We start from the raw sequence: 114,921 nt of genomic DNA on the forward strand, positions 1-114,921 counted from the left end.
TGGGCATCCACAGCAACCACGGCACCGCCGTACCGGAGGAACAGGACGGTCAGCAGCACGGCCGCGATGCCGGCGACGATCAGCCCTGTCACGTTGCCTGCGGGCACTGCAGTGATCAGCCAGAGGGTGAAGACGGCAAGCGCGGCGATGAACCACCAGCGCACTGGCACGCTCAGTCGCTCGTGGTAGGTCGACACATGACCAGCCTGGCACGTGCCCGGTCGGAGCGCGTCGGTAGGGTCGCCTCTCGTGATCGAGCCACCAAGCCGGACGGCGACCCCGCAGCGCGAACTGGAACCGCCGGTGCGCCATCCGGACGCGCCGGCCCCCGGCACGGTGCTCCCGTCGCACTACGAGAACTGTGTTGCCTGCGGTCCGTCCCACCCGACCGGCCTGAGGCTGGTGTCGACGGCCGGACCCGACGTGACCATCACCGGTGAGTTCACCGTGACCAGGGACCATCAGGGCGCACCGGGGCTCGCCCACGGCGGCGTACTGGCATTGGCGCTGGACGAGACGCTCGGTGGGCTGGCCTGGTTGCTGCGGAAGCCGATGGTGACGGGCCGGCTGGAGACGGACTACATCCGGCACGTGCCGGTCGGGACCACCCTGTCCCTGGAGGCGCGCTGTCTCGGGTTCGCCGGCCGACGGATGTACGCGAAGGCGGTCGGCCGGTTGAGCGGCAGGGTGGCGTTGCGGGCGAGCGCTGTGTTCGTTGTAGTCCCGCCGGAGCATTTCGTCGAGCACGGCACCGACATGACGGCCGAGAACGTCCACGACTACGAGGTGAACCCATGACCGAGGTACTGATCCAGCGGCTCGACCCGGAGCTTCCCGTCCCGGCGTACGCGCATCCCGGGGACGCCGGCGCGGATCTGGTGACGACCAGCGACGTGACCCTCAAGCCGGGGGAGCGGGCCCTGGTCGGCACCGGTATCGCGATCGCCCTGCAGGACGGGTACGCCGCGTTCGTGCACCCGCGATCGGGGCTGGCGGCCAAGCACGGCGTGACGCTCGTGAACGCACCGGGCACTGTGGACGCGGGCTACCGTGGCGAGATCAAGGTGTGCCTGGTCAACCTCGACCCGGCGGCCGAGGTGACCCTGCACCGCGGCGACCGGATCGCGCAGCTGGTGATCCAGCAGGTCGAGAGGGCCCGGTTCGTCGAGGTGACCACGTTGCCCGGGTCGGCGCGCGGCGACGGCGGACACGGTTCGACCGGCGGTTTTGCCGGTGTGAAACGCTGACCGGGTTCCATCCGTTGAACTTCTGGATGAGCGAGACTACGGCGGGGTCGCACCGCCGCACGATATGACTGACGATGCAGGAAGTAGGCAAGAGCAGTGATCTTCCGCCGCAAGGGCAAGAACGACGACACGGTCTCGACCGACGTGGATGAGGCCGTCGACGAGGGTGGCGCCGCTACCGCGGAGGGCCCGTTCGACGTCAGCGAAGTGGACCCCGCCACGCTCGAGGCCGAGGACCGGATCGACCTCGGCGCCCTGGTGATCACCGGGCTGCCCGGGATGGAGCTGCGGCTGCAGGTCGACGAGCAGAGCGGCGACGTCCAGGCGATCCTGCTGGTGCTGGAGGACTCCGCGCTGGAGCTGCGGGCCTTCGCGGCGCCTCGGACGAGCGGGATCTGGTCCGAGGTGCGCCGTGAGATCGCGGCCGAGGCGACCCGGATGGGCGGCACCGCGACCGAGTCCGAGGGTCCGTTCGGTACCGAGCTGGTGCTGGTCGTCCCGGTTCAGGACCCCGAGGGCCAGATCTTCAGCCAGACCTCCCGGGTGATCGGCGTCGACGGACCCCGCTGGCTGCTCCGGGCCACCGTGCTCGGCCGCGCCGCGGTCGAACCGGACGCGGCGCCGCCGATGGAGGAGGCGCTGCGCAGCGTGGTCGTCGTCCGCGGTTCGGAGCCGATGGCGCCGCGCGAGTCGCTGGCGCTGCGGCTGCCTGCCGGAGCCCAGCCGGCCGCCGAGGAAGAGGCCTGAGAACCATGTCCGGATACCGGCCGAACACGTCAGCGAGCGGATTAGACTGATGCGTATGGGGAGCGACAAAGGGGCGGGACTACTGCGCCGCGCGTTCCGTGGGCTGGCCGGTGATCGCGACCAGCAGGACGCCGAGGTGTTGCAGGACTTCGCCCAGGACTGTGGTGCGAAGTCGATCACCGGTTGTAAGGACCGGGAGCTCGTCACGCTGTACGGCACCCTGCGGACGATCACGTTCAGCCCGCGCGGCGGCGTACCGGCGCTGGAAGGCGAGCTGTACGACGGTACCGGCGCGGTGAAGCTGATCTGGCTGGGCCGGCGCAAGATCGCCGGGATCCACCCGGGATCGGAGCTGATCGCCTCCGGGCGGATCGGTGTCGTGGACGGTGATCGGGTGATGTTCAACCCGCGCTACGAGCTCCGTCCGACGGCAGCTCATGGCTGAGCCGGGATCCCGCGGGGACCAGCTCGACGGTCGGCATCAGGTCGAGGAAAACCTGGAAGAGAAGCTCGTCGAGATCCTGCGGCCCGAGCTGGATGCGGCCGAGCACGAGCTGACCGATTCGGCGCCGGCCGATGACAAGACCGAAGCCAAGCCGCAGACCACCGACAAGGACTTCTTCCACGCCTTCGGCGGCTGGGGTGCCCTGCTCGACATCGGTCTGCCGTGGATCGCGTTCCTGATCGTCTATGGCGCCTCCGACCACGACCTCAGGCTCGCGCTGATCGTCGCCGTCGCCTGTGGTGCGGCTGTCGCCCTGCTCCGGTTGATCCGCAAGCAGCCCATGCGCAACGTGTTCGGCGGCTTCGTCGGCGTCCTCATCTCCGCCTGGGTCGCCAACCGCAGCGGCCGCGCCGAGGACGTGTACCTACCGGGCCTGCTGATGAACCTCGGCTACGGCGCGCTCTACCTGCTCACGGTTCTCTTCCGCTGGCCCCTGTTCGGTGTGCTCTACGGTCTCATCACCCAGACCGGTACGGCGTGGCGCAAGGACCCGGCCATGCTCCGCGGCTTCAGCCGAGCCACCCTGGTCTTCGTCGGCCTGTTCGCCATCCGCCTGGTCGTCCAGGTGCCGCTGTATCTCACCAGCAGCCTGAACGCCCTAGGCATCGCGAAGGTCGGCATGGGCCTCCCGCTCTACGCACTCGCGCTCTGGCTTGCGTACGCCGTCCTGCGGGGGTCCCTCCCGCCGGACAAGTGGGACGAAGCCCGGGACCACGTCACCAACCTCCTCCGCGGCAACAAGAAGTAACGTCCGAAGAATCGAGGGTCAGAGCCCTCGGTTCTTCGGACGCAACGGCCTCGTCAGCCCTCGGCGCGGCGGTGGTGGGGGGAGAGCATGTCTTCCAGTTGCTCTTCGGTTTCGTCGGCGGCGACGAAGAGGAGCTCGTCGTTGAGCTCGAGGGTACCTTCGGGGTCGGGACGGAGGACGCGGCCCTCGCGGATGATGGTGACCAGGGCGGTGTCGGTCGGCCAGTCGATGTCGCCGACCCGGCTACCGATCATCGGGGAGTCCTCGGGCAGGGTCAGCTCGACCAGGTTCGCGTCGCCCTGGCGGAAGGTGAACAGCCGGACCAGGTCGCCGACCGAGACGGCCTCCTCGACCAGCGCCGACATGATCCGCGGCGTCGACACGGACACGTCGACTCCCCAGGCCTCGTTGAACATCCACTCGTTTCGCGGATGGTTGACCCGGGCAACGGTCCGCGGTACGCCGAACTCGGTCTTCGCCAGCAGCGACACGACCAGGTTCACCTTGTCGTCACCGGTGCTCGCGATCGCCACCTGGCACCGCTGCAGTGCGGCCTCCTCCAGCGACGACAGCTCGCAGGCATCGGCGAGCAACCACTCGGCCCGGGGTACGGTCTCGGCCTTGATCGCCCGCGGGTCCCGGTCGATCAGCAGGACCTCGTGGCCGTTCTCCAGCAGTTCGGCGGCGATCGACCGCCCAACGTTTCCGGCACCCGCGATGGCTACTCGCATCACTCCTCCTCAGGCTTGGTGCCGAGCTGGGACTCGATCGCCGCGGCGTCGCGTTCCAGCATGATCACGTGCACCAGGTCACCCTCCTGGATGACCGTGTCGGCCTTCGGCAGCAGCCCTTCGCCGAGCCGGGTCAGGAACGCGACCCGGGCGCCGGTGGCCTTCTCGATGTCGAAGGCAGCCCGGCCGACCCAGCCGGAGTCCACGTGCACCTCGGCCAGCCGGACCGTGCCGGAGGGGTCGCGCCACTCCGGTTCCGCTCCGTGCGGCAGCAGCCGGCGGATCATCTGGTCGACGGTCCAGCGCACCGTGCCGACGGTGGGGATGCCGAGCCGCTGGTACACCTCGGCGCGACCGGGGTCGTAGATCCGGGCAACGACGTTCTCGACGCCGAAGGTCTCCCGGGCCACCCGGGCGGCCAGGATGTTGGAGTTGTCCCCGTTCGAGACGGCCGCGAACGCCTCGGCCTCCTCGATCCCGGCCTCGATCAGGATCTCCCGGTCGAACCCCATCCCGCTGATGGTCCGGCCGGAGAAGTTCGGGCTGAGCCGGCGGAAGGCATCAGCGGACTGATCGATGATCGCGACCGTGTGGCCGCGCTTCTCGAGCGTCCTGGCCAGCGTCGACCCGACGCGTCCGCAGCCCATGATGACGACGTGCACTTCGTGATCACTCCTTGCCCCCGGTGGGGCCGCTGGCATCGAATCGGCGGTGTAGACGCTACACCGGACCGGGGCTGCCTCTAACATCACCGGTGTGACTCCCGCTCTCGGCGATATCGGCAAACGGCTGCTACTCGGCCGCAAACTGCGCAGTACCCAGCTCGGAGAGACGCTGCTACCGAAGCGGATCGCTCTGCCGGTGTTCGCCAGCGACGCGTTGTCATCGGTCGCCTACGCCCCGGACGAGATTTTCCTGACCCTGTCGATCGCGGGGCTGGCGGCGATGACCTTCTCCTGGAAGGTCGCCATCGTCGTCGCGGTGGTCCTGCTGGTCGTCGTGCTGTCCTATCGCCAGAACGTGCACGCGTACCCGTCCGGTGGCGGCGACTACGAGGTCGCGAACGTGAACCTCGGTCCGACAGCCGGCCTGACGGTCGCCAGCGCGCTGCTGGTCGACTACACGCTGACCGTCGCCGTTTCGATCTCCTCGGCCGCCCAGTACGCCGCCTCGGCGATTCCGGCGCTGGAAGGGCATCAGGCGACGGCCGCTGTCATCGCGGTGCTGTTCCTCACCACGATGAACCTGCGCGGCGTCCGCGAGTCCGGTACGGCGTTCGCCATCCCCACGTATGTCTTCATGGTGACGATCCTCGGGATGGCCGCCTGGGGATTCGGCCGGTACCTGCTCGGCGACCTGCCGGAGGCGTCCAGCGCGGGGTTCGACATCGCCCCCGAGGAACAGTTCACCCACGGTGTGGGTGGTCTCGCGATGGCGTTCCTGGTGCTGCGTGCCTTCTCCTCCGGCTGCGCGGCACTGACCGGCGTCGAGGCGATCAGCAACGGCGTACCGGCGTTCCGGAAACCGAAGAGCAAGAACGCGGCGACCACGCTGATGCTGCTGGGCTGCATCTCGATCACGATGGTGCTCAGCGTGGTCACCCTGGCCAACGTGATGAAGGTCCGATTCGCCGAGGATCCGGCCACTCAGCTCCTCCGGGACGGGGTTCCGGTCGGTGAGGGGTATCACCAGGATCCGATCATCGGCCAGCTGGCGAAGGGGATCTTCGACCACTTCTCACCCGGCTTCTACCTGGTCGCCGCAGCCACCGGCGTCATACTTGTCCTGGCCGCGAACACCGCCTTCAACGGGTTCCCGGTGCTCGGCTCGATCCTGGCCCGGGACGGCTACCTGCCCCGCCAGCTGCACACCCGCGGTGACCGGCTCGCTTTCAGCAACGGCATCGTCATCCTGGCCGGGTTCGCGATCCTGCTGATCGTCGCGTTCAATGCCGAGGTGACCCGGCTGATCCAGCTGTACATCGTCGGCGTCTTCGTCTCGTTCACCATCAGCCAGACTGGCATGGTCCGGCACTGGACCCGCCTGCTGCGCACCGAGCAGGATCCGGGCCGTCGGCGCAAGATGCAGCGGTCGCGCGTCATCAACGCGGTCGGGCTGTCCTTCACCGGCGTCGTGCTGATCGTCGTGCTGGCGACCAAGTTCCTGCTCGGTGCCTACATCGCGATCATCGCGATGGCCGTCCTCTTCCTGATGATGAGGGGCATCCGGCGGCACTACGAGACGGTGCGCCGGCAGATGGCCGTGGAGGAGGATGATCAGCTGACGCTGCCGTCCCGGGTGCACTCGATCGTCCTGGTGTCGAAACTGCACAAACCGACGCTGCGGGCGCTCGCGTTCGCGAAGGCAGCCCGGCCGTACACGCTGGAGGCGGTTACGGTCGACGTCGACCGGGAGGAGTCGGACGCACTGCAGGCCGAGTGGGATCGGCACGAGGTCCCGATCCCGTTGAAGCGGTTGGCCTCGCCGTACCGGGAGATCACCCGGCCGATCCTGCAGTACGTGCGCGACATCCGGCGGCAGTCGCCGCGGGACGTGGTGATGGTCTACATCCCGGAGTATGTGGTCGGGCACTGGTGGGAGCAGGTCCTGCACAACCAGAGCGCTCTGCGGCTCAAGGTCCAGCTCTTGTTCACACCTGGTGTCATGGTTACGTCCGTTCCTTACCAGTTGCTCTCGTCGCAGGCAGCCGAGGAGCGGAAGGACCGGGAGGAGCGGGTGGCCGGGCAAGTCCGCCGGGGCGCCCGCAAGACGTCAGGAGATCGGTGACGGACGAGAACATCGTCGGAGCGGTACTGGAGCTCGAGGTCGGGCCGGTGGCGCACGGGGGGCACTGTGTTGCGCGGTATGACGGTCAGGTGGTGTTCGTCCGGCACGCGTTGCCCGGGGAGACCGTCCGTGCTCGTGTGACCGAGGAGAACGCCAAGTACCTGCGGGCCGACGCGATCGAAGTACTGGTGGCGTCGCCGCACCGGATCGAACCGCCCTGCCCGTACGCCGGGCCGGGGCGCTGTGGTGGTTGCGACTTCCAGCACGCGAACATCGTCGAACAGCGCCGGCTGAAGGCGACCGTGGTGTCGGACACGCTGCGCCGCATCGGTGGCATCGAGCGGACCGTGGTGATGGAGTCGCCCGGTGACGACGGGCTCGGCTGGCGGACCCGGATGCGGTACGCCGTGGTCGACGGCCGGCCGGGTATGTACGCGCACCGCTCGCACGACCTGATCCCGATCGACCGCTGCCTGATCGCGCACCCGGACACGCCGCCCGTGCTCGACCAGCGATGGCCCAATACGTCGTCGGTGCAGGCGGTGGTGTCGTCGGAGGGCAAGACCGCAGTACTGACAGACGAGGAGTCGGGCGGCCGAGTGGTCGAGGTGGTCCGGAACAGGCGGTTCCGGGTAGAGGCAGGCGGGTTCTGGCAGGTGCATCCGGCCGCCGCGTCGACCCTGCTGGACGCCGTGATGGCCGGCCTCGAACCGGCCGCGGGCGAGACCGCGCTCGACCTGTACTCCGGCGTGGGGCTGTTCGCCGCCTTCCTGGCCGAAGCGGGGTGCGCAGTACTGGCTGTCGAGGGCGACCGGGACGCTGTGAAGAACGCACGGCGCAACCTGCACGACCTGCCGGATGTGACGCTCCAGCAGGGTGATGTGGACCGGGTCCTGAACGATGCGGCCGGGCAGGGCCTGGAGTCGGTCGACCTGGTTGTCCTGGACCCGCCGCGGACGGGTGCGGGAAAGGACGTCGTACGGCGGATCGCCGCGTTGTCGCCGCGTCGGGTCGCGTATGTGGCGTGTGATCCGGCGGCGCTGGCGCGGGATCTGAAGACGTTCGGGACCCTCGGGTACGGGGTCAGCTCACTGCGGGCATTCGATCTGTTCGGGATGACACATCACATAGAGTGCGTGGCTGTGCTCGAACCGGTCATTGGTTAGTGTCGGGCGGCTCGGGTACCGTTCTGGCCTGTTATGGCCCGTGCTCTTGCTCTTGCTCGGACGCTGCTGGAGACCTGATACCCGATGCCGCTGGTGGATCTGGACGACCCCGACGATCTGCGCGCCCGCTGGAGCGCGCTGGCCGCGGTCGCCCATGCCACTGGGTTCGACCGGCGCTGGTACGCCGACGAGCTGGGCTGGTACCACCAGGACGAGACCGGATCCGACCTGCGGATGGTCCGGCTGGAGGGCGGCCGGGCGGTGCTATTCGGGTTCCACACCCAGCACAGCCGGACCGCAGGTGCCGATCTGCTCGCCGGTGCGCCGGACTGGATCGGGCAACCGGAGGTGCGCGAGCGGATCGCGGCCAGGCGGCTCGGATTCGTGTACGGCAGCTTCAACGGGACCTGGGCGCGCGCGTCGTACGAGGGTGATCCGTGGCAGCCGATCGACGACGGGTTCGCGCCGATCGGCTCCTGGCTGACCTCGGACGAGGAGGCCGCGCATGAGTTGGTCGAGTGGTGCGCGGAGTGGGCCGGGTACCGCGGCGAGCGCGACTCGTTGCTGGTGGGCGCGCGCGGGCTGATCGGGTCGCTGACGTTCGACGGGTTGCTGGACTTCTTCGAGCGGCTGGGGATCGGGCCGAGGTCGCCGCTGCAGCCGGACGTCCGGGCTGGGTTGATCGCGGCGGAGCAGTTCAACGGTGGTTCGTTGGTCGCGGCGGCCGCGGTGGTCGACGCCCAACCCGCTCCGGCCGCCCGCGCTCCTGAGGTCCCCGACGTCCCAGTGTTCCCGGCCGTCGCTGAGGTCCCGGCCGTTGCTGAGGCTTCAGGTGTTTCGGACGTTGCTGAGGATGAGGACGAGGAGGAAGAGCTCTTCATCGTCCCAGCCGGGTTCAGCCCCTTCACCGGCCAGCCGATCGACGACGGCCCCAGCGCCCCGATCCCCAGCGACCCGTACGTCGGGGGACCGGGGCTCTCGGCGACTGAGCCGCCATTCACCCCGGAGCCACCGTTCACGCCCGAACCACCATTGCAGCCGGAGCCCCCGCTGCGACCGGACGACCCGTTCAGCCCGCAACCGCCGTACCAGCCCGAGCCGGAACCCGAACCCGACCCGGCCCGCGAGGACGGATACGGCGTCGTCGGCAAGAAACGCCGCTTCGGCCGCAAGAAGAAGCGCGACGAGGACGACGCCTCTCTCGTCGGCCTGGGCTTGGTCGCCCCCGACCCCACCCCGTCGCCCGAAGCTCCCACCCCATACGCCGCCCCTGGCACCACCCCACCTGACGCCGGCTTCATCCCAGCCGCCGGCGGAGTTGCCGCGGGAACCGATCCCTACATCGGCCCCGGCATGTACGCCGGCTCGTACAACACACCTCTACCGTCGTCAGAACCACCCCGTGTCGGCACTCCCGTGGATGACGGCGAGGACTACTACGCTTCCCTGTTCGTCGACGCACCCGCCGCCGCGACGTACGTCCCCGACGTAGAAACCGACCAGGTCAGTACCCAGCAACCACAGCAACAGCCCACCCCGGCCTGGACCGACGACGCCACCAGCGAGTACAACCCCTTCCCCGACCAACCCACCCCGGTCTCCGCCTCCGACGACACCGGCGTAATCCCGCCAATCCCAGACGTAGACCCGACCGAAGACACCGGCATCATCCCCCCGGTAGACGCCCCCACCGACCTGGCGGACGAGAGCGCACCCGCGCAGCCCCCTCCCCAGCAACACCCGCGCGAGGACAGCCCTACCGAGCAGCAGCCCTGGCAGGACACTCCCGCCCAGCAACACCCGCAGGAGGACAGCCCTACCCAGCAGGCCTGGCAGGACAACTCGGCCCAGCCGCCCTGGCAGGACGGCCCCGCCCACCAGGCCCACGCACCCGGGCACCTTCCGGAGCCGCAGTCCGGTCTCGCCCCCGGTCAGTGGAGCGGCGGCGTCTGGATCAACGGCCAGTGGGTACCAGACGCCACCGCCTACCAGACCGGCACCGCCACCCCCGCATCCCCCACCGACCCACCCCAGCCCTCACCGATCACCCCGCCCGCCCAACCAACCCCCGGCACAACCCACCCCTCCGCACCCCCTGCTGCCCGCACCAACCCACCCCCGACCAACCACGAGCCGACGCCGCCCCACGCCAACCCCGCCTCGACCGGTTACGAGTCGCCATCTGCCCGAGCCGATGCGGCCTCGGCCGACTACGAGCGGACGCAGGCTCAGGCCGATCCCGCCTCGGCCAGCTACGAGCCGACGTCTTTCCAGGCCGATCCCACCCGGGCCCGCTCCGAGCGGATGCAGGCCCACACCGATCCCACCTCGGTCACTTACGAGCCGACACCTGCCCAGGCCGATCCCGCATCGGCCCAGCACGACTCCACGCGGGCCCGCACCGACGCGGCTCCGGCCGGCTACGAGTCGACACCGGGTTGGGTCGATCCCGCCTCGATCGGTTACGAGTCAACACCTGTCGGCACCGAGGCAACGTCGACCGTGGCGGATGCCCAGGAACTCGCCGGCCCGGCGTCCTCTATCACCGCCGAGCCGGGCCTCTCCAGCGAGGACGACGCGCCGACCGCCGAGATCGCCGCGATCGTCGACGACGAGACCGAGCCCACCGCATCCGCACAGCCCACATCCGTGGAGCCCCCGTCCGTCGCCCCCTCCGCTTCCGGACACACCGCCGGACCCGCCGCAGACGGACACGCTGGCGGACCGGCCGTCGCCGGATCCGCCGGAGCCGCGGGAGCTGCCGCCGGAGCCGCGGGAGCTGCCGCCGGATTGGCCGGACCCGCCTCCGCAGCCACTGACGGACCTGGCTCTGCCGGTGCTGTCCCGCTCGGGGCCCCGTCCGCCGGAGGGGTATCCGGCTCGGACGTTTCCTCGTCTGACGTCTCCGCGGGGGCTGAGAGTGCTTCCGCGTTCGAGGTGGACGATGAGTACGAGGAGGAGTACTACCCGACCACCCGCTCCCCGTTCGCGCCGGTCGAGGACGATGCGGACTTCGAGCCGGGCCTGAACGGGTTCGCCGACGACGACCAGTTCCACGACGAGATCATCGGCGGCGCGGACTGGACCGCCGACCAGCTAGGCGACACATCCTGGCCCTCGAACGAGACCCACGAACATGCTCAACCGTCCGCTCGACCCGCCCCGCAACACCAGGACGAGCCATCCCAGGCGACCGCAGACCCTGAACACACGCCGGAGCCGACCGCCAAGTCACCCCAGCCGGCCGATCAGCAGCAGCACCAGCACGCCGTCCACCACTCGTCGCAGTCCGACCACGCCGCCAACCAACGTCCCGACCCGTACGCCGATCGGGAGAGCGACGGGCTCGCGGAGCCGCAGGGGGACCGGTACACCAACCAAGGTGACGGCTCACTCGGCGACCTTGACCGCGGCGGTTCCGCAGAGCACCCGCGGGACCGGTTCGTCGACCAAGGTGCGGACTCGTTCGGCGACCTCGGGCGCGACGGTTTCGCGGAGCAGCAGGGGGACCGGTTTGCCGGGCAAGGTCCTGACTCGTTTGCTGACGAGGAGCGGTTCGACGAGCTGCCGGAGGAGCGGTTCGCCGGCCAGGTGAATGGGCTGTCGTCGGACCACGGGCGCGAGCAGCATGCCGAGCCGGAGCAGGTCGGCCTGGGCGATCAAGGGCCCGCGAAGGACCCGCACGACGCCCTGTCGGATGGTCGGCGGGACACCGCATCGGGTGATCCGCACGGCGATTACCCCAACGGATCGGGCAAAGCGACGGGCAACGGGCTGGCGTCCGTCGTTGCGGCGGGGATGGCCATTCCCGGGCTCGGGCTGGTCGGGTCGGACGGGCCGCGGATCGAGCCGGAGCCTGGGTCGATCGAGGAGGCCATGCGGGCGGAGTACGAGCGCCCCCGGCCGCGACCGCAGGAATCGCCCGCGATGACGGCGTTGCACGAATGGTGCCGGGCGCGGACGAAGATCGTGCCGTCCGGGTTCACCATCCAGGTACAGGTTCTCGACCCCGCCGCGCCGTCGTACCGGTTCGATCTCGAACCGCCGCAGGTCGACGACCCGCAGTACGGCGATGACTGGCTGAGCGAGTTGCTCGGCGATCTGTGGATGACCGAGTCGCAGGGTGAGCTGGGCGGCTGGCTGTTCGCCCGGATCGATGCGGCCGGGCGGACACTGCGGATCGACCGGTGGTACGACCAGGTGCCGGACTGGTGGGACAACCCGATCCCGTCGCGGTTCGACGTCGAGGGACTGGTCAGGCGGCTCTACCGACGCGGGCCGAACTGGCAACCGTCGTACCTGGAGAAGCTCTACACGGCCTCACGCTGACCCCGTCCGGACCCCCGCTGACCTCGCTGCGCATTCTCAGTGCACTCTCGATGAACTCTGGCCTCGACGGCCGCAAACGCGAGATAGCGTTGTCCGCATGTTGCTCAGGATCTTCACCGAACCCCAGCAGGGTGCGTCCTATGACGACCTGCTCGCCGTCGCGCGCAAGACGGAGGAGTGTGGCTTCGACGCGTTCTTCCGTTCCGACCACTACCTCGTGATGGGTGACGGTGACGGCCTGCCCGGCCCGACCGACTCCTGGGTCACGCTGGCCGGGCTGGCCCGGGAGACCGAGCGGATCAAGCTCGGCACGCTGGTCAGCTCGGCGACGTTCCGTAGCCCCGGTGTGCTGGCGATCAGCGTCGCCCAGGTCGACCAGATGAGCGGTGGCCGCGTCGAGTTAGGCCTGGGCGCCGGCTGGTTCGAGGGCGAGCACGCGGCGTACGGGCTGGACTTCCCCGACACGGTTGGGCGGTTCGACCTGCTGACCGAGCAGCTCGAGCTGATCACCGGGCTGTGGGACACACCGGTGGGGGAGAAGTACAGCTTCGACGGCAAGCACTACCAGCTGAAGGACTCACCGGCCCTGCCGAAGCCGGTGCAGCAGCCGCACCCACCGATCATCGTCGGCGGCGCGGGCAAGAAGCGGACGCCCGCCCTCGCGGCGAAGTACGCGGCCGAGTTCAACGCGGGTTTCCGCTCGGTCGAGGAGACCACAGCGATGTTCGAGCGGGTCCGCGCGGCCTGCCGGGCCGGCGGTCGCGACCCACAGACCCTCGCCCTGTCGACCGCCCACACGGTTGTCGTCGGCAAGGATGACGCCCAGGTGAAACAACGCGCCGCCGCGATCGGCCGCGACGTCGAGGACCTCAAGCAGAACTCCGTCGCCGGTACGCCGTCCGAGGTGGTCGACCGCCTAGGCCAGTTCGCCGAGGTCGGCTCCCAACGCCAGTACGTCCAGATCATGGACCTCGCCGACCTGGACCACCTGGACCTGATCGCGTCAGAAGTCCTCCCCCAGGTCTCCTGAGACCGGTCGAGAGGCAGCTATTCCGACTTAGCTGCCCTAAGTCGGAATAACTCCACCGCTATTCCGACTTAGGCGCCGGCTCTGGTGGAAGAAGTGGCTCGATGTCGTGTATCTTGATGTCGAGAGATTCTGGAGTGGGAGGTTAGGGCAGCCTGATCTCCCGGCCGGGCCGGGTGCTCGGCAGGATGGGCTCTAGCAGCGGACCGGACTGGATAGAGGAGCGGGTTGATGGCCAGCGTCGACAGCTTCGGTGCCAAGGGTGCACTCGAAGTCAACGGACAGTCGTACGAGATCTTCAGGTTGGCGGGGATCGAGGGCGCGGAGACGCTGCCCTACTCGCTCAAGGTGCTGCTGGAGAACCTGCTGCGCACCGAGGACGGTGCGAACATCACCGCCGAGCACATCAGCAAGCTCGGCAACTGGGATGCGAACGCGGCGCCCGACACCGAGATCCAGTTCACCCCGGCGCGGGTGATCATGCAGGACTTCACCGGTGTGCCGTGTGTGGTCGACCTGGCCACCATGCGCGAGGCGGTCGCCGAGCTCGGTGGCGACCCGACCAAGATCAACCCGCTGGCGCCGGCCGAGCTGGTCATCGACCACTCGGTGATCATCGACGTCTTCGGCCGGCAGGACGCGTTCGAGCGCAACGTCGAGCTGGAGTACGAGCGGAACCGCGAGCGGTACCAGTTCCTCCGCTGGGGACAGACGGCGTTCGACGAGTTCAAGGTTGTCCCGCCGGGCACCGGCATCGTGCACCAGGTGAACATCGAGCACCTGGCCCGCACGGTGATGGTCCGCAACGGTCAGGCGTACCCGGACACCTGTGTCGGCACCGACTCGCACACCACGATGGTCAACGGCCTCGGCGTTCTCGGCTGGGGCGTCGGCGGGATCGAGGCCGAGGCGGCGATGCTCGGCCAGCCCGTCTCGATGCTGATCCCGAAGGTCGTCGGCTTCAAGCTCACCGGTTCGGTGCCGGCCGGCGCAACCGCCACCGATGTCGTGCTGACGATCACCCAGATGCTGCGGCATCACGGTGTGGTCGGCAAGTTCGTGGAGTTCTACGGCGATGGTGTGGCCGCGGTTCCGCTGGCGAACCGCGCGACGATCGGCAACATGAGCCCGGAGTTCGGTTCCACCTGCGCGATCTTCCCGATCGATGACGTGACGCTGGAATACCTCCGGCTCACCGGTCGGAGCGATGACGAGGTCGCCCTGGTCGAGGCCTACGCCAAGGAGCAGGGCCTATGGCACAACGCCGAGGTCGAGCCTCGCTTCTCGGAGTACCTGGAGCTTGATCTGTCCACGGTCGTACCGTCGATCGCCGGCCCGAAGCGGCCGCAGGACCGGGTCGCTCTGAGCGAGGCAAAGGAAGCCTTCCGCGGAGCGCTGGACGACTATGCCGACGGTGACGACCCGGATGTCGACCCCGCGGTGGTCGGCAGCTTCCCGGCCAGCGACCCGGCCGGGCCGAACGGTCACGGTCACGGTCATGACGAGCCGCACGTGCCGCACGGCGGCAAGGGCCGCCCGTCGAAGAAGACCAAGATCACCCTGGACGGCGCGGAGACCGAGCTGGACCACGGTCACGTGGTGATCGCCAGCATCACCTCGTGCACCAACACCTCGAACCCGTCGGTGATGCTCGCGGCCGCGTTGCTCGCGAAGAACGCCGTCGACAAGGGACTGGCCTCGAAGCCGTGGGTGAAGACGTCGCTGGCGCCGGGCTCGAAGGTCGTCACCGACTACTACGAGAAGGCAGGCGTCACGCCGTACCTGGAGAAGCTCGGCTTCCACCTGGTCGGCTACGGCTGCACCACCTGCATCGGCAACTCGGGCCCGCTGCCCGAGGCGGTGTCGGCCGGGGTCCAGGAGGCCGACCTGGCGGTCGTGTCGGTGCTGTCCGGCAACCGCAACTTCGAGGGCCGGATCAACCCGGACGTGAAGATGAACTACCTCGCCTCGCCGCCGCTGGTGATCGCGTACGCGCTGGCCGGCACGATGGACTTCGACTTCGAGACCGATGCCCTGGGCAAGGACACCGACGGCAACGACGTGTTCCTGTCCGACATCTGGCCGAGCGCCGACGAGGTGGAGAAGGTGATCGCCAGCTCGATCAACAAGGAGATGTTCACCAAGGACTACGCCGACGTGTTCGCCGGTGACGAGCGCTGGCAGTCGCTGCCGACGCCGGAGGGCAAGACGTTCGCGTGGGACGCCGACTCGACGTACGTGCGCAAGCCTCCGTACTTCGAGGGGATGGCGCACGAGCCGTCGCCGGTCACCGACATCAGCGGGGCCCGGGTGCTGGCCAAGCTGGGCGACTCGGTAACCACCGACCACATCTCCCCGGCTGGTTCGATCAAGGCGGACAGCCCGGCCGGCAAGTACCTGGCCGAGCACGGCGTGGACCGGAAGGACTTCAACTCGTACGGGTCGCGGCGCGGCAACCACGAGGTGATGATCCGCGGCACGTTCGCGAACATCCGGCTGCGCAACCAGATCGCGCTCGGCACCGAGGGCGGTTTCACCCGCGACTTCACCAAGGACGACGCGCCGGTCACCACGATCTACGACGCAGCCCAGGCCTACGCCGAGGGCGGTACGCCGCTGGTGATCCTGGCCGGCAAGGAGTACGGCTCTGGTTCGTCGCGTGACTGGGCGGCGAAGGGTACGGCGCTGCTCGGGGCTAAGGCGGTCATCACCGAGTCGTTCGAGCGGATCCACCGGTCGAACCTGATCGGTATGGGCGTGCTGCCGCTGCAGTTCCCGGAGGGCGAGAACGCGGAGTCCCTCGGGCTGAGCGGCGAGGAGACGTTCGACATCACCGGTGTCACCGCACTGAACGACGGCGAGATCCCGCGCACGGTGCATGTCAAGGTGACCGCGCCGGACGGGTCGGAGAAGGAGTTCGACGCCGTCGTCCGGATCGACACCCCGGGCGAGGCCGACTACTACCGCAACGGCGGCATCCTCCAGTACGTCCTCCGCTCCCTGATCGCGAACTGACAGATCGCGACTCGCGAGCCATCCGCATGACAGGTCGCGGGTTGGCCGGATGACAAAACCGGATGGGCCGGTGGTCGGCCGGGTCCGGGACTGGTACGACGAGGAGGGCTGGGGCGTGATCGAGAGCCCCAGTACTCCCGGCGGCTGCTGGACCCACTTCAGCGCGGTCGAGGCCGATGGGTTCCGGTCGCTGCGCCCGGGCGCCTCTGTCGAGCTCCGCTGGGAGGCGGTCGAGCAGGACGGCTACGAATACCGCGCCACCTGGATCCGCGAAGCCTGACTCCAGGACGACGATCAGCCGGAGGGCCTCGAGCGATGCACCGGCTCAGCACCGCGATCGCGCGCAGCTCAGAGGTTGGCCTCTGAGCTGCATGGTTAGCCCACCAGATTCCGAGGGGGCAACCATGCAGCTGGAAGGTTAGCCTCTGAGATTTCGGGCGGCGGGGCGCTCGGGGTGGGTCGGGCGGTGGTCGGAGGGCGCTGTGGTCGGGGCGTTCGGTGGTTCGGGCGTGCTGTGGTTGGGGCGGGTGGTGGTGCTGTGGTCGGCTCGGGTGTGGGCGGCTCGGGTGTGGGCGGGTGCGGATCCGTTGGCTGGCAGCGGTTCGGGGACTAGGGGAAGGTTGGGTGGCGGGTGGAGGCGGAGATCCTGCTGGTGGGCGGGCTTTCCGTGGTGCTGGCCGCGTTGGTGCAGGGGACGTTGGGGCTTGGGTTGTCGTTGGTTGCGGCGCCGGTGGTCGCGCTGCTCGATCCGTCGCTGATGCCGGGCGGGATGCTGGTGCCGGGCGGGATGCTGGTGCTCGGGATGGTGATGCCGGCCCTGACGCTTGCCCATGAGTGGCGGCATGTTGCGTGGCGGCAGGCCGGCTGGCTTACGAGTGCGCGGGTGGTGACGACACCGGTTGGGGTGATGGTGCTCGGGTGGTTGTCGGCGCGGGCGATCGGGGCGGTGGTTGGCGTGGTGGTGCTGGCTGCCGTTGGGCTGACTGCGTGGCGGTTGGAGGTCCGGGCGACGACGCGCAATCTCGTGATCGCCGGTGCGGTGGCTGGGGTCTCAGGGACGGCTGCCTCGATCGGTGGGCCGCCGGCTGCGGTGGTTCTTCAGCATGAGCAGGGTTCGCGGCTTCGGGCGACGCTGGCGGCGTTCTTCCTGATCGGTTCCCTGGTGTCGTTGGTTGCCTTGGCGGTTGGTGGTCAGCTGACTGTTCATCAGGTTGCGTACGGTGCCACGTGGATCCCGGCGTTGGCGGTTGGCTTCGGGCTCGCGGTACCGCTGCAGAAGCGGATCCGTGGGCCTTGGCTTCGGCGGGCCGTGCTGTTGGTCGCCGCGGTGTCGTCGATCGTCGTCGTACTGCGCGCCGTGCTGTGAAATGGCCGTGCTGCCGGCGCGGGGCGCCGGCAGCACGGGGTTGTCAGGTCAGCTCGGGACGATCACGTGCCCGGGCGGGGGTAGAGCAGGTTGAGGACCTGGAAGTCCTGGGAGGACGGGCGGACTGACCAGCCCGCGCCTACCGTGCCGCTCTTGAGGCAGCTGTTGGTGGACGAGTTGTGGTCGAGGCCCAGCGCGTGACCGAGTTCGTGGCAGGTGGTCTTGCGGCGCTGGGTCGTGTTGCTGAGCAGGCGGGTGTTGAGTTCGACCTTGGCGGGACCATTCGGCGCGTTGGCCGCCCAGCTGGTCTGGCCGTACCAGCTGAGACTGCTGTTGACGGCGTACACGTGCACGCAGTGCCGGCCGCCGCCGGGGCAGCCCTGGGTGTGCCAGCGGTAGTAGGCGTCGATCCCGGGCGACTGGTACCAGTCCGCGACCGCGTTGGTGACCGGGTAGCCGGCCGGCGTGTGGTCGAGGAAGTAGACCTGCGGGTCGTTGAAGCCGTTGTACGCCCAGGCGTGGTTGCACCAGGCCGCCGCGGTGCCGTAGGTCGGGCAGGCGAGGACCGCGTTCTGCTTGGTCTCCACCTTCTCGCCGGCGTTCAGCACACCGGTGATCCCGCGGGCACGCAGTTGGGCCCGAAGGCGTTCAGCGGAGCCCGCCGGTTCGTAGCGGGTGATCGCCGTGATGACGCCGAGCCCGTTGCGGGTGACAACCACCACCTCGTCGTCGTCCGCCTGCTTCGAAGCGGCTGCCGCGGCGGTGGCTGGCGGGGCCACCGATGCGGCGTCCGCTGTAGTCGGTTGGGTGACGGTTGCAGCACTGGCAGCCGGTCCCCACGCGGCTCCCGCGGTCGCCAGTGCGAGCAGCGCAGTGGCTCCCGCGGCGACGGTTCGTCGGTTGATGAATCTCACTTTTGTTTCCTCCCCAGTTGGTGGGCGGTGACCGGCCAGTGGCTGGCCGGTAACTCCATGACACCGGCGGGGGATCGGTTACGGACAGGCAGATGACCCGGCAGCTTGGTTGCTGCCGGTGATCAAAAATTGCCAGACCGGGGTGGTGGGGTGGGGAAGGAAGTTTGTCGGAGTGGCGCGGTTTACTGCTGTCATGGCCGAGGACGGACGGGAACATCCGCGCGAGCTGATCCGGGCCGCGTGCGCCGAGTACGGCGAGGACGCGGTGATCGACTGGTGCGTCGAATTGCTCAGTGGTGCCGTGTCGCCGGAGGACGCGTTCGCGCCACCTCTGGTCGAGAAGCTCAAGTGGGTCGCGGGCCCGCTGGTGGGTGGTTGGGCGAAGCTCGATCCGGTCAACTTCTACTGGGTCCGGGTCTGGGCGGCCCGGGCGTTCCTGTACGTGTGGCGTGACGACGTGCTCGACGTACTGCGGGTCGCGGCTGACGACCCGGCCTGGCGAGTTCGCGAGCACGTTGCCCGGATCACCGCACAACGTGAGCTCGGCCAGTTGGTCGATGCGTTGATCCCGATGCTCGACCACGAACTGCCCCGGGTCCGCGCGTCCGCGGTACGGGCTGTGGGGGTGGCGGGGGAGTTCGAGCATGCCGAGGCGATCGAGGGGTTGCGTGACGATCCCGACCAGGCCGTCCGCGCGGCTGTTGAGCGGGCGCTGGAGAAACTCGAGGTCAGATTGGACCGCAGCCTGGACGACTAGCAGCCAACACCCGCGGTTGGTCAGCGCCCGTGCTGTTCATGTGAGTGGCGATTGGGCGTAACACAGGGCTGGCAGGGTGGGTGCGTCAAGGGGGCTGTCCGTTTCCGGGGGGAAATGATGAACAAGGGCCGATGGGCCATTTCGGTGCTGCTTGCGGTCGTACTGGCCGGGTGTGCGACCGAGCAACCGCAGTACGGGCCGACGGTGGCGGGTCCGACGACGACGCCGGGGTCGAGGACTCCGCGGCCGGTCGTTCAGGAGACGCTGGTGGAATCCGAGCCGAAGGTGCCGGTCACCGGTGCGGCGTTGTGCAAGTTGTTCACGACGGCCGAGATCACCAAGCTGCTCGGGCTTCAGGTCGGCAAGGTGGTCGCGAGCCGGCAAGGGCCGTACTCGAGCTGCACCTGGAAGACGACCAAGTCGGCCGGCGGGATCGTGACGATCACCCGGGCCGACGGACGGTACTACGCGGCGTACGAGAAGAAGATCGTCACCGTGTCGGAGGCGCGGAAGGCGCGCGGGCGCAAGGAACTCGAAGGGCTCGGAGCGGGTGCGTTCGCGATGGGCGCCTCGGTCAATGGGGTGCCTACCTGGCAGGCGGTCGCGTTGCAGGGTGGGCTGCTGACTGGCGTCGAGATTTCCGGTGCGGGCAGCAAGTCGAGTATCGCGACGGTCAAGGAATTCCTGATCGAGATCCTCGCCCGCGGCTGAGTACGAGCTGACCCTCAGCTGAGACTTTGGTGAGCGAGTGTCATCAACCTGTCATCTGGAAGTCAATCGTTGGCCTCCAACGGCGGGAACGGTCGGCGCATGGAGACCTCCCGTAGATCCGTCCTGAAAGCCGGTCTGGCTTCCACCGCGGCCCTCACGCCCGCCCTCGCCGCGCTCAGTACGCCGGCCACGGCCGCCGCGACTCCACTGGCGCAGAACCCGTTCACCCTCGGGATCGCATCCGGCGACCCGTGGCCGGACGGGTTCGTGCTGTGGACCCGGCTGGCACTGAACCCGATCGCCGAGGACGGCCTCGGCGGCATGCCGAGCCGCTCGTACGCCGTGCAGTGGCAGGTGGCGAGTGATCCGCGGTTCCACCAGGTCGTGCGATCCGGTGTCGCGGTCGCCCGGCCCGAACACGCGCATGCTGTCCACGTCACGATCGAAGGGCTCCAGCCTGCCCGCGAGTACTGGTATCGCTTCCGCGCCGAGGGTCACGTGTCGACCGCCGGACGAGCCCTGACCGCTCCGGCCCGGGGGACCACACCATGCGAACTGGCGATGTCGTTCGTCTCGTGTTCGCAGTACGAGCACGGCTGGTTCACGGCGTACCGGCGGCTGGCCGAGGACCACCCGGACCTGGTGCTGCACCTCGGCGACTACCAGTACGAGTACACGAAGGGCGCATACGTCGCGCCTGGTGGGAACGTCCGCGACCATGACGGGCCCGAGACCACCACGATGGCGTCGTACCGGCAGCGGCACGCGCAGTACAAGACCGACCTGGACCTGCAGGCCGCGCACGCGGTCGCGCCGTGGCTCGTCGTCTGGGACGACCACGAGCTGGACAACAACTGGGCCGACGAGATCTACGAGAAGCCGGAGATCCCGCAACCGGACTTCCTCGCGCGGCGGGCGGCGGCGTTCCAGGCGTACTACGAGAACATGCCGCTGCGCGCGTCGTCGAAGCCGCGTGGGATCGACATGCAGCTCTACCGGCGGGTGAAGTGGGGCGAGCTGGCCACCTTCCACATGCTCGACACCCGGCAGTACCGCGACGACCAGGGCTGCGGCGACGGCTACAAGGACTGCCCGGCCGCGTCGGACCCGAACCGCTCGATCACCGGGACCCGGCAGGAGAAGTGGCTGGTCGACGGCTTCCGCCGGTCGGAGGCGCGCTGGGACATCCTCGGGCAGCAGGTGTTCTTCGCCCAGCGGGACAACACCGAAGGACCGGTCAAGCTGACGTCGATGGACGCGTGGGACGGGTACGTCGCCTCCCGCGACCGGATCACCCGTGGCTGGGTGGACGCCCGGGTCCGGAACCCGGTCGTGCTGACCGGTGACGTGCACGCGCACTGGGCGTCGGATCTGAAGCTGGACTACGACGACCCGACCTCGCGGACGGTCGGCTCGGAGCTCGTCTGCTCGTCGATCACGAGTGGTGGGTCCGGGGCCGACTCGGCGTCCGGATCGCACCCGTGGCTGCGGTGGAACCCGCACCTGCGCTTCCAGAACAACCTGCGCGGTTACGTCAACACCACGATCACCCGCGAATCGCTGGCGGCCGACTTCCGGTGCGTGCCGCAGGTGAAGACGCCGGGCGCTGAGGTCTTCACCCGGGCGAGCTTCACGATCGAGGACCGCAGCCCGGGTTTGCAGCAGACCTACGACAACCCGCCGGCCCCCGCGGCCGTAACCACGCGCGCCGCCGCGGCCGACGAATCCGCCGACACCATCGCCTGGGAGACCGCCCGCCCGTGAGTACGTCGTGCTGAGTGGCCGAGGAGATGAACTCCTCGGCCACTCAGCCGGCGAGGGCGGTGCGGAGGCGTTCGGCGTAGGCCCCCGCCTCGTCCTCGTCGGCGTACTTCGTCCGGGGCCAGAAGAATCCGCGCAACCCGTCGCCCTTGGTCCGGGGGACCACATGGACGTGCAGGTGCGGCACGGACTGCGACACCACGTTGTTGACGGCAACGAAGGACCCCTGAGCGTCGAACGCCGTACGGACCGCAGCGGCCACCGAGCGGGCGGCGCCGAACAGCGGCACGGTGAGTGAGTCCGACAGCTCCACCAGCGTCGCGACGTGCATGCGCGGGACGATCAGGGTGTGGCCCTTGAAGACGGGGCGGACGTCGAGGAAGCCAACCACGTCGGGCGTTTCCAGGACGAACTGGGCCGGGGTCTTGCCCGCGATGATCGAGCAGAACAGGCAGTCGGCCATCAGCCGAGCTTCTCGTCCACGTAGCACCAGCGCCAGTTCTCGCCTGGTTCGAAGCTGCGCATCACCGGGTGCTTGGTCTCCTGGAAGTGCGCGCTGGAGTGCCGCATCGGCGACGAGTCGCAGCAGCCGACATGACCGCAGTCCAGGCACAACCGCAGGTGGACCCAGGTGGTGCCGTCGGCCAGGCACTCCTCGCAGCCCTCGGGGGTGTTCGGGGACAACACCATCGGTGCCGCCACCAGATGCTCGCACTCGCCGCCGGGCGGAGGCGGCACCCGGAGGTCCTCCGATTGTCCGCCGACGTCATCGGCTTCCGCGCGATCCAGGATTGACTCCTCGATGTCGAGCGCGATCTGCGCCCGCTGCAACACCTCGTCCGCGACCAGGCCCTCGTCCCGGACCTTGAGGATGTACTCCCGCTCCTTCTGCAGCATGGCCGTCCGCAGCCGGCGATAGGCCTCACTGGGTGTCTCGTACTCCGACTCGGGCCGGCCGAGTCGTTCCCACGCGGCCAGCGCCCGGGCCTCACCGCGTTGCCGGAGCAGCGTGACGACTTCTTCGGGCTCGTCCGACGTGACCAGCCGATCGAGCTCCTCCTCGGCGGCCTTGTGAGCGCCCTGCAGTACGGCGGCCTCCTGCAACGCGTCTTCGGCCGGATCAGGTCCGGGCAACCCCACCCGGCGTACGAGCCAGGGCAAAGTGGAGCCCTGGAGCAGCAGGGTGCCGGCCGTCACCGCGAGGGCGATGAAGACGAGCAGTTCGCGGTGAGGGGTGTTCTCGGGCAGCACGAACACGGCGGCCAGCGTGACCACGCCGCGCATCCCGGCCCAGGAGAGGACGACGAGCGCCGGAACCGAGACCGGCCCGGACGAAGATCGGCCGAGCATCCGCCGCGACAGGTAGACGACTGGGAACATCCAGATCGGCCGGAGCAGCACGACTGTGAGGAAGACGCCGATGGTGGTGACCGCGATCGTCATCGCCGACAGCGGGCTCTCGGCCAGGTCGTCGAGGATCCACCGGGTCTGCAGGCCGATCAGCAAGAACACCGCGTTCTCGAGCAGGAACTGGATCGTCCGCCAGTTGGTCCGCTCCGAGATCCGGGAGGCGGCCGACTGGATCACCGGCGACTTGTGCCCGAGAAGCAGACCGGTGACGACCACGGCCAGTACGCCGGACGCGTGCACGTAGTGGTTCTCGGCCGCGACGTACGCGATGAACGGCGCGGTCAGACTGAGCGTGGTATCGAGCACAGGGTCGGTGAACCGCTTGCGGACCTTGGCGAGCAGGACGGCGACGATCAGCCCGACCAGTACGCCGCCGCCCGCCGCCCGGAGGAAGTCCGTGCTGACGTGCAACACGGTCGGCGCCGTGACAGCCGCCGCGATCGCGGTCCGCAGACAGACCAGGGCGGTCGCGTCGTTCAGCAGGCTCTCGCCCTCGAGGATCGTCACCAGTCGGCGGGGAAGACCGATACGCTTCGCGATCGCGGTCGCGGCAACCGCGTCCGGCGGTGCCACGACCGCGCCGAGGGCGAACGCGGCCCAGAGCGGGAGCCGCTCCTGACCATCGGCATCGGCGAGACTGCCGAGCAACCAGTAGGCAACGAGGCCGACGCCGATCGCGGTGAACGCGACCAGCCCCACCGACAACGTGCCGATGGACCGGCGGTGCTGGGAGAAGTCGACCAGGCTCGTCTTGATCGCCGCCGAGTACAGCAACGGCGGCAGGAAGCCGACCAGGACGACCTCGGGCGTCAACTCGACCCGGGGGACGAACGGCAGGTAGGACGCCGCGATGCCGACCACTACGAGCAACAGGGGAGCCGGAACCCCGGTCCGCCGGCCCAGTGCCGCTCCGGCGGCGACCACGGCGACCAGGGCAACGATCTCGATCGCGATTTCCACGCGGACAGTTTGGCAGGCCGTCGCGGGTTCGGCAGCGCGGTTCGCCATCGGCTGAGCCGAGGCTGTTGCTGTGGCGTTGTCGGGCGTTGTCGGCCGTTCTCAGCTGTTCTCACCGGGGCCCGGGTCGTCTAGCGTGAGCGAACCGGAACAGGATCATCACAGGGGGTCACTGTGCGCCGCTTGAAGATTCTCGCCCTCAGCTCCGCGTTCGCGTTGCTCTCGCCCACGCTCGCCCTGCCGGTCGCCCAGGCCGCCGAAGTACGGTCCGCCGAAGTACAGGCCGCCGAAGTACAGACGACCATCGGATGTGTGGACAGCGTCCCAGAGCCCGGTACTACGGTCCCGGTGCGGATCTGCTACTCGCTCTTCAAACCCGCGACCGCGTCGGCCGGCAACACGGTGCCGCTGATCTTCCACAGCCACGGCTGGGGTGGCAGCCGGACGAAGGACGCGGCCACCTTCGCGTCGTACCTCGATGCCGGGTTCGGCGTACTGAGCTTCGACCAGCGCAGCTTCGGGGAGAGCACCGGCGTCGCGCACGTGATGAACCCGGACTACGAGGGCCGCGACGTGATCCGGCTGGTCGATCTGGTCACCGGCCTGGACTGGGTGACGAAGCAACGACCCGGTGATCCGCTGATCGGCGCGATCGGCGGCTCGTACGGCGGTGGCTACCAGTTCGCCGGCGCGTTCACCGAGGTTCGGGACCGCGGCCGGACCAGGTTCGACGCGCTCGTGCCCGAGGTCACCTGGTGGGACCTCAAGCAGAGCCTGGCGCCGGACGAGTCCGCCCGGACGTTGTGGCTGATCGGCCTGTACGCCGGTGGTGGGAGCCACCTTCCACCGGCGATCCAGGCCGCGTTCGTCGCCCTGATCACCACCGGGATCTGGCCAGCGGGGAACGCGGGCCGGGAGCTCGACGCGTTCTTCGCCAAGAACGGCCCGGCCTGGCACGTGCAGCAGGGCCGGAAACTGGACATCCCGGTGCTGATCGGCCAGGGTGCGACCGACAATCTGTTCAACCTCAACCAGGGCCTGCAGAACTTTGACAAGGCCCTGACCTCGCAGGCCCGGAAGCGTTCACTGTTCGTCGGCTACAACGGCGGTCACACCCTCCCGGCCGTCCTCCCGCCGGGCTTCGCGACCCCGGGGGATCCGTGCTCGATCGCTCTCGGCAGCCCGAACTTCGCGAGCCTCGCCCAGCGGTTCCTGGCCCTCAATCTCAAGCACCAGAACACCGCGCTGACCGGCTTCGGCAAGTACCACCTGGCCACCGCCGACGCCCGCTGCCTCACCCAGCGCAGCCTCGCGCCAGACCGGCACTTCAAGGTCCGCAAGGTGATCACCACCGCGAACGTCGGCCTGCCGATCAACATCGAGCTCGCGAAGGGCCCGATCACGGTCGCGGGCGTTCCCCGGCTCAACACGAAGGTGTCCACGCTGCTGCCCGACGCCGCCGCATACTTCGCCTTGAGCGTCGGTACCAGTCCGCTCACCGCCCGCGTCGTCCAGAACAACACGCTCCCGCTCCGCGAACCGAAACCAGTCGGCGGCGCACGCCGTACGGTCGAGCTCCCCGGCATCGCGGTCGACGTCCCGGCCGGCAAGTCCCTCTACCTGACCATCGCTCCGACAGCAGACATGTACGCCGGCCAGAACGGCCGCATCCCCAGTCCTCCGCTGCTGACCAACTCCATTGTGGAGGTCAACACGGTTCGCTAATCAGCGGACCTGGTCCAGGTAGGTCTTGTAGACGGTGAGGAACGGCTCGTCCTCGACGACGGCGCGGACGAGCCGGTCACACGACGCCTGGGCGGCGGCGATCACGTCGGCCGGGTAGCCGTACTCGACCTGGTGCTCGGCGAACTCGTCCTCGTCGTCCACCAGCACCGTGCCGTCGCGGCGCTTGATCACGTCCAGGTCGAGATCGACCATGGTGACCTCGTCCTCGCCGAACGTCACCGGCGTGGTGATGTCCGCGTAGATCAGCGTCCGCGTCGGCACGTCGTTGAAGCTCGCGGTGAACCACTGGTCCCGGGGGAACAGCTGGACATGCGCCTGCTTGTGGGTGATCTCCGGCTCGTCGCCGCGCTGCGAAACGGACCCCTTCCGCGCGCCCAGCCAGACGCCGTACTGGTCTTCCCCCAGGAACCGCATCCACTGGTGCCAGTGCAGCTTGCCGTCGAATTTGCGGTAGACCACCCGGACGTTGCGCATGGGCGTCACCGTACCGAAGCGCCCGGTCACCTTCGGCCTCGCTATCCTGTGCCGCATGCGACGGATGCTCATCACCGGCGGCGCCGGTTTCATCGGCTCGAACTTCGTGCACGACACCGTCCGGCGGTACCCGGACGTCGAGGTGACGGTGCTCGACGCGCTCACCTACGCCGGCAGTCAGAGCAACCTGGACCCGGTGGCCGGGCAGGTCACCTTCGTGCACGGCGACATCTGCGACGCCGAGCTGGTGGACAAGCTGGTCGCCGAGACCGACGTCCTGGTGCACTTCGCCGCCGAGTCGCACGTGGACAACTCGCTGAACGACCCGTCGCCGTTCATCAAGAGCAACATCATCGGCACCTTCACCCTGCTCGAGGCGGTCCGCAAGCACGACAAGCGGATGCACCACATCTCCACCGACGAGGTGTTCGGCGACCTGCCGCTGGACTCGGTCGAGCAGTTCACGGAGCAGACGGCGTACGACCCGTCCAGCCCGTACTCGGCGTCCAAGGCCGGCTCGGACATGCTGGTCCGCGCCTGGGCCCGCTCGTACGGCGTGGCCGCCACCCTGTCGAACTGCGCGAACAACTACGGCCCGTACCAGCACGTCGAGAAGCTGATCCCGCGGCAGATCACCAACGTGCTGATCGGCGAGAAGCCGAAGCTGTACGGCGCCGGCGAGAACGTCCGCGAGTGGACCCACGTCGACGACCACAACGACGCGGTGCACCGGATCATCACCGACGGCCGGCTCGGCGAGACGTACCTGATCGGCTCCGGCGACGAGCGCAACAACAAGCAGATCATCGAGAAGATCCTCACCCTGATGGGCGAGCCCGCCGACGCCTACGTCCACGTCAACGACCGGCCCGGCCACGACCTGCGCTACTCCAACGACTCCACCAAGATCCGCACCGAGCTCGGCTGGCAGCCCCGGTACGCCGACTTCGACGCCGGCCTCGCCGCCACCATCGACTGGTACAAGGCGAACACAGCCTGGTGGGAGCCCCAGAAGGGCGCCGCCGAAGCGAAGTACAAGGTCCTGGGCCGCTGATCAGACCGGAGTCTGCAGGGCGCGGAGCTGGTCCAGGTAGGTGTGGTAGACGGTCTGGAAGGGCTCCGCGGTGGTGATGTTGGCGACCACCCAGTCGCAGGTGGCTCGGGCGGTGGCGACCACCTGGGGCGGGTAGGCGTACATGAGCCGGTGCGCCTCGAACTCGTCTTCGTCCATGACGCGGACCGTGCCGTCGCGGAGGAGGCGGACGTCGAGGTCCAGGTCGACGACGGTGACGGAATCGACGCCGAACTCGGCCGGCATGGTGATGTCGCAGTAGATGCGGGTGGTGTGCGGCTCGTCGTTGAACAGGGCACTCCACCACTGGCCGCGGGGGAACAGGCGGACCCGGTGGTGGTCGACGCTGACCCACCTGCCATCGGCGCGCTGGGCCCGGTTGCCCGGCTGGGAGCCGACCCACAGGCCGAACTCGTCCTCGCCGAGGTGGATGTGTTCGAGTAGCCGGTGTGGGCGCCCGTCGTACTTGCAGAAGAGAGTGCGCACCATCTCCATGCCGATCACTGTAGGTGAGGATGCCTCACCGGCGAACAAATGACACCCGGGCGGCGTCCCGAAGTGTGAGATTGGTCCGGTCGGGGTTGCCGGGTGCGGAAAGAGTCCGCCCGGTACGTAGACTCGGACCTTCCAGGACAACCCGCGGAGGAGCTCGATGCGCCTGCTGGAGACGGTCGGTGGCCCGGCCGACCTCAAGGGCATGACCGACCAACAGCTCGGCGAGCTGGCCGCGGAGATCCGCGACATGCTGGTCGAGACGGTCTCGCGGACCGGCGGCCACCTGGGCCCGAACCTGGGCATGGTGGAGATCACGCTGGCGATGCACCGGGTGTTCGACTCGCCCCGGGACCGGCTGGTCTACGACACCGGGCACCAGACCTACGTGCACAAACTGCTCACCGGCCGGGCGCCGAAGTTCGACACGCTCCGTCAGCAGGGCGGCCTGTCCGGCTACCCGAGCCAGGCCGAGTCCGAGCACGACATCGTCGAGAACAGCCACGCCTCCACCTCCCTGTCGTACGCCGACGGCCTGGCCAAGGCGTACCGGCTGCGCGGTGAGGACCGGCACGTGGTGGCGCTGATCGGCGACGGCGGCCTGACCGGCGGGATGGCCTGGGAGGCGCTGAACAACATCGCCGCCGAGAAGGACCTCAAACTCGTCATCATCGTCAACGACAACGGCCGCTCCTACAGCGCGACCGTCGGCGGCCTGGCGACGCACCTGACCAGCCTGCGCACCAACCCGCGGTACGAGAAGATCCTCGACCTGGTGAAGAAGAACCTCAGCCGCACGCCGTACGTCGGAACGCCGATGTACGAGGTACTGCACGGGGTGAAGAAGGGGCTGAAGGACATGCTCGCCCCGCAGGGCATGTTCGAGGATCTCGGCCTCAAGTACGTCGGGCCGGTGGACGGCCACGATCGCCTGGCGATGGAGGACGCGCTGCGGAAGGCGAAGGCATTCGGCGGCCCGGTGATCGTGCACGCGGTGACCCAGAAGGGCTTCGGGTACGCCGCCGCCGAGCAGGACGAGGAGGACAACTTCCACCAGATCCGGCCGCTGAACAAGCCGCGTGGGTGGACCGACGTCTTCGCCGAGGAACTGGTGCAGATCGGGCACCGCCGGCCCGACGTGGTCGCGATCACCGCGGCGATGCTGCACCCGACCGGGCTGGCGCCGTTCGCGGAGGCGTTCCCGGACCGGATCTTCGACGTCGGCATCGCCGAGCAGCACGCGGTGACGAGCGCGGCCGGCCTAGCGATGGGCGGCCTGCACCCGGTCGTCGGGTTGTACGCGACCTTCCTGAACCGCGCCTTCGACCAGTTGCTGCTGGACGTCGCGCTGCACAAGTGCGGCGTCACCTTCGTGCTGGACCGGGCGGGTGTCACTGGTGATGACGGCCCGAGCCACAACGGCATGTGGGACATGTCCCTGCTTCAGGTGGTGCCCGGCCTGCGACTGGCCGCCCCGCGCGACGGCGCCCGGGTGGTCGAGCTGCTGAACGAGGCGATCGACGTCGACGACGCTCCGACCGTACTGCGGTACGCGAAGGGTGAGGTGTTCCCCGACCTCGAGGCGATCGACCGGATCGGCGGCACCGACATCCTGGTCCGCACCGGCAAGGACGTCCTGCTGGTCGGCATCGGCGCGATGGCCGCGACCGCGGTGGATGTGGCCGAGCGGCTCGGCGCCCAGGGATTCGGGGTGACCGTGGTCGACCCGCGCTGGGTGAAGCCGGTCGCGCCCGAGCTGATCGAGCTGGCCAAGGAGCACAAGTTCGTCGTCACGATCGAGGACAACGGCCGGGTCGGCGGTTGCGGTTCGGCGATCGCGCAGGCGTTCCGGGACGCGGGCGTGACCACGCCGGTGCGCGACTTCGGCATCCCGCAGGTGTTCCTCGAGCACGCCAAGCGGCCCGCGGTGCTGCAGGAGATCGGGCTGACCGGTCAGGGACTCGCCCGGGACGTGATAGAGATGATCGCCAAGCATCAAGGGGACGCGATCACCAGTGAGCCAGACACCGCGAGCGGCAGGCCGGGCAACGCCTGACCCCGGCTCGGCGCGGGGCCGCCACTCGGCGGCGCCGCGGCGAGGACGGGTCTGGCCGTTCCTGACCGCCCTGGCCCTGGTGGCCGCGGCGGTCGGTGGTGGCCTGGCCCTGCACCGTTCCAGCGCCGACGACCTTGGTGGCCCGTCCGCCTCGGTTGAAGCGTCCGGTGCGACGGATCTGGCCGCGCGTGCCGCCGGGGTGGACGAGGTGCTCGCCGGCCGGGCCGACGCGGTCCGGCTGGACAAGGTCGACCGGTTCCTCGCGGATGTTGACCCGGGCAACAAGAAGCTGGTGGCGCGACAGCGGACGCTGTTCGAGAACCTCCGGCAGTTCGGTTTCGCCAGCCTTCGGTACGAGCGGCTCCAGGAGCAGTACGACCAGTCCCTGACCGACAGGTACGGGCCGTCCACCTATGTCGTCGCGGTGGCGATGACGTACCAGATCCGCGGGATCGACCCGACTCCGGTCCGGACCATGCTCGGCTACACCTTCACCCAGCGGTCGGACGGGCGGTGGATGCTCGTCTCCGACAGCGACCTGGACCGCCGGCTCCCACGTGGCTCACACCAGGAGGCCTGGGACACCGGCGAGGTGCTGGTCAAGCGCGCGCCGCGGGTGCTGGTCGTGGTGGAGCGAGACCAGGCGCAGCTCGCCGGCACCCTGATGGTCAAGGCGAGCAGCGCCGTCCGCGCGGTGAGCAAGAGCTGGCCGGGTGGCTGGACCGGCTCCGGTGTGGTGATCGCGCTCGACGACAAGATGGTCCGCGGCGCCGACTACACCCTGCCGAAGAACGCCGAGGACGCGCTCGCGATGGCGACCTGGGTCTATCGGACGTTGCCCGGTGAGGTGAGCGGGCTGGGGGAGCGGGCCGACTCGTACGTCGTGGTCAACCCGCGCAACCGGACCAAGGTGGACGCCCGGATCCTGGCGCACGAGTTCACCCACGTCGCGACCGCCCCGTACGGCACGTTCGCCCCGAGGTGGCTGGTCGAGGGCGCGGCGACGTACGTCGAGTTCCTCCCGATGGCGGGCGCGTCCGATCTGGCGCTGGACAAGTACCGCGAGAAGGTCCGGACGACGTACCTCTCGAAGGCCAAGGGATTGCCGGCGGACGCGACGTTCTTCCGGGACTCGAGCAGCTCGTATCCGCTGGCCTGGCTCGCGGTGGACTACCTGTTCCAGCGGTGGGGCGGGACCGAGGTGGCCACGCTCTACCAGGAGCTGGCCGCACTCGGATCGACCCAGGCCGAGCGGAACCGGATCATGATCGAACACCTCAACATGACCGAGGCCGGCCTCTTCCAAGCACTGAAGGCGGCAGCGGCTGCTTGATCGGGGCAGACTGGGGCAGATCGTCCGCTCGGCGTGTCGGTGGTGGATCCGGCTGGACCGAGTAGGGTAGCCGGGCTGTTGCTGACGGGCGGACCCGGAGGAATCGACCCGACGTGAGTGTGTTACGCCCTGCCGGCAACCCGCCAGGCGGCCAGGATCCGCCCCGCGGGCCTCGCCGCTGGCTGGGCCTGCTCGTCGCGGTCGCGCTGGTCTCCGGCGGCGTCGTCTATGCGGTTGAGGTCCGCGAGGAAGATGCTCGCAACAGGACAGCGGCAACGGCCAAGACACCCGCTCCGCCCAATCAGAGCAACAAGCCGCCCTCCAAAACGGCCGCGGCGGTCGCGGCCCGCCGGGTCGCCGTGGACACCATCCTGCTCCGCCGGGCGAGGGCGGTCCGGCTCGGCAACGAGAAGCTGTTCCTGCAGGATGTCGACCCGGCCAACGCCGAACTGCGCCGGCAGCAGCGGGTGCTGTTCGCGAACCTGGTCGAGCTCGGTTTCAACGAGATCGGTTACAGCCAGGCTGAGGAACGGTTCGATCCGCAGGCGGCCCGCGGGCACGGCTCGACGACGTACCTGGTCCGGGTGCTGATGCGGTACCAGATCCCGAAGGTGGACGTGGCTCCGGTCACCACCGAGCTCGGCTACACCTTCGTCAGCCGCGGTGGCCGGTGGATCCTGGCCGATGACGACGACCTGGACAAGGACCTCGGACCGGGTGCACACCGGGAGCCGTGGGACCTGGGCCGGATCGAGGTGCAGCGCGGCCCGCGGGTGCTGGTGATCACCGAGAAGGGCGACACCGAGCGCGGTCGAGCGATCAAGAACGAGGCGACCGAGGCGCTGACCCAGGTCGCGGCGTACTGGCCGCGCCGGTGGCGGGGGTCGGTGCTGATCGCGGCGCTGGACGATACCGAGGTACGCGATGCCCGGTTCGCCGACGAGGACGTCGAGTCGGCCGCGAGCGCCGGGTCGACGTTCTCCTCGCTGCCCGGTCAGGACACCGCCGACGGCACCGTGGCCGGCGCGTACATCGTGATCAACCCGAAGGAGCGCGACCGGGTCGACGAGATCCTGCTGTCGCACGAGCTCACCCACGTCGCGACCGCGGACCTCGGCGGGTACGAACCACTCTGGCTGGCCGAGGGCGTGGCGGAATACGTGTCCTGGCGGGGGATCGAGAAGATCAGCGGGCCGGGCGAGGTGGCCAAGTGGGAGCAGGAGGTGGTCGACTCCGCGCTGCCGGTGCTGCAGGCGCTGCCGTCGGATCTCGGCTTCTACCAGAGCAACGCCGACGTGTACGGCGTGAGCTGGCTGGCCGTTCGCTTCCTGGTGAAACAGTTCGGGCTGGCCGCGGTCGAGGACCTGTACGACGACCTGGCCCGGCACGGCACCGACCAGGCGAACCGGGACCGGATCCTGCTCGGGCGCACCGGGTTCACCGAGGCGTCGCTCTGGCTTTCCCTGAAGGAATACCAGCCGCAACGCTGAGTGGTGGATTGACCTCGCCGGGTCTCCAAAGGCAAGGTCGGGATGGTCCGTCCACAGCGAGGAGGCAGCCAGATGAGTCTGTTGCGGAAGAAGACGATCGAGCAGTCGATCGCCGACACCGACGAGCCGGAGTACCAGCTCAAGAAACGCCTCACCGCCGTCGACCTGACCGTGTTCGGGATCGGCGTGATCATCGGGGCCGGCATCTTCACGCTGACCGGCCGGGCCGCCAAGACGTACGCGGGTCCGGGGATCGCGCTGTCGTTCGTGCTGGCCGCGATCTGCTGTGCGCTGGCCGCCCTCTGCTATGCCGAGTTCTCCTCGACGGTGCCGGTGTCCGGGTCGGCTTACACGTTCTCGTACTTCTCCCTCGGCGAGGTGTTCGCCTGGATCATCGGGTGGGACCTGCTGCTTGAACTGATGCTCGGCGCGAGTGTGGTCGCGCAGGGCTGGTCGACGTACGCCGCGCTGTTCCTGGATCAGATCGGGTTGGGCTGGCCGGACTCGATCGGGCCGGACAGCAGCGTCAACGTGCTGGCGATGCTGCTGGTGGTCGTGCTGGCCACGCTGGCGACGATCGGGATCAAGGAGTCGCTGCGGGTCAACCTGGTGCTGGTCGCGATCAAGTTGTTCGTGGTGCTGTTCGTGATCATCGCCGGCCTGTTCTACATCAAGGGCTCGAACCTGACGCCGTTCATCCCGCCGAGCGTGCCCAACCCCGATCCCGACGTCACCATCACCACGCCGTTGTTCCAGGCGTTGTTCGGGTTCAGCCCGTCGACCTTCGGCATCATGGGCGTGATCTCCGGCGCCTCGCTGGTGTTCTTCGCGTTCATCGGCTTCGACGTGGTCGCGACCACGGCCGAGGAGGCGCGGAACCCGCAGCGCGACCTGCCCCGTGGCATCATCGGCTCGCTGGCGATCTGCACCGTGCTCTATGTGCTGGTCTGCATCGTCATCACCGGCATGATCAAGTACACCGACATCAACAGCGAGGCCGCGCTGGCGGAGGCGTTCCGCTCGGTCGGCCGGCCCAGTTTCGCCACCCTGATCTCGGCGGGCGCGGTCGCGGGTCTGACCACGGTCGTGCTGACGTTGATGATCGGCGCCGCGCGGGTGGTGTTCGCGATGAGCCGGGACCACCTGATGCCGCGTCAGCTCGGCAAGACGCACCCGAAGTACGGCACGCCGTACCGGCTGACCATCGGGATCGGCATCGTCGTCGCGATCGTCGCCGGCGTCACCCCGATCGGGAAGCTGGAGGAGATGGTGAACATCGGCACGCTGGCCGCATTCACCATGGTGTCCATCGCGGTCCCGCTGTTGCGCCGGCGCCGGCCCGACATCCAGCGCGCGTTCAGGATGCCGGGCAACCCGGTGCTCCCGATCCTGGCCGCACTGATCTGCTTCTACCTGGCGCTGAACCTGTCGCTGGAGACCTGGCTGCGATTCGCGATCTGGATGGCGCTCGGCTTCGTGATCTACGCGGTCTACGGCTACCGGAAGAGCCGGGTCGGCGAGGAAGAGCGGACCGGGGAGCCTACTCGAGCTTGATCGACCGGGAGACTACTCGAGCTTGATCGAGATGTCCGTCGCGTAGTCCGCGAAGGCGATCGTGGCGGCGACCGCGTCCGGTGTGGCCGCGTCCTCGGGATCGAAACCGAGGGCGCGGCCGTCCATCGCCTGGTGGCACAACTCGAACCAGCGTGGATCGAGTGCGTCCATCGCCCAGAGCAGCGCGGCCTTCTTCGAACAGACCCGTGCGCTGTCGAGCGTGTAGAGCATCCGGCACAGCGTCGTCACGGCGTACCGCTGGCCCCACGCCAGCTCGATCGACACCCAGGTCGCGAGATCGTCGAGCAACGTCGGCACGTCTCGCCGCATGCGGGCCCGCAACGCTGCCGCCGGAACCACCTCGACCAGGCTCTTCGGATCCGGTCCGGCCAGCGTCACGCCGTACTCTCTCAACGTCCACCGGACCACCTCGGAGTTGCAGTGCGTCGACCACTGCATCTGCCGCCAGCCGTGGTCGATGTAGAGCCAGTTGTGGCCGAGTCCGTCGAGGGCGCGGAGTTGGTGCGCCTGCGGATACGAGCCCTCCAGGTGCTGGGTCCAGAAGCCCGGCCGGGTGGGGATCTCGTCGTGCAACTCGCGCAACGCCCGCTCCTGGTCCGCGGTGATCGGCCGGGAGACCGGGATGAGGAAGTCGCAATCGCTCTGCAGGTCGGCGTCACCGAGCGCGAACGAGCCCTGGAGATAGGCCCCGACGAACGCGTCGCCGAGGATCGCGCCGGCTTTGGAGGTCAGTTCCTGGAGGAGTTCGTTCAGCTCGGCGTACGGGGTCGGATTCTGCGCCATGACGGTAGGATCCCTCAGGCTGTCATCACATAGAGCAGGATTTTCCGATGAAACACCCCAGACGCGTCCTGGCCGGCGTCGCGGCGCTGGTCCTCGCCGGTACTGCGGGGGTGGTGGCGGCTGGGTGGTCCGACGACAGCGGGTCGCCTCCGGGTGGGACTGCGGTTGCGGCGGAGGCAGCTCGGACCGGTCTGAGCGATGAGCAGAAGGTGGCCCGCAAGCGCGAGGTCGACGTCGTGCTGGCGCGGCGGGCGACCGCAGTACTGAAGGGTGATTTGGCCGGATTCCTCGCCGCCGTCGATCCGAAGCAGCCTGCGTTGGTCGCGCGGCAGCGGCTGCTGTTCGTGAACCTGCGCAAGTTCGGCTTCAGCACGCTCAAGTACTTCGCCGCCGACGACTGGAACGCCCCCAACCTGGTCGACAAGTACGGCCCGACCACGTACACCGCTCGAGTGATGATGCGGTACCAGATCGCCGGTCTGGACCCGAAGCCGGTCCAGACCGACCTCGGCTACACCTTCGTACGCCGCGCTGGTGGCTGGACGCTGGTCGAGGACGGCGCCATCGACGAGGTCCTCAGCCGCGACGGCCACCGCCAGCCGTGGGACTACGAGGAAGTCGCCCTGGTACGCCGTGGCCGGGTCGTCGTGGTCGTGGACAAGAAGGAGGCCGAACTCGGCAAGAGGATCGCCCGCGTCTCGTCAGGCGCCGTCGCGGCCGTCCGCCGGCATTGGCAACACCCGTGGAACGGCGCGGTCCTGGTCGTCGCGATGCCGGACACCCGAGTGATGGCCACGATCTGGACGGCCGGCTCCGGACAAGGCTGGACGATCGCGGCGAAGGCCGTCACCTTGTTCGAGAACGAGCAGATGGGCAAGCCACGGGGTGCGCCGGTCGGCAGCCGGATCGTGGTCAACCCGGCGATGCGCAAGGGCCTCGAGGAAGACCTGCTCGTGCATGAGATGACCCATGTCGCGTCCGTGCCGATCGGGGTGAGAACGCCAACGTGGCTGGTCGAGGGCCTCGCGGAGTACGTCCGAACCCGCTCGATCGAGGACGACCCCCAATGGACGGTCGACCCGTATCGCCGAGTGGTGCGGACGAAGTACCTCCGAACGATGAAGACCCTGCCGAGTCCCTCTTTGTTCGACGTGGATGCGGACCGGGCGTACGGCCTGAGCTGGTGGGTAGTCGAGTACCTGGCCGACGCGAAGGGTGCGAAATCCCTGGTCCCCCTCTACACAGACCTAGCCCGCCACAACACCACCCCGGCGGCGTACACAACCATCATCAAAAAGCACACCGGCAAAACCCCCGCCCAACTGACGGCCGCAGTCAAAAAGTTCAAGGGCTAGCCGGTACGTCGCTCCACGCGGCCGCCGACGTGATCCGGAGGGCTGCCCAAAGCGAACACCCCGGCACCGACCACCGAGCCCGGCCACGCCCGCCCGCACGCGAGAACCCCGCCGACCTCGAACAACAACCCGGGACCTTGACCAAGAACCCGGGACCGTGAACTGGCTATTTCATGTTCAAGCCCCCCACTTCTTGACCGAGGTCCCCAGACGACGACCCCGAACCACCCGCATCGCCTGCCGAGCGCAATCCCATGCCGCGCCCCGGTGGGCGGGTGCCGGTGGGTGGGAGCAGGCACCGGAGCGAGCGACGGAGGAGCGTCGGAACCCGCGTGGACGTAGTACAGGTTGCTGGAGGCCGGAGCGGGCTTCCGGCTCCGCACCGACCCCCAGCGGTTCTTGGGTCAGGCCAGGCCGGCGACGCCCTTCGGCAAGAAGCGTGAGCCGTTGACCTTTTCGGCGATGCCGGAGCGGTCCAGGTACGGGGTGATGCCGCCGAGGTGGAACGGCCAGCCGGCGCCGAGGAGGAGGCAGAGGTCGATGTCCTGGGCTTCCGCGACCACGCCCTCGTCGAGCATGATCCGGATCTCCTCGGCCAGCGCCGTGAGCACCCGGGTCCGCAGCTCCTCGGCGGTGGACGGCTGGTCGCCGACCGTCACCAGCGCTTCGACCTCCGGATCCACGACCGGCTTTCCTTCAGGCCAGACGTAGAACGAACTCTTGCCAGCGGCAACGACCTTGGCGAGGTTCTCGGACACGGCGAACCGGTCCGGGTACGCCGCGTTCATGGTCTCCGCGACGTGCAGAGCGACCGGCAGACCGACCAGTTGCAGCAGCACGAACGGCGGCATCGGCAGGCCGAGTGCGGACAGGGCCTTGTCGGCGGCCGGGATCGGCGTGCCCTCGTCGACGGCTGCGCTGACCTCGCCGAGGAACCGGGTGAGCAGCCGGTTCACGACGAACGCCGGCGCGTCCTTCACCAGCACGCAGGACTTCTTCAGCGTCTTGCCGACCGCGAACGCCGTGGCCAGCGACGCGTCGTCGGTCTGGTCGGCGCGGATGATCTCCAGCAGCGGCAGTACGGCGACCGGGTTGAAGAAGTGGAAACCGACGACCCGCTCCGGGTGCTCCAGGTCCGCCGCCATCTGGGTGATCGACAGCGACGAGGTGTTGGTCGCCAGGATCGCGTTCGGCCGGATGATCTTCTCCAGGTCGGCGAAGATCGTCTTCTTCAGCTGGAGTTCCTCGAACACGGCCTCGATCACGAAGTCCGCGTCCGCGAACACCTGCCGGTCCACCGAACCAGTGACGAGAGCCTTCAGCTGGCTCGCCTTGTCGGACCGGATCCGGCCCTTGCCGAGCAGCTTGTCGATCTCGCCGTGAACGTACCCGACCCCGCGATCCACCCGCTCCTGGTCCAGGTCGGTGAGGACCACGGGCACCTCGAGCCGGCGTACGAACAGCAGCGCGAGCTGGCCCGCCATCAGGCCGGCGCCGACGACACCCACCTTGCTGACCGGGCGGGCGAGCGACTTGTCCGGGGCACCGGCGGGACGCTTGGCCCGCTTGTTCACCAGGTCGAAGGCGTAGAGACCGCTGCGCAGCTCCTCTCTCATGATCAGGTCGGCGAGCGCTTCGTCCTCGGCCGCGAAACCGCGGTCCCGGTCGTTGTCCTTGGCGGCCGCGATCAGGTCGAGTGCCCGGTACGGCGCCGGGGCCGCGCCGCTCACCTTGAGATCCGCGAACCCCTTGCCCCGGGCAACGGCCGCGTCCCACGCCTCGCCCCGGTCGATCTCCGGCCGGGTCACGGTGATCTCGCCGGTGAGCACCTTGCTCGCCCACAGCAGCGACTGCTCCAGGAAGTCGGCCGAATCCAGCAGCACGTCGCCGATTCCGTAGCTGACCGCGTCAGGGCCGCCGAGCATCTTGTTCTGGTTCAGCGCGTTCTCGACCACCACCTTGACGGCCTTGTCGGCGCCGATCAGGTTCGGCAGCAGGAAGTTGCCACCCCAGCCCGGGATCAGGCCGAGGAACACCTCCGGCGTGGCGAGCATGCCGGCCGCCACCGACACGGTCCGGTACTGCGCGTGCAGCGCGACCTCGAGCCCACCGCCGAGCGCGACGCCGTTGACGAACGCGAACGAAGGCTTGCCGCCGTCGATCAGCTTCCGCATCACGCCGTGGCCGATCTTGCCCAGGTTGAGCGCCTGCTCGCGGTCGGTCAGCTTCGGTACGCCGGTCAGGTCGGCGCCGGCGGCCAGGATGAACGGCTTGCCGGTGACACCGATCGCGGCGACGTCATCCCGCGCCAGGGCGGCGTCGATCGCGGCGTTGAGCGACGCCAAGCCCTTCGGGCCGAACGTGTTCGGCTTGGTGTGGTCGTGCCCGTTGTCGAGCGTGATCAGCGCCATCGTGCCGGCCTTGTTCGGCAGTACGACGTCGCGGCTGTGCGCGTGCGTGAGGACCTCGTCGGTCTCGATCGCGACCGCCTGGTCGATCAGATCCTGCAAGCTCACTTTGCCCCCTCGAAGTTCGGGTTCTCCCAGATCACGGTGCCGCCCATGCCGAGGCCGACGCACATCGTGGTCAGGCCGTACCGGACCTCGGGGCGCTGCTCGAACTGCTTGGCGAGCTGGTTCATCAGCCGCACACCCGACGACGCGAGGGGGTGGCCATACGCGATCGCGCCGCCGTACGGGTTGACCCGCGGGTCGTCGTCGGCGATGCCGTAGTGCTCGAGGAACGCGATCGCTTGGACCGCGAACGCCTCGTTCACCTCGAAGGCCTGGATGTCGTCGATGGTCAGCCCGGCCAGCTTCAGCGCCTTCTCGGTCGCCGGGATCGGGCCGACGCCCATCACCTCGGGCTCGACACCGGCGAACCCGTACGAGACCAGCTTCATCTTCGGGGTCAGCCCGTACTGCGCTGCCGCCTCGGCCGACGCCAGCACACAGGCCGTGGCGCCGTCGTTGATCCCGGCGGAGTTGCCCGCGGTGACCCGGCCGTGCGGGCGGAACGGGGTCTTCAGACCGGCCAGGTTCTCGACCGTCGTACCGGGCCGCATCGGCTCGTCGGTGGTCGCGAAGCCCCAGCCGCTCTCGGCCGAACGGGTCGCGATCGAGACCAGGTCGGGCTGGATCAGGTCGTTCGCGTACGCCTTGGCGGCCTTCTCCTGGGACGCCACGGCGAACGCGTCCGCGCGCTCCTTGGTGATCCCGGGGAACCGGTCGTGCAGGTTCTCGGCGGTCGACCCCATCACCAGGGCAGAGGTGTCGACCAGTTTCTCGGAGATGATCCGCGGGTTCGGGTCGACGCCCTCGCCCATCGGGTGCCGGCCCATGTGCTCGACCCCGCCGGCCACGACCACGTCGTACGCGCCGAACGCGATCCCGGCGGCGGTGGTGGTGACGGCGGTCATCGCGCCCGCGCACATCCGGTCGATGGCGTAGCCGGGGGTGGTGTTCGGCAGGCCCGCCAGCAGCGCCGCGGTCCGGCCGATGGTGAGGCCCTGGTCGCCGATCTGGGTGGTGGCCGCGATCGCGACCTCGTCCACCTTGTCGGCCGGGAGCGACGGGTTCCGCCGGAGCAGTTCCCGGATGCACTTGATCACCAGGTCGTCGGCCCGCGTTTCGGCGTACTGGCCCTTGGCCTTGCCGAACGGGGTGCGGACGCCGTCGACGAACACGACATCGCGAATCTCACGGGGCACGGGGGCGCCCTCCTTTTCTTGGCAGCTGGCACGATGCTACCCGTGGGTAACAGAACCCCCCAAGCAGCCACGCCTGTGCCCCTGCTCACAACCCGGACGAGATTTCCCGTGGCATCCGGGCGCGATCAGGCGCATGCTGGTGCCAGGCACGTCTCAGGAGCGGTTCTATGAACAATCTTGATCTGGCCGTACCGGTCCTCAGCCGGGGCAAACACCGCAATCCGCGCAAGGGCGCCTGCTTCATGGAGTTCGCGTCCTACTTGGCCGGCGAACCCTGGTCGGACCACCCCGGCTGCACACATCCACTGCTGGCCGGAGTCGCCCGCGACGTCAACGACTGTACGACGGACGCCGGGCGGGCCCGATTGGCGCCGCTGATCCCGTCCGTGATCGGTCTGACCCCGGACGACCCGCACCTCGTACCACGGGTGACAGCCAAGTGCATCCAGCACGCACTGCCGGTGGTATCGCAGGAGCGGCAGTACATCCTCGCCGTTGCGCTGTTGGTGGGGGAGCGGGAGTTGGCCAAACTGGACGGGCGTCCGCTCGGCAGCCTGCAACCGGAGTCGCAGGCGGTCCTGGATGCGGTCCCGCAGGCGTCGAAGTGGGCCCGGTCGTTCACCGCCCGTCCGCATCGGGTGCCGCCGGACTTCAGCAAGCGGACCGCGCCGCGCGCCGTGTCGTGTGCGGTGGAAGGGATCTCGCAGGCGTGTGTCCCGGACCCGGACGAGCGGCTCCACCAACTGCTGACCGACGCGATCGAAGAGTGCAAAGCCTGGATGCCGGAACCGACGTTTCGGCCAACGCTGGCTGAAGCGCCTGCGACGGACGCGTCGGCGCGGTTCGGCGAGTCTCAGGTACGCGTTCACGGGTAGTCGGTCGACCTTCGGTAGCGGCTGAGGCCGTGCCTCCCGATCCCCTGCGTGCTGCGCGGCACTCGGCACGGCATCTCGCTGCACTGGAGCAAAGGCCACGATGAACCACATCGAGGCCTTCACTCCAGCACACCGAGCTACCGCACCGAGCACCTGCTCGCGACTGCAGGGGATCGGGAGACACGGCCTTGTAGGCTTCACCGTGTGACTTTGGAGATCGATACCGGTACAGGGTTGATGCCAGTCCACGTGTGGGAGCCTGCGGGTGGTGACGGACCTGGGCTGCTGCTCCTGCAGGAGATCTTCGGGGTCACCGACTACATCCAGGATCGCGCCGCCCAGCTGGCTGCCCTCGGGTACTACGTCGTCGTGCCGGAGATCTTCTGGCGCCTGGACGACGTCGACCTGGATCCCGATGCGCCCGACCTGCTCGACCGCGCGCTCGCGGTACTCGGCCGGCTGGACTGGGCCGCCGCCGTCTCGGATTCGGTCGCCGCGCTGGAGTACCTGCGCGGCCGGGACACGGCGGTCGGGGTGATCGGGTTCTGCTTCGGCGGCGGGCTCGGGTTCAACGTCGCCGCTGTGTCCTCGCCGGACGTACTGGTCAGCTACTACGGGTCCGCGCTGCCGAACCTGCTCGACCTGGCGCCGAAGGTGACCGCGACCAGCCTGCACCACTTCGGCGACGCCGACGACTACCTGGCACCCGCCACGGTCGACCAGATCGTGGCGGCTCTGGGTGACGCCGAGGTCTACCGGTACCCGGGTGCCGGGCATGCCTTCGACAACCCCATGCCCGCCTTCCACCACTCCGAGGCATCCGCCTTGGCGTGGCAACGCACGACTGAGTTCCTGTCCCTTCACCTGCCCCCGAGTGAGGATCCTGCATGAGCCTGTACGACATCCCGCTGCACACCCTGTCCGGCGGGAGCACCTCCCTGTCCGAGTACAAGGGCAAGGCAGTTCTCATCGTCAACGTCGCGTCCAAGTGCGGCCTGACCCCGCAGTACGAGGGTCTGGAGAACCTGCAGAAGCGGTACGCCAGCCGTGGTTTCACCGTGCTCGGCGTCCCATGCAACCAGTTCGGCGGCCAGGAGCCCGGTACGGCCGAGGAGATCGAGACGTTCTGCTCGACGACGTACGGGGTCACCTTCCCGATGCTCGAGAAGCTCGAGGTCAACGGCGAAGGCCGCCACCCCCTGTACACCGAGCTCACGGCCACCCCCGACGCGGCCGGTGAGGCGGGCGACATCCAGTGGAACTTCGAGAAGTTCCTCCTCGCCCCGGAAGGCACCATCGCCGCCCGCTTCCGCCCCCGGACCCTGCCCGAGTCCGACGAGGTAGTCGCGGCCATCGAGGCACAGCTCCCAGCCTGACGCGCCCCGCTGCCGACCATCTCAGAGGCTAACCTCCGAGATCGATGGTTGCCCCCTGGGAATCTCGGGGGCCAACCATGCAACTGGAGGGCTAGCCTCTGAGATGGTCCGCGCCTCAGCCGATTGGTTCGGCGGGGGGAGCGGTGGTGGCGATGGCGTCGGTGAGGACTTCGGCGGTGAGGGCGATCTGCCATTCGCGGGCGCCGTGGTCGCGGAGGAAGCTACCGACCGCCTCGAGTGAGGGGTCGGTTGGCGGGGTCCAAGCGAGACGGCGGATCGTGTCGGGGGACAGCAGGTTCTCGGTCGGGAGCCGGTGTGCTTCGGCGATCTCGCCGACCGTAGAGCGGGCAGCCGACAACCGGGCAGCGGCGTCGGGATCTCGGTCGGCCCACGCCCGCGCCGGCGGGGGACCGTCGTACCTGGGGCCTTGCTTCGGCAGCTCGGCATCGGGCAGCCGACGGGCGTGGTCGATCGCCTCCCACCACGTCCGCATGTGCCGATGCGCGCCTCGACCCTTGAACGCGGTCAGGCGCTGCAACGTCTCGCGGTCGACCGGCATCGCGGCCGCGGCCTCGACGATTGCGGCGTCCGGCAGGATCCGGCCCGGCGAGATGTCGGCCGAGGCGGCGAGCTGGTCCCGCGCCTCCCACAGGGCCCGTACGACGGCCAGGCTGCGGCGGTTCCGGACTCGGTGCATCCCCGAGGTCCGTCGCCACGGGTCCGGCTTCGGCTCCCGGGGCGGCGCGGACAGGATCGCGGCGAACTCCTGCTGGGCCCATTCCCACTTGCCCTCGCGGCGGAGCTCGACCTCGATCGCGTTGCGCAGTTCGATCAGCATCTCCACGTCGAGCGCGGCGTACACCAGCCAGGGACCGGGCAGCGGCCGGGTCGACCAGTCGGCGGCCGAGTGCTCCTTGCGCATCCGGTAGCCGAGCACCTCGCTGACCAGGGACGCCAGGCCGACCTTCGGGTACCCGAGCAGCCGGCCGGCCAGCTCGGTGTCGAAGACGCTGCGCGGGACCATCCCGACCTCGGCCAGGCAGGCGAGATCCTGGTTGGCGGCGTGGATGATCCACTCGGCGTCGACGATCGCGTCACCGAGCGCGGACAGGTCGCCGAACGGGATCGGGTCGACCAGCGCGGAGCCGGAGCCCTCGCGGCGGAGCTGAACCAGGTAGGCCCGGTGTGAGTACCGGTAACCGGACGCGCGCTCGGCGTCGACGGCCACCGGGCCGGTTCCACTACGGAATGCCTCGACAACTTCACTCAGTGTGACATCGTTGTCCACGACTTCGGACAATCCGTCGCGAAGTTCGAGCAGGGGCAGGTTCTCGGTCGGATCGTCCGGGACGGGCGGCTGCTGCGTCTCGGCCGGGCTCATAGGCCCCGCTGACCGCGCCGGGTGGGCATCGCCACCACCCCCGGCGGAACCGGCGGCAACCCCGCCGCGGTGCACAGCACCTCGCCCCACGCCTCGGCGTGCCGGGTCACGTCGACCGCGCCGCCCGGGCCCGGCATCGGGCTCCAGGACGCACGGATCTCGATCTCCGCCGTCGCGTCGTCGTCGGCCATCCCGCCGAAACTCTCGGATACCACCCGAGTGACGGTACCGCTCGGGGCCAAGTACTCCGCACCCCGGTCGGCCAGCGCCTCCATCAGCCAGGTCCAGCCCACGCCGCCGAGCAGCGCGTCCGTCACCATCTCCGGTTCGACGGCGGCGCGCACGTACGCGACACAGCGGAAGGTCGACTGCCAGGCGTCGTTCCCGGCCGGGTCGTAGAGGACGACCAGACGGCCGGTGGCGATATCGTCACCGTCGACCGTCACGTCAGCGCTGACCGCGGCCGCGTGCGGAGCGATCCGCTGCGGCGCGGGCATCTCCTCGACGAAGACCTCGGGCCGGAACCGGGCCTCACGCAACTGCGTCAGGGCCTCGGCGAACTCCGCGGGTGGCGCGTCGACCTGCTTGCGGGCACCCATGCTTCGCAGCCTACGACTGATTACTCACCGACGCCGGTGGCGACGCGCCGGTAACCGCTTCACGGGCACGGGTCGACCTGCCGCCAACCCGTTGCACGCGGCGCCGAATCACGCGCCGTCGACCGTTGCGCCGTACGCCGGATCGCGCCGTGTACCGCTGAACCCGGCATGGGATCATCGGTGCCGTGCCGTTGACTCAACCCGGTCCATCACCGACCGCTACCGAACATTCCCCCTTCCTGCTGGCCGCCCGGGGTGAGCCCGGACCGCATACGCCGGTCTGGTTCATGCGCCAGGCGGGCCGCTCGCTGCCCGAGTACCGCGCGGTCCGGGAAGGCACCACGATGCTCGAGTCCTGCACCCGGCCCGACCTCGTCGTGGAGATAACGCTGCAGCCGGTACGCCGTTACGGTGTGGACGCGGCGATCTTCTTCTCCGATATCGTGCTGCCGCTGAAAGCGGTCGGCGTGGACCTGGAGATCAAGCCCGGAATCGGCCCGGTGATCGCCACCCCGGTCCGGTCCTTCGACGACCTGGACCCGGTCCGCCCCGTGGAGCCGTCGGACGTCCCGTACGTCACGGACTCGGTGAAGCAACTCGTCTCGGAACTCGGTGGCACCCCGCTGATCGGGTTCGCGGGGGCGCCGTTCACGGTCGCGTCGTACCTGGTCGAGGGCGGCCCGAGCAAGGACTACGCGAAAACGAAGTCGCTCATGCACAGCGACCCCAAGCTGTGGCACGCCCTGGCAGACCGGCTCGCGGAGGTGGCGATCGCGTACCTGTCGGTGCAGGTCGAGGCGGGCGCGTCCGCGATCCAGCTGTTCGACTCGTGGGCGGGGGCGTTGTCTCCCCGCGATTACGCCGAGTTCGTGCAGCCCCACTCGGCCAAGGTGTTCGCCGCGCTGGCGCAGTACGGCGTCCCGAAGATCCACTTCGGGGTGAACACCGGCGAACTCCTGCCCCTGATGAGCGAGGCCGGCGCGGACGTCGTTGGCGTCGACTGGCGAGTCCCACTCGACGAGGCCGTACGCCGAATCACCGCTGCCGGTGGTGCACCCAAACCGGTCCAAGGCAACCTCGATCCGGCCCTCCTGTCGGCCGGCTGGGACGCCCTGGAGCCCGAGATCGACCGCATCCTCGCCGAAGGCCAGGCCGCCCTAGGCCACATCTTCAACCTCGGCCACGGCGTCCCCCCAACCGCCGACCCCGAGGTCCTCCACCAGATCGTCCGCGCCGTCCACGAGAAGTCAGCCCGCTAGCCCCAAGTCGGCTGGCGGCCGCACCCCCGACCGCGCCGGGGTGGGGCGGGGTCGGGGAGGGGCGGCTGGGGTGGTTTGTGAGGATGGGGTGTGTGAACGCTCGGTCGGTGGTTGTCGTTGGTGGGGGTATCAGCGGTCTATCAGCGGCGCATGCGTTGGCCACCGGGCCGAATCCGCCGCGAATCACGGTGCTGGAGTCCTCGCCGAGACTCGGCGGCAAGCTGGCCGGCGATGTGCTCGAAGGCGTCCCCGTCGACCTAGGGGCCGAATCCGTTCTGGCGCGGCGGCCTGAAGCGGTCGATCTGATCAAGGCGGTGGGCCTCGGCGACGAACTGGTGCACCCGGCAACGACCTCGGCCGGGCTCTGGATCGGCGACCGGATCCGCGCGATCCCGCCGACGGTCATGGGCGTCCCCGTCGACCCAGTCGCCACGGTCGACGTACTGGGTGCTGAGGCTGCCGAGCGGGTCGCGCACGAGGCCGAACTGCCCGAGCCCGCTCTGACTGAGGACGTGGCGATCGGGCGGTTTGTTGCCGAGCGCATGGGTCGCGCCGTCACCGACAAGCTCATCGACCCGCTGCTCGGCGGCGTCTACGCGGGCCGCGCCGAGGAGATCTCCCTGGCGGCCGCCGTACCGGAGCTCTTCGCCAAGCTGAAGACCGCTCCCGGCCTCCTCGCCGCCACCGCCGAGCTCCGCGAAATCGGCCAACGCCGCGTCGCCGAAGGCACGCCCGTCTTCGCCGGTGTCCGCGGCGGCATCAACCGCCTCATCCACGCCCTCGAGCAGGACCTGACAACCCGCGGGGTCGAGATCCGCCGCAACGCGACCGTACGCCGGATCGCGCGCACCGAGTCCGGCTACGCACTGGAAACCGGCCCGGTCCCCGCGCCCAAGACCGTGCAAGCGGATGCCGTCATCGTGGCCGTCCCCGCCTCGCCCGCCGCCCGCATGCTCGCCGACCTGGTCCCTGCCGCATCCACCGAGCTCGCTGCGATCGAGTACGCGAGCATGGCGATCATCACCCTCGCTGTCCGCAAGCGGGACTGGCCGACCACTGCGACCGGTTCCGGCTTCCTGGTCCCGTCGGTCGAGCGCCGGACGATCAAGGCGTCCACCTACTCCCACGCCAAGTGGCAGTGGAGCGCCGACGCCGGCGGAGAGCTCGCAGTACTGCGCTGTTCGGTCGGCCGCCTCGGTGAGGAGTACGTGCTGCAGCGGTCCGACGAGGAGCTGGTCGCACTGGCTACCGCTGACCTCGGCAGGGCTGTCGGCCTTACTGCACCCGTGGTCGGCTCCCTGGTCACGCGGTGGGGTGGGGGACTTCCGCAGTACGCCGTGGGCCACCTGGATCGCGTTGACCGAGTGGAGGCCGCTGTCGCGGAACAGGCCGGCCTGGCGGTCTGCGGTGCGGCGTACCGGGGTGTCGGCATCGCCGCGTGCGTTGCGTCCGGCAGCAAGGCGGCAACCCGGGTGCAGGCGCACCTGGACGCATTGGCGACAATGGCAGGGTGACCGAGACGCCGGCAGCCGCCCTTGAGAACAACACGCCCGAGAACAGCACGCCCGAGAGCAACGCTGGGAGCCACCCAGCGAAGCCGAAGGCACGGGAGCTCAACAACGTCATCCGCTACACCATGTGGTCCGTCTTCAAGGTGGAGACCCCACTGGGCGAAGCGGATCGGGACGAGCTGGCCGCCGAGCTCACCGACGTCTTGGGCAAGCTCGCTGCCGACGAGGATGTGGTGATCCGCGGCTGGTACGACGTGGAGGGGTTCCGCGCGGACGCCGACTTCATGGTCTGGTGGCACGCGCCCACGTCGGACGCGCTGCAGAAGGCGTACCACGCGCTGCGCCGGTCGCGACTCGGGCGGCACCTGGCGCCGATCTGGTCCCAGTTCGCGCTGCACCGGCCGGCCGAGTTCAACAAGAGCCACATTCCGGCTTTCCTGGCCGACGAGGAGGCGCGGGCGTACGTTTGCGTCTACCCGTTCGTCCGGTCGTACGAGTGGTACCTGCTGCCGGACGAGGAGCGCCGGTTCATGCTGGCCGAGCACGGCAAGATGGCTCGCGGCTACCCCGACGTACGGGCGAACACGGTCGCGTCGTTCGCGCTCGGCGACTACGAGTGGATGCTGGCGTTCGAGGCTGACGAGCTGCACCGGATGGTCGACCTGATGCGTGACCTGCGCGCGTCCACGGCCCGGCGGCACGTCCGCGAGGAAGTCCCGTTCTACACCGGCAAGCGGACCGGGCTCGGCGAGCTGATCGCGAACCTGGCCTGATCATGCAACGTAAGGCCTTCCCGGTGCTGTACGTGAGCGACATGAACCGGTCGGTGGCGTTCTACTCGCTGCTCGGGTACGAGTCGGTCTACCAGTTCCCGCTCGAGGGCGACCCGCACTATGTCGGCCTCGAGCGCGGCGACTCGTCGCTCGGCATCGCCCACACCAGCTGGCCAGAAGCCCAACTGGGCATCACCGTCGGCACCGCCCCACGCTTCGAGCTCTTCCTGTACGTCGACGATGTGGACGCCCAGGTCGAAACCCTCCGCGCCGAGGGGTACAAGATCGTCCAGGAACCCGCGAACATGCCTTGGGGCGAACGCCAGGCCTACGCCTTCGACCCAGACCAGAACCCGGTCGCCCTCGCCACCCCGATCTGAGCCGGGGGCGGGGACGCCGGGTGGCTGAGCCGGGGTGGCGGCGGGACGTCCGGCGGGTCCGGTTCCGGGCCTCCGTGGGTCAGGTTCCGGGCTTCTGGAGGAGGTAGTCCTCGGCGCGCATGGATGCGGCCGGCTTGACGTCCTCCGGCAGGAGTTCGCGCAGTTCGCGCTCGGTCAGGCCGTCCGGGTCACGCTCGGAGAGCCGGGTCGCCTGGTTGGAGATGGCTTCCTCGAGGATGTTCCGGATGAACCGGCCGTTGCCGAAGCTGTGGCCACGGGGAGCAGGTGGGATGACCTTGCGGACCACGTCCATCACCGCATCGGTGTAGATCATGCCCTTCTGCCGGGCCTGCAGCTCGAAGATGGCGACCAGCTGATCGGTGTCGTACTCGCTGAAGGACAGCAGCTTCGGGAATCGCGACGCCAGCCCGGTGTTGGAGTCCATGAACCGCTGCATCTCGCGGTGGTACCCGGCGACGATCACGACGCACTCGTCGCGATAGTCCTCCATCATCTTCAGGATGGTGGCGACGGCTTCGAGCCCGTAGTCGCCCGGACTGTGCTCCGGCACCAGGGTGTAGGCCTCGTCGATGAACAGCACCCCGCCGAGCGCCTCGCGGAACTTGCCCGCGGTCATCGGCGCGGTGGTGCCGACGCCGGAACCGACCAGGTCGGACCGGTCGACCTCGACAACGTGGCCGCTCTCGAGCACGCCCAGCTGCTTGTAGATCCGGGCCAGCAACCGGGCGATCGTGGTCTTGGCGGTACCGGGCTTGCCGACGAACACCATGTGGCGGGCGCGCTCGTGAGTCGGCAGGCCGAGGTCCTTGCGGCGCAGGTTGGTCTTGATCTCGGCCACCATCCGGTGCACCGCGTCCTTGACCGACTCCAGCCCGATCAGCGAGTCCAGCTCGGCGAGCGCGTCGACGCCATGGTCCACCGGTTTCGGAACGGCCAACATGTCGGGATCCGGTACGGCGGCGTCGGCGGGCATCGGCGGGACCTCGGTCGCGGCAACAGCCGGTACGTCGACCGCCGGCTCGGGGACGGCTTCCGCCGCGGGCTCGGCCTCGACCACCTGCTGGGGTACGCCTTCGGCCGTGGGCTCGACCTCGACCGGCGGCTCGGGGATGCTTTCGACGGCGGGCTGGGCCCCGGCAACCGGCTCGGGAGCGCCTTCGACCGCGGGTTCGGCCCCGGCAACCGGCTCGGGGGCGCCTTCGGCCGCGACCGCGCCCGCGGGCTGCTGATCAGCGGGACCATCGACCTGGACGGAGCCCCAGACACCCAGGAGAGCCGCCGTCGTCGCCGGCTGGTTCGCCGTACCGGAAGCGCCGGGGGTGTCAGCCACCGCCCAGCGCTCACGGTCGAGGAGCCGGAAGAACGCGCCGAGGTCCGGGACCTGCGGCTCCGGCCACGGTGCGTCCGCGAGTACGCCGGCCAGGTGGACCGACACCCGGGTGGCAGCGGCGGCCCAGGACCGAGCGAGCACCTCCTGCTCCTGGCGGACCGCGCGGGCCAGCCACTCGGTGTTGCCGGCCAGCCAGGTGTGTGGGTCGAAGCCGTTCCTGAGGTCGGCGAGGGCGTTCTCGACGTCCCAGCCGGCGACGCCCAGGATCTGGCCGACGGCGGGGGGCTGGCCGCTGAGCCCGGTGGCCAGGATCAGCCGGGCCAGCAACTGTGCGAAGTCGCCGGCCTCGTCGTCCGGGATCGCCGTCGACAGCTTGGCGTGCGCGTCCCGCAGCGTGCTGAGCGAGTACTGCAGGGCCGACGCGGGGCCGGCCAGCTCCGGGAGCACTGCGCGCTCGTCGTCGCTGAGCACGGCCGTCGCCCAGAACTGAGCGATCGTCTCGTAGTCGGCGGCCATGTGCATGCGGGTGACCTCGCGGTCGGCCAGCACCCGGTCGAACGCGGTGGTCAGGGCCCGGGCGCGGGCTGCCATCGGCGGGGCGTCGACGAACAGGCTTACCACGTCCCGGGACATCAGCAGCGCCTGCCTGCGGCCTTCTTCGGGGAAGCCCCGCGCGCCGGACACCACCTGCAGCGGCCAATCGCCGGCCGCGACCCGGACCACGTGTCCGGCGCCGCCGAACCGTACCGAAGGCCGGTAGAAGTCCCGGGTCAGTACGGCGGCGATGTCGGCGCATTCGCCGTGCAGCACCGGGATCCAGCCGGTCAGCAGTGGAGCGACCTGATGGGTGAACCACACCGCGGCTGGCGTGCCCCTGACGAACTCCGGCAAGGCGTCCGGCCGCAGCGCACTCGGGTCGTCGGCCCAGGTACGCAACTGGCCACGGATACCGGCCAGCCAGTCGTCCGGTACTTCCCAGGGCTGGTCGGCCGCGAGAACGTCGAGAACTCGCGGTCTCCGGGTGTCGTCAGCCACATGGATCCTTTCGCCTGTCGGGCACCTGGCTAGCTACGCGACAGACCACCCTGGGCGCTCACCGCGGAGCCCGAACGGCAGACGGCGTGATGGACTCGAACACGGGGATTCCCCAGGATGGCATCGCGGTGGCCAACTTTAGTCCGTCAGCGGCCGACGACCCGCCCTCAACTCGTTGGTGCGAGGGTGAGGCTTACGGAGTTGATGCAGTAGCGGAGGTCGGTGGGGGTGCCGTAGCCCTCGCCTTCGAAGACGTGGCCGAGGTGGGAGCCGCAGTTGGCGCAGCGGACCTCGACGCGCTTCATGCCGAGGGTGCTGTCCTCGATGTACTCCACCCGGTCCTCCGCCAGCGGGGCGAAGAAGGACGGCCAGCCGCAGTGCGAGTCGAACTTCGTCTCACTGCGGAACAGCTCCGCGTCACACGCCCGGCACTTGTAGACGCCGACGGTCTTGGTGTCGGTGTACTCACCGGTGTACGGGCGCTCCGTGCCGGCCTTGCGCAGTACCTGGAACTCCGCGGGGGACAGCTCGGCCCGCCACTCCTCGTCGGACTTCTGTACGGCGTACTGCCTGGTGCTCTCTGTCACAGGACCTCCTCAGTCGAGGAGCCGGATCCCGAGGGACGCCGGCTCCTCTCCATTATCGGCGCCCGGGCAAGGAAATCCCGCCCGGGCGGCGGCCCGTAAGCGGCCCGCAATCAGCCCGTAGTGCGTCGTCGGCGGGCGTCGGCGGGCGCTGGTGGTTCGCTGGTGGTTCGCGCTGGTGTCAGCGGAACCAGGACGGCAGCGGAGTGAGCCGCACCACCTGGGGATCGTGGTCGCTGATCTGGTCGACGTACTCGCTGTTGATGTGCACGATGTCGTAGCTGAAACCGGGCTTGAGGTTCTGCGACATCAGGATCTGGTCGAGGATCTGGCTGTTGCCCTCGAACACGTAGCTGTACCGCTCCTTCAGCGGCAGCGTGCGCGGCAGGTCGATCAGCGACGTCTTGCCGGTGCCGACCAGGATGTCGGTGGTCCGGCTGAAGTCGAAGTCGTTGATGTCGCCGAGGACGACGACGTTGGCCCCGCGGTCCTTGGCCAGGATCTGGTCGACGAATCCGCGGACCGACTCGGCCTGCAGGTGCCGCTTGGCCGCGGTCACCTGGACCGGCGGCTGGGTCCGGCCCCAGAGCGGGTCGTCGCCACCCTTGGAGCTGAAGTGGTTGACCACCACGAACAGGCTCTGGCCGTGCCAGCTGAACTCGCCGGCGAGCGGGACGCGGGCGGCGGCCCAGGCCGGGTTGGCCGGGTCGACGCGGCCCGGCGACGAGCTCAGGTGCGGGCGGCCGAACTTGTCGGTGGTGATCGTGGTCGGCGTGGTGGAGCCGCCACCGGCCCGGTCGACGAACTTCACCGGCCGGTCCGTCCGGTACATGAACGCGACCCGGATGTTGCCGCCCGGCTCGCCGCCCTCGGCGTCGTCCACCGGGTCGATCTGGCGCCAGGCGTACTTCGGGCCGCCGGCCTCCTGGATCGCGGCGGCGAGCCGGTTCAGGGTGAGGTCAGCGCCAGTGATCGGTGAGTTCACCGCGCCGTCATTGTCCTGCACTTCCTCCAGGCCGAGGATGTCTGGTGAGGCCAGGTTGTGCACGACCGCCTCGGCCAGTCCGTCGAACTTGGCGTCGCCGTCGGACGGGTCGAGGTTCTCGACATTGAAGGTGGCCACGGAGACCTGCAACAGAGAGGAGGGCTTGGTCTTCTCACGCTGGATCTTGCCGTCGACAACGGTTGGGGTCTTCGTGACGAGGAACTTGAAGTTGCCGAACGCGTAGTCCAGTACGCCGGTCACGACAGTGGTGCCGTCGCCGGTCAGCTTGTCCCCGGTGCTGGCGTCGGGGATCGGTGCCAGCAGATCGTCCAGCATCACCCGCTCGGGGTTGCTGTCGGCGGCCTGCAGCAGGATGCCGCCACGGACCGTCCGGACTCCGGATCCGGCCGGTACGACGGGCAGCTCGCGGAAGGAGCTGGTCGGGCCGGTGACCTCGGGCTGGTCGATCCCGAGCCACATGCCCTCCAGTGACTCCCAGAAGTCCAGTCCGTCGGTGGCCGGCTCGAAGGTACCGGTCGTCTCGACGTCACCGGTGGAGTCGTCGTCGATCACGGTCGACGGAGGGACGCGGCTACCCGGGCCAACGATCGTCGGGGCCGGCACGGAGGCGGTGCCGGTCACGGTGATCTGAGGGTTGGTGATCTCGGTGGTGGTCAGGTTGTCGGTGCCGCCCGAACCGCCCGGGCGGAACTCGACGACCGTGCCCTTGACCGTGACGGCGTCGCCGACGTTGACCGTCGGGGCCGAGCTGGTGAAGACGAACAGACCTTCACTCGTGGCCGGGTTGTCGTCGGGCTGCGGGTCCTGGAACCAGAACCCGTTGCCGCTCTTCGCGGTGACCACACCGGTGACGTTGGCGACCAGCTTGCCGGCCATCGGCGACAGGTGGGCGGCGCCCTGGATGTCGTGGATCTTGGCGTCGACGGGGTCCGGGTCCGGAGTGCTGGTCAGCGTCTTGGGTGACGGGTTGACCGCTGCGAACTCGGTGCCGTTGTTGTCCTCGTCCTTGGTCGGGACCTTGCGGGTGGCCGAGGTGGTGTTCGAGGTGGCCGGGGCCGGGCTGGTCTCGCTGTCGTTGGCCGAGCCGTAGCCGACGAAGTCGATGACGCCGTCCGCGGTGGCGCAGCCCGTCGTACAGGTCAGGCTGGTGGTCGAGGTGACCAGGGCGATCTTGCCGGCCGAGGCGGACATGTTCACGCTGCCGGTCGCGTCGGGGGTCGGCAGCGGCTGGCCGTTGGCGCCACCGGACGCGCCCTGGGCCAGGTAGACGCTGCCGGGGGCGATGCTGCCGGTGAGGTTGATCTTGTTCGCCCAGGAGGTGCCCGCGGCGGAGGCGTACTGGATCGACCAGCCGGTCAGGTCGACCGGGGAGCTGCTGTTGTTGGTCAGCTCGATGAAGTCGTTCGTGTACGGCGCGCCGGAGTTGCCGCCACCGCCGTACACCTCGGTGATCACGACGGTCGACGAGGCAGCGAGAGCAGGCGAGGCGATCACCGCGACGGCGGTGCCGGACGCGACGAGGCTGGAGGTGATCAGCAAGGCGCCCAGGCGGCGCCGCGATCGGTTCTGGGCAGACATGTGGCGGATTCTCACACCCCTGTCGGGGCGAACCAAGGTCCAACACGTGAACACCGGGTGGCGCGGGTCAAGGCGAGGGTGATCCTTCAGACGTTCTGTGCGGGATCGGCTGTCAGGGACAGCAGGTGGAAGACCTCAAGGGGTTCTGATTTGCCTTTGAGGTGGAGCAGGCCCAGAGATTCTGTGACGGCTTGGGGGAGGGCGGCGAGGGTGGCGGGGCCGATGGCGACGCCACCGGGTGGGGCTTTGCCCTCGATCCGGGAGGCGACGTTGACGGTGTCGCCGATGACGGTGTGGGTGCGGCCGCCTTCGGTACCGAGCAGGCTGACCGAGGCGATCCCGCTGTTCACGCCGACCCGGAACCGCGGCCAGTCGGGGTGAGCCGCTTGGACGACCCCGGCTGCTTCCTGGAGGGCGAGCCCGGCGGCTGCTGCCCGGGCCGCATGGTCAGGCTGGTCGCCGCGCTTGTTGAAGGTGACCATCAGGGCGTCCCCGATGATCCGGTCCACCACTCCACCGTGGCGGCGGACAACGGGCGGCACCACGACCTCGAAGTACGTGTTGAGCATGGCGGTGACCTCGCCAGGCTCGTGGTTCTCGGAGAACGTGGTGAAGCCCTGCAGATCGGCGAAAAGCACGCTCAGCTCGCGCCGTCCGGACACGGTGTCCGCCAGGTAGAGGTCGGCGAATCGTTCCTCGTGCCACTGGATCCGCACGCCGCCGACCACGAGGACGAAGGCGGCTAGGAGCAACAGGTGCCACTCCCACCAGGACAACGCCCAGTTCCGCGCGAACACCAGTGCCACCATCGCCTCGGCCAGCAGCACGAAGGCGGCGATCATCGACAGCAGCATCAGCGACGGCCGCTGCCACCACAGCCGTAGGTAGCGGGCCGCCGCCAGACCGTAGAGCAGGATCGTCGGGATGGCCAGGCCGGTCAGGATGCCGTCGGCCATCTCCGGTACCGACGTGCCGTGCAGCGGGGGCAGCCGCAGTACCGAGGCGATAGCCCAGAGGACCATCAACGCGAGCAGCCCGGCCCGTGCCCACCGGCCCCACCGCACCGCGCCGGCGGCCTGGGTACCGGAGAGCATGAGGCTCGACAGGGCGGCGAACACCGAGCCGAGCGCGATCCCCACCGGCGTCGCCAGTACGAACCCGGCGTTCGGCGTGTCGATCAGAACTCGTGGCGTCGCGAGCGCGTGCAGCCCGAGGAAACCCGCCGACGACAGGAACGTCAACGCGACCAGCAACACCCGCGGATCGCCTCGGCGCAGCGCCGCCGCACCCATGCCGTGGGCCAGTACCGCACTCAGCAACGCCGTCAGCAGAACCAACCAGAAATGCGACGGGTGATGCTCCCAGTGCACGTCCAGCTGTGGTTCGCGGAGCAGCAGCACCAACCCGGCCGGCGGAATCAGCAGCACGACTGCCGTGATCGCAACCATCCCACCGGTGTAGACGAACCGCCGCTCAGCCATCGCGACCTGCCAAGCCACCGAGGGCCCGCTGCGCGAGTTCCTTCAGATGGCCGTGGATCTGCGACACGACGACCGAGCCCTCACCGACCGCCGAGGCCACCCGTTTGACCGACCCGCAGCGGACGTCGCCGACCGCGAACAGGCCCGGAATCGTCGTCTCGTACGGCTGCGGCGGCCGGTCTTCGGTCCACAGCGGATCCGCCGCCGCGTCCACTCCGGCGAGGACGAAGCCGTAGTGGTCGCGGCCGACCTTCTCCGGCAGCCAGCCGGTACCGGGTTCGGCGCCGATCATCACGAACAACCCGTCGACCGGCAGCGTCTCCTCCTGACCCGTCTGGCGATCCCGCAGGACGATCGTCTCGAGTCGCCCGTCGCCACCGCCGCCGACCACCTCGCCGGCGACACGCAGTACAACGTTGTCCGCGGCATCGATCGCGTCGATCAGGTACTGCGACATGCTCGCCGCGAGGTCGTCGCCACGAATCACCAGGGTGACGCGGCGGCAGTACCGGGCGAGGTGGAGCACAGCCTGACCGGCCGAGTTGCCGCCGCCGACTACGCACGCGTCCATGCCGGTCAGTCCGTGCGCCTCGGAGACGGACGCGCCGTAGTACACGCCTGCGCCAGTGAGCGCCTCCAGCGACGGTACGCCGAGCCGACGGTACGAGACCCCGGTCGCCAGCACGACCGCCTTCGCCGTCACCTCGCCGACGTCGCCGATCTCGGTCAGGAAGCGGTCGCCCTGCGGTTCGAGCCGGACCACCTCGCGCATCAGGACGAAGTGCGCGCCGAAGACCCACGCCTGCTGGTAGCCGCGCTGTGCGAGCTCAGAACCGCTGATGCCCCGGGAGAAGCCCAGATAATTCCGGATCAGCGAACTCGTCCCGGCCTGCCCACCGATCGACTCGCGTTCCACCACGAGCGTCCGCAGCCCCTCCGACGACGCGTAAACGGCGGCAGCCAAACCGCCCGGTCCCGCTCCGATCACCAGTACGTCGAAGTCCCGTTCTTCCTCCTCGAGTGTCGTGTGCACACCCCACGCCTCGGCGACCTCGGCGTCGGTCGGATCGTGCAGCAACGCGCCACCGACGGCTGGCATCCACACGAGTACGCCGTCGCCGGGATCGGGCTCGCCCACCTCCCGCAGTACGGCGTCCGCGAGGGCCGAGCCGGTCGGCCGGAAGGCGCTGGGGATGCCGTTGCGGGCCAGCAGACTCCTGATCGCATGGCCGCGCGCAGATCTCTCGGAGGCGATCACGACAGCCTCGCGCAGGTTGGCGACCTCGTTGCGCGACCACTCCTGGACGAACTCGGCGACGGTCCGATGGAACAGTTCGTCGTGCGAGATCCACGGCTTCAGCACGTAGTAGTTGATGTCGCCGACCGCCATCGCGGCCAGGATCGCGGCGGCCGTGTCACGCCGGCGCCACGCGCCCCACTCGATCAGGAGCGCGCGGCGGGCATCCGGGTGCAGCGTCCGGGCCCGGTCGAGCACCGCGGAGCGCTGGTCGGCAGCCAGATCATGATCGACCAGCACGACGGCGACTCGTTGTTCCACCTCGCGCGCGAAGTCCAGACTGCCCAGCGCGGCGGCAGCGGTCAGCTCGCCGCGCACTCTGAAATCGACGCCGAAACTCCGCTCCAGCTCGCGCTCGATCCGGTCCAGTCGTTGCGGATCGATGTCGACGACAAGCAGAAGAGGTCGAGCCTCGCGCAGGCTCGACCTGGCGCCGGGTTCCCCACCCATGGTGCGACGGTAGGTCCGCCACCCTGGGTAAGCAATGGAGAAAGCGTTTGTTCACCGGTCCTGCCCGCCCCAGTGGGACAGGACCGGTGAAGTATCAAACGATCAACTGATTGAAGCTGTGCCTCAGGCGAGCATCAGTTGACGCTCACTGCGGACCAGGCAGCGGCCACGGCGGCCCGCTCCGGGCTGGACGCGCCGTAGATGTCGGTGGCCGCGTTGAGCGTCGCCGTACGGGCCTGGGCGTAGTTGGTGCTGGTTGTCATGTACGTGGTCAGCGCGCGGTACCAGATCTTGCCGACCTTGTCCCGGCCGATCCCGTTCAGCGTGGTTCCGTTGCAGGTGCTGGAGTCGTGCGGCAGACCGCCGATGGTCTTGGCGCCGCTGCCCTCGGACAGCAGGTACACGAAGTGGTTGGCCGGACCCGACGAGTAGTGCACGTCGATGTTGCCGATACCGGAGTACCAGCAGTCCTTGGAGTTGCCGTCCTTGCTCGGCTTGTCCATGTACCGCAGCGCCGGGCGGTCCTTCATGATCTCCTCACCGATGTAGTAGTCGCCCGGGTCGCTGGTGTTGTTGGCGGAGAACTCCACGAAGGTGCCGAAGATGTCGCTGGTCGCCTCGTTCAGCCCGCCGGACTCACCGGAGTACGTCAGGTTCGCGGTCGCGGTGGTCACGCCATGGGACATCTCGTGCCCGGCCACGTCGATCGACACGAGCGGGCCGGCGACCACGCCGTCCCCGTCGCCGTACGTCATCTTCGTGCCGTCCCAGAAGGCATTCACGTAGTTGGTGCCGTAGTGCACCCGGCTCTGCACGCCCTTGCCGTCGTTGAAGATGCCGTTCCGGTCGTAGTTCACCTTGAAGTAGTCGAACGTCTTCGCGGCGCCGTAGTGCGCGTCCACGGCGGCACTCTGGCGGCTGGCCGTCGTACCGGTGCCCCAGTGGTTGTCGGCGTCGGTGAACCGGCTCGCGACCGGGCAGCCGATCCCGAAGATCTGGCACCAGATCGAGTCGGTCTTGTTGTTCGCGTCGGTGGTCCAGCCGTTGCCACGGGCCGGGTCGGTCAACGTGTAGCCGCCGGTCGCCGTGGTGGTGTCGATCGCGACCGTGCCGCTGTACAGGCTCTGGCCGTCACCGCCGACCGTGTGGATGTGCTGCTCGGTGATCAGCGTGGCACCGGTCAGCGCGTCGATCGTGGTGGTGACGTGGCTCGGGGTCCCGTCGGCCTGGGTGCCGCCGGACACCACCTGGTACGCCAGTCGTGGCGCACCCTTGCGCGTCTCGATCACCAGGGACGGCTTGCCTTCGGCCTTGTGGTTGCCGGTCAGCGCCCGCGCGGTCGCGGTGGCCGACCCGAGCTTCGGCGTACGGCTGACGTCGGCCGACCGGGTCAGGGTCAGACTGGCGCCTAACCAGTCGCCGTCCTTGGCCTGGTGCACCACGACGTCGCCGCCGAGCACCTTCAGGCCGCCGATGCTGCGGTCCATCCGGACATGGGTCGAGCCGTCCGGATCCACGATGACGTCCCGTACTGCGAACGCGTCGGCGCCGCTGGCACGGAGGGTCCCGAGGTTCTCGGTGACCGCGGCCTTGGCCCGGGCCACTGCGGTCGCAGGGGACGGGTTCGGGGTGGCAGTCGGGGCACCGGTTGCGGTGCTGGCCGTTCCCAGACCCAGGGCGGTTGCGGTCGCCACTGCGGTGGCAGCGGCGAGCAGGGCGGATTTGTTCATCCTCGCGCTCCTTCAAGAGTGTCCCGGAGGCCTCACGCCCCAGGAACGAGGTGGAGGAACGTTACCGCCCGGTCACCTAGGGTGGCCAGAGCTCGGGAAAAGTTGCCTTTCCGCGCGCTGTGGGTCTTTTTGGTCGGTATGGGGCGGTAGCGTCGCGACCATGGCGGCGACCAAGGCAATCGAGCTGGAGATCGCGGGGCGGACGGTGCGGGTGAGCAACCCGGACAAGCCGTACTTCGCTGATCGCGGGCTGACCAAGCTCGACATCGTGAACTACTTCGTCGCGGTCGGCGACGGGATCCTCGGCGCGTTGCGGGACCGGCCGACCACGCTCGAGCGCTGGCCCGGCGGCTGGTTCGAGGGCGCCAAACTGTCCACCCGGATGGACAACCGGGGCGACGCGTTCTACCAGAAACGGGTCGCCAAGGGTGCGCCCGACTGGGTCGAGACCGCCACCATCACCTTCCCGAGCGGCCGGCCGGCGGACGAGGTGTGCCCGACCGAGCTCGCCGTGGTCGCCTGGGCGGCCAACCTCGGCACCCTCACCTTCCACCCCTGGCCGGTACGCCGCCCGGAGCTGGACTCCCCGGACCAGTTGCGCATCGACCTCGACCCCCAGCCCGGCACGGACTTCAAGAACGCGGCCACGGTGGCACCGGCTCTGCGCGAGTTGCTCGCCGAGCACGGTCTGGAGGGATACCCGAAGACCTCAGGCGGCCGCGGACTCCACGTCTACGTCCCGATCGAGCCGCACTGGGACTTCATCCAGGCCCGGCGCGCGGTGATCGCGGTCGGCCGCGAGCTGTCCCGCCGGATGCCGGAGCAGGTGACGGTGAACTGGTGGAAGGAGGAGCGCGGCGAGCGGGTCTTCATCGACTACAACCAGATGGCCCGGGATCGCACGATCGCCTCCGCGTACTCCGTCCGCCCGAACGCCCGTGCCCGGGTATCCGCCCCGTTGCGCTGGGAGGAGCTCGACGACGTCGTACCGGACGACTTCGACGTACTCACCATGCCGGCCCGCTTCGCCGAGGTAGGCGACCTGCACGCCGCCGTCGGTGAGAAGGCGTTCTCCCTCGAATCCCTGCTCGACCTCTCCGCCAAACACGAACGCGACCTAGGCGAAGGCGACATGCCCTACCCACCCGAATACCCCAAAATGCCCGGCGAACCCAAACGAGTCCAGCCGTCGAAAGACCGAGACCGGCCGCGGGAAACCTGACCCTCTGGGCGGTCAGATGCAGGCCGTCAAGCCTTCGAAGACTCCGGTGCGGAGGGATTTGGTGCGGCCGAAGGCGCCGCCTCGGTCCATTCGGCGGCCGTCGTCGGTGAAGGTGCTGGCGATGATCGCGGTGAGGGCCTCGTCGAGGTCGCCGGGGGACAGCGGTGAGCTGGCCAGATCACCCGCCGCCAGGGAAGCGATCCAGGCCCCGGTGAAACAGTCGCGTTGGAGCCCCGCGCGCTGCCCAGTCGTCGGCAGACCCGCCTGCGCCTGGGCAGCCTGCCCCCACGCATCACTGAGCGCGGCACCCGTCGCGAGGTCTCCAATCCGTGCGTGGAGTGCGGCGAGTTGCGTCGTCAGCAGATCAACGGTCGACGTCGCCGCGCAGTACTCGACCAGGCGCTCGTCCTCCGGATCCTGGTCACCTGGACACTCCGGCAGCCGGTCAGCCTGCACCGGACGAAGGGTCGGCGACGAGAAGCTCCTGCCTGCCGCGATCCGGCGTACGGCGGTTGCCCAGAACGTATCGAGATTCCCGGACAGCACCTGGACGGTCTGGGCGAATGGCAGATTGCCCCCGGACTGCGCCTCGGCCTCAGTCCGGAACGGCAGCTCGGTGGTGACGACACCTTCCGACGGGAACGACGCGCACCGGCCGGCGCCTTGCTCATAGCCAGTCTGGAACGCGTTGACGCGGTCGAAACCGAGTCCGTGGGCCTGCGCCGCCGCAGCGGTTGTGCCCGGCTGGTCGCGCAGTACGAGGACTGTGGCGACGGCACTGTCGAGGGCGCCGTCGGTGATGACGACCGGATCGTCCTGGCTCGTCTCGGCGAAGCGGATCCAGGAACCGGCGAAGCAGTCGGCCTGGAGTTCGATCACGACCGAGCGGGCCTGTACGGCGGCGCGGGCCTGGATGGCGTGACCAACCTCGTGCGCGAGCACGATCGCGGGGGCGATACTGCCGAACTGGTTCGCGAGCTGTGGGAACAGGCCGGCCGCGTCCCAGGCGATGAAGTCGTCGGCCGGGCAGTAGAAGGCGTTGCCGCGGAGGTCCTGGTAGGTCTGCCGCTGGCCGGAGCAGGAGAAGGGTTCGCTCTCCGGTGTCTTGGGCTGGAAACCGCCGGCAAGTTCGATGAAGGTGCGCTGGTAGGTGGTGGGGAGTTCGCCGGTCCAGTAGGTGATCAGGCTCTGCTGGGCGGTCCTGGTGATGTCGTCGACGGCCGCGCTGGGACGGCCGAGTTCGATCCGATCGGTCGGTGGTTCGTCCTGGCGGGCGGGCGAGACGATGATGATGACCACGATCAGGGCCGCGACGATCGCGACCAGCACCAGCGAGCTCGCCGCGCCCAGCTGGCGGCGGTTCGAGGTTTGCATGGCTGGCCCCTGTCTGCTCGACGGCCAGGCAGGCACCGCTATCTCCTGGCGAGAACCATCATCCGCCGGAACAGCCTCAGAGTGCGCGCAGGAAGCCGCCGTCGACCGGGATCATCGCGCCGGTGACGTAGGAGGCAGCGGGGGAGAGGATGAAGGCGGCGGCCCGGCCGAACTCCTCGGGGCTGCCGTAGCGGCGGAGCGGGATGAGCTTCTCGGCGGTACGACGAGCCGCCTCGGGGTCGCCTGCCCGGCCGTCGAGCTCGCGAAGCCGGTCGGTCGCGATCCGGCCGGGGAGCAGGCCGTTGACGCGGATGCCGTTCGGTCCCAGCTCGTCGGCGAGGGTCTTCGCGACCATCGCGAGCCCGGGGCGCAGACCGTTCGAGATCGCCAGGTTGGTCAGTGGCGCCTTCACCGACGACGAGAGCACGAACGCGATCGACGTCCCCTCGGCACCGGACCGGGCGACCGATCGCGCGATCCGCAGTCCGCCCAGGAAAACGCTGTCGAAAGCGGCCCGCCAGTCGTCCTCGTCGGTCTCCAGCGCCGTCCCCGGACGCGGTCCGCCGACGCTGATCAGGGCGCCGTGCAGCTCGCCCCACTTGGCGATCGCGGTCGCGGCGAGCCGTTCCGCGCTCTCCGGGTCGGCGTTGTCGACCGGTATACCGACCACGTTGCTGCCCAGCTCGGCGGCGGCCTGCGCGATCGACTGCTCGTTCCGGCTGGAGATCACCAGCCGCGCGCCTTCGGCGGCAAGCACCTTCGCTGTGGCGAAGCCGAGTCCACCGCTGGCACCGGTGACGATGTACGTGCGATCGCGAAGTCCGAGGTCCACGGCAACCATCCTGCCGTACTACGCTCCGGCCCGCTTCCGCGCGCGCCGCGTCGGCCCGGCGACGTCTCATTCCATGGACGTGCTGGTGGCCGTCGGCAAACACTCGAAACTAGTTGCGCACGGCAACATCAGCGTCGGCCCCGGACTCAGGTTCCGACTCGGCCCCGGACTCTGGTTCAGCGGGATCGGCTGGTTCCTTGGACTTTCGGACGTCCTGCCTGGAGAAGTAGACGAGCCCTCCGACCGCGAGCAGGGCGAAGAAGAACCACTGCAGCGCGTAGAAGAAGTGCGGCCCGTTGTCGATCTCCGGCCCTGGGAAACCATCGAATGCCGGGTCGGCCGCCGGCTCCTGGTGATCCACCGTCAGGTACCCGTCGTACAACTTCAGCCCCAGCGCCGCGCCGTACTCGGGTCCGTTGATGAGCCGGGCGGTCCCGTCGACCGGCGTACCGCCACTCGTGTGCCCGCCCCGCTCGCTTCGCCGTACCCGACCGGTGACCGTGACGTCCCCACTCGGCACAGCGGGCACGGAAGCCGGTGCGAGCTCGCCACCTTGGCGCGGCAAGAACCCTCGATCGACCAGCACCGCGGTCCCGTCCGCCATCACCAGCGGTGTGACGATCTCGAACCCGGGCCGGTCGTCCACGTTCCGATAGCGGACGACCACCTGCTTGGTCGCGTCGTAACGCCCAGTCACGACCGCGGTACGCCAGTCGTGCTGCTCACCGACGACATGGTCCGGACCAACGATCTCGGCCAGTGGCGTCGGCGCAGCCGCGAGGTTGCTCCGGGTGACCTCGTTGCGCGCCTCCCGTTCCTGCAGCCGGTGGAGCTGCCAACGGCCGAGCTGAACGCAGGCCCCGGCGAGCACCAGGATCACCAGCGCGGCCCCGAACCACCGGACATTCATCAAGCGACGCACGCTTCGAACTTAAGCCATGACGTAGAACACATCGCGCTCGACCGCCCCCGCAGACGTACGCTTACGAAGGTGACGACCACGACGCAGCTTGGCCTGGCCGACAATTACGGCCGGCTCGCAACCGATCTCAGGGTGTCCCTGACCGACCGGTGCAACCTGCGCTGCAGCTACTGCATGCCCGAGGAAGGCCTCGACTGGCTGCCCAAACCCGAGCTGCTGACCGACGACGAAGTGGTCCGCCTGGTCTCCGTCGCGGTCACCCTGCTCGGCGTCGACGAAATCCGCTTCACCGGTGGCGAGCCGCTGCTCCGGCGCGGTCTGGTCGACATCGTTGCCCGGACGACGCAACTCCTGCCCCGGCCGCAGGTGTCCCTCACCACCAACGGAATCGGGCTGGCCCGGCAGGCCGTGGCGCTCCGCGAGGCCGGCCTGGACCGGGTCAACGTCAGCCTGGACACGATCCGGCCGGACACCTTCCAGCAACTCGCCCGGCGGGACCGGTTGAACGACGTCATCGCCGGTCTCGAGGCGGCCCAGGCGGCCGGCCTGACCCCGGTGAAGGTGAACGCCGTCCTGATGCGCGGCGTGAACGACCAGCAGGCACCGGAGCTGCTCGAGTACTGCCTGGACCACGGCTACGAGCTGCGTTTCATCGAGCAGATGCCGCTGGACGCGCAACACGGCTGGAACCGGGCGACCATGGTCACCGCCGACGAGATCCTCGCCCAGCTCGGCGACCGCTTCGGGCTGGAGCCGACGGACGCGGCGGCCCGGGGGAGTGCGCCGGCGGAGTCCTTCACCGTCCGAGGCGGGCCGCAGACAGTCGGCATCATCGCGTCGGTGACCCGGCCGTTCTGCGGCGACTGCGACCGGGTCCGGCTGACCGCCGACGGCCAGGTCCGGGACTGCCTGTTCGCCCGGACCGAGTCCGATCTCCGGACAGCACTGCGCGGAGGGGCCGATGACGAGGAACTCGCCGAACGCTGGCGGAAAGCGATGCGCGGCAAGCTTCCGGGGCACGGGATCGCCGATCCGACCTTCCTGCAACCCGCCCGGCCGATGTCAGCCATCGGCGGCTGACAATCTAAACCGGAAATTTACTTTTTCGCCCGTAACGCTGTCGTTGTAAAGTCACCCGGCAACGAAAGGGTCGACTTCCCGCAGGAATGACCGGCGGGCCAGGAAGTCGCTCAGACTCTCCTTGTGCTGATCGCAGGCCAGCCAGGTCTTGCGCCGATCAGGGGTGTGGATCTTGGGGTTGTTCCACCGCAGCGCCCAGGTCGCCTGTTCGCCGCATCCCCTTGCAGAGCACGTGGACGGCAGTTCTTCTTCGGTCATCGGCAATTGTTCCTGATGGCTCAATAATCAAAAGTCTGGGGAAATGAAGCGACGTCGGACAGCCACGGGGGGAGCCGTCCGACGCCGCATCAAGACCCTGAATTCCATCCGTGAACTTCAGAGCACGCGGGAGATTCTGACACGAATCAGTCTTGAGAATCCAGTCCCGACGCGGATCACTTTTCGGTGTCGTCTCCCGGGCCTGGTTCGGACCTCTGATCGGGGTCGAGTTGCGGACGGCCGGGAGCCAGATAGGCGTCCGCGCTGGCCACACTGACCGTCTTCCGCGCGTTCGCCAGCACCACCGCGACGTACGGCAGGAAGATCGCCGCCACGACGAACATCCACCGCCATGGCGAGGGGGTCAGCACCGCCAGCACGAAGCAGACGATCCGGATCGACATCATCCAGGCGTAGCGCGCGATCCGGCTGTCCAGATCCTCGGACCGGCCGGGCTGCGCAGTGGTCACCGAGATGACCGTTTCGTGGTCCCGTCCACGTCGACGCGGCATCTATCCTCCTCACCAGGAACAACGGTACGCCGCGGCTCCCAGCGCCGCTGCGGCCACCTTCGAAGGGAACAGCGATGACGGATCGCACGTACCGGGTCAGCGAGATCGTGGGCACATCGAAGGAAGGGGTCGACCAGGCGATCAAGAACGGGATCAAGCGGGCCGGCGAGACGCTGCGGCACCTGGACTGGTTCGAGGTGACCGAGGTTCGCGGCCACATCGTCGACAACGAGATCGACCACTACCAGGTCGGCCTCAAGGTCGGATTCCGGCTCGAAGACTCCTGACCGGCCGTACTCCGGCCGTGGTGGGCCGCCCGGGTCGCAGTACCGGCCAGGGCGGGCGATAGCGTTCGTCCGGCAGCCAATGATCGGCCCAGTGTTCGGTCCGGAGATCGGCATGGTGTTCGGCTAGTGAGGGAGAGTGTTCGTGGCTAGATCGGTACTCGTCACCGGGGGCAACCGGGGCATCGGTTACTCGATCGCGACGGCGTTCGCGGCGGCGGGCGACAAGGTCGCGGTCACCTACCGCAGCGGTGAGCCGCCGGAGGGATTCCTCGGCGTCAAGTGTGACGTCACCGACACCGAGCAGGTGGCCGCCGCGTTCGACAAGATCGAGGCCGAGCACGGCCCGGTCGAGGTGCTGGTGGCCAACGCCGGCATCACCCGCGACACGCTCCTGCTGCGGATGTCCGACGACGACTGGGACGCCGTCATCCAGACGAACCTGACCGGCTCGTTCCGGGTCGCCAAGCGGGCCGCCAAGGGCATGCTGCGGATGCGCAAGGGCCGGATCGTCTTCATCTCCTCGGTGGTCGGCATGCTCGGCTCGCCGGGCCAGGTGAACTACGCGGCCAGCAAGTCCGGCCTGATCGGGATGGCCCGGTCGATGGCCCGTGAGCTCGGCAGCCGCGGCATCACCGCGAACGTGGTCGCGCCCGGTTTCGTCGAGACCGACATGACCGCGGTGCTGCCAGAGGAGACCCAGAAGCAGTACCTCAGCCAGATCCCGCTCGGCCGGTTCGGCCTGACCGAGGAGATCGCGAACGCCGTGAAGTGGATCGCCAGCGAGGAAGCCGGCTACATCACCGGCGCGGTGATCCCGGTCGACGGCGGCATCGGCATGGGCAACTAACCACACTCATCCAGAAAGGGGACGCCGGTGGGCATCCTCGACGGCAAGCGGATCCTGGTCGCCGGAGTCACCCTCGACTCCTCGATCGGGTTCGCGACCGCGAAGGTGGCGCAGGAACAGGGCGCCACCGTGCTGATCTCGAACTTCGGCCGTGCGCTGAACATCACCAAGCGGATCGCCGGCCGGCTCCCGGTCACCCCGCCGGTGCTCGAGCTGGACGTGACCGATCCCGAGCATCTGGCCGCGCTGCCGGACGCGATCCGCGAGCACGTGGACGGCCTGGACGGTGTCGTCCACTCGATCGCGTACGGGAATCCGGAGACGATCCTCGGCGGCAAGTTCCTGGACGGTCCATGGGACGACGTGTCCCGCGCGCTGCAGGTGTCGGCGTACAGCCTGAAGGCGCTGGCGGTGACGTGTGCGCCGTTGATGGGTCGCGGTGGCAGCATCGTCGGGCTGACCTTCGACGCGACCGTGGCCTGGCCCGGGTACGACTGGATGGGGGTCGCGAAGGCGGCGCTGGAGTCCACCTCGCGGTACCTGGCCCGCGATCTCGGGCCGCAGGGGATCCGCTGCAACCTGGTCTCGGCCGGACCGCTGAAGACGCTGGCGGCGAAGGCGATCCCGGGCTTCGAGAAGTTCGAGGAGCCGTGGCTGGACCGCGCCCCGCTCGGCTGGGACCCGGCCGACCTGGAGCCGACCGGCAAGTCCATCGTCGGCCTGCTCAGCGACTTCTTCCCGGCCACCACCGGCGAGATCATCCACGTCGACGGCGGCTACCACGCGATGGGCGCGTGATAGTGGCCCCCACATCCTTGGTGGAGCTCCGGGTTCTCGACGGAGCCAACCTGTACTTCAGCCGGGCGGCGGTCAAGCTCACTCTCGACCTGACCAGCCTGATCGACGCACCGGCGCCCCAGGCGAAGGCGTATGCCTCGGCGCTGGGGCTGGGCAGCACCCGGCCCGGCCGGATCGGTTCGGGCTTCCGGCAACGGTTCGCGATCCGGGTGGTCGGCCACATCGTCCGGCGGATCGCCCGCGAGGCGGGGATCGGGCGGATCGGCGTACGGGTCCGGGCGGTTGCGGACGTGCACCGGCTGGTGGTCGCGTACCCGTGGGCACACGAGGGCCGGGCCCGGGCGCTCGGCGCGGCGATCGTCGAGGTGGTCGACGCGTTCGGCTCCGACCACCTGACCGAGCTGGTCGGCACCGTCGGCGACCGGGTCCGTAACGAGCCTGCCGGTGATCCGCCGCCGACCCTGCGGCCGAAGGTCCCGGTGGTCGCGGTCACGGGGACGAACGGCAAGACCACGACGTCGCGGATGATCGCGCACATCGGCCGCGCAGCCGGCCTGCACGTCGGCTGGTCCAGCACCGACGGCGTGTACTTCGACGGCGAGCTGGTCAAGTACGGCGACTTCTCCGGTCCGAGTGGAGCCGGCCAGGTGCTGTCCCAACCCGGTATCCAGCTCGCGGTCACCGAGACGGCCCGCGGCGGGATCCTACGGCGGGGAGTCGGGGTCGCCTACAACGACGTCTCGGTGGTCACCAACGTCACCGCGGACCACCTGGGCCTTGCCGGGATCGACACGATCGACCAGCTCGCCGAGGTGAAGGAGGTCATCACCCAGATCACCCGGCCGCGCGGGTGGTGCGTGGTGAACGGCGACGACCCGCGTACGTTCGCCATGCGGCTCGGGTCGCCGGCCAAGTGCTGGGTGTTCTCACGCGATCCCGATTCGCCGTCGATCCGGACCGTTCTGGACGAGGGCGGTCGCGCGACCACGGTCCTGGACGGGTACATCACAGTGCTCGACCAGGCGTCGGACGCCGAGGCGCTGGTCAAGGTCGTCGACGTACCGATGACGCTGTCCGGTCTGTCCCACTACAACCTGGAGAACGCGCTCGCCGCCGCCTCGGCCGCACTCGGGCTCGGTTTGCCCCGGACCGCGGTGGTCGAGGGGCTGACCTCGTTCGCGCCGAACGAGAACAACCCCGGCCGGATGAACATGTACTCCGTCCGCGACTTCACCGTGGTCATCGATCTGGCCCACAACGAGGCCGGTCTCGAGGCGCTACTGGAGATCATGAACGGCGTCCGGCAACCGGGCGGCCAGCTGCTGCTCGCATTGGGCTCGCCGGGGGACCGGGCCGACGACATGGTGTCGACGATGGGCGCGATCGGGGCCCGCGGCGCGGATCGGGTGGTGATCGGGCACAAGGACACCTACCTGCGCGGCCGGCCGCCCGAGGAGCTGGACGCCGTGTTCCGGGCGGGGACGAGTTCGGTCGGCGTCGACGACGTACCGTCCTTCCCGACCGAGCTGGACGCGGCCAAGGCGCTGGTCGGGGAGGCCCAGCCGGGGGACGTGGTCGCGATCATGTCTCTGCAGGATCGGGCGAGTCTTGACGCCTGGTTGCGGGCCGAGGGGGCTACGGTCGATACGCCGGAGATCTTGCGCGGCAAGGTCGAGCGAGCCCAGCACTGAGCCCCTGCCGCCCGGAGAGGGGCGGAATCGGGGTTTCATGCGGTATCTGTGGACGGTCCCGGCGGCCGTGATCGCCTGGTTCGTGGCCGGTTTCGCGCCGACCTATCTGGCCGGGCTGCCGGCCGGGACCACCACGTTCGTCCCAGCCGCCTCGTCGCGGCTGGACCTGCTCGTGCTCGGCGGGTACGCCGGCGGCGTCGTGGCCGGGTTGCTGGTGAGGCGTCTGCGGATCGCCGCACCGGTGGTGCTGGTGGTTGCCGCCGGCACCTGGGGGCTCAGCGGGCACTCCCTCGACCAGCGGGACCTGCTGATCACGTTGCTGGCGGCAAGCGTCGTCGGCGGAGTGTTCGGCGCCATCGGCAGCCGGAGTTCGGTGTTCGCCGCCTTCGCGCTGTCGTTGCCAGTCGCCTGGTACGCCGTCCGCCCGGCCGCTCGCTTGGACGATTGGCGCTGGCTCTGGCAGTTGAACGGCCTGCTCGTCGCCATGGGGCTCGCGCTCCTGCTCTACGTCTGTTGCTGGCGACGAGGCTGGAGTTCTGCGTTGTACTGGCCGTTCGTCGCAGCGGCGTACCTGCTGTCCTTCGCGATCGTCGACGGGGTGAAGGCGGTCGGGGGTGCTCAGGGCGGCCCGGTCAACGACGTGGCCGACGCCGGTACCGACGCCTTCTTCCAGGCCTTCGAGCCGATCCTGCGCGAGTACTGGCCGTGGCTCGTCCTGGCGGTCCTGCTCGCCATCCCGATGACCGCGCTCAAACTCCGGGCCCTGCCGCCACCCCCGCCGCCACCGGACCCGTACGCCGACCGCCCGAACGACGCCGTCCTGTCCGACGACCTCGACTGGATCGACCGAGACGAACCCCGGCGCCGACTGCTACCGGGGCGCACGCCGATCGCCTGACCCCTGCAGGTCGACCCTGTACGCCGACCCCCGTACGCCGGCGGTCGGCGTACAGGGGAACGGATCATTTGGCAGGCGTCGCGGTGGTGCAGGCCGTGTCGCACGGCATACCCGTGGGCACGTTGGTCGGCGCGTCGACCAACCACCCGGCCCCATCGCGTGGCGTGACCGACGTGATCTTGACGTCCTTCTTCGGGATCACCAGGGCAAAGAACCGCAGCTTGTCCGACGCAAAGGTCCCGACAGCGTCGGCCACGTAGGTCTTCCCGCCGGCCTTCACGTGCACCATGCGAGCCTCGGCCGACACCGCGCCCATCACCAGGGTCGCGTCGAGCTTCGTGGCGCTCTTCTCCGCGGCGTGAGCCTGGACCACGTGGTAGTTGCTGCGCTGCCCGGGGCGCCAGTCGCTGAAGCACACGTACGGGCGGCCGAAGCTGTTGGCCGGACCCTCGTCCGTGACCATGCAGCCGTACTGGGAGAACGCGAGCACTGCCCAGCTCTCGGTCGAGATCTCTCCCTTGGCGATGTAGTACGCATTCGGCTTGTACGCGTTCGCGTCCGGCATCTTCGTGAAGATCTCGTCCGACCAGGGCAAGGGCATAATCGTGCTGTGATCTCCGGTCGGGGTCGGCGTTGCCGGCCCCGTAGGCGTCGTCGATGGGGGCGGCGGGGCGAAGCCGGCGACTCCGGGTTCGACGCCACCGGACCGAAGGGTGCCGAGCACCGGACCGGCGGCGAGCACGGCAGCCGTGGCGGCCGCGGTCACCAGCACGGCGGCGGTACCGCGGCGGCGACGCTGCCGGCGCTTGATGCGAAGGCGGATCGGGGCTGCGGGGTCGGCCGGCTCCGGCCGCGCGTCTGTCAGTACTGCGAGTTTGGTGCTCAGGTCGTCGGTCATGCGGTTCCCCTTCCGGCCAGGTCGGCCAGCTGGTCGGGCGTTACGAACTGGGTGTGCGCGCGGAGTCCGTCCAGACCACGCCGGGTGTGCTGCTTCACGGATCCCACCGAGCAGCCGAGCAGCTCGGCCACCTTCTGCTCGGACAGGTCCTCGGCGTACCGCAGGTAGACGGCGGCTCGCTGACGCGGGCTCAACTGCCGCATCGCCTCCTGCAGCGCGAGCCGATCGTCGACCTGGCCGGTGACCGGGCCGATCGCGACATCGGGCGGTGTCTCCGTCGGGCGTTCACCGGTCCAGCGGCGCCGGGTGCTCGACAGATACGTCGTGGTGACGATCCGGCGCAGATACCCCTCCGGGCTCCCGCCGCGCACCTTCTTCCAGTGGAACCACAGCTTGGTGAAGGCTTCCTGGGCGAGGTCTTCGGCCCGCTGGTGATCGAGGGTCAACGCGTAGGCGAGTCGCGCGGTCGCGGTCCAGCGAGCTCGCACGAAGGCGTCGAAGTCCTCGTCGATCGAGTCTTTCCTCATCGGCATCCCTTCCTCACCCCAAGAACGCCTTGACCGACGTTCCAGGGTGACAGGTCAGCCGAGCAGGGCCTGCGCCAGCCAGCCGCTCTCAGTAAAGCCGGGCGGGAGGGCGAAGACGGCCGAACCGATCGTGGTGGTCCACTCGTTGAGGGCGTCGGACGCATCCAGGCGGGCCAGCAGCGGGAGGAACTGGCCGGCCACGTCCGCCTGGTAACTGAGGAAGATCAGGCCGTTCTCTCGGGTCGGCCCGGTGTCTTGGACGTAGTTCAGGCCTTTGCGGAAGATCCGGCGACCGTCGTTCTCGCTGTGATGGGAGAGGCGGGCGTGCGCGTTCTCGGCGATCACCAGTCGCCCGTCGGCATCGCGGGCCTCGATGTCGAGTTCGTCGTGCTCGGCGGATCCGGTCAGGGGTGCGCCGGTGGACAGTTTGCGGCCGACCGCGCGTTCCTGTTCGGATCGGGTCAGCTCGTCCCAGGTGTCCAGGTTCAGCTTGATCCGCCGTACGACGAGGGTGGTGCCGCCGCGGAACCAGTCGGGCGTGTCGGCCCACACGGTCGCGTCGAAGTCCGGCGTACCGGGGGCTGGGTTGCCGGTCCCGTCGACCTGGCCGAAGAGGTTCCGGCCGGTGACGGGTTGGCCGTCGGGGCCGGTGCCGTTCCAGAATCCGGTCTGCCGCCAAGCCGGTCGCGCGAATGGGGCCGCGTCCGCCACCAGCCGTCGTACGGCGTGGACGACGCTGACGGCATCGTCCGCCCCGACGAGCAGGAGCAGATCCCCACCTGACCAGGCCGCCTGCAATCGGTCGTGGCGCATCACGGGCAGATCGTCGAATCCGGCCGGCTTCGATCCTGTCAGGGCGAACACCCGTGCCCCGAGACCGACCGTCACCGTCAACGCAGCGTTGGGCACCGCCAACTCAGGTGCAGTGTCACCCGGCGCCGGACGACCCGCCGTCAACGCGACGATGTCCGCCGTCCACAACCGCATCAGGCGGCCGAGCGCGGCCTTGTTCGTGCCCGGGAGCAGGTTCAACGCCACCAACTCGGCATGCTTCGGAGATAGCGCCGCGATCGCAGGCTGATGCTCACCGTACGGCGAGATGTCGCGGGCAACCATTTCGGCCGCTTGGTGGCTCGCGTCGTCGGCTCGTCTCGCGGCCGCCACGCCACCCGCGCCGCCTGCGACGGCGCCCGCCACGGCGACCCCGGCGTACCCCAGCAACCGCCGCCGACTCGGCGTGGTTGGGGGTTCGGCCGGAATGTGTGGTGCGGTCAAGAGGTCGGGGTCTCGGATGGGTGGTAGTGCTCTTCCTCCTCGGTGAACGCCTTCACCGGGACGGTCAGGTCGTGCGAGGTCCCGTCGGAGAACTTGAGCGTCACCGGCACCTCGTCGCCGGGCTTGAGCGCCTTGGTCAGCTGCATCAGCATCACGTGGTCGCCGCTGGGTGCGAGATGGGCATGCGAGCCGGCCGGGACGTTGATCCCACCCGCCTTCTCCTGCATCACCATCTTGCCGTCCTTCATCGCCATCTCGTGCAACTGAACCATTCCGGCCGCCGGAGAGGTTGCCGAGGTCAACTTGATGTCCGCGTTCCCGGGGTTCGTCAGCGACATGAACGCGGCCGTCATCGTGGTGTCCTTGGCCCCGATCGTCGCCCGCACCCAGGCGTCTTCAACAAGCACAGTCGGCGCGCTTGCCGCGACCTGCGTGGCCCGCTCTTTCTCGGAAGAACCACATGACACCAGCAGGGGGAGGGCAACAACGACACATGCCATCAGCAACTTCTTCTTCACGGTCAGGCCAACGACGCTGTACCGAACGGAGTTCCGGGCAACAAGGTGTCGCCGCTCACCTATTCCGTTGCCGTATCAGTTTCCTCCTCCGGCTGAACGAAGTCCGGGTCGCCGCCCTCGTCACCGGACCGCGCGCCTGCCTGAGCTAGATGTGACACCGACTCCAGTTCGGTCAGCACCGTCTGATGCTGGTCGACGCAGAGCACCACCAGATCACCCGGGTTCGACCGGGTCAGCGCGTGCTGGACCGCGGACAGCTCGTCCAGCACGATCTCCACCTGGCGGCAGCGCGCACCCTGCTCCATCGCGGACCGCACGCCTTCGCTGACCAACTCGGCCGACTCACCCCGCTTCCGGCCGCGCAACCGCGCGTCCTCCCGGACCACCAGTACGTCGAAGTGGTGCGCCGCGACCTCACCGAGCTCGCGCATGTCGTCGTCACGCCGGTCGCCCGCGGTCGCGACCACGCCGATCCGCGAGGGCCGTCCAACCTCCGACGAGGCGCCGAGACTCTCGCCCAGTTTGTCGACGAAGTCGCCGAGCATCCGCATCGCCGGCGCGTTGTGGCAGTAGTCGACGATCACGTGCCGGCCGTCGACCTCGACCTCGTTCAGCCGGCCGGGGGAGAGGTAGTACGAGGTGTTGAACGTCCGCAGGCCCTGCCGGATGTCGTGCAGCGGCGCGCCCGCGGCGAAGGCAGCCGCGGCCGCGGCCATCCCGTTCTGCACGTTCATCATCGCCCGCCCACCGAACGTTGCCGGCAGCAAGTGGGTCCAGGCCAGCTGCATCGATCGCCGGCCGTGCTTCATGACGATCATGTCGCCCAGGTCCGACCGCTCCAGCACGACCGCGCGACCACCCCGGCGGCAGTGCCCCTCGATGTAGTCGCGCACCTCGCTGCCCGCCTCGGCGATGCTGAACCACACGACCTGGCCCGAACACCTCCGCCGCATCTTGCGCACCAGCGGATCGTCCGCGTTCAGTACGGCGAACCCGTCCCGCGGCACCGCCTCCACCAGTACGGCCTTGACGTCGGCCAACTGCTCCAGTGTCTCGACACCCCGCATCCCGAGGTGGTCCGGCTGGATGTTCAGCACCACGGCGACGTCGTTGCGCTCGTACCCGAGACCCTCGCGGAGGATGCCGCCCCGGGCCACCTCGAACACGGCGAAGTCGACCCGCGGGTTCTGCAGCACCATCCGCGCCGACTTCGGTCCGGACGCGTCCGAGCGGATCACCAGCCGCTCGTCGATCACGATGCCGTCGGTGGACGTCATCCCGACCTTGCGGCCCATCCCCTTGAAGACATGGCTGATCATCCGCGCGGTGGTGGTCTTGCCGTTCGTACCGGTCACCGCGACGATCGGGATCCGGCTGGTCGCCCCCGGCGGGAACAGCATGTCGACCACCGGCTTGGCGATGTACTGCGGGTCGCCGATCGTCGGATTCGTGTGCATCCGGAACCCGGGCGCGGCGTTCACCTCGCAGATCGCGCCGCCGGTCTCACGGACCGGCTGGGTGATGTCGGGGCAGATGAAGTCGATCCCGGCGATGTCCAGCCCGACGATCCGGGCCGCCTCCTCGGCGATCTCGACGTTCTCCGGGTGCGCCTCGAAGGTCCGGTCGATCGAGATCCCGCCGGTGGACATGTTGCCGGTCAGGGTCAGCTTGACCATGGTCTCCTCGGGCGGCACGTCGTCCAGCTCGAAGCCCTGGCTGCGGACCAGCTCCCGGGCCGCGGCGTTCACGGTGATCCGGGTCAGGATCTTCTCGTGCCCGACCCCGCGGCGCGGATCGGCGTTGGTGATCTCGACCAGCTCGGCGACCGTGTGCACGCCGTCGCCGACCACATGCGCCGGCACCCGCTCGGCGATCGCCTCCATCCGCCCGTTGATGATCAGGCAGCGATAGTCCTTGCCGGTGACGAAGTTCTCCACGATCACCCAGCCGCGCCGCGACTGCCCGGCCGCGATCGGGAACGCCTCCCGTACTTCGTCCGCGTCCTGCAGGTTGAGGCACACCCCGCGGCCGTGGTTCCCGTCGAGCGGTTTGCAGACGACCGGGTAGCCGATCTTGTTGGCGAGCGAGACCGCATCTTCGACGGTGCGCACCGAGTCCGACCGCGGTACCGGGAGGCCGGCGGAGGCGAGCAGCCGGGTGGTCAGCTCCTTGTCGCTGGCGATGTCGACCGCGATCGAACCGGTCTCCGACGTCATCGTGGCCCGGATCCGCTTCGCGTGCACACCCTGGCCGAGCTGGACCAGGCTGGCCTTGTTCAGCCGGATCCACGGGATGTCGCGGGACACCGCCTCGTCCACGATCGCCTGCGTCGACGGCCCGAACGCGGATCGCTCGGCCTGCTTGATGAAGCGCTCGAGCTCGGTGGTGAAGTCGAAGGCCGGATCCGGCTGGACCAGGTGGTTGACGAACCGGACCGCGAGTTCACCGGCGGCGATGCCGACCGTCTCGTCGGCGTACGCGTAGGTGATGTTGTAGCGACCGGGCACGCCCTTGACCTGACGGGTCTTGCCGCGACGCATGTCGTGACCGGCCTCCTGCTGCAGCTGCAGGGAGACGTGCTCGGCGATGTGGCCGAGCCAGGTGCCCTCGTGCAGGCGCTCGATGAACCCGCCCCTGCGGCCGCGCGAACAGTGGTGCTGGTCGAGCCGGGGCAGGTCGGCCAGCAGGCGTTCGGTGAAGCCGGGAATCGAGTTCGAGGGGAAGCTCTCCAGCGAGCCCAGATCGACGACGAGATGAATCGCCGGGTCGTAGCTCCAGACGTTCGGACCGCGGTAGACGCGGGTCTCGATGATCTTCAGGTCCGGGCTCGGCGTGCCGTGGATCTGGCCCTGGCTCGGGGTTGGCGTCGGGGTGGTGTCGGTCATGCGGTCCCACTGTCTGGTTGCGGCGTGCTGGTCTGGTCGGCATCGTGCTGGAGGTCGGCGCCCGCGCTCAACGGCTCGGTCGCCCCCGGTCTGGACTGACCGGCCGCGGCCGACCGTTTGGACGTCTTCGCGACCCGTTTGCCGGCCCGGCGCTTGCGCTCGGCGTAGTACCTCGGCGACACCCCCTCGGCCGCGATCTCCTTGGCCAGCTTGCGCAGGTCCGCCTCGGCCGCCTGGAGCTCGGCCAGTTCCTCGGCCGGCGGCTGCGGTCCGTACGACAACAGCGTCCGCGCGCTCAGGTCGAACGTCGCCGTCGCAGGCAGCACGTGCAGGACGACACCCGACGCCAGGATCGCTTCGGACCCCTTCGCGGAGGCCGCGTTCGAGGTGATCCGGCTGCCGTCGAAGATGGTCACCGCACCCCGGCCGACCACCTCAAGATGCGATCCCCGTACGACGGCGGCCGTGTCCTCGTCGACGCCGATCCCGAGCAGCCCGGGGGACTGGGCGACGAGCGAGAGCAGCCGGCCGTACCGGTTCCGCTGGGCGAAGTGCTGGTCCACGATCGCGCCCTGCACCAGCCCGAGTCCGCCGGCCAACTGGCTCATCCGCTGCCTAGGGGTCGCCCCCGACCGCCCGAACGCGATCATGTGCTCGGCCAGGATGCTCGCCCCCGCCGACGTCCCACCGACCGCGGCACCCCGCGCATGCGCGGCCGTCACGGCCCGCCCGAACGCCGTACCGGTGACCACGCCGCTCAGCTTCAACTGGTTGCCACCAGTCATGAACACCCCGGTCGCGGTCGCCAGCGGTTCGAAGAAGGCGGGATCGTCGGCGTCCTCACGAGTCTCCGGCCGGACCCCGACCACGCTCTCGGCACCCAGCGCGGCGAACAGAGCGGAGTACACGTCGACCACATCAGGCCCCAACGCCGACGCCGTCGGCACCACCACGATCCGTGCCTTGGACCCACCAGCCGCTTCCACGAACTCCTGCAACACGGTCCGCTTCTTCAGCTTGTCCTCGGCACCACCGATCGCGAACAGAGCCCCCGGCCCGCTGCTCACCCCACCCAGCTGTTCTGACATACGCGAAGAATAGGTGGTTGACCCCTCCGATTCCTCTCGGTCACCCGGTACGCCGGCCGCGGGGTGGCGGCCGGCGTCTGTCCGCTGGCGGGTTGTCAGTGGCCGAACGTGAACCAGTTGAGGTTGACGAAGTCGGCCGGCTGACCGCTGCTGAAGGTCAGGTAGACGTCGTGGACGCCGGTGACGGCCGAGATGTTGGCCGGGACCGTTCGCCAGGACTGCCAGCCGCCGGTGTTGGCGATGGCGAAGCTGCCGATCGGGTTGCTGGTACGGCTGTCCAGTCGTACTTCGACCAGACCGCTGACGCCGCCGGCTGCTCCGGAGGCGACGCGGGCGACGAACTGGGTGGCCGGAGTACTGCCGAAGTTGATCCCCCGGTGGAGGATCCAGTCGCCGTTGGCGAGGTGGGAGAGGTTCTGTCCGCCGCCGGTGTCGGTGGTGGTCTCGGTCGCGACGCCTGCCTGCTCACTGAAGGACTCGGCCTGCAGGGTGCTGTAGGCGTCGCTCCCTCCAGGTGGAGGGGTGGTCGGCGGGGTAGTGGAAGGCGTGGTCGGCGGGGTGCCGCCGCGAGAAGAGACGGCCACGTAGTCGACGACCATCGGGCGGTCGGGGACGGTCTCGGCGCGTGGGGTCGGGCCGTTGAGGGCGTCGGGGAACGCGCCGCCCATCGCCACGTTCAGCAGGATGAAGTAGCCGGCGTGCGAGGTCATGTTGGCCCAGGTGTCGGCGGGGAGCTGGCCCTGGCTGACGGAGTGGAACTGCTGGCCGTCGACGTACCAGCGGAACTGGTTCGGGGAGATGCTGGTGTCCCACTCGAACCGGTAGGTGTGGAACGCGGACTGGCAGGATGAGCCCGGACAGGCCCGGCTGTTCGCGAGGCCGCTGGTCTCGTTGCACGGGCCGCCTGGGTTCACGCCGCAGTGCAGGACGGCCCAGACGGAGTTGATCCCGTTGACGTTCTCCATGATGTCGAACTCACCGATACCCGGCCAGTTCCAGTAGTTGCCGCGGTACGGTCCGCCGAGTGCCCAGAACGCGGGCCAGTAGCCGAGGGCTGCGTTGCCGGTGACGTTGGGCATCTGGATCCGGCCCTCGATCGCCAGCACCCCGCCGGCCGGCGGCTTGAAGTCGCTGCGCTGCGTCTCGATCCGGGCCGAGGTCCAGTTGCCGGCGCCGTCGCGTCGCGGGGTGATCCGCAGGTTGCCGGTCCCGTCGAGGGAGAGGTTGTTCGGGCTGTTGGTGTAGTTCTGGATCTCGCCGGTACCCCAGTTCCCGGGGCCGCCGGGATACCCGTGACCGGTGTCGACGATCCAGTTGGCGCTCGACGGCAGCGAGCCATTCGGGCCGTCGAAGTCGTCGGACCAGACGGTCGTCCAGCCCGCCGGTGGCGGCGGGACACTGGCCTGCGCCGCGACGGCCAGGGAGACGGCCACCAGGACCGGCGCGACCAGCGCGGAGATCAGCAATCGGAACCGTGAAGACGCTGTGTTCGGGCGGGAACGCATCACAACCTCCAAGCTCAGGGACGTTGCCCTATGAGAGCGCTCTCACACCCAAGAGTCAACACCTCACGACAGACAGTTCTCACCGGTGTGCGGGCTGGGAGTGTCAGCGCACGGTTGCCGCCGCAGGATCAGCTGAGGGCGTCGGCGGCTTCTACTTCTTCTCGGGAGATGCCGAGGAGGTAGAGGATGCTGTCGAGGTACGGAACGCTGAGGTGGGTGTCGGCGGCTTGACGGACCACCGGTTTGGCGTTGAAGGCGATACCCAGTCCGGCGGCTGCGAGCATGTCGAGATCATTGGCCCCGTCGCCGATCGCGACCGTCTGCGAGAGCGGCGTACGGGAGGACTCCGCGAACCGGCGCAGCGCGGTCGCCTTGCCGGCCCGGTCGACGATGTCGCCGACGACCTTGCCGGTGAGTTTGCCGTCGACGATCTCCAGTTCGTTGGCGGCCGCGTAGTCGATACCGAGGTCGGCGGCGAGCTTGTCGGTGATCTGGCTGAACCCGCCGCTGACGATCGCGAACTGGTACCCGAGTCGCTTCAACGTCCGTACCAGCGTCCGCGCGCCCGGTGCAAGCTGGATCGCCTCGTACACGTCGTCAAGGGCCGACGCGGGCAACCCCTCGAGGGTCGCGACCCGGTGCCGCAGCGACTCGGCGAACTCGAGCTCGCCCCGCATCGCCTGCTCGGTGACCTCGGCGACCTCCTCGAGCCGGCCCGCGTGCGCCGCGAGCATCTCGATCACCTCGCCCTGGATCAGGGTCGAGTCGACGTCCATCACGATCAGCCGTTTGGCCCGCCGATACAGACCACCGGACTGTACGGCGACGTCGAGCCCTTGGCGGACTCCTTCGAGCGCGAGCACCGTGCGCAACTGGTCCGTGTCGGCACCCGAGACGGCGATCTCGACCGCGGTGACGGGATAGCGCGCCATCCGGCTGATCCGGTCGATGTTGGCCCCGGTGTCGGCGATCCGACCGGCGATCGCGGCGAACCCCTTCGCGGTCAGCGGGCTGCCGATCACGGTGACCTGGGTCCGCCCCTTGCGCCGCGGTTCGTTGTCGCCGTACCCCTTCTTCACGTCGATGTCGACGTCGAGCATCTCGGCGAGACCCTTGAGCTCCTTTTTGAGCTCCTTGTGGTCGCGCGGGGCGGACAGCAGTACGCCGAGCACCAGCCGGCCCCGCAGTACGACCTGCTCGGCGTCGATCACCTCGAGCCCGCGCCCGGCGAGGATCGACAGTACGGCGGACGTCAGGCCCGGCCGGTCGGTACCGGTCAAGGTGACCAGCAGCGTCGGGCGGTCCAGCAGTGGCGTCTCGTGCTCAGCCTGTCCAGTCATCGCAGGGATGACGCTACCCAAGAACCCCCCACCCAGGCACACCAGTCCACATACCAGCGACCAGCGAGTGGTGGGCACTCCGCGTGCGGGCGTGCGATGGGGTTGCGACGGCGGTTCGCGTGCCAGCGATCGGCGGGGTGGCGATGGCGGTTTGTGCCGGCGATCAGTGCCGGGTGGGTGGGGCGCAGGCTGCGACCAGGGCGCGGCGGGCGGCTGCGGCGAGGGTCAGGAGCGTACGGCGGCGGGCGTCTGCGTCGGCGCCGGTGACTGCGGCTCCGTCGTCGTCCAGCGCTGCGTCTGCGATCGCGAGCAACCGGCGTGCGGATGCGGCCGTCTTCACGGCACGCGGGTCGTAGCCGGGAGCAAGTTCATCACCCTTGCCGGAACCGATCTTGCGGATGTCGATCAACGCGTCGGCGACCTCGGGCTTCCACTTCGCAACGTCGAGCTCCGCGAGCGACTCAGCCGCCTCGATCAGCGCGGCCCGCAGTCCGCGGTCTGCTTCGCCGAAGTCCGCCGGCAACGGACTCGTCGCGGTCAGCACGTTCCACTGCACCGCCGGCCCGACGTACGCCGGTACGAGACCGATCTCAGCCCCGGTCAGCACGACCGCCTCGCCCGCCTCCAAAGCCGACTCGTTGAACGCCGGCGGCCCGGCCAACCCGATCGGATCACCCGGAATCGGCAACGCCAGATTCGCCCCCGTCGCCCCGGCCGCCCGGATCAGATTCAACGCGACCGGCAACGTCGCCGGCGCCGGATGAGCCGCAAGCCCCGCAACGTGATGACCGACATCGTTACCGAGGATGCGATGCGCGGCGGTATCCGGATCGCATGCACCGGTCAACATCGAGTTCGCCCAAACAGTGAACCGAACCGAGGCGGCAGTCGTCAGCACGCCCGCCAGTCTCCCACCCACCCCCACCCAACCTTCCCCCACCCAGCCCCGCCTGCCCACCCCCGCACAACCGTCCTCCACCCAGCCCGCCTGCCCGTCCCACCCCGCGCCCGTGCGCCCAGGCCCCGCTAGCCAGCCGTTCCACCCCCAGGGCGACCCCGTCGGTGGCGATTGGCCGTGTTGTCCGTACCGATCGACATGAGGTAGTGCCCCGCTCGGCAGCCGTCCACGCCTGGAGCCCACCAACTGGACGCCCCAAAGGCCGACTACCTCATGTCAATCGGTACCAGCCCGCCCCGACCGAGAGAACCGGCGTGGGGACCGTGACCAAGATGGCGGGACCTCGGACAGGTGGTGTTGGTGTTCACGGTCCCGCGATGGTGTTCAAGGTCCAGTAGGGAGACGCGAGGGGAGGGGGGAGCGGGAAGGGGAGCGGCAGGGTCGTGGTGTGGGCGCGGGAGCGACAGATTAGGTTTGCGGTATGAGTGCTGTGGTGGAGCTGGCCGGGGTCACGATCGTTCGTGGGAACTCGCGGCTGCTGGACGGTATCGACTGGACCGTCGACGAGGCCGACCGCTGGGTGGTGATCGGCCCGAACGGCGCCGGCAAGACCACCATGCTCCAGGTGATCGCGGCTCAGTTGCACCCGACCGAGGGAGTCGCCGGACTGCTCGGTGAGGTGCTCGGCGCGGTCGACGTGTTCGAGCTCCGCCCACGGATCGGTCTCACCAGTGCCGCCCTCGCCGACCGGTTGCCGCGGGGTGAGCGGGTTGCCGATGTCGTGGTCTCCGCGTCGTACGCGGTCCTGGGCCGGTGGCGCGAGGAGTACGACGAGCTGGACCACCAGCGCGCCAAGGAACTGCTCACCGAACTCGGGATCGGCCACCTCGGCGACCGCACCTTCGGCACCCTGTCCGAGGGCGAACGCAAACGGGTCCAGATCGCCCGTGCCCTGATGACCGACCCCGAACTGATGCTCCTCGACGAACCCGCCGCCGGCCTCGACCTGACCGGCCGCGAACACCTGGTCCGCTCACTCAGCTCGATCGCGACGGCCGAGGGCGCGCCGGCGATGGTGCTGGTCACGCATCACGTCGAGGAGATCCCGCCCGGCTTCACCCACGCGATGCTGCTCAAACAAGGCCGTGTCGTCTCGGCCGGCCCGATCGAGCAGGCCCTCACCGCCGAGACCCTGAGCGAGACCTTCGACCTGGCCCTCAGCCTCTCGCACGAAGACGGCCGGTACGCCGCCCGGGCCCTCTGACCCGCATCGGCAAACTCGCCCCGGGCAACCACCGGGTCGACGTACGGTGGAATCCGTGGGAACTGGTCCTGCGTCTGAAGGGTTGTCGGACTGCTGGAGATCCTGATCGCGGATAGGCTTGGCAAATGATGGATTGGTTGCGGGACAACGTCTGGTCGGCCTGGCTCGGAATCGCCGTCGTACTGGGGCTGGCCGAGCTCGCGTCGCTGGACTTCACCCTGCTGATGCTGGCCGCCGGTGCGCTCACGGCGGCGGGTGTGGCCGCGTTCTTCCCCGGCCTGTTGTGGCTGCAGATCGTCGTCGGGCTGATCACGTCGGCGGCGATGCTGGCGGCGATCCGGCCGTTGCTGGTGCGCAAGATCCACCACGGCGTCGAGATCAAGACGGGCTCGCAGCACGTGATCGGCCGCAGTGGTGTGGTGGTGAAGGAGATCCACCCCGACGGTGGCGGGTCGATCAAGCTCGGTGGCGAGCTGTGGACCGCTCGGCCGTACGACGAGGTGTCGACGCTCCCACCGGGCACCCGGGTCGAGGTCATGTCGATCGACGGGGCGACGGCGGTGGTGTACCCGATCGGAGATCCGATCACGCACCAGCCAGAACTGCGCAACCCGGAGCTGGGCAAGTCGGAGCCGGATTCGGACTCCGGCGCGCAGTAGGGTCGCAGGTGAGGGTGGTTTTTGCCTTCGGCGGTATGGCTGGGGAACCGGGCCTTGGAGTGGACCGTCGATAGGAAAGACTGTCCGTCCTGAGTTCGGTTTCCAATGGAGGGTCACGTGACCGCGTTCCTCATAGTGCTGGGTCTGGTCGCCTTACTGGTGATCGTCACACTGATCAAGTCCGTCCGGGTCGTGCAGCAGCAGACCGTCGGCATCGTGGAGCGGTTCGGCAAGTTCAAGGTCGGTTTGCAGCCGGGCCTGAACCTGCTCACCCCGTTCGTCGACAAGGTCCGCTACACGATCGACATGCGCGAGCAGGTGGTCGCGTTCCCGCCGCAGGGCGTCATCACCGAGGACAACCTGATGGTGTCGATCGACTCCGTCATCTACTTCCAGGTCAACGACCCGGTGCGCGCGACGTACGAGATCTCCAACTACATCCAGGCGATCGAGCAGCTCACCATGACCACGCTGCGAAACATCATCGGTGGCATGGATCTGGAGCAGACGCTGACCAGCCGCGAGGAGATCAACGAGAAGCTGCGCTACGTGCTGGACGAGGCGACCGGCAAGTGGGGCATCCGGGTGAACCGGGTGGAGCTCCGCTCGATCGACCCGCCGCCGTCGATCCAGGACTCGATGGAGAAGCAGATGCGCGCGGACCGGGACAAGCGCGCCGCGATCCTCACCGCCGAAGGTATGCGGCAGTCCGCCGTCCTGTCGGCCGAGGGTCAGAAGCAGTCCGCGATCCTGACCGCCCAGGGTGACAGGGAGTCCCGGATCCTGCGCGCGCAGGCCGAGCGGGAGGCCCGGATCCTGAAGGCGCAGGGTGAGGCGCAGGCCATCACCACGGTGTTCAACGCGATCCACGCGGGCAAGCCGGACCAGGGTCTGCTGGCGTACCAGTACCTGCAGATGCTGCCGTCGATCGCCCAGGGCGACTCGAACAAGTTGTGGATCATCCCGAGCGAGATCGGCAAGGCAATGGAGGGCCTCGGCAGCGCGGTCGGCCAGATCGCCGGTATCCCGCAGAAGGCCGAGGGCGACTTCCAGGCGCCTCCGCAGGACCACGCCGCCGTCGAGCTGGAGACAGTCGGCACACCGGATGCGGCCGTCGCCGAAGCGGACAACGCGGTCCAGGAGGCGATCGCCGCGGCGCAGAACGCGGCCGTCAGCTCCCGCTCCGCGCAGCAGGTCCCGCCGCCCGCCGTCACCGCTACCCCGGAGCAAAACCCGCCGGCACCATCGGCGGAGCCCCCGTTCGAGCGCTGACCTTGTAGCCGTCCTCGTACTACGGACCGACCGCGGCCCGGCTGTCTTCCTCAGGAGGACGTCCGGGCCGTGTTAGTTGCACGACACCTGAGCGCTCAACGAGTGGACTCGCGAGCGCCGAGGGATGTCAGGTGCGTAGAGTCTGGCAACGATGACATGGTTCGAGGCGCTGTTCGTCTTACTGGCGGGGATGGGCGCGGGGACGATCAACGCGGTGGTGGGTTCGGGCACCTTGCTGACCTTCCCCGCGTTGCTTGCCGTCGGCATCCCTCCGGTCCTCGCCAACGTGAGCAACAGCGTCGGCCTCGCGCCCGGTACGGCGGCCGGCGCCATCGGCTACCGTCGCGAGCTGGAGGGTCAGCGCGGTCGGCTGATCCGGCTTGTGCCCGCGTCGCTGGTCGGCGGTGTGGTCGGGGGAGTACTGCTGCTGACCTTGCCGGATTCGGCGTTCCACGCGGTGGTTCCGGGGCTGATCCTGCTCGGCTGTCTGCTGGTCGCATTGCAGCCGTGGCTGGGGCGGTGGATCAGCGTGCCGACGCATACCCATCGCGGTGCCTGGTGGGTGATCCCCGCGGTCTTCGCGACCGGCGTGTACGGCGGCTATTTCGGTGCGGCGCAGGGCGTCCTGCTGATGGCGATCCTCGGCCTCGGGATGGACGCGAACCTGCAACGGATGAACGGGCTGAAGAACGTCCTCGCGACCGTGGTGAACACCGTCGCCGCCATCCTGTTCATCATCGTCGCGGACGTCGACTGGCTGGCGGCCGGGCTGATCGCGGTCGGCTCGACGATCGGCGGATTCGTCGGCGCCCGGTACGGCCGCAAGCTGCCGCCGATCGCGCTGCGCGGCCTGATCGTGGTGATCGGCATCATCGCGATCGTGACGCTGGTGTTCTGACCGCGTTCGACGACTCGAGACCCGCGAGCAGCAGGTCGAGCCCGTAGTCGAACTGCTCATCGCCGCCCGTCGTCCGGGCCAGCTCAGGCGCCAGCTCGACCACGGTGGGGAACTCGGCCGACGACAGCGACTCCATCGTCGTTCGCAGCCGTCGCCAGGCCTCCGGGTCGCGTCGTTCGGTGGCCATCTGGATCTCCCAGGACGTTGCCCCCAGCACGTAGGTGAACAGCGTCGTGTGGGTCCGCGCCGCCGTCTCCTTGTCGAACCCGGCCGACCGCAGGACACCGAGCAGGCCCTCGGCGACGCGAGCCGTCTCGTGACCACTCAGCGGGCGGCTGCCCAGTAGTTGCGCGAGGCAAGGGTGTTCGAGCAGCAGCCGGCGCAGATCCCGGCAGACCGCCCGGACCTGGTCGGGCCACGATTCCCCCTCCGGTACGGCGGGGACGAGCGCCATCAGGTGGTTGCGGACCGCGTCGTACAGGTCGTCCTTGTTCCGGAAGTAGGTGTAGAGCGCCATCGGGCCGACTCCGAGCTCGGCGGCGACTCCACGCAGGCTGAAGGCGTCGGTGCCCTTGGTCTCCATCAGGTCCAGGGCGGCGCGCACGATCAGCTCCGGGTTGAGCGTGTTCCGCGGCGTCCGGGTCTTCGCGCCGGCCATCTGGTCCACCTTCCTGCTGGGTCCCACATCACATCGATGATCGCTAACGTACGGTGTATAGTACAGCGTAGAGAAGCCGATCATCCAACTGATGTAGCCGATGTGGAAAGGGAACGCAGCGTGCGAGCCGTGCAGATCACCGAGTTCGGTGGCCCCGAAGTGCTGAAGATCAGCGAGGTCGAGGAGCCCACGCCGGGCGCGGGCCAGGTCCTGATCACCGTCGACCGGGCCGGCATCAACTACGCCGATACCCACCAGGTGGAGAACAGCTACCTGTCCAAGGCGACCCTCCCGCTCATCCCGGGCGGTGAAGTCGTCGGCCGTACTGCGGACGGCAGGCGAGTGGTCGCGCTGGTCGGCTCGGGTGGTTACGCCGAGAAGGCCGTGGCCCATGCGCCGTACGCGTTCGACGTGCCCGAAGGGGTGAGCGACGGTGACGCGCTGGCCCTCGTTCTGCAGGGGACGACCGCCTGGCATCTGCTGAAGACCTCGTCCCACCTGCAGCAGGGCGAATCCGTCCTGGTGCACGCCGGTGCCGGGGGAGTCGGCTCGCTCGCCGTGCAGCTGGCGAAGCTCTGGGGCGCCGGACGGGTGATCGCGACCGCGTCGAGCGAGGAGAAGCGCAAGCAGGTGCTGGAGCTCGGCGCGGACGCCGCGATCGACGGCGACCCCGAGGGCCTGAAGGACCGGATCATCGAGGCGAACGAGGGCCGGCCGGTCGACATCGTGCTGGAGATGGTCGGCGGGCGCACGTTCGACGAGTCGTTCGACGCGCTGGACCGGTTCGGCCGGCTGGTGACGTTCGGCGCCGCTTCCCGGGAGGCGGCTCAGCCGGTCGACCCGCGCCGGTTGATGAAGGGGTCGAAGACGATCGCCGGTTTCTGGCTCGCCGACTGCTTCAAGAACCCGGCCCTGCTGGGCGGCCCGCTGACCGAGCTGTTCGATCTGACCGTTGCGGGCAAGCTCCGCCCGATCGTCGGCGGCGAGTACGGGCTGTCCGAGGTCGCCACTGCCCACGAGGACATGCGAGCCCGCCGCACCGTCGGCAAGCTCCTGCTCGACCCTGCCCGCTGAGCTCCCAACGAACTGACTTTCCCCAACCCCCACCCCCCACGTAATTACTGAGGAGATCTATGACCATCGCTGTCGAGAAGGTTCTGTACACCGCCCGCGCCACGGCCGAGGGCGGCCGCGACGGCCGGACCACGACCGACGACTTCAAGCTGGACGTCACCGTCGCGCCGCCGAAGGAGATGGGCGGCACCGGCGAGGGGACGAACCCCGAGCAGCTGTTCGCGGCCGGTTTCGCGTCCTGCTTCCACAGCGCCCTGAAGCTGGTCGCCCGGAAGGCGCGGCAGGACGCCGAGGGCTCGACGGTCACCGCTGAGGTCGGCATCGGCCCGATCAACGGCGGCGCGGGCTACGGCCTCGAGGTCGCGCTCGTGGTCTCCCTGCCGAACGTCGAGCGTCCGGTCGCCGAGGAGCTGGTCGCGAAGGCGCACGAGGTGTGCCCGTACTCGAACGCCACCCGCGGCAACATCAAGTTCGACCTCAAGGTTGCCTGAAGCACCGTCTTTCCCCGCCGGGGTTGATCAGAATACTGATCAACCCCGGCTTTCATGTACAGAAAACTGATCACGAAAGCCGCGCGTAGGCTGCGCTGGGCCGCGTCGGGAGAAGTCAGGCCATCTTGTCGAGGGCGTCGCGCAGAATGTTCTGCGTCTCGCCGAGCGGTGCGGCCGAGATACTGAGCGCGTCCATGATCGCGGCGTACTCGTCCAGGTCCTCGATCTTGTCGAGGTACAGCGCGCTGGCCGCGTGCTCGATGTAGACCACGTCCGGCAGGTCGCCCTCGGGGAATCGCAGCACGCTGAACGCACCACCGGCGCTCGGATAGCCGACACTGCTGAACGGCATCACCTGCAGAGTGATGTTCGGCAGCCGCGCCATCTTCATCAGGTGCTCGATCTGCTCACACATCGCCTCGCGGCCACCGATCGGTCGATGCAGTACCGACTCGTCGATGACCACCCAGAGCTTCACCGGGTTCGCCCTGGTGAGGATTTGTTGCCGGGTCACCCGAAGATCGACGCGCTGGTCGATCTCCTCGGTCGGCAGATACGACTTGCCGAGCTGGACGACCGCGCGGGCATACGGTTCGGTCTGCAGCAGGCCCGGGACGAAGAGCACCTCGTAGGTCCGGATCAGCTTGGCCGCTACCTCGAGGCCGACATAGTTGGAGAACCAGGCCGGCATCACGTCGCCGTACCGGGACCACCAGCCGGGGTTGTTGGCGGCCCGGGCGAGCTCCATCAGCCGGTCGCGCTCGCGGTCGTCCTTGAGGCCGTACAGCTTGAGCAGGTCGTTGACGTCGCGTTCCTTGAAACCGACCCGGCCGAGCTCCATCCGGCTCACCTTGGACTCCGAGGCGCGGATCTGCCAGCCCGCGTCGGCGCGGCTGATCCCGGCTGCCTCACGCATCCGGCGGAGGTGGCCGCCCAGCATGATCCGCAGCGCGGTCGGCCCGCCGTCGTCGCCGCCAGCCACCGTCACCCCGCCACCATGCCCTTCCCCAGTTCCGACTGCGCCACGCACCCAACTGCCCGTGATCCCGGGCAGGGCACAGTCGCCTCCCACCCCGGGACAGCTCCGATGTTAGCTGTGATCGCCGTTTCTGACAGTCCCGCCGCCCGGAACTGGCCCTGGCAATCTGATCAAACCGGGTTGGCGAGGGCTAGGACTGTGGCGGTGGGGAGCTTGGCGAGGTCGGAGCCTTCGACCAGGAGCTTGGAGGCGCGGATGCCGCTGCCGATTACGACCAGGCCGGCTTGGGCGACCGCTTCGTCGACGAGGACCGGCCAGTCGGCGGGCAGGCCGATCGGGGTGATGCCGCCGTACTCCATCCCGGTAGCCCCGACCGCATCGTCCTGCGCGGCGAACGAGATCTTGCGGACGCCGAGGTGCTTGCGGATCACCCCGTTGACGTCCGCGCGGTGGGTGGCGAGCACCATCACCGCGGCGTACGTCGACTCGCCGGCGCGCTTGCCGTGGACGATCACGCAGTTCGCCGACGCGGCTATCGGTACGTCGTACTCGGCGCAGAAGGCGGCCGTGTCGGCCAGTGTCGGGTCGATCGCGGCCGCGTACCCCGGGATGTCGCCGAGCGCTGGACGGACCGGTGCGGCCAGGAGTTCGGGGACCTCGGCGGCCGGACGCCAGTCGAGGGTGCCCATGGGCGGAACGGTCACCGGTGGTGCACCTCGTCCACGAGGTCGTCGTACTCCGGATGCTTCTTGAGGTACTCGATGTAGTACGGGCAGGCGGGCTTGATCCGGAGCCCGGCCGCGCGGGCGTCGGCGAGGGACTTCGCCGCGATCTGGCCGGCCACGCCACGGCCCTGGAACTCGGGCAGCGTCTCGGCATGCAGGAAGATGATCGCCGAGTCGGTCCGGCGGTAGTTGACGAATCCCATCAGGGCGTCGGCGCCGTCGCGTGCCTCGTACCGGCTGTGCGACGTGGCATCCACGACGCTGAACTCGTTCTCCATGCCCGCCACTCTAACCAGCCGCCACTACCCACAACCCGGCCTGCCCGTACTGCGATCGGCTCGCTAGGAGGTACCCAGGGCCTTGGCGAGGGCGGTGGCTTTGTCGGCGAGCATGCGGCGGGTGATGGCCGCGGCCTGGACGATGCCGGAGCCGTGGAAGGTGCCGGGGTAGTGGTGGAGTTCGGTGCTCACGCCCGCGGCCAGCAGGCGCTGGGCGTAGATCAGGCCCTCGTCCCGCAGCGGGTCGAACTCGCAAACCGCGACGAACGCGGGCGGCAGTCCGGCAAAGTCCTCCGCGCGCGACGGCGCGGCGTACTGGAGGCCGAGTACTTCTGGCGCACCGGACAGGTAGTACTTCCAGCTCAGCTCGGCGCTCGGCCGGTTCCAGATCGGGGTGTCGACGAACGTCCGCATCGACAGCGTCTCGAGCCGGTCGTCGAGCTCGGGGATATCGAGCAGCTGGAAGCAGATCGCCGGACCCTGCCGGTCCCGGGCGAGCAGCGCCACCGCGGCCGCCAGACCCCCACCGGCGCTCTCACCGCCCACCGCGATCCGCTGCGGGTCCACACCAAGCTCGGCCGCGTTCCCGGCCAGCCATTCGAGCGCGGCATAGCAGTCTTCAAGGCCCGCCGGGAACGGGTGTTCCGGTGCCAGCCGGTAATCAGGTGCGACCACGACCACGCCCGTTGCCGCGACGTCCACCGGAGCCTGCTCGAACGTGTCCAGGTCACCCATCACGAACCCGCCGCCGTGGATGTTCAGGTATCCCGGCCGCAGCGATCCATCGCTGTCGGTCGGCGCATAGACCCGTGCCTTGATGTCGGGCGCTCCGTCGCGACCCGGGATCGACACCTCGCGAATCTCGATCCCAGCCGGGATCTCGACGGCGGGGAGCACCTTCAGCAACTCGTCCATCGCGGCCCGGCTGGCGACGATGTCGGTCAGCTCGATCGACGGCAACATCGCCAGCCATGGCTGCAGTTCGGGATCGATCGGGTAGTCGGTCATCTCCGGCTCCTCGCTTCGGGTCGTTCTCCGGTTCCAGCGTGCGCCCCGTGCTGGGTAGATCGAGCATGGACTCGGGCAGCTGGGTCCGGCAGCCGACAGGTGGCGGTGATCCGGGGGCCGCAGCCCGCCGACTGGCGGAGCCCCGCCGATTGGCGCCGGGCCGGTAATCTCAGTTCATGAAAGGCCTGTTGTTGCGGTTGTCCGCACTGGACGCCGATGCCGAGGGCGCCGTTCGGGTGATTGGGTTCTTCGACGCGCTGGTGACGAGTCGGGCCGACCTGACCACTCTGCTGAAGAGCACGGCCACGCTGGCCGAGTGCCAGGTCGGGGTCGAGGCGGCCGGACGTGGGCTTGTTCTCCGGGCCGATCCGGATGGTTCCGTCGACGTCGGCGGACCGCCGGCCGGGGCTGCGGTTCGCGAGGAGGCCGACGCCGGGTTCTGGCTCGCTCGGGCCGGGCCGGCGTTGCCTTTCGACGAGATGGTGCTGGAACGCTTCGCCCTGGCCGGTTCGATCCTGCTCGACCGGACTGTCAGCGGCCTCCCGGCTGTTGGTGACTCGGCCCTCGTCGAGTTGCTCATCGCCGACTCGACCGGGATCGCAGAACGTTCTCGCGCGCTGCACCTGCTCGGTCTGTCGCCGGCCGGGATGCTCCGAGTCGCCGCGTTCTCGGGTACGCCGGACCTGCGCGCAGCAGGCGTCGTACGGTCGGCGTGGATCGGGGACGTTGGTACAGCGTTGTTGCCCGAGTCTGGGGAGCCAACAGATTGGGCCGAGCAGCTGGCTACTGGTGGCGTCTTGGTTGGCCTCGGACCGGCTGTACCGGGGATCCAGGCGGCCGAGTCGTGGCGGGCGGCGCGGACCGCGTTGCGTCTCGCCTCAGCCGAGATGCCGGTGATGCGGGCGGACGAGCTGGGCGGCTTGATCGTCTTGGCCGAGCGTCTGCGGCCGGAGGACATCGCCCTCAGTCCCGATGTCGTCGCGCTCGACCGGATCGCCGCCGAGCCTGGTGGAGAGGACCTGCTGGGCATCCTGCGGGCGTACTGCGCCACGGACTCGGTCCGCAAGGCCGCCGCGCTCGTGTACCGCCACCACAGCACGATCGCCTACCACCTCCAGCACGCGGAGACCGTCCTCGGCTTCCCACTGGATAACCCAGCTGGCCGCTTCCGCCTGAATCTCGCACTGGTGATGCGAGCCTTAGGATCTGGCGGGTGAACTCCCTGCTGATCGCCGGTACCACGTCCGACGCGGGCAAGACGACCGTTGTGACCGGGCTGTGCCGGTGGTTGGCGCGGCAGGGTGTGCGGGTCGCTCCGTTCAAAGCGCAGAACATGTCGAACAACTCGATGGTCTGCGCGGACGGCGCCGAGATCGGCCGGGCCCAGTGGATCCAGGCGATCGCGGCCGGTGCCGAACCGGAGGCGGCGATGAACCCGGTGCTGCTCAAACCCGGCAGCGACCACCGCAGCCATGTCGTCCTCCTCGGTCAACCATGGGGCGAGCTGACCTCCCGCGGCTTCCTCACCGAACGGGCTGAGCTCGCCAAAGCGGCCTTCGCGGCGTACGACGATCTCGCGTCCCGGTACGACGTGATCGTTGCCGAGGGCGCGGGTAGTCCGACCGAGATCAACCTGCGTCGCTCGGACTACGTGAACATGGGGTTGGCCCAGCACGCGCAAGCCCCGGTCGTGGTGGTCGGCGACATCGATCGCGGCGGCGTGTTCGCGTCGATGTTCGGCACGGTTGCGCTGTTGTCGGCCGAGGACCAGCGACTGATCAGCGGTTTCGTGGTGAACAAGTTCCGCGGTGATGTGTCATTGCTCCAGCCCGGGATCGACATGCTGGCGACGGCGACCGGGCGGCCGACGTACGGCGTGGTGCCGTGGTTGCCGGAGCTGTGGCTGGACTCGGAGGACGCGCTCGACATCCCGGCCCGGCTGACGTCGACCGAGTCCGAGGTACTGACGATCGCGGTGGTCCGGTTCCCGCGGATCAGCAACTTCACCGATGTGGACGCGCTCGCGGTCGAGCCGACGACGAGCGTGTTCTTCACCGCGAGCCCGGCCGAGGTCCGTACTGCGGATCTGGTGGTGCTGCCCGGATCGCGGGCGACTGTTGATGACCTGGCCTGGTTGCGGTCGACCGGTCTCGCTGATGCGGTGAGCGCGCGAGTGGCGGCGGGGCGGCCGGTGCTGGGGATCTGCGGTGGGTACCAATTGCTGGGTGAAGCGATCGAGGATCCGCACGGGGTGGAGAACGGGGGCAGCCATCGCGGTCTCGGGTCGTTGCCGATAGCAACCGAGTTCGCAGTCGAGAAGGTGCTCGCCCAGCCCGCACCGACGGCGTACGAGATCCACCACGGGGTCGTGCGGGTGACGGGGGAGGCCGAGGAGTTTCCGGGTGGCTGCCGGCTCGGGGCGACCTGGGGGACGATCTGGCACGGGCTGATGGACGACGACCGGCAGCGGCACGCGTTCCTGACCGAGGTGGCCGGGATGACCGGCAAGCCCGCGCCGGACGGGACGGTGTCGTTCGCTGCGCTGCGGGAGGAACGGCTCGATCGGCTGGCCGATGCGATCGACCAGCACCTCGACACCGACGCGCTGCTCGCCTTGATCGAGCAGGGCGCTCCGGCCGGGATCCCGTTCATCCCGCCGGGTGCGCCTGCCTGAGCCTCTGGAACTGTCCGAGGGCTGCGTTAGCGTCGGCCGCATGACGGATCTCAAGGCGGAACTGCACAGCAAGCTCAAGGAGAGCCGGGCGGTGATCCTCTCGGACCTCGAAGGGCTGAGCGAGTACGACCTGCGCCGGCCGCTGGTGCCATCGGGGACGAACCTGCTCGGCCTGATCAAGCACCTCGCCGGGGTGGAGTACGTCTATCTCGGGACCAGTCTGGGCCGGCCGCCGGCGGAGAAGCTGGCCTGGGAGGAGGACGGCTCGGTCTGGGACGGGGCGGACATGTGGGCGCTGCCGTCGGAGACGAGCGAGTACCTGATCGGGTTGTACAAGCGGGCATGTGAGCATGGCAGCCGGACCGTCGACGAACTCGACCTGGACGCGCCCGCCGAAGTACCGCACTGGGCCGAAGGCCGCCGCAAGACCACGCTCGCCGTGCTGTTGATCCGGATGGTCGCCGAGTCCGCCCACCACGCCGGCCACATGGACATCGTCCGTGAGCTGATCGACGGCAAGGGCGGCTCCGACTCGGACTTCATGGACGAAGCAGCCTGGCGCGACTACCACGACAAGATCCAGCAGGCCGCCGACGCTTTCCGATGAGCTGAGAGGCCTGCGCCCGCTTGGTGAGCGCACTGCGAGGATGAGGGGGTGACGGCTGGGGCGCTGGAGTTGTTCGAGGAGCATCGCGGGCGGATGTTCGGGATCGCGTACCGGATGCTCGGCACGGTCACGGACGCCGACGAGGTGCTGCAGGACGCGTGGTTGCGGTGGCAGGGCGTGGATCATCGGGAGATCGCCGAGCCGTCCGCGTTTCTTGCCAAGACGGTCACCAATCTCTGCCTGAGCCAACTGACTTCGGCCCGTGCGCGCCGGGAGACCTACGTCGGTGAGTGGTTGCCGGAGCCGGTCCTGACCGGGGCTCCGGGACCGCTGGAAGTGGTTGCCGCCGGGGAGTCGGTGTCGTTCGCGCTGTTGCGGTTGCTCGAACGGCTCACGCCGGCCGAGCGGGCGGCGTACGTGCTGCGTGAGGCGTTCGGGTACTCGCATCGGGAGGTCGCCGAGCTGGTCGGTACGACGGAGATCAACGCACGGCAACTCCATTCACGAGCGCGCAAGCGGATCGCGGCCGGTGAGCAGGTGCGCCCCGTGGATGCGGCGCATTGGCGGAAGCTGGTCGAGCGGTTCCTCGCGGCCGCGCGTCTTGGGGATATCGCCGGCCTTGAAGCGCTGCTGGCTGATGACGTAGTTTCGCGGGCCGATGGTGGCGGCAAGGTGAATGCGGCTCGGCGGCCGGTACACGGTCGCGAGAAGGTCGCGAGGTACCTCGTCGGGGTGCTGGAGCGGTTCGGCGCGGGGATCCTGCCGTACTACGGGGAGGCGAACGGCGAGCCGGTGCTGGTCGCGGCGGATGCTGACGGGCTGCGCGCGATCTGCTTCTTCACGTTCTCCGGTGACGAGCTGGTCCGGCTGGAGCTGGTGATGAATCCGGACAAGTTGACGGTCGCCGCCGGGCAGTTGTCACGTTTGGGCGGGCTGCCCAGTCTGGGCTGGTGACCGAAAGGACACCATCCAATGCCAACCATCCTCGTCACCGGCGGCACGGGCACCCTCGGCCGCCCAACCGTCGCCCACCTCCGCGCCACCGGCAACCAGGTCCGCGTACTCAGCCGCAAGCCCGCCACCGACCCGACCGTCGCAGACCAGACCAGGGACGACAAGGCCGGCAGCGACAGGGCCGGCAGCGACCTGAGCGGCCGCGATCTGGTGATGGGTGACCTCGCCACGGGTGAAGGACTGACCGAGGCCGTCAAGGGTGCCGATGTCGTGGTTCATCTCGCCACCAGCCGGGGTCGCGGCGATGTCGCCCAGACGAAGAACCTGCTGCACGCCCTCGAGGGGACCGGCACGCATGTCGTGGTGGTCTCGATTGTCGGGGCCGACCGGATCCCGCTCGGGTACTACCGCGACAAGGTCGAGGTCGAACGCCTGGTCGCACGATCTGGGCTGCCGTTCACCATCCTGCGGGCGACCCAGTTCCACCAGTTGCCCGACGAGATCTTCAGCGCTCAGCGGTTCCTCCCCGTCCTGTTGGCTCCCGCGATCACCTTGCAGCCGATCGCCGTCGAGGACGTCGCCGCCCGCCTGACCGAGCTGGCGACGGGCGAGCCGGCCGGACGCGTCCCGGACATCGGCGGACCCGAACGCCTCTCCGTACCCGACCTGGCCCGCGCGTGGAAGCAGGCCAACCATTCGCGCCGACCGGTGGTCCCACTCAGACTCCCCGGGAAGGTCTTCCGCGGCTACGCATCGGGCGAGGCTCTCGTCCCCGGTACGCCGTACGGCCGCGGGACCTTCGCGGAGTTCCTCGTCGACCGCTATGGGGTGAACGCATGAGGACCGTGATCCGGACCGGCGTGCTGACCGTCGCCGCGATGACGGCCGGCGACTCCGCCTCTCCTACCCCGCCCGGCAAGGTGACTTGACGACTGTGACAGTGGGACTGTCACAATGGGGTGTATGGGTCCGCTGAGCGGGGTGAAGGTGGTTGAGCTGGCCGGGCTTGGCCCGGTGCCGTTTGCGTGCATGTTGCTGGCCGAGCTCGGTGCCGACGTGATCCGGGTGGATCGCCCCGGCGGCGGCCTGATGATGGGGCCGCCCGAGTACGAGCTGCTCAACAGGGGCCGCCGCAGCGTCGCGCTCGACCTGAAGCACCCGGCCGGCGCCGGCACCGTACTGCGACTCGCGGCCCAGGCCGACGTGTTGGTCGAGGGGTTCCGCCCCGGTGTCGCCGAGCGGCTGGGCCTCGGACCGGACGAGTGTCATGCGGTCAACCCCAAGCTCGTCTACGGCCGCATGACCGGATGGGGCCAGGACGGCCCCCTTGCCCAGACCGCCGGGCACGACATCGACTACCTCGCCCTCTCCGGCGCCCTCCACCTGATCGGCCGCGCAGGCGGACCACCCCAAGTCCCGGCGAACCTGCTCGGCGACTTCGCGGGCGGTTCCCTCTACCTCGTTATCGGCATCCTCGCCGCACTCGTCGAGGCCCGGGGGAGCGGACAGGGTCAGGTCGTCGACGCCGCGATCGTGGACGGCTCCGCGCATCTCACGACGATGCTGCTCGGCGCACTCGCCGCCGGCACCTGGAAGCAGGAGCGAGGGACCAACCTGCTCGACACCGGCGCGCCGCATTACGACGTCTACGAAACGGCCGACGGCAAACATATGGCCGTCGGCGCCCTGGAGCCCCAGTTCTACGACGAGCTGATCCAACGGCTCGACCTCAACCCGCCGGATCGCAACGACCTGGCGAACTGGCCCGATCTCCGCAAGGTCCTGACCGAGACCTTCGCCCAGCGGACCCAGGCCGAGTGGACCGAGCTCTTCGACGGCTCGGACGCGTGCGTCGCACCCGTCCTCCCACTGGCCGGCGACCACCCGCATCTCGTTGCCCGCGGCATCTTCATCGAGAAGGACGGCATCCGCCAGGCGGCGCCGGCGCCACGGTTCTCCCGGACCCCATCGGCGCTGGGCGAACCACCCGCACGACCCGGCCGGCACACCCGCGAGGCCTTGACCGACTGGGGCATCCCCGACGTCGACGAACTGCTCCGCACCGGCGCCGCAGTACAGGACACCGGCGACGCAGTACAGGACACCGGCGACGCCGTACAGAACTGAGAAGGGACAACCCGTGCACCGTCACCTCTTCGATGCCGACCACGATGCCTTCCGCGAGACGGTGCGCGCCTTCTGCGACAAGGAGATCGTGCCGCACCATGAGAGCTGGGAGGAGGCCGGCATCGTGCCGCGGGAGCTGTGGGCCGCTGCGGGCGCCGCCGGTCTGCTCGGGTTCATGATGCCGCCCGAGTACGGCGGGGGCGGGGTTCGCGACTTCCGGTTCAACGCGGTGCTGATCGAGGAGCTCACCCGGGCGCAGGCGAGTGGGGTCGGGTTCACGATCCACACCGACATCAACTCGGCGTACCTGCTCGACTACGCGACCGACGAGCAGAAGGCGCGGTGGCTGCCCAGGTTCTGCAGTGGCGAGACGATCAGCGCGATCGCGATGACCGAACCCGAGGCCGGGAGCGACCTGCAGGGAATCCGGACCACCGCGGTCCGGGACGGCGATCACTACCTGCTGAACGGGCAGAAGACGTTCATCTCCAACGGCATCCTGGCCGACCTGGTCGTCGTGGTCGCCAAGACCGATCCGGCCGCCGGCGCCCAGGGCATCTCGCTGCTGGTGGTGGAGCGGGGCATGCCCGGGTTCGAGCGCGGTCGCAACCTGGACAAGATCGGCCTCAAGGCACAGGACACCGCGGAACTGTTCTTCGACGATGTCCGGGTGCCGGCCGAGAACCTGCTCGGCGAAGAGGGTCAGGGCTTCGTCTACCTGATGGAGAAGCTGCCGCAGGAACGCCTGACGATCGCGGTGGTCGCCGCGGCCGCGTGTGAGCGGATCCTCGAGCAGACCCTGCGGTACGTGAAGGAGCGCAAGGCGTTCGGGCGGCCGATCGGGTCGTTCCAGAACAGCCGGTTCGTGCTCGCCGAGCTGGCCACCGAGACCCAGATCGCCCGGGTCTTCGTCGACCGCTGTATCGAGGAGCTGAACGCGGGCACCCTGACCGTCGCGGACGCCGCGATGGCGAAGTGGTGGACCACCGAACTGCAGAAGAAGGTCGTCGACCGGTGCCTGCAGTTGCACGGCGGCTACGGGTTCATGACCGAGTTCCCGATCGCCAAGGCCTACCTGGACACCCGGATCCAGACCATCTACGGCGGCACCACCGAGATCATGAAAGAGATCGTCGGCCGGAGCCTCGGAATCTGATCCGGCGAAACGCCCAGCATGGGCTCGGCAGATTGCCCATATCACCTTCGGCAGAACGCCCACATGATGCTGTGCCTGCGCCAATGTCGTCTGTATGCATGATGTGAATCTCTACTCTCGGCGTGCCGAACGCATGGCGTTCGAAGCTCTGGGTGACACCCGTGTCGTGGTACTGAACGGCGCTAGGCAAGTAGGCAAGAGCACGCTCGCCAAACTGATCGTCGATCGTTCACCCGGAGCACGCGAGCTGTATCTGGACGACCCCGCCGTCTCGGCTGCTGCCGAGGCCGACCCGAGTGCGTTCGTCAGGGATGAGGGATTGCTGTTGATCGACGAGATTCAGCGGGTCCCGGAGCTGCTCCTGCCCATCAAGAGCGAGGTCGACCGCGAAACTCGTTTGGACGGTTCCTGCTGACAGGATCGGCTCGTCTGCTCGGACTGCGTGATCTTCCTGATGCCTTGCCCGGTCGTAGCGAGACGATCGAACTTTGGCCGCTGTCACAGGGGGAGATCGATTCGACTCCGGACAGCTTTGTGGACGCGCTGTTCCAGCAAGACGGTGCAGTCACCGTGGAGCCGTCCGGGTTGACAAAGCGGGACTACGTGGCCAGGGCGCTGCGGGGCGGCTACCCCGAAGCGGTGCGACGGGATCCGGGTCGTCGGCGGGCTCGGTTCTTTGATTCCTATGTGACGGATCTTGTGACACGGGACGTCCGCCAGATCTCCGATATCGAACGGCCGGCCGAGCTGCGTCGACTGCTGAGCGTTGTCGCGGCCCGGATGGGAACCCTGGCTGTGGTCCAGTCGATCGCCAACGACGTGGGGTTGCCTCGGATGACGCTCTCCCGCTATCTGGACCTGCTGGAATTGGTGTTCGTGATCAGGCGAATACCGGCCTGGTCCTCGAACCTCACGAGCCGCGCGATCTCTACACCGAAACTGATCGTTACCGACTCCGGATTGGGAGGCAGGCTCATCGGTCTGTCCGAGGAACGAGCGAAGGATCCGACGGCGCTGGTCGGACCGCTTCTGGAGAACTTCGCCATTGGTGAAGTCGCGCGGCAGCTCACTTGGGCAGAAGAACCGGTCCAGCTCTTCCACTATCGCGACCGAGACAAGGTCGAGGTGGACATGGTCCTTGAACACGCCTCAGGCAGCGTGATTGGTATAGAGGTGAAAGCCGCCGAGACGGTTCGTCGTGACGATTTCCGAGGTCTACGGCATCTCGCGGACCGGCTCGGCGAGCGGTTCCGCCTAGGGGTCGTTCTCTACGCCGGAGAACAACAACTCCCCTTCGGAGACCGCCTGTCGGCGCTTCCGATGTCCGCGCTCTGGACCCTGGGTCCGGCTGGTTAGGGATCTACGGCGGCACCACCAAGATCATGAAAGAGATCGTCGGGAGAGCCATCGGAATCTGACCCGTTCGTGGTTGACTTCACCTCAGCGCTGCCAGTGTTGAGGAGGTCGGCATGGGGATCATCTCGCCGGGGTTCACCGGTCGTGGCCGTAGCGGGTCGGACCTACCGCCGGGGCAGTACCTGACTCAAGACTTCCCGGTCCTCTCGGCGGGGCCGACGCCGCACGTCCTCCCGGAGCACTGGGAGTTCACCATCGCGACCGAGAGCGGCGAGATGCATCGCTGGGACTGGGCCGCGTTCCAGCGACTGCCGGCCGAGGAGATCACCCGGGACCTGCACTGCGTTACCCGCTGGTCCAAGCTGGCGACGGACTGGAAGGGCGTCTCGCTCGACGCCTTGTTCGAGGACGTCGAGACCGCGGCCGACTTCGTGATGGCGCACAGCTACGGCGGTTACACCACCAACCTTCCGCTCGAGGACCTGCTCGACGGCCAGGCCTGGATTGCGTACCAGTACGACGGTGAGCCCCTCGCCGCGGAGCACGGTGGTCCGGCCCGGTTGCTGGTTCCGCACTTGTACCTGTGGAAGAGCGCGAAGTGGGTCCGCGGCCTGGTGCTGTCCGATACCGACGACCTTGGTTTCTGGGAGACCGCCGGCTATCACGAGTACGGAGATCCATGGAAAGAACAGCGCTACGCCGGCGACTGACGTGGCAGGTCGGCACCGTCACCGAAGTCCGGGATGAGACCGAGACGGCCCGGACGATCGTGCTCGACGCACCGGACTGGCCGGGACACCTGGCTGGGCAGCATGTCGATGTCCGGTTGACCGCCCCGGACGGATACCGCGCCTCCCGGTCGTACTCGATCTCGTCCGCCTGGACCGGCGAAGGTGTCGAGCTGACCGTCGAGCAGGTCCCAGATGGCGAGGTCTCGCCGTACCTGGTGGAGGTGCTCAAGGTCGGTGACCCGTTGGAGCTTCGCGGACCCGTCGGTGGCTGGTTCGTGTGGCGGCCCGAGCAGGCTGGCCCGATCCAGTTGATCGGCGGCGGCTCCGGGGTCGTGCCGCTGATGGCGATGCTGCGCGCCCACGGCACGGCCGCCAGTACGACGCCCGTCCGGCTCCTGTACTCCGTCCGTCGGCCGGCGTCCGTCATCTACGTGAAAGACCTGAAGGAGCTGGCCGCGTCGGAAGACGTCGACCTGACCTTCGTCTACACCCGGGAAGCACCTGCGGGGGAGCCACGCGTCGGCCGGATCGACGCCGCCTTGCTGCAGGCGAAGGCGTTCGCGCCGGCGGACGACCTGACGACGTACGTGTGCGGGCCGACGCCGTTCGTCGAGGCGGTCGCCGATCTGCTGGTGACCGGCGGGCACGATCCCGCCCGGGTGCGTACCGAACGCTTCGGACCAACTGGAGGACCGCGATGAGCGCCGATGTCCCGACGTACTTGGATGGAAATGCCGCAGCCGGAGCGTTGCGGGAGGTGTTCGCGGTGGACCTGACCGCCGCGATCGGCAAGTGCACAGGCTGTGGGCACTCGGCCGTCTTCGCCGAGGCGCACGTCTACGTGGACGCCCCGGGCATGGTCGCCCGCTGCCCAGGCTGCGACAACGTCCTCCTCCGAGTGGTCAGTACCCCCAACGACACCTACCTCGACCTCCGCGGCCTCACGTACCTCCGCATCTCCAACACCCCGTAGGTACGTCCTTACAGTCAGCTCATCGGTGCGGCTCTGATAGATCCGCAGTCCAGACACGGTAGAACGGTGAGGTGATCTGCCGTCGCGTCGTTGTGCACGGACTCGTCCAGGGGGTGTTCTTCCGGGACAGCTGCCGCCGGGAGGCCCAGGCGGCCGGGGTCGGCGGCTGGGTGCGGAATCGGCCGGACGGCACAGTCGAGGCGCTCTTCGAGGGACCCGAGGATGACGTCGAACGCATGCTGGACTGGGTTCGGCATGGGCCGGCTTACGCCCGGGTCGAGCGGGTCGACGTCGTGGAGGAGCCACCGAGCGGCCACACCGGCTTCGTCGTCACCCGCTAGCGGGCCGCTCCCGATGCGTCCTGGTCGAACTCAGTCGGCTGGCGGGTGGTTAGCGGCGGGGTGGTTTGGATTGGGAGCGGCGGATGGTGTCGCGTTGGGTTTCGCCGACGGCGCGTTCGTAGGCGAGAACCAGGCCCTGGATGGTGACCGGCTTGAACCGCTCGACCAGTTGCTGGATGTGTTCGGGCGGTCCGCCGGAGTCGCGGTAGTGCGGCCAGACCTTGGTGCGGAACACCTCGGTCAGCTCCTCGGCGATCGCGCGGCCGTGCTCGGTGAAGATCCGACCGGCCGCGAGCACCGCGTCCACCGGTAGGTCGAGGTCGAGCAGTTCGACCCCGAGGCTCAGGTGCGCCGTCGCCACCTGGAACACGTCCTCGTCCGGCGTCGGCTCAACCACACCCAGTGCCACGAGCATCTCGATGTCGTCGTCGGTCAGGTCGCGCCCGGTCCGCCGTACCAGCGTCGGCCGGTCGAGGGTCTCCGGGAGATCGCGCATCCACGGGGTCAGCAGGGTCCGGTGCAACGCGATGTCCTGCGGGCTCGCGTCGGGTGGGATCCGGTCGAGGTAGCCCTCGATCGCCGACAGCGTGAACCCGTGTGCCTGGAGTTCGCGGACCAGGTCCAGCCGGGCGATGTGCTCGGCGCCGTAGTACCCGACCCGGCCCCGGCGTACCGGCGGTGGGATCAGGCCGCGGCCGGCGTAGAAGCGCAGGGTCCGCACCGTCATGCCGACGCGCGCGGACAACTCGTCGACGGTCAGCGTCGCCTCACCCGCAGGCGGTTCGGCGTGCGGTTCGAATCTGGCTTCTGACCTTGCTTCGGCCCCCATATCCGGCATGGCGAAGATCATAGTGGGCCCCACTTGACCATCGTGACAGCGGAACTGTCACAATCGGAGGTGATCACCCCCGACGACGGGACCATCATGACCGCAGCAAGCGAAGCCTTCCTGTACGACGCGTTCCGGACGCCCCGCGGCAAGGGCAAGCCGACCGGCGCCCTGCACGAGGTGAAGCCGATCCAGCTGATCACCGGCCTGCTCACCGAGTTGCGTGCCAGACACCCCGAGCTCGATCCGACCGCGATCGACGACGTGGTGCTCGGTGTCGTCACCCCGATCGGCGACCAGGGCATGGACATCGCCCGGACCGCGGTCCTCGCGGCGGGCTACCCGGAGACCACCGGCGGGGTGCAGCTCAACCGCTTCTGCGCGTCCGGCCTGGAGGCGGTCAACCAGGCGGCTCAGCGGGTCCGGTCCGGCTGGGAGGACTTCATCCTCGCCGGCGGTGTCGAGTCGATGTCCCGGGTCCCGATGGCCTCCGACGGCGGTGCCTGGGCGATGGACCCGGAGACCGCGATGCAGACCAACTTCATCCCGCAGGGCATCAGCGCCGACCTGATCGCGACGCTCGACGGGTTCTCCCGCACCGACGTCGACGCGTACGCCGCGGAGTCGCACGCGCGGGCCGCGAAGGCCTGGGCCAACGGGTACTTCGGCCGCTCGGTGGTGCCGGTGCTCGACCGCAACGGGCTGCAGATCCTCGACCACGACCAGCTGGTCCGGCCGGGGACGACGGTGGAGACGCTGGCCGGGTTGCCGGCGTCGTTCGCGGCGATCGGTGAGCACGGCGGGTTCGACTCGGTCGCGCTGGAGAAGTACGTGACCGTCGAGCGGATCAACCACGTCCACCACGCGGGCAACTCGTCCGGCATCGTGGACGGCGCCGCCCTGGTTGCCATCGGCAACGAGAAGGCCGGTGAGGCGATCGGCCGGGCACCGCGGGGCCGGGTGGTCGCGACAGCGGTCAGCGGGACCGATCCGACCATCATGCTGACCGGTCCGGCGCCGGCCGCCCGGAAGGCGCTGGCCAAGGCCGGGCTGGAGGTGAGTGATATCGACCTGTTCGAGATGAACGAGGCGTTCGCCGCCGCGGTGCTGCACTTCATGGCCGATCTCGGCGTCCCACACGAGAAGGTGAACGTCAACGGCGGCGCGATCGCGCTCGGGCATCCGCTCGGCGCGACCGGCGCGATGCTGATCGGCACCTTGCTGGACGAGCTGGAGCGGCGCGAGCTCCGCTACGGTCTGGCCACCCTGTGCGTCGGCGGCGGGATGGGCGTCGCGACCATCATCGAGAGGCTGGCGGCATGATCTCCTGGGACCTCACCGACGGCGTCGTCATGCTGACCATGGACGACCCGGACGCGTCGGCGAACACGATGAACGACACCTACATCGCCGCGATGGCCGCGACCGTCGAGCGGCTGCAGGCCGAGAAGGACGCTCTGCGCGGTGTGATCATCACCAGTGCGAAGTCGACCTTCTTCGCCGGCGGCAACCTGCGGATGCTGTCGCAGATCCAGCCGTCCGACGCCGCGCAGGTGTTCGAAACGCTCGAAGAGGTGAAGCGCCAGCTCCGGGTGCTGGAGACCCTCGGCGTACCAGTGGTTGCCGCGATCAACGGATCCGCGTTGGGCGGCGGGCTGGAGATCGCGCTCGCCTGCCATCACCGGATCGTTGCCGACGACAACCGGATCGAGCTCGGTGTGCCGGAGGTGACGCTCGGCCTGCTGCCCGGTGGTGGCGGCGTCACTCGGACGGTCCGGATGCTCGGTCTGCAAGACGCACTGATGAAGGTGCTGCTCCAGGGCCAGCGGATGAAGCCGGCCAACGCGAAGTCTGTCGGCATCGTCGACGAGGTCGTGCCGGCGGATCAGCTGCTGACTCGGGCCCGGGAGTGGATCGATTCGTACGACGGTGACGCCAAGCAGCCATGGGACCGGGACGGCTACAAGATCCCCGGCGGTACCCCGTCGTCGCCGAAGCTGGCCGCGTTCCTCCCCGCCTTCCCGGCGAACCTGCGCAAGCAGCTGAAGGGCGCGCCGTACCCGGCTCCGAAGGCGATCATGAGCGCCGCGGTCGAGGGCAGCCAGGTCGATTTCGCCACCGCGAGCCGGATCGAGTCCCGGTACTTCGTGTCGCTGGCGACCGGCCAGATCGCGAAGAACATGATCAACGCGTTCTTCTTCGAACTGCAGGCCATCAACGCCGGCGCGTCCCGGCCCGCCGACGTCCCGCCGTACTCCGCTCGCAAGGTCGGTGTGCTCGGCGCGGGCATGATGGGCGCGGGGATCGCCTACGTCTGCGCGAAGGTCGGGATCGAGGTCGTACTCAAGGACGTCTCACTGGAGGCGGCCGAGAAGGGCAAGGCGTACTCGGAGAAGCTGCTCGCCAAGCAGATCCAGAAGGGCCGGTCGACACCGGCGCAGGCGGAGGAGTTCCTCAGCCGGATCACGCCGACCGCGGACCCGAACGAGCTGGCCGGCTGCGATCTCGTCATCGAGGCGGTGTTCGAAAGCGAGAAGCTGAAGCAGGACGTGTTCGCCGAGATTGCCGGTGTGGTCGAGCCGGACGCGCTGCTCTGCTCGAACACCTCGACGCTGCCGATCACCTCACTTGCCGACGGCATCGACCGGCCGGATGATTTCATCGGGATGCATTTCTTCTCACCGGTCGACCGGATGCAGTTGGTCGAGCTGATCGTCGGGGAGAAGACGTCGGACCGGACGCTGGCGAAGGCGTACGACGTGGTCCGGCAGATCAAGAAGACGCCGATCGTGGTGAACGACAGCCGCGGCTTCTTCACCTCACGGGTCTTCGGCACGCTGGTGATGGAGGGTGCCGCGATGGTCGCCGAGGGTTTGGATCCGGTGACGATCGAGCGGGCCGCGACCCAGATGGGGTTCCCGGCGCCACCGTTGGCGATGCTGGACGAGGTCACGTTGACGCTGCCGCAGAAGATCCGGGACGCTGCGCGGGCCGCGGGTGACAGGGCGGGCGCCTTCGACGACCACCCGGGGATGGCTGTTGCGGATCGGCTGGTGAACGAGTTCGACCGGAAGGGGAAGGCGGCCGGCGCCGGTTTCTACGAGTATCCGGCTGATGGGCAGAAGCACTTGTGGCCCGGTCTGTGGGAACACTTCGTCTCGGCCGAGACCGGCGTACCGTTCGTGGATCTGCAGGAGCGGATGACGTTCGCGATGGCGCTGGAGACGGTGAAGTGCCTCGACGAAGGTGTGCTGCGGTCGGTCGCGGACGCCAACATCGGGTCGATCTTCGGGATCGGGTTCCCGCCGCTGCACGGTGGCGCTGTGCAGTACGTCAACGCGTACGCGGGCGGTCTGCCGGGCTTCGTCGCCCGGACGCGGGAGCTGGCGGCGGCGTACGGGGCACGCTTCGAACCACCGGCGCTGCTGGTCCGCAAGGCGGAGGCCGGCGAGACGTTCTGACCTGAACCCGCGGCGGATCAGCTTCCGCCGCGGGCCTGGAACTGTCAGGCAGGGATCTGGTAGGTCGGGGTGATGATGGCGCGGGCCAGGGTGTGGAAGGCGAGGTTGAAGCTGACCACCGCGGGGCTGGCCTCGTCGTCGACGTCCAGGGCCTCGACATCGATCGCGTGGACGACGAAGTAGTAACGGTGCACCTGGTCGCCGGGCGGTGGGGCTGCGCCGCCGTAGTCCTTGGTGCTGAAGTCGCTGCGGACGTGGAAGGCGCCGTTGTCCAGCCGTGGCGTGCTGCCGGCTCCGGCGGGGAGCTCGGTCATGGTGGCCGGCAGGTTGACCAGGATCCAGTGCCAGAACCCCGACGGGGTCGGCGCGTCCGGGTCGTAGCAGGTGACGACGAAACCTTTGGTCTCTTCCGGGAACCCGGACCAGCTGAGCTGCGGCGACGTGTTGCCGGCGGCGTACACCTGCGCGTCGCCGAGCTGCTCACCGTCGGTGACGTCGGTGCTGGTGACGGTGAACGATCCGACCTTGGGCAGCAGTTCGTACGGGTCCGGTGCGACCGGCCGATCGAGCGACATCTCTGATCCTCCCGGGGATTCGGTGTGGTGAAGCCGACATTACTGTCCACACCGGGCAGTCTCCGGCCGGGGCACTGGGGTGGGGATGCGAAGATCGGTGCTGGCCGTGTCCAGGCGGCCGGGAGTGGAGGACCTGCGGTGGAGGAGTACCTGGCGCGGATCGCGCCCGCCGACGAGGCGGCGATGCGCGCTGCCACGGAGCGTCAGCTGGCGTTGACCAAACCGGCCGGGTCGCTCGGCGTGCTGGAGGAGCTGTCCGTCCGGGTCGCCGGGATGACCGGGGCCTGCCCGGCCGCGGTGCCGGCGCCCGCTGTGGTGACCGTCTTCGCCGCGGATCACGGGGTGCACGCCCAGGGTGTGTCGCCCTGGCCGCAGGAGGTGACCGCCGCGATGCTGGCGAACTTCGCCGCCGGCGGGGCAGCCGTGAACGCGTTCGCGACCAACAACCGGGTCGACGTGCGGGTGGTCGACGTCGGCGTGGCGTCGGACGTGGCTGCGCTGGACATCGTGCACGCCAAGGTCCGGCCGGGGACGCGTGATCTGTCGACGGAGAAGGCGCTGACCGAGGACGAGGTGCTGGCTGCGATCGGGGTCGGCTTTGAGCTGGCCGACGCGCTGGTTCGGGACGGCTACCGCTGCCTACTCACCGGTGACATGGGGATCGCCAACACGACCGCGTCGGCCGCGCTGATCGCCACGTTCACCGGCGCGACGGCCGAGACCGTGACCGGCCGGGGGACCGGGATCGACGATGCCATGCTCGCCCACAAGACTTCGGTCGTCCGCTCGGCGTTGGCGTTGCACGCCGTACCGGCTTCGGATCCGCTCGACGCGCTGTCGGCGTACGGCGGACTGGAGCATGCGGCGCTCGCCGGGTACATCCTCGGGGGAGCGGCGAACAAGGTGCCGGTCATCCTCGACGGAGTGATCGCGGGCGCGGCGGCGTTGGTCGCGCAGGCGTTCCACCCGGCGGCGATCGAGTACTGCGTCGCGGGGCATCGGTCGGCTGAGCCGGGGCACGCGGTCGCCCTGAAAGCTCTGGGGCTGCAGCCGCTGGTGGATCTCGATCTGCGGCTCGGGGAGGGGACGGGGGCTGTGCTGGCCTACCCGATCTTGTCCTGCGCAGTGCGGGCGCTGGCCGAGATGGCGACGTTCGAGTCCGCGGGGATCGCGTCGGGGGAGTCGTCGTGAGCGAGTCGTCTACGTCGTCCGGGGAAGGGCCGGCGCCGTACCTGTCCGGGCTGGTGCTGACCGGGCGGCGGGTCGTCGTGGTCGGCGGGGGTGGCGTGGCGCAGCGGCGGTTGCCGCGGTTGCTGGAGACGGGCGCGCGGATCGAGGTGATCTCGCCGTCGATCACGCCGACGATCGAAGGGCTGTTGTCGAACCCGGACCTGCGTTGGATCGAGCGCGGGTACGAGCCTGGTGACCTGGCCGACGCGTGGTACGTGGTGGTGGCGACGGATGACGCCGCGGTCAACGACCAGGTGTCGGCCGAGGCCGAGGAGCGCCGGATCTTCTGCGTCCGGTCCGACGATCGGTCACGCGCGACGGCGTGGACCCCGGCGTCCGGACAGCACGATCACGTGACGATCGGCGTACTGGGTGGTGGCGATCACCGGCGGTCGGCCGCGGTGCGGGACGCGATCCTGGAGGAGCTGCGGACGGGTGCGCTTGGTGCGCGGGACTCGTTGGACAAGAAGCCCGGGGTGTATCTGGTCGGTGGTGGGCCGGGCGATCCTGACCTGATCACTGTGCGCGGGCGGCGGTTGCTGGCCGAGGCGGATGTGGTTGTCGCGGACCGGCTGGCGCCGCAGCCGTTGCTGGAGGAGTTGCACCCGGATGTCGAGCTGATCGACGCGGCGAAGCTTCCGCGCGGTCGGGCGGCGCAGCAGGAGGAGATCAACCGGATCCTGGTCGATCGGGCTCAGCAGGGGAAGGTCGTCGTCCGGTTGAAGGGCGGCGATCCGTACGTGTTCGGGCGCGGGTTCGAGGAGGCGATCGCGTGCGCCGAGGCGGGGGTGCCGTGGACCGTCGTGCCGGGGATCACGAGCGCGATCTCGGTGCCGGCGACCGCGGGGATTCCGGTGACGCATCGCGGGGTGACGCATGAGTTCACGGTGGTGTCCGGGCACATCCCGCCGGATCACCCGGACTCGCTGGTCGATTGGGAAGCACTGGCTCGGCTGCGAGGCACGCTGGTGTTGCTGATGGCCGTCGAGAACCTGCCGAAGATCACCTCGACGCTGATCTCGTATGGAAGGCCGGCGGACACCCCTGCCGCCGCGATCGCGGACGGGACGTTGCCGGGGCAGCGGCTGGTGTCGTCGGATCTGGCCGGGATCGCCGCTGCGATGACGGAGGCGGGGGTCGGCGCACCCGCGATCGTTGTCATCGGCAATGTTCTTGACGTGGCAGCCCAGGTGCGATCGTGAACACAGCGGGGGCCACGTGATCATTCCCGTCGACCAGGCGGATGACGAGCGGCTGGCGGATTACGTCAAGCTGCGGGAGGTGAATCTGCGCCGGCTCCTGGAGGAGGAGCACGGGCTGTTCATCGCCGAGGGGGACAAGGTGATCCGGCGGGCCGCCGACGCGGGGTACGAGCCCCGGTCGTTCCTGCTGGCGCAACGCTGGCTCGACTCGCTGGCCGACGTGCTCGCGAAGTGGCCGGACGCACCCGTCTACCTCGTCTCCGAGGAACTCGCCGAGCAGGTGACCGGATTCCACGTGCACCGCGGCGCGCTCGCGTCGTACCGGCGGCGGCCGGCCGAAGACCTGGGCACCCTGCTGGACGGCGTACGGCACGGACGGATCGCGATCTTCGACGACATCGTCGACCACACCAACGTCGGCGCGGGCTTCCGGGCGGCCGCGGCGATGGGCGTCGACGCGGTCCTGGTCACCCCGACCTGCGCGGACCCGCTTTACCGGCGCTCGGTGAAGGTGTCGATGGGGACCGTCTTCCAGGTGCCGTGGACCCGGCTAACCTCCTGGCCGGCTGACCTGGTCCGGCTACAGGAACACGGGTTCGTCACGGCCGCGTTCGCGCTCACCGACGACTCGATCAGCCTCGATGAACTGGTCGCTCTTAAGCACGATCGGCTGGCGTTGATCTTCGGCACCGAGGGTCACGGTCTGCGGCGGGACGTGCTCGAACGGGCGGATTTCACCGTGCGGATCCCGATGGCCGGCGGCGTCGACTCGCTCAACGTGGCATCCTCGGCAGCGGTCGCCTTTTACGCCACGCGACCCTGACGCTCCCTGGGGGACAGCATGCGTACGACGGACCGCCTGGTGCTGAGGCCGTTCCGGGACAGCGATCTCGAGCCGTGGGTCGCGATGAACACAGATCCCGAGGTGATGAAGTACCTCGGCGGCAAACCGCTCAGCCCGGAGGAGTCGGAGCGGATCACCGTGGGCGTCAACAAGAGGTACGAGTCCGACGGGATCGGCTTCCTCGCGATCGAGCGGCGGTCCGACGGCGCGTTCCTCGGGGCGTGCGGGCTGCAACACGAACCGTGGTACCCGGACGACATGGAGCTCGGCTGGCGGCTGGCCCGGGAGTACTGGGGCCACGGGTATGCGACCGAGGCGGCGTCGTCGTGGATGGCGTACGGCTTCACCGAGCTCGACCTGCCCCGCATCATCTCGATCACAGACACCCCGAACGAGCGCAGTATCGCGGTGATGCGGCGGCTGGGGATGAGCTTCGATCACGCTGCGGAACTGGAGGAGGACGGCGATACCTTCGAAGCCGTCATCTACTCCATCACCCCAGAGGCCTGGCGGATCGCGCAGTAGCTAGTGCGGCGGGGTGCTGGCGCGTAGTACGGGATAGGCCGGGGCCGGTCGGCGGGTGAGGTCGCGGTCGGGAGTGATCGCGCGGTGGACGGCCTCTTTGGCGAGGGTGTGCAGGTCGACGTGGACCGTTGTGAGCGTGGGTACGACGTCGCGGAGCGTGGTGATGTCGTCGAAGCCGGCGACACCGATGTCCTCGGGGATCCGGAGACCGCGTTCGCGGAGCCCGGCGAGTGCGCCGAGGGCCATGTCGTCAGTGACGGCGAAGACCAAGTGGAGTTCGCGGAGCTGGTCATCGGTGAGGCTCAGGACGAACTCGCGGGCGCCTTTCCAGCTGAACTCCGGGTGATGGACGTGGTCGGCCGCGTCCGTGACGCCTTCCTCGATCAGGCCGTCGAGGAAGCCCTCGACGCGTTGCTGCATCGACAGCAACGGCGTACCGCTGCCGAGGACCAGGCACTTGCGGTAGCCGATCCGGGCCAGCTCGCGGGCGAGTTGCCGGGCGCCCGCATGGTTGTCGAAGTCGACCGTCTCGAACGGCAGATCGGACCGGCTGACCAGGACGACCCGGCCGCCGGTGTCCTGGTACCGGTGCAGCTCGTCGACGAGGGCCTGCTCGTCCGGCGGATCGATGTACCCGCTGCCGGCCAGGATGATCGCCCTCGGCTGCTGGCCGCGGAGTACCCGGACCAGGTCCAGCTCGCGGTCGGCCTGACGATCGGTGACGGCGATCGAGGTGTGCAGGCCGACCGCCTCGGCCTGTTTCATGATCTCGGCCGCCATCGCGGAGAAATACGGGTCGGCGATCAGGCTGACCAGCAAGGCGATCGTCCGGGAAGTACCGCGGGCCATCGCCTGCGCGGGCAGGTTGGGCGTGTAACCGAGCTCCCGGGCGGCCTCGATCACCCGTTGCCGGTAGCTCTCCGCGACCTTGCGGGCGCTGCCGTTCAGGACGCGGCTCGCGGTCGGCTGGGAGACCCCGGCGTACCGCGCGACGTCGTCGAGCGTCACCGGCCGCTTCGGCCCCGGCTCACCCCGCATCGACGGCACCGCCGCAGTTTATCGATCACAGGGCCGATTCCTGCCCGATCAGCGAAATCGGTTAATCGATGGACAGAGGTGGTGGGATGAACGGTATGCGGAGAGTAGTCCTGATCACCGGTATGCAGGCCGCCGGCAAGTCCACGATCGCCCCGCTGCTCGCGAGCCGGCTCGGTCCGCCGGCCGCGACCGTCGACGGCGACGTGTTCTACCGGGCCGTCTTCGCCGGTGCCGTCGGGATGACGCCGGACCCGGATCCCGAGGCAGTCCGCCAGCTCGAACTCCGGTACGCCGCCAGCGCGCTGGTCGCCCAGCACTACGCCGACGCCGGGTTCGACTTCGTCTGCTCCGACATCATCCTCGGCGACGACGTGACCCGATGGTTCGAGTCGTTGGAGAACGTCGAGCGCCACTTCGTCGTCCTCAACCCCTCGGTCGAGTCGATCGTCGAACGCGAGCTGGGCCGCGGCTCAACGTCGTACCGCGACTGGCAACCCCCAGGCGGCACCCTCGCCGACGCCGTCCGCGCGCTCCAGGAAGGCTTGGCCGAAACGCCCCACCGAGGCCTCTGGCTGGACACCACCAACCAAACCCCCGAACAGTCGGTCACCACGATCCTCGAAAACGACCTCAAGTCTTCCCTCTGGTAGGGCTACTCGCTGACGGGTTCGTCCTGGTGGGCTTCGGGGTTGTGCATCGGGGTGATCGGCCAGTCGGCGGGGTAGTCGGGGGCGAACTCCTCGGCCTCGGCGAAGAGGCGCTTGCGGAACTTGCGGGACAGGCGGTCGCCGAAGACCATGCCCTGGGTGTGGTCCGTCTCGTGCTGCAGGCAACGGGCCAGTAGGCCGGTGCCCTCGTAGCTGACGGGTTCGCCGTTCTCGTCGACGCCGGTGACCTTGGCGAAGTCGGGGCGGACGCACTTGGTGAAGGCGCCGGGCAGTGACAGGCAGCCCTCGTCGCCCTCGTCCAGCTGGCGGTCCTTGCCCTCGGGCAGCTCGAGCACGGGGTTGCAGACGATGCCCTGGTGGTACACGCCGTCCTTGTCCGGGCAGTCGAACACGTACAGCTGCAGGTCGACGCCCACCTGGTTCGCGGCCAGGCCGACGCCCTCGGCGGCGCGCATCGTCGCGACCATGTCCGCGACCAGCCGGTGCAGGTCGTCACCGAACTCGGTGACCGGCTTGTTGACCCGGTGCATGACGTCCTCACCCCAGCGGGTGATAGGCAGCACCGACCCGTTATCAGGCAGCTTTGGCATGCCCGGAATCCTAGCGAGCCCGCCGGCTTCCGAAGAACTCGCCTCCAAGCTGCTTGCGTCCGAAGAACCGTGCGCTATCGCCCTCGGTTCTTCGGACGCAACGCCCTACTTGTTGTTGATGTCGTCGCGGAAGGCGATCCACTCGCGGAGCAGGCCGAGGTCGTAGTCCGGGCCGGAGACGTGCACGGTGAACAGCCGGGTGCCGACGTCGAGCAGCGCCTTGCCGATCTGCTCGGGGCGCTTGTCGCCGACGCCGACGGACCGCTCGATCTCGCCCGGGTCGCGACCGAGGTCGGCGCAGTGCTGGTCGAGTACGGCGTGCTTGTGGCCGATCACCTCGGCGTCGCCGAAGCCGTGCCAGATGTTCGCGTGCTGGGCGACCAGTTTCAGCGTCTTCTTCTCGCCACCGCCGCCGATCAGCACCGGGATGTCCCGGGTCGGCTTCGGGTTGAGCTTGGCCCAGCGCTGCTCGATCCGCGGCAGCGCCTCACCGAGGGCGTCGAGCCGGCCGCCCGCCGTACCGAACTCGTAGCCGTACTCGTCGTAGTCCTTCTCGAACCAGCCGGACCCGATGCCGAAGATCAGCCGGCCGTCGGAGATGTGGTCGACGGTGCGGGCCATGTCGGCCAGCAGGTCGGGGTTGCGGTAGGAGTTGCAGGTGACCAGGGCGCCGAACTCGATCCGCTCGGTCGCCTCGGCCCAGGCGGCGAGCATCGTCCAGCACTCGAAATGCAGGCCCTCGGGTTCGCCGGACAGCGGGTAGAAGTGGTCCCAGTTGAACGCCACGTCGACGCCGAGCTCCTCGGCCGCCGCGACGGTGCGGCGGATGTCGGCGTACTGCGCGTGCTGGGGCTGGATCTGAACACCGATCCGTACCGGGTACTTGGCGTAAGGGCGGTCGGTGGACTCAGTCGATGTCATGCTGTGAATCCTATATCGCGTTTCGGAGGGTCCTCCGGTACGCGTCCGATAAAAGGGGGAACGGCCATGGCCGAGGGGGACGACGAGGTCGCGGAGTTCGCCCGGTTGTTCCGTGGGTTCCTGGAGCGGATGCAGCAACCGCCCAGCGGGATCGCCCGGGAGAACCTGCGCGAGCGGCTGATGGTCTTCCTCGAGGTCGAGCCCGAGGGCCTGCCCGTGGTCGCGGCCGACTTCCCGTCCTTCGACCTGCCGAACGTGCAACTGGCGATCGAGTCCTGGTTCGACAGTTTCGAGCTGATCGGCCTGATCGGGATGGACCGCGGCCACCTGTCACTCGCCGAGCTGCTCGACCACGCCGCCGGCCAGCGATTCGGGATCGGCGCGGTCGACTACCAGCGGATCTCGATCGACGTCGACGAGGAGATGGACTGCGTCTCGTTCGGCATCTACCTGGGCCGCCAGGGCGACGACCGGTACGTCGCGTTGCTGCGCGCGGCCAATCCGCAGTACGGGCGGATGTCGGTGATGCTGGAGATCCTCGCCACCACCCGGGAAGCGGGAGAGCGGTTCCTCGGGGCGCTGCCGGAGTTGATCCGTGAGCGGAACGTGTTCCGCGGCAAGGTGGTGTCGTTCGAGGGGCACGAATTCGGTCACGGGGTCGGACCGTTCCGGCTGCACCCGCGACCCGGGATCGCCCGCGAAGACGTCGTACTGCCCGAGGGCGTGCTGGAACGCGTCGAGCGCGAGGTGATCGGGATCGCCGAGCACCGGGAGGCCCTGCTCCGGGCGGGTCAGCATCTGCGTCGCGGAATCCTGCTCTACGGCCCACCCGGGACCGGGAAGACGCACACCGTCCGCTACCTGCTGTCGCGGTTGCCCGAGTTCACCGTGGTGCTGCTGGCGGGGACGAGCATCATGTACATCTCGCAGGCGTGTTCGCTGGCCCGCAAGCTCCAGCCCGCGCTCGTCGTACTGGAGGACTGCGACCTGATCGCTGAGTCGCGTGACCACATGATGGGCATGGGAAACCCGCTGCTGTTCCAGGTGCTGAACGAGATGGACGGTCTGGCCGAGGAGGCCGACGTGGCATTCCTGCTGACCACGAACCGCGCCGACATCCTCGAGCCGGCACTCGCCCAGCGGCCGGGGCGGGTCGACCTGGCTGTCGAGGTCCCGTTGCCGGATGCCGACAGCCGGGCCCGATTGCTCGCGCTCTACGGACCGCAGCTGGAGCTGAGTCCGGAGGTGGTCGACGAGATCGTCACCGAGACCGAGGGGACGACCGCTTCCTTCGCCAAGGAGCTCGTACGCCGCGCGGTGCTGCTCGCCGCCGAGAACGGGACCGAGGCCGGCGACGCCGAGATCAAGGCCGCCGCCGCGGAACTCCTCTCGGCCCGGGACGTCCTGACCCGCCGGCTACTGGGTGGGACCGCCGACTCCGCGACCGACGACGCGGGCGAGGCGACGCCGTGGGGTGTGGGCCCCGCGCGCCCGGGGATCCATCCGGGGTCTGTCGGCTGGGAGCAGTAGGTTCCCGTCATGGACTTGCAGGGAAGGCCCGATCCGCCCAGCGAGGCGGGGGAGAAGGAGACGCTGGTCGGGTTCCTCGACTTCCAGCGCGCGACGGTGCGGTTGAAGATCGACGGGCTCACCCCGGAACAGCTCGGCACGGCCGCCGTCGAGCCGTCCGGGATGACTCTGCACGGGCTGATCCGGCATCTCACCGAAGACGAGCTCGGCTATCGCCGACCTCGACCCGGACACGGTCGGCGAGGAGGACGGCCGGCGCTACTCCCTCCGCTGGGTCCTCACCCACATGATCGAGGAGTACGCCCGCCACAACGGCCACGCCGACCTCCTCCGAGAACGCCTCGACGGCCAAACCGGCGAATAGCTCTCCCCAGCGCTCGTTGCAGGAGGCAACAACCTCGGCGGCGACATGCGCACGCTCTTCCGACGTTGGACCACACCTTCTAGGCTCGGCCCATGAAATCGAGCATTGATCCGGTTCGCTGGAGTCCGCCGCCGGTGCCGCCGGCCCGGGAGCCTCGGCGGATCGAGGTGGAGACGGTCGCGGTACCGGGGGAGGGGCCCGAGGACACGCTGATCGACGAGGACGGCAGCGTACTGACGGGGATGCTCGACGGGCGGATCCTGCGGATCAGCGGCGACGGTAAGACGATCACCACGCTCGCCGACACCGGCGGCCGGCCGCTCGGGCTGGAGTGG

107 protein-coding genes and 1 pseudogene (2 of these 108 cut by a window edge) are annotated in these 114,921 nt (G+C 68.9%); 65 read left to right on the forward strand and 43 right to left on the reverse strand.

Annotated features, from left to right (window positions below; genetic code table 11):
- Nucleotides 1-197, reverse strand: partial view of a DUF3093 domain-containing protein gene (locus EV643_RS25305; protein ID WP_133802634.1) — the beginning only. The gene continues 259 nt to the left of window position 1, outside the view; only the first 197 of its 456 coding nucleotides appear in the window; the start codon lies at nt 195-197; its stop codon lies beyond the left edge, outside the window.
- Between the two features lie 52 nt (nt 198-249).
- On the opposite strand from EV643_RS25305, the gene EV643_RS25310 reads away from it, so the two are divergent.
- The 5 genes from EV643_RS25310 to EV643_RS25330 all read left to right on the forward strand — a co-directional run bounded on the left by EV643_RS25310 (nt 250) and on the right by EV643_RS25330 (nt 3,247).
- Nucleotides 250-798: a PaaI family thioesterase gene (locus EV643_RS25310; RefSeq protein ID WP_202869749.1), complete on the forward strand. Its 549-nt coding sequence runs from the start codon at nt 250-252 to the stop codon at nt 796-798.
- Nucleotides 795-1,247, forward strand: coding sequence for a dUTP diphosphatase (gene dut / locus EV643_RS25315; RefSeq protein ID WP_133802635.1), 453 nt, complete (start codon nt 795-797; stop codon nt 1,245-1,247). The genes EV643_RS25310 and dut overlap by 4 nt, the downstream gene beginning before the upstream one ends.
- A 96-nt stretch (nt 1,248-1,343) precedes the next feature.
- A complete protein-coding gene (locus tag EV643_RS25320; RefSeq protein WP_133802636.1) occupies nt 1,344-1,994 on the forward strand; it encodes a DUF3710 domain-containing protein in 651 nt (216 codons plus the stop codon).
- A 55-nt stretch (nt 1,995-2,049) separates the two neighbouring features.
- Entirely contained in the window at nt 2,050-2,439 is a 390-nt protein-coding gene (locus EV643_RS25325; RefSeq protein ID WP_133802637.1) for an OB-fold nucleic acid binding domain-containing protein, read from the forward strand.
- Nucleotides 2,432-3,247 (forward strand): DUF3159 domain-containing protein, encoded by an 816-nt coding sequence (locus EV643_RS25330; RefSeq protein WP_133802638.1) that lies wholly within the window; start codon nt 2,432-2,434, stop codon nt 3,245-3,247. Before EV643_RS25325 ends, EV643_RS25330 begins: the two co-directional genes overlap by 8 nt.
- Nucleotides 3,248-3,300: 53 nt before the next feature.
- Here the strand turns inward: EV643_RS25330 and EV643_RS25335 are convergent, their stop codons facing one another.
- Both EV643_RS25335 and EV643_RS25340 read right to left on the reverse strand, forming a co-directional pair.
- Nucleotides 3,301-3,978, reverse strand: coding sequence for a potassium channel family protein (locus tag EV643_RS25335; RefSeq protein WP_133802639.1), 678 nt, complete (start codon nt 3,976-3,978; stop codon nt 3,301-3,303).
- Complete coding sequence (locus tag EV643_RS25340) at nt 3,978-4,640, reverse strand: potassium channel family protein (RefSeq protein ID WP_133802640.1); 663 nt, start codon at nt 4,638-4,640, stop codon at nt 3,978-3,980. The genes EV643_RS25335 and EV643_RS25340 overlap by 1 nt, the downstream gene beginning before the upstream one ends.
- A 94-nt stretch (nt 4,641-4,734) precedes the next feature.
- Here EV643_RS25340 and EV643_RS25345 point away from each other — a divergent pair, with 94 nt between their 5' ends.
- From EV643_RS25345 to EV643_RS25375, 7 genes are all read left to right on the forward strand, one after another.
- On the forward strand, nt 4,735-6,765 hold the full coding sequence (locus EV643_RS25345; protein WP_133802641.1) for an APC family permease: 2,031 nt from the start codon (nt 4,735-4,737) through the stop codon (nt 6,763-6,765).
- Nucleotides 6,762-7,931, forward strand: a complete 1,170-nt coding sequence (locus EV643_RS25350; RefSeq protein WP_133802642.1) for a class I SAM-dependent RNA methyltransferase — start codon at nt 6,762-6,764, stop codon at nt 7,929-7,931. Before EV643_RS25345 ends, EV643_RS25350 begins: the two co-directional genes overlap by 4 nt.
- 84 nt (nt 7,932-8,015) lie before the next feature.
- A complete protein-coding gene (locus EV643_RS46525; RefSeq protein ID WP_133802643.1) occupies nt 8,016-12,260 on the forward strand; it encodes a hypothetical protein in 4,245 nt (1,414 codons plus the stop codon).
- A gap of 97 nt (nt 12,261-12,357) precedes the next feature.
- Nucleotides 12,358-13,290: an LLM class F420-dependent oxidoreductase gene (locus tag EV643_RS25360; RefSeq protein ID WP_133802644.1), complete on the forward strand. Its 933-nt coding sequence runs from the start codon at nt 12,358-12,360 to the stop codon at nt 13,288-13,290.
- Nucleotides 13,291-13,518: 228 nt separating this feature from the next.
- Nucleotides 13,519-16,302, forward strand: a complete 2,784-nt coding sequence (gene acnA, locus EV643_RS25365) for an aconitate hydratase AcnA (protein WP_133802645.1) — start codon at nt 13,519-13,521, stop codon at nt 16,300-16,302.
- A 49-nt stretch (nt 16,303-16,351) separates the two neighbouring features.
- Nucleotides 16,352-16,582, forward strand: coding sequence for a cold-shock protein (locus EV643_RS25370; RefSeq protein WP_133802646.1), 231 nt, complete (start codon nt 16,352-16,354; stop codon nt 16,580-16,582).
- Nucleotides 16,583-16,933: 351 nt separating this feature from the next.
- Nucleotides 16,934-17,668, forward strand: a complete 735-nt coding sequence (locus tag EV643_RS25375) for a sulfite exporter TauE/SafE family protein (protein ID WP_133802647.1) — start codon at nt 16,934-16,936, stop codon at nt 17,666-17,668.
- A 62-nt stretch (nt 17,669-17,730) separates the two neighbouring features.
- Here the strand turns inward: EV643_RS25375 and EV643_RS25380 are convergent, their stop codons facing one another.
- Nucleotides 17,731-18,582 carry a zinc metalloprotease gene (locus EV643_RS25380; RefSeq protein WP_133802648.1) on the reverse strand — a complete coding sequence of 284 codons (852 nt, stop codon included), beginning with the start codon at nt 18,580-18,582 and terminating at the stop codon, nt 17,731-17,733.
- Nucleotides 18,583-18,775: 193 nt separating this feature from the next.
- Here EV643_RS25380 and EV643_RS25385 point away from each other — a divergent pair, with 193 nt between their 5' ends.
- From EV643_RS25385 to EV643_RS25395, 3 genes are all read left to right on the forward strand, one after another.
- Nucleotides 18,776-19,339, forward strand: coding sequence for a HEAT repeat domain-containing protein (locus EV643_RS25385; protein ID WP_133802649.1), 564 nt, complete (start codon nt 18,776-18,778; stop codon nt 19,337-19,339).
- A 117-nt stretch (nt 19,340-19,456) separates the two neighbouring features.
- A complete protein-coding gene (locus EV643_RS25390) occupies nt 19,457-20,050 on the forward strand; it encodes a DUF3558 family protein (protein WP_166665572.1) in 594 nt (197 codons plus the stop codon).
- A 99-nt stretch (nt 20,051-20,149) separates the two neighbouring features.
- Nucleotides 20,150-21,814, forward strand: a complete 1,665-nt coding sequence (locus tag EV643_RS25395; protein ID WP_133802651.1) for an alkaline phosphatase D family protein — start codon at nt 20,150-20,152, stop codon at nt 21,812-21,814.
- Between the two features lie 43 nt (nt 21,815-21,857).
- On the opposite strand, the gene EV643_RS25400 is transcribed toward EV643_RS25395, so the two are convergent.
- Together EV643_RS25400 and EV643_RS25405 are read right to left on the reverse strand one after the other, a co-directional pair.
- Entirely contained in the window at nt 21,858-22,274 is a 417-nt protein-coding gene (locus EV643_RS25400) for an HIT family protein (RefSeq protein ID WP_133802652.1), read from the reverse strand.
- Nucleotides 22,274-24,181, reverse strand: a complete 1,908-nt coding sequence (locus EV643_RS25405) for a Na+/H+ antiporter (RefSeq protein WP_133802653.1) — start codon at nt 24,179-24,181, stop codon at nt 22,274-22,276. Before EV643_RS25405 ends, EV643_RS25400 begins: the two co-directional genes overlap by 1 nt.
- A 171-nt stretch (nt 24,182-24,352) precedes the next feature.
- On the opposite strand from EV643_RS25405, the gene EV643_RS25410 reads away from it, so the two are divergent.
- Nucleotides 24,353-25,903 carry an alpha/beta hydrolase gene (locus EV643_RS25410; RefSeq protein ID WP_133802654.1) on the forward strand — a complete coding sequence of 517 codons (1,551 nt, stop codon included), beginning with the start codon at nt 24,353-24,355 and terminating at the stop codon, nt 25,901-25,903.
- On the opposite strand, the gene EV643_RS25415 is transcribed toward EV643_RS25410, so the two are convergent.
- The gene (locus EV643_RS25415) at nt 25,904-26,398 is read right to left on the reverse strand and encodes a DUF402 domain-containing protein (protein WP_133802655.1); all 495 of its coding nucleotides are present in this window, start codon (nt 26,396-26,398) and stop codon (nt 25,904-25,906) included.
- A gap of 55 nt (nt 26,399-26,453) precedes the next feature.
- On the opposite strand from EV643_RS25415, the gene rfbB reads away from it, so the two are divergent.
- Entirely contained in the window at nt 26,454-27,452 is a 999-nt protein-coding gene (rfbB, locus tag EV643_RS25420) for a dTDP-glucose 4,6-dehydratase (RefSeq protein ID WP_202869751.1), read from the forward strand.
- On the opposite strand, the gene EV643_RS25425 is transcribed toward rfbB, so the two are convergent.
- Nucleotides 27,453-27,965: a ribonuclease FAU-1 family protein gene (locus tag EV643_RS25425; protein WP_133802656.1), complete on the reverse strand. Its 513-nt coding sequence runs from the start codon at nt 27,963-27,965 to the stop codon at nt 27,453-27,455. It lies immediately after the preceding gene.
- Nucleotides 27,966-28,122: 157 nt separating this feature from the next.
- On the opposite strand from EV643_RS25425, the gene dxs reads away from it, so the two are divergent.
- From dxs to EV643_RS25445, 4 genes are all read left to right on the forward strand, one after another.
- Nucleotides 28,123-30,018 (forward strand): 1-deoxy-D-xylulose-5-phosphate synthase, encoded by a 1,896-nt coding sequence (dxs, locus tag EV643_RS25430; protein WP_133802657.1) that lies wholly within the window; start codon nt 28,123-28,125, stop codon nt 30,016-30,018.
- Nucleotides 29,978-31,351 carry a hypothetical protein gene (locus EV643_RS25435; protein ID WP_133802658.1) on the forward strand — a complete coding sequence of 458 codons (1,374 nt, stop codon included), beginning with the start codon at nt 29,978-29,980 and terminating at the stop codon, nt 31,349-31,351. Before dxs ends, EV643_RS25435 begins: the two co-directional genes overlap by 41 nt.
- A 113-nt stretch (nt 31,352-31,464) precedes the next feature.
- Entirely contained in the window at nt 31,465-32,841 is a 1,377-nt protein-coding gene (locus EV643_RS25440; protein WP_133802659.1) for a hypothetical protein, read from the forward strand.
- Nucleotides 32,842-32,913: 72 nt separating this feature from the next.
- Nucleotides 32,914-34,395, forward strand: coding sequence for an APC family permease (locus EV643_RS25445; RefSeq protein WP_133802660.1), 1,482 nt, complete (start codon nt 32,914-32,916; stop codon nt 34,393-34,395).
- A 12-nt stretch (nt 34,396-34,407) separates the two neighbouring features.
- Here EV643_RS25445 and EV643_RS25450 read toward each other — a convergent pair whose 3' ends face one another.
- On the reverse strand, nt 34,408-35,199 hold the full coding sequence (locus tag EV643_RS25450; protein ID WP_133802661.1) for an aminoglycoside adenylyltransferase domain-containing protein: 792 nt from the start codon (nt 35,197-35,199) through the stop codon (nt 34,408-34,410).
- 47 nt (nt 35,200-35,246) lie between these two features.
- On the opposite strand from EV643_RS25450, the gene EV643_RS25455 reads away from it, so the two are divergent.
- Nucleotides 35,247-36,554: a hypothetical protein gene (locus EV643_RS25455; protein ID WP_133802662.1), complete on the forward strand. Its 1,308-nt coding sequence runs from the start codon at nt 35,247-35,249 to the stop codon at nt 36,552-36,554.
- A 404-nt stretch (nt 36,555-36,958) separates the two neighbouring features.
- Here EV643_RS25455 and EV643_RS25460 read toward each other — a convergent pair whose 3' ends face one another.
- The gene (locus tag EV643_RS25460) at nt 36,959-39,070 is read right to left on the reverse strand and encodes a 3-hydroxyacyl-CoA dehydrogenase NAD-binding domain-containing protein (protein ID WP_133802663.1); all 2,112 of its coding nucleotides are present in this window, start codon (nt 39,068-39,070) and stop codon (nt 36,959-36,961) included.
- Entirely contained in the window at nt 39,067-40,263 is a 1,197-nt protein-coding gene (locus tag EV643_RS25465) for a thiolase family protein (RefSeq protein ID WP_133802664.1), read from the reverse strand. The genes EV643_RS25460 and EV643_RS25465 overlap by 4 nt, the downstream gene beginning before the upstream one ends.
- A 167-nt stretch (nt 40,264-40,430) precedes the next feature.
- Between EV643_RS25465 and EV643_RS25470 the strand changes: the two genes are divergently transcribed.
- From EV643_RS25470 to EV643_RS25480, 3 genes are all read left to right on the forward strand, one after another.
- On the forward strand, nt 40,431-41,138 hold the full coding sequence (locus EV643_RS25470; protein WP_238165790.1) for a hypothetical protein: 708 nt from the start codon (nt 40,431-40,433) through the stop codon (nt 41,136-41,138).
- 204 nt (nt 41,139-41,342) lie between these two features.
- Entirely contained in the window at nt 41,343-42,029 is a 687-nt protein-coding gene (locus EV643_RS25475) for a dienelactone hydrolase family protein (RefSeq protein WP_133802665.1), read from the forward strand.
- The gene (locus EV643_RS25480) at nt 42,026-42,514 is read left to right on the forward strand and encodes a glutathione peroxidase (RefSeq protein WP_133802666.1); all 489 of its coding nucleotides are present in this window, start codon (nt 42,026-42,028) and stop codon (nt 42,512-42,514) included. The genes EV643_RS25475 and EV643_RS25480 overlap by 4 nt, the downstream gene beginning before the upstream one ends.
- Before the next feature lie 115 nt (nt 42,515-42,629).
- On the opposite strand, the gene EV643_RS25485 is transcribed toward EV643_RS25480, so the two are convergent.
- Together EV643_RS25485 and EV643_RS25490 are read right to left on the reverse strand one after the other, a co-directional pair.
- Nucleotides 42,630-43,895, reverse strand: coding sequence for an HRDC domain-containing protein (locus EV643_RS25485; RefSeq protein ID WP_133802667.1), 1,266 nt, complete (start codon nt 43,893-43,895; stop codon nt 42,630-42,632).
- Nucleotides 43,892-44,494: a DUF3000 domain-containing protein gene (locus tag EV643_RS25490; protein WP_133802668.1), complete on the reverse strand. Its 603-nt coding sequence runs from the start codon at nt 44,492-44,494 to the stop codon at nt 43,892-43,894. Before EV643_RS25490 ends, EV643_RS25485 begins: the two co-directional genes overlap by 4 nt.
- A gap of 185 nt (nt 44,495-44,679) precedes the next feature.
- Here EV643_RS25490 and hemE point away from each other — a divergent pair, with 185 nt between their 5' ends.
- From hemE to EV643_RS25510, 4 genes are all read left to right on the forward strand, one after another.
- A complete protein-coding gene (gene hemE, locus EV643_RS25495) occupies nt 44,680-45,753 on the forward strand; it encodes a uroporphyrinogen decarboxylase (RefSeq protein ID WP_238165791.1) in 1,074 nt (357 codons plus the stop codon).
- A gap of 92 nt (nt 45,754-45,845) precedes the next feature.
- On the forward strand, nt 45,846-47,267 hold the full coding sequence (hemG, locus tag EV643_RS25500) for a protoporphyrinogen oxidase (RefSeq protein ID WP_238165792.1): 1,422 nt from the start codon (nt 45,846-45,848) through the stop codon (nt 47,265-47,267).
- Nucleotides 47,264-48,037 (forward strand): hydrogen peroxide-dependent heme synthase, encoded by a 774-nt coding sequence (hemQ, locus tag EV643_RS25505; RefSeq protein ID WP_440589977.1) that lies wholly within the window; start codon nt 47,264-47,266, stop codon nt 48,035-48,037. Before hemG ends, hemQ begins: the two co-directional genes overlap by 4 nt.
- A gap of 2 nt (nt 48,038-48,039) precedes the next feature.
- Entirely contained in the window at nt 48,040-48,417 is a 378-nt protein-coding gene (locus EV643_RS25510) for a VOC family protein (protein ID WP_133802671.1), read from the forward strand.
- A 79-nt stretch (nt 48,418-48,496) separates the two neighbouring features.
- Here the strand turns inward: EV643_RS25510 and EV643_RS25515 are convergent, their stop codons facing one another.
- The 6 genes from EV643_RS25515 to EV643_RS25540 all read right to left on the reverse strand — a co-directional run bounded on the left by EV643_RS25515 (nt 48,497) and on the right by EV643_RS25540 (nt 58,929).
- On the reverse strand, nt 48,497-50,803 hold the full coding sequence (locus EV643_RS25515) for an AAA family ATPase (RefSeq protein ID WP_238165793.1): 2,307 nt from the start codon (nt 50,801-50,803) through the stop codon (nt 48,497-48,499).
- A gap of 167 nt (nt 50,804-50,970) precedes the next feature.
- Entirely contained in the window at nt 50,971-51,390 is a 420-nt protein-coding gene (msrB, locus tag EV643_RS25520) for a peptide-methionine (R)-S-oxide reductase MsrB (protein WP_133802672.1), read from the reverse strand.
- 178 nt (nt 51,391-51,568) lie between these two features.
- Nucleotides 51,569-53,971, reverse strand: a complete 2,403-nt coding sequence (locus tag EV643_RS25525) for a DUF8508 domain-containing protein (protein WP_133802673.1) — start codon at nt 53,969-53,971, stop codon at nt 51,569-51,571.
- Nucleotides 53,972-54,057: 86 nt separating this feature from the next.
- Nucleotides 54,058-55,452, reverse strand: a complete 1,395-nt coding sequence (locus EV643_RS25530; RefSeq protein ID WP_133802674.1) for an adenylate/guanylate cyclase domain-containing protein — start codon at nt 55,450-55,452, stop codon at nt 54,058-54,060.
- Entirely contained in the window at nt 55,445-57,199 is a 1,755-nt protein-coding gene (locus EV643_RS46745; protein WP_133802675.1) for an NAD(P)/FAD-dependent oxidoreductase, read from the reverse strand. The genes EV643_RS25530 and EV643_RS46745 overlap by 8 nt, the downstream gene beginning before the upstream one ends.
- A gap of 134 nt (nt 57,200-57,333) precedes the next feature.
- Complete coding sequence (locus EV643_RS25540; protein ID WP_133802676.1) at nt 57,334-58,929, reverse strand: M4 family metallopeptidase; 1,596 nt, start codon at nt 58,927-58,929, stop codon at nt 57,334-57,336.
- 160 nt (nt 58,930-59,089) lie between these two features.
- On the opposite strand from EV643_RS25540, the gene ligD reads away from it, so the two are divergent.
- Complete coding sequence (ligD, locus tag EV643_RS25545; protein ID WP_133802677.1) at nt 59,090-60,151, forward strand: non-homologous end-joining DNA ligase; 1,062 nt, start codon at nt 59,090-59,092, stop codon at nt 60,149-60,151.
- Nucleotides 60,152-60,163: 12 nt separating this feature from the next.
- Here the strand turns inward: ligD and EV643_RS25550 are convergent, their stop codons facing one another.
- The 3 genes from EV643_RS25550 to EV643_RS25560 all read right to left on the reverse strand — a co-directional run bounded on the left by EV643_RS25550 (nt 60,164) and on the right by EV643_RS25560 (nt 63,279).
- Nucleotides 60,164-61,525, reverse strand: a complete 1,362-nt coding sequence (locus tag EV643_RS25550; protein WP_133802678.1) for a neutral zinc metallopeptidase — start codon at nt 61,523-61,525, stop codon at nt 60,164-60,166.
- A 76-nt stretch (nt 61,526-61,601) separates the two neighbouring features.
- Complete coding sequence (locus tag EV643_RS25555; RefSeq protein ID WP_238165794.1) at nt 61,602-62,366, reverse strand: SDR family oxidoreductase; 765 nt, start codon at nt 62,364-62,366, stop codon at nt 61,602-61,604.
- Between the two features lie 100 nt (nt 62,367-62,466).
- Complete coding sequence (locus tag EV643_RS25560; protein ID WP_238165795.1) at nt 62,467-63,279, reverse strand: SURF1 family cytochrome oxidase biogenesis protein; 813 nt, start codon at nt 63,277-63,279, stop codon at nt 62,467-62,469.
- 69 nt (nt 63,280-63,348) lie between these two features.
- Between EV643_RS25560 and moaA the strand changes: the two genes are divergently transcribed.
- Nucleotides 63,349-64,359: a GTP 3',8-cyclase MoaA gene (gene moaA, locus EV643_RS25565; RefSeq protein WP_133802680.1), complete on the forward strand. Its 1,011-nt coding sequence runs from the start codon at nt 63,349-63,351 to the stop codon at nt 64,357-64,359.
- Between the two features lie 51 nt (nt 64,360-64,410).
- Here the strand turns inward: moaA and EV643_RS25570 are convergent, their stop codons facing one another.
- Nucleotides 64,411-64,617 (reverse strand): hypothetical protein, encoded by a 207-nt coding sequence (locus EV643_RS25570; protein WP_133802681.1) that lies wholly within the window; start codon nt 64,615-64,617, stop codon nt 64,411-64,413.
- A gap of 176 nt (nt 64,618-64,793) precedes the next feature.
- Nucleotides 64,794-65,129: a DUF3099 domain-containing protein gene (locus EV643_RS25575; protein ID WP_133802682.1), complete on the reverse strand. Its 336-nt coding sequence runs from the start codon at nt 65,127-65,129 to the stop codon at nt 64,794-64,796.
- 74 nt (nt 65,130-65,203) lie between these two features.
- Between EV643_RS25575 and EV643_RS25580 the strand changes: the two genes are divergently transcribed.
- The 5 genes from EV643_RS25580 (at nt 65,204) to EV643_RS25600 (ending at nt 69,650) form a co-directional block, all read left to right on the forward strand.
- On the forward strand, nt 65,204-65,416 hold the full coding sequence (locus EV643_RS25580; RefSeq protein WP_133802683.1) for a dodecin: 213 nt from the start codon (nt 65,204-65,206) through the stop codon (nt 65,414-65,416).
- Between the two features lie 142 nt (nt 65,417-65,558).
- Nucleotides 65,559-66,263, forward strand: coding sequence for a 3-oxoacyl-[acyl-carrier-protein] reductase (gene fabG, locus EV643_RS25585; protein ID WP_133802684.1), 705 nt, complete (start codon nt 65,559-65,561; stop codon nt 66,261-66,263).
- A gap of 27 nt (nt 66,264-66,290) precedes the next feature.
- On the forward strand, nt 66,291-67,061 hold the full coding sequence (gene fabI / locus EV643_RS25590; RefSeq protein WP_133802685.1) for an enoyl-ACP reductase FabI: 771 nt from the start codon (nt 66,291-66,293) through the stop codon (nt 67,059-67,061).
- A gap of 20 nt (nt 67,062-67,081) precedes the next feature.
- Nucleotides 67,082-68,752, forward strand: coding sequence for a Mur ligase family protein (locus EV643_RS25595; protein WP_238165796.1), 1,671 nt, complete (start codon nt 67,082-67,084; stop codon nt 68,750-68,752).
- Nucleotides 68,753-68,789: 37 nt separating this feature from the next.
- Nucleotides 68,790-69,650, forward strand: coding sequence for a hypothetical protein (locus EV643_RS25600; protein ID WP_133802687.1), 861 nt, complete (start codon nt 68,790-68,792; stop codon nt 69,648-69,650).
- A gap of 64 nt (nt 69,651-69,714) precedes the next feature.
- Here EV643_RS25600 and EV643_RS25605 read toward each other — a convergent pair whose 3' ends face one another.
- The 9 genes from EV643_RS25605 to EV643_RS25645 all read right to left on the reverse strand — a co-directional run bounded on the left by EV643_RS25605 (nt 69,715) and on the right by EV643_RS25645 (nt 80,584).
- Complete coding sequence (locus tag EV643_RS25605; protein ID WP_133802688.1) at nt 69,715-70,548, reverse strand: hypothetical protein; 834 nt, start codon at nt 70,546-70,548, stop codon at nt 69,715-69,717.
- The gene (locus EV643_RS25610) at nt 70,545-71,075 is read right to left on the reverse strand and encodes a SigE family RNA polymerase sigma factor (RefSeq protein WP_133802689.1); all 531 of its coding nucleotides are present in this window, start codon (nt 71,073-71,075) and stop codon (nt 70,545-70,547) included. Before EV643_RS25610 ends, EV643_RS25605 begins: the two co-directional genes overlap by 4 nt.
- 54 nt (nt 71,076-71,129) lie before the next feature.
- Nucleotides 71,130-72,350: a Dyp-type peroxidase gene (locus EV643_RS25615; RefSeq protein WP_238165797.1), complete on the reverse strand. Its 1,221-nt coding sequence runs from the start codon at nt 72,348-72,350 to the stop codon at nt 71,130-71,132.
- Complete coding sequence (locus tag EV643_RS25620) at nt 72,347-72,850, reverse strand: copper chaperone PCu(A)C (RefSeq protein WP_166665584.1); 504 nt, start codon at nt 72,848-72,850, stop codon at nt 72,347-72,349. Before EV643_RS25620 ends, EV643_RS25615 begins: the two co-directional genes overlap by 4 nt.
- 77 nt (nt 72,851-72,927) lie before the next feature.
- Nucleotides 72,928-75,753, reverse strand: a complete 2,826-nt coding sequence (gene cphA / locus EV643_RS25625; protein ID WP_133802690.1) for a cyanophycin synthetase — start codon at nt 75,751-75,753, stop codon at nt 72,928-72,930.
- Nucleotides 75,750-76,841 (reverse strand): cyanophycinase, encoded by a 1,092-nt coding sequence (locus EV643_RS25630; protein ID WP_133802691.1) that lies wholly within the window; start codon nt 76,839-76,841, stop codon nt 75,750-75,752. Before EV643_RS25630 ends, cphA begins: the two co-directional genes overlap by 4 nt.
- 95 nt (nt 76,842-76,936) lie before the next feature.
- Complete coding sequence (locus EV643_RS25635) at nt 76,937-78,346, reverse strand: carbohydrate-binding protein (RefSeq protein ID WP_133802692.1); 1,410 nt, start codon at nt 78,344-78,346, stop codon at nt 76,937-76,939.
- A 128-nt stretch (nt 78,347-78,474) separates the two neighbouring features.
- The gene (gene serB, locus EV643_RS25640) at nt 78,475-79,686 is read right to left on the reverse strand and encodes a phosphoserine phosphatase SerB (RefSeq protein WP_133802693.1); all 1,212 of its coding nucleotides are present in this window, start codon (nt 79,684-79,686) and stop codon (nt 78,475-78,477) included.
- Nucleotides 79,687-79,849: 163 nt separating this feature from the next.
- Nucleotides 79,850-80,584, reverse strand: coding sequence for an Rv1486c family protein (locus tag EV643_RS25645; protein ID WP_133802694.1), 735 nt, complete (start codon nt 80,582-80,584; stop codon nt 79,850-79,852).
- Nucleotides 80,585-81,065: 481 nt separating this feature from the next.
- Between EV643_RS25645 and EV643_RS25650 the strand changes: the two genes are divergently transcribed.
- The 4 genes from EV643_RS25650 to EV643_RS25665 all read left to right on the forward strand — a co-directional run bounded on the left by EV643_RS25650 (nt 81,066) and on the right by EV643_RS25665 (nt 84,677).
- Nucleotides 81,066-81,848, forward strand: a complete 783-nt coding sequence (locus EV643_RS25650) for an ABC transporter ATP-binding protein (RefSeq protein ID WP_133802695.1) — start codon at nt 81,066-81,068, stop codon at nt 81,846-81,848.
- 125 nt (nt 81,849-81,973) lie between these two features.
- Entirely contained in the window at nt 81,974-82,507 is a 534-nt protein-coding gene (locus tag EV643_RS25655) for an NfeD family protein (RefSeq protein ID WP_133802696.1), read from the forward strand.
- A gap of 105 nt (nt 82,508-82,612) precedes the next feature.
- Nucleotides 82,613-83,779: an SPFH domain-containing protein gene (locus tag EV643_RS25660; protein WP_370452359.1), complete on the forward strand. Its 1,167-nt coding sequence runs from the start codon at nt 82,613-82,615 to the stop codon at nt 83,777-83,779.
- A 151-nt stretch (nt 83,780-83,930) separates the two neighbouring features.
- A complete protein-coding gene (locus EV643_RS25665; RefSeq protein WP_133802698.1) occupies nt 83,931-84,677 on the forward strand; it encodes a sulfite exporter TauE/SafE family protein in 747 nt (248 codons plus the stop codon).
- Here the strand turns inward: EV643_RS25665 and EV643_RS25670 are convergent.
- Nucleotides 84,649-85,335: a TetR/AcrR family transcriptional regulator gene (locus EV643_RS25670; RefSeq protein WP_133802699.1), complete on the reverse strand. Its 687-nt coding sequence runs from the start codon at nt 85,333-85,335 to the stop codon at nt 84,649-84,651. The two genes, EV643_RS25665 and EV643_RS25670, sit on opposite strands and share 29 nt — an antisense overlap.
- 120 nt (nt 85,336-85,455) lie before the next feature.
- Here EV643_RS25670 and EV643_RS25675 point away from each other — a divergent pair, with 120 nt between their 5' ends.
- Together EV643_RS25675 and EV643_RS25680 are read left to right on the forward strand one after the other, a co-directional pair.
- On the forward strand, nt 85,456-86,409 hold the full coding sequence (locus tag EV643_RS25675; protein ID WP_133802700.1) for a quinone oxidoreductase family protein: 954 nt from the start codon (nt 85,456-85,458) through the stop codon (nt 86,407-86,409).
- Between the two features lie 59 nt (nt 86,410-86,468).
- Nucleotides 86,469-86,900, forward strand: coding sequence for an organic hydroperoxide resistance protein (locus tag EV643_RS25680; protein WP_133802701.1), 432 nt, complete (start codon nt 86,469-86,471; stop codon nt 86,898-86,900).
- Between the two features lie 115 nt (nt 86,901-87,015).
- On the opposite strand, the gene EV643_RS25685 is transcribed toward EV643_RS25680, so the two are convergent.
- The 4 genes from EV643_RS25685 to EV643_RS25700 all read right to left on the reverse strand — a co-directional run bounded on the left by EV643_RS25685 (nt 87,016) and on the right by EV643_RS25700 (nt 89,890).
- Entirely contained in the window at nt 87,016-87,882 is an 867-nt protein-coding gene (locus EV643_RS25685) for a Sco1979 family transcriptional regulator (RefSeq protein ID WP_502255086.1), read from the reverse strand.
- A 167-nt stretch (nt 87,883-88,049) separates the two neighbouring features.
- Nucleotides 88,050-88,568 carry a YbaK/EbsC family protein gene (locus tag EV643_RS25690; RefSeq protein WP_166665585.1) on the reverse strand — a complete coding sequence of 173 codons (519 nt, stop codon included), beginning with the start codon at nt 88,566-88,568 and terminating at the stop codon, nt 88,050-88,052.
- An 11-nt stretch (nt 88,569-88,579) separates the two neighbouring features.
- Complete coding sequence (locus EV643_RS25695; protein ID WP_133802703.1) at nt 88,580-88,882, reverse strand: GNAT family N-acetyltransferase; 303 nt, start codon at nt 88,880-88,882, stop codon at nt 88,580-88,582.
- 63 nt (nt 88,883-88,945) lie between these two features.
- Complete coding sequence (locus tag EV643_RS25700; protein WP_133802704.1) at nt 88,946-89,890, reverse strand: alpha/beta hydrolase; 945 nt, start codon at nt 89,888-89,890, stop codon at nt 88,946-88,948.
- Between the two features lie 176 nt (nt 89,891-90,066).
- Between EV643_RS25700 and EV643_RS25705 the strand changes: the two genes are divergently transcribed.
- The 13 genes from EV643_RS25705 to EV643_RS25760 all read left to right on the forward strand — a co-directional run bounded on the left by EV643_RS25705 (nt 90,067) and on the right by EV643_RS25760 (nt 100,809).
- Complete coding sequence (locus tag EV643_RS25705) at nt 90,067-91,107, forward strand: helix-turn-helix domain-containing protein (RefSeq protein WP_133802705.1); 1,041 nt, start codon at nt 90,067-90,069, stop codon at nt 91,105-91,107.
- Nucleotides 91,104-92,564: a cobyric acid synthase gene (locus tag EV643_RS25710; RefSeq protein ID WP_133802706.1), complete on the forward strand. Its 1,461-nt coding sequence runs from the start codon at nt 91,104-91,106 to the stop codon at nt 92,562-92,564. The genes EV643_RS25705 and EV643_RS25710 overlap by 4 nt, the downstream gene beginning before the upstream one ends.
- Nucleotides 92,565-92,604: 40 nt before the next feature.
- The gene (locus EV643_RS25715) at nt 92,605-93,171 is read left to right on the forward strand and encodes a DinB family protein (RefSeq protein WP_133802707.1); all 567 of its coding nucleotides are present in this window, start codon (nt 92,605-92,607) and stop codon (nt 93,169-93,171) included.
- 48 nt (nt 93,172-93,219) lie between these two features.
- The gene (locus EV643_RS25720) at nt 93,220-94,125 is read left to right on the forward strand and encodes an RNA polymerase sigma-70 factor (protein ID WP_133802708.1); all 906 of its coding nucleotides are present in this window, start codon (nt 93,220-93,222) and stop codon (nt 94,123-94,125) included.
- 18 nt (nt 94,126-94,143) lie between these two features.
- Nucleotides 94,144-94,965, forward strand: a complete 822-nt coding sequence (locus EV643_RS25725; RefSeq protein ID WP_133802709.1) for an SDR family oxidoreductase — start codon at nt 94,144-94,146, stop codon at nt 94,963-94,965.
- A 123-nt stretch (nt 94,966-95,088) separates the two neighbouring features.
- Nucleotides 95,089-96,252, forward strand: a complete 1,164-nt coding sequence (locus EV643_RS25730; protein WP_133802710.1) for a CaiB/BaiF CoA transferase family protein — start codon at nt 95,089-95,091, stop codon at nt 96,250-96,252.
- 13 nt (nt 96,253-96,265) lie between these two features.
- Nucleotides 96,266-97,408 (forward strand): acyl-CoA dehydrogenase family protein, encoded by a 1,143-nt coding sequence (locus EV643_RS25735; RefSeq protein WP_133802711.1) that lies wholly within the window; start codon nt 96,266-96,268, stop codon nt 97,406-97,408.
- 94 nt (nt 97,409-97,502) lie between these two features.
- Complete coding sequence (locus EV643_RS45050) at nt 97,503-97,823, forward strand: AAA family ATPase (protein WP_202869752.1); 321 nt, start codon at nt 97,503-97,505, stop codon at nt 97,821-97,823.
- 44 nt (nt 97,824-97,867) lie between these two features.
- A complete protein-coding gene (locus EV643_RS25740; RefSeq protein ID WP_202869753.1) occupies nt 97,868-98,764 on the forward strand; it encodes an ATP-binding protein in 897 nt (298 codons plus the stop codon).
- A gap of 113 nt (nt 98,765-98,877) precedes the next feature.
- On the forward strand, nt 98,878-99,474 hold the full coding sequence (locus EV643_RS25745) for a molybdopterin-dependent oxidoreductase (protein WP_133802712.1): 597 nt from the start codon (nt 98,878-98,880) through the stop codon (nt 99,472-99,474).
- On the forward strand, nt 99,444-100,196 hold the full coding sequence (locus EV643_RS25750; protein ID WP_133802713.1) for a ferredoxin reductase: 753 nt from the start codon (nt 99,444-99,446) through the stop codon (nt 100,194-100,196). Before EV643_RS25745 ends, EV643_RS25750 begins: the two co-directional genes overlap by 31 nt.
- The gene (locus EV643_RS25755; RefSeq protein ID WP_133802714.1) at nt 100,193-100,468 is read left to right on the forward strand and encodes a DUF6510 family protein; all 276 of its coding nucleotides are present in this window, start codon (nt 100,193-100,195) and stop codon (nt 100,466-100,468) included. Before EV643_RS25750 ends, EV643_RS25755 begins: the two co-directional genes overlap by 4 nt.
- A 71-nt stretch (nt 100,469-100,539) precedes the next feature.
- Nucleotides 100,540-100,809 (forward strand): acylphosphatase, encoded by a 270-nt coding sequence (locus tag EV643_RS25760; protein ID WP_133802715.1) that lies wholly within the window; start codon nt 100,540-100,542, stop codon nt 100,807-100,809.
- A 49-nt stretch (nt 100,810-100,858) separates the two neighbouring features.
- On the opposite strand, the gene EV643_RS25765 is transcribed toward EV643_RS25760, so the two are convergent.
- A complete protein-coding gene (locus tag EV643_RS25765; RefSeq protein ID WP_238165798.1) occupies nt 100,859-101,647 on the reverse strand; it encodes a MerR family transcriptional regulator in 789 nt (262 codons plus the stop codon).
- 87 nt (nt 101,648-101,734) lie between these two features.
- Between EV643_RS25765 and EV643_RS25770 the strand changes: the two genes are divergently transcribed.
- The gene (locus EV643_RS25770) at nt 101,735-102,961 is read left to right on the forward strand and encodes an acetyl-CoA C-acetyltransferase (RefSeq protein WP_133802716.1); all 1,227 of its coding nucleotides are present in this window, start codon (nt 101,735-101,737) and stop codon (nt 102,959-102,961) included.
- The gene (locus tag EV643_RS25775) at nt 102,958-105,099 is read left to right on the forward strand and encodes a 3-hydroxyacyl-CoA dehydrogenase NAD-binding domain-containing protein (RefSeq protein ID WP_133802717.1); all 2,142 of its coding nucleotides are present in this window, start codon (nt 102,958-102,960) and stop codon (nt 105,097-105,099) included. Before EV643_RS25770 ends, EV643_RS25775 begins: the two co-directional genes overlap by 4 nt.
- A 44-nt stretch (nt 105,100-105,143) precedes the next feature.
- Here EV643_RS25775 and EV643_RS25780 read toward each other — a convergent pair whose 3' ends face one another.
- Nucleotides 105,144-105,674 carry a YbhB/YbcL family Raf kinase inhibitor-like protein gene (locus EV643_RS25780; RefSeq protein WP_133802718.1) on the reverse strand — a complete coding sequence of 177 codons (531 nt, stop codon included), beginning with the start codon at nt 105,672-105,674 and terminating at the stop codon, nt 105,144-105,146.
- Between the two features lie 138 nt (nt 105,675-105,812).
- On the opposite strand from EV643_RS25780, the gene cobT reads away from it, so the two are divergent.
- The 4 genes from cobT to EV643_RS25800 are packed head-to-tail and all read left to right on the forward strand — an operon-like array spanning nt 105,813 to nt 109,475.
- Nucleotides 105,813-106,865 (forward strand): nicotinate-nucleotide--dimethylbenzimidazole phosphoribosyltransferase, encoded by a 1,053-nt coding sequence (gene cobT, locus EV643_RS25785; protein ID WP_133802719.1) that lies wholly within the window; start codon nt 105,813-105,815, stop codon nt 106,863-106,865.
- Nucleotides 106,862-108,106 (forward strand): uroporphyrinogen-III C-methyltransferase, encoded by a 1,245-nt coding sequence (gene cobA, locus EV643_RS25790; RefSeq protein WP_133802720.1) that lies wholly within the window; start codon nt 106,862-106,864, stop codon nt 108,104-108,106. The genes cobT and cobA overlap by 4 nt, the downstream gene beginning before the upstream one ends.
- Nucleotides 108,072-108,929, forward strand: coding sequence for a TrmH family RNA methyltransferase (locus EV643_RS25795; RefSeq protein WP_133802721.1), 858 nt, complete (start codon nt 108,072-108,074; stop codon nt 108,927-108,929). Before cobA ends, EV643_RS25795 begins: the two co-directional genes overlap by 35 nt.
- Before the next feature lie 18 nt (nt 108,930-108,947).
- On the forward strand, nt 108,948-109,475 hold the full coding sequence (locus EV643_RS25800; RefSeq protein ID WP_133802722.1) for a GNAT family N-acetyltransferase: 528 nt from the start codon (nt 108,948-108,950) through the stop codon (nt 109,473-109,475).
- On the opposite strand, the gene EV643_RS25805 is transcribed toward EV643_RS25800, so the two are convergent.
- Complete coding sequence (locus EV643_RS25805; RefSeq protein WP_133802810.1) at nt 109,476-110,513, reverse strand: LacI family DNA-binding transcriptional regulator; 1,038 nt, start codon at nt 110,511-110,513, stop codon at nt 109,476-109,478.
- 95 nt (nt 110,514-110,608) lie between these two features.
- On the opposite strand from EV643_RS25805, the gene EV643_RS25810 reads away from it, so the two are divergent.
- Entirely contained in the window at nt 110,609-111,163 is a 555-nt protein-coding gene (locus EV643_RS25810; RefSeq protein ID WP_238165800.1) for a phosphotransferase-like protein, read from the forward strand.
- A 2-nt stretch (nt 111,164-111,165) separates the two neighbouring features.
- On the opposite strand, the gene def is transcribed toward EV643_RS25810, so the two are convergent.
- Both def and EV643_RS25820 read right to left on the reverse strand, forming a co-directional pair.
- Nucleotides 111,166-111,771: a peptide deformylase gene (gene def / locus EV643_RS25815; protein ID WP_133802724.1), complete on the reverse strand. Its 606-nt coding sequence runs from the start codon at nt 111,769-111,771 to the stop codon at nt 111,166-111,168.
- A 105-nt stretch (nt 111,772-111,876) separates the two neighbouring features.
- On the reverse strand, nt 111,877-112,692 hold the full coding sequence (locus EV643_RS25820) for an LLM class F420-dependent oxidoreductase (RefSeq protein ID WP_133802725.1): 816 nt from the start codon (nt 112,690-112,692) through the stop codon (nt 111,877-111,879).
- Nucleotides 112,693-112,758: 66 nt separating this feature from the next.
- Here EV643_RS25820 and EV643_RS25825 point away from each other — a divergent pair, with 66 nt between their 5' ends.
- From EV643_RS25825 to EV643_RS25835, 3 genes and pseudogenes are all read left to right on the forward strand, one after another.
- Nucleotides 112,759-114,222: an AAA family ATPase gene (locus EV643_RS25825; RefSeq protein ID WP_133802726.1), complete on the forward strand. Its 1,464-nt coding sequence runs from the start codon at nt 112,759-112,761 to the stop codon at nt 114,220-114,222.
- 9 nt (nt 114,223-114,231) lie between these two features.
- Nucleotides 114,232-114,586: pseudogene (locus EV643_RS25830) on the forward strand (mycothiol transferase).
- Nucleotides 114,587-114,678: 92 nt separating this feature from the next.
- On the forward strand, nt 114,679-114,921 hold the 5' portion of the coding sequence (locus tag EV643_RS25835; RefSeq protein ID WP_133802727.1) for an SMP-30/gluconolactonase/LRE family protein. Its footprint extends 738 nt past the window's final position; 243 of the gene's 981 nt are visible here — the first part of the coding sequence; the start codon lies at nt 114,679-114,681; the stop codon falls past the right edge of the window.

The sequence above is a fragment of the Kribbella caucasensis genome (genome assembly GCF_004361855.1).
GTDB classification, from domain to species: domain Bacteria; phylum Actinomycetota; class Actinomycetes; order Propionibacteriales; family Kribbellaceae; genus Kribbella; species Kribbella caucasensis.

Bases quoted from the DNA above. Each gene is read 5' to 3' on its own strand.
- EV643_RS25525 (WP_133802673.1), bottom strand. From the start codon at position 53,971: ATGTCTGCCCAGAACCGATCGCGGCGCCGCCTGGGCGCCTTGCTGATC.
- EV643_RS25660 (WP_370452359.1), top strand. From the start codon at position 82,613: ATGGAGGGTCACGTGACCGCGTTCCTCATAGTGCTGGGTCTGGTCGCC.
- EV643_RS25330 (WP_133802638.1), top strand. From the start codon at position 2,432: ATGGCTGAGCCGGGATCCCGCGGGGACCAGCTCGACGGTCGGCATCAG.
- EV643_RS25370 (WP_133802646.1), top strand. From the start codon at position 16,352: ATGACAAAACCGGATGGGCCGGTGGTCGGCCGGGTCCGGGACTGGTAC.
- EV643_RS25445 (WP_133802660.1), top strand. From the start codon at position 32,914: ATGAGTCTGTTGCGGAAGAAGACGATCGAGCAGTCGATCGCCGACACC.
- dxs (WP_133802657.1), top strand. From the start codon at position 28,123: ATGCGCCTGCTGGAGACGGTCGGTGGCCCGGCCGACCTCAAGGGCATG.
- EV643_RS25580 (WP_133802683.1), top strand. From the start codon at position 65,204: ATGACGGATCGCACGTACCGGGTCAGCGAGATCGTGGGCACATCGAAG.
- EV643_RS25325 (WP_133802637.1), top strand. From the start codon at position 2,050: ATGGGGAGCGACAAAGGGGCGGGACTACTGCGCCGCGCGTTCCGTGGG.
- ligD (WP_133802677.1), top strand. From the start codon at position 59,090: ATGGCGGCGACCAAGGCAATCGAGCTGGAGATCGCGGGGCGGACGGTG.
- EV643_RS25480 (WP_133802666.1), top strand. From the start codon at position 42,026: ATGAGCCTGTACGACATCCCGCTGCACACCCTGTCCGGCGGGAGCACC.
- def (WP_133802724.1), bottom strand. From the start codon at position 111,771: ATGCCAAAGCTGCCTGATAACGGGTCGGTGCTGCCTATCACCCGCTGG.
- EV643_RS25455 (WP_133802662.1), top strand. From the start codon at position 35,247: ATGAAACACCCCAGACGCGTCCTGGCCGGCGTCGCGGCGCTGGTCCTC.
- EV643_RS25680 (WP_133802701.1), top strand. From the start codon at position 86,469: ATGACCATCGCTGTCGAGAAGGTTCTGTACACCGCCCGCGCCACGGCC.
- EV643_RS25575 (WP_133802682.1), bottom strand. From the start codon at position 65,129: ATGCCGCGTCGACGTGGACGGGACCACGAAACGGTCATCTCGGTGACC.
- EV643_RS46745 (WP_133802675.1), bottom strand. From the start codon at position 57,199: ATGGGTGGGGAACCCGGCGCCAGGTCGAGCCTGCGCGAGGCTCGACCT.
- EV643_RS25705 (WP_133802705.1), top strand. From the start codon at position 90,067: ATGAAAGGCCTGTTGTTGCGGTTGTCCGCACTGGACGCCGATGCCGAG.
- EV643_RS25610 (WP_133802689.1), bottom strand. From the start codon at position 71,075: ATGAGGAAAGACTCGATCGACGAGGACTTCGACGCCTTCGTGCGAGCT.
- EV643_RS25360 (WP_133802644.1), top strand. From the start codon at position 12,358: ATGTTGCTCAGGATCTTCACCGAACCCCAGCAGGGTGCGTCCTATGAC.
- cphA (WP_133802690.1), bottom strand. From the start codon at position 75,753: ATGACCGACACCACCCCGACGCCAACCCCGAGCCAGGGCCAGATCCAC.
- EV643_RS25805 (WP_133802810.1), bottom strand. From the start codon at position 110,513: ATGCGGGGTGAGCCGGGGCCGAAGCGGCCGGTGACGCTCGACGACGTC.
- EV643_RS25775 (WP_133802717.1), top strand. From the start codon at position 102,958: ATGATCTCCTGGGACCTCACCGACGGCGTCGTCATGCTGACCATGGAC.
- EV643_RS25795 (WP_133802721.1), top strand. From the start codon at position 108,072: ATGTTCTTGACGTGGCAGCCCAGGTGCGATCGTGAACACAGCGGGGGC.
- EV643_RS25800 (WP_133802722.1), top strand. From the start codon at position 108,948: ATGCGTACGACGGACCGCCTGGTGCTGAGGCCGTTCCGGGACAGCGAT.
- EV643_RS25665 (WP_133802698.1), top strand. From the start codon at position 83,931: ATGACATGGTTCGAGGCGCTGTTCGTCTTACTGGCGGGGATGGGCGCG.
- EV643_RS25745 (WP_133802712.1), top strand. From the start codon at position 98,878: ATGGGGATCATCTCGCCGGGGTTCACCGGTCGTGGCCGTAGCGGGTCG.
- EV643_RS25780 (WP_133802718.1), bottom strand. From the start codon at position 105,674: ATGTCGCTCGATCGGCCGGTCGCACCGGACCCGTACGAACTGCTGCCC.
- EV643_RS25715 (WP_133802707.1), top strand. From the start codon at position 92,605: ATGACGGATCTCAAGGCGGAACTGCACAGCAAGCTCAAGGAGAGCCGG.
- EV643_RS25670 (WP_133802699.1), bottom strand. From the start codon at position 85,335: ATGGCCGGCGCGAAGACCCGGACGCCGCGGAACACGCTCAACCCGGAG.
- EV643_RS25570 (WP_133802681.1), bottom strand. From the start codon at position 64,617: ATGACCGAAGAAGAACTGCCGTCCACGTGCTCTGCAAGGGGATGCGGC.
- EV643_RS25820 (WP_133802725.1), bottom strand. From the start codon at position 112,692: ATGACATCGACTGAGTCCACCGACCGCCCTTACGCCAAGTACCCGGTA.
- EV643_RS25690 (WP_166665585.1), bottom strand. From the start codon at position 88,568: ATGGGCACCCTCGACTGGCGTCCGGCCGCCGAGGTCCCCGAACTCCTG.
- EV643_RS25490 (WP_133802668.1), bottom strand. From the start codon at position 44,494: ATGGGTGCCCGCAAGCAGGTCGACGCGCCACCCGCGGAGTTCGCCGAG.
- EV643_RS25510 (WP_133802671.1), top strand. From the start codon at position 48,040: ATGCAACGTAAGGCCTTCCCGGTGCTGTACGTGAGCGACATGAACCGG.
- EV643_RS45050 (WP_202869752.1), top strand. From the start codon at position 97,503: ATGCATGATGTGAATCTCTACTCTCGGCGTGCCGAACGCATGGCGTTC.
- dut (WP_133802635.1), top strand. From the start codon at position 795: ATGACCGAGGTACTGATCCAGCGGCTCGACCCGGAGCTTCCCGTCCCG.
- EV643_RS25700 (WP_133802704.1), bottom strand. From the start codon at position 89,890: ATGACCGACTACCCGATCGATCCCGAACTGCAGCCATGGCTGGCGATG.
- EV643_RS25750 (WP_133802713.1), top strand. From the start codon at position 99,444: ATGGAAAGAACAGCGCTACGCCGGCGACTGACGTGGCAGGTCGGCACC.
- EV643_RS25555 (WP_238165794.1), bottom strand. From the start codon at position 62,366: ATGGTTGCCGTGGACCTCGGACTTCGCGATCGCACGTACATCGTCACC.
- EV643_RS25600 (WP_133802687.1), top strand. From the start codon at position 68,790: ATGCGGTATCTGTGGACGGTCCCGGCGGCCGTGATCGCCTGGTTCGTG.
- EV643_RS25385 (WP_133802649.1), top strand. From the start codon at position 18,776: ATGGCCGAGGACGGACGGGAACATCCGCGCGAGCTGATCCGGGCCGCG.
- EV643_RS25655 (WP_133802696.1), top strand. From the start codon at position 81,974: ATGATGGATTGGTTGCGGGACAACGTCTGGTCGGCCTGGCTCGGAATC.
- rfbB (WP_202869751.1), top strand. From the start codon at position 26,454: ATGCGACGGATGCTCATCACCGGCGGCGCCGGTTTCATCGGCTCGAAC.
- EV643_RS25825 (WP_133802726.1), top strand. From the start codon at position 112,759: ATGGCCGAGGGGGACGACGAGGTCGCGGAGTTCGCCCGGTTGTTCCGT.
- EV643_RS25425 (WP_133802656.1), bottom strand. From the start codon at position 27,965: ATGGAGATGGTGCGCACTCTCTTCTGCAAGTACGACGGGCGCCCACAC.
- EV643_RS25550 (WP_133802678.1), bottom strand. From the start codon at position 61,525: ATGCAAACCTCGAACCGCCGCCAGCTGGGCGCGGCGAGCTCGCTGGTG.
- EV643_RS25605 (WP_133802688.1), bottom strand. From the start codon at position 70,548: ATGACCGACGACCTGAGCACCAAACTCGCAGTACTGACAGACGCGCGG.
- EV643_RS25540 (WP_133802676.1), bottom strand. From the start codon at position 58,929: ATGAACAAATCCGCCCTGCTCGCCGCTGCCACCGCAGTGGCGACCGCA.
- EV643_RS25810 (WP_238165800.1), top strand. From the start codon at position 110,609: ATGCGGAGAGTAGTCCTGATCACCGGTATGCAGGCCGCCGGCAAGTCC.
- EV643_RS25630 (WP_133802691.1), bottom strand. From the start codon at position 76,841: ATGTCAGAACAGCTGGGTGGGGTGAGCAGCGGGCCGGGGGCTCTGTTC.
- EV643_RS25390 (WP_166665572.1), top strand. From the start codon at position 19,457: ATGAACAAGGGCCGATGGGCCATTTCGGTGCTGCTTGCGGTCGTACTG.
- EV643_RS46525 (WP_133802643.1), top strand. From the start codon at position 8,016: ATGCCGCTGGTGGATCTGGACGACCCCGACGATCTGCGCGCCCGCTGG.
- EV643_RS25415 (WP_133802655.1), bottom strand. From the start codon at position 26,398: ATGCGCAACGTCCGGGTGGTCTACCGCAAATTCGACGGCAAGCTGCAC.
- EV643_RS25635 (WP_133802692.1), bottom strand. From the start codon at position 78,346: ATGCGTTCCCGCCCGAACACAGCGTCTTCACGGTTCCGATTGCTGATC.
- EV643_RS25730 (WP_133802710.1), top strand. From the start codon at position 95,089: ATGGGTCCGCTGAGCGGGGTGAAGGTGGTTGAGCTGGCCGGGCTTGGC.
- EV643_RS25650 (WP_133802695.1), top strand. From the start codon at position 81,066: ATGAGTGCTGTGGTGGAGCTGGCCGGGGTCACGATCGTTCGTGGGAAC.
- EV643_RS25485 (WP_133802667.1), bottom strand. From the start codon at position 43,895: ATGAGCCCGGCCGAGACGCAGCAGCCGCCCGTCCCGGACGATCCGACC.
- serB (WP_133802693.1), bottom strand. From the start codon at position 79,686: ATGACTGGACAGGCTGAGCACGAGACGCCACTGCTGGACCGCCCGACG.
- EV643_RS25395 (WP_133802651.1), top strand. From the start codon at position 20,150: ATGGAGACCTCCCGTAGATCCGTCCTGAAAGCCGGTCTGGCTTCCACC.
- EV643_RS25335 (WP_133802639.1), bottom strand. From the start codon at position 3,978: ATGCGAGTAGCCATCGCGGGTGCCGGAAACGTTGGGCGGTCGATCGCC.
- EV643_RS25620 (WP_166665584.1), bottom strand. From the start codon at position 72,850: ATGGCATGTGTCGTTGTTGCCCTCCCCCTGCTGGTGTCATGTGGTTCT.
- EV643_RS25695 (WP_133802703.1), bottom strand. From the start codon at position 88,882: ATGGAGAACGAGTTCAGCGTCGTGGATGCCACGTCGCACAGCCGGTAC.
- EV643_RS25450 (WP_133802661.1), bottom strand. From the start codon at position 35,199: ATGGCGCAGAATCCGACCCCGTACGCCGAGCTGAACGAACTCCTCCAG.
- acnA (WP_133802645.1), top strand. From the start codon at position 13,519: ATGGCCAGCGTCGACAGCTTCGGTGCCAAGGGTGCACTCGAAGTCAAC.
- EV643_RS25470 (WP_238165790.1), top strand. From the start codon at position 40,431: ATGAACAATCTTGATCTGGCCGTACCGGTCCTCAGCCGGGGCAAACAC.
- EV643_RS25400 (WP_133802652.1), bottom strand. From the start codon at position 22,274: ATGGCCGACTGCCTGTTCTGCTCGATCATCGCGGGCAAGACCCCGGCC.
- EV643_RS25725 (WP_133802709.1), top strand. From the start codon at position 94,144: ATGCCAACCATCCTCGTCACCGGCGGCACGGGCACCCTCGGCCGCCCA.
- EV643_RS25530 (WP_133802674.1), bottom strand. From the start codon at position 55,452: ATGGCTGAGCGGCGGTTCGTCTACACCGGTGGGATGGTTGCGATCACG.
- EV643_RS25755 (WP_133802714.1), top strand. From the start codon at position 100,193: ATGAGCGCCGATGTCCCGACGTACTTGGATGGAAATGCCGCAGCCGGA.
- EV643_RS25765 (WP_238165798.1), bottom strand. From the start codon at position 101,647: ATGCCGGATATGGGGGCCGAAGCAAGGTCAGAAGCCAGATTCGAACCG.
- EV643_RS25770 (WP_133802716.1), top strand. From the start codon at position 101,735: ATGACCGCAGCAAGCGAAGCCTTCCTGTACGACGCGTTCCGGACGCCC.